General features: G+C 70.5%; 101 protein-coding genes, 2 tRNA genes, 1 pseudogene and 1 riboswitch (2 of these 105 running past the window's edge). Of the genes and pseudogenes, 64 read left to right on the top strand and 40 right to left on the bottom strand.

Annotated features, from left to right (window positions below; translation table 11 throughout):
- A protein-coding gene (locus tag FS770_RS06325; RefSeq protein WP_144942427.1) for a uracil-DNA glycosylase crosses the window boundary here: on the bottom strand, positions 1 to 81 show its 5' end (the start). The gene continues 603 nt to the left of window position 1, outside the view; 81 of the gene's 684 nt are visible here — the first part of the coding sequence; its start codon is at positions 79 to 81; the stop codon falls past the left edge of the window.
- A gap of 63 nt (positions 82 to 144) precedes the next feature.
- On the opposite strand from FS770_RS06325, the gene FS770_RS06320 reads away from it, so the two are divergent.
- The 4 genes from FS770_RS06320 (at position 145) to FS770_RS06305 (ending at position 3799) form a co-directional block, all read left to right on the top strand.
- On the top strand, positions 145 to 369 hold the full coding sequence (locus tag FS770_RS06320; RefSeq protein ID WP_144942426.1) for a DUF3263 domain-containing protein: 225 nt from the start codon (positions 145 to 147) through the stop codon (positions 367 to 369).
- A gap of 89 nt (positions 370 to 458) precedes the next feature.
- Positions 459 to 773 (top strand): hypothetical protein, encoded by a 315-nt coding sequence (locus FS770_RS14055; RefSeq protein WP_244944782.1) that lies wholly within the window; start codon positions 459 to 461, stop codon positions 771 to 773.
- A gap of 261 nt (positions 774 to 1034) precedes the next feature.
- Positions 1035 to 2669: a chaperonin GroEL gene (gene groL, locus FS770_RS06310; protein ID WP_144942425.1), complete on the top strand. Its 1635-nt coding sequence runs from the start codon at positions 1035 to 1037 to the stop codon at positions 2667 to 2669.
- 128 nt (positions 2670 to 2797) lie between these two features.
- On the top strand, positions 2798 to 3799 hold the full coding sequence (locus FS770_RS06305; RefSeq protein WP_144942424.1) for an RNase H family protein: 1002 nt from the start codon (positions 2798 to 2800) through the stop codon (positions 3797 to 3799).
- Between the two features lie 7 nt (positions 3800 to 3806).
- Here the strand turns inward: FS770_RS06305 and FS770_RS06300 are convergent, their stop codons facing one another.
- From FS770_RS06300 to FS770_RS06285, 4 genes are all read right to left on the bottom strand, one after another.
- Positions 3807 to 4097: a WXG100 family type VII secretion target gene (locus FS770_RS06300; protein WP_144942423.1), complete on the bottom strand. Its 291-nt coding sequence runs from the start codon at positions 4095 to 4097 to the stop codon at positions 3807 to 3809.
- Positions 4098 to 4200: 103 nt separating this feature from the next.
- Positions 4201 to 5673 carry a sensor histidine kinase gene (locus FS770_RS06295; RefSeq protein WP_186366711.1) on the bottom strand — a complete coding sequence of 491 codons (1473 nt, stop codon included), beginning with the start codon at positions 5671 to 5673 and terminating at the stop codon, positions 4201 to 4203.
- A gap of 4 nt (positions 5674 to 5677) precedes the next feature.
- Positions 5678 to 6391, bottom strand: a complete 714-nt coding sequence (locus FS770_RS06290; protein WP_144942422.1) for a response regulator transcription factor — start codon at positions 6389 to 6391, stop codon at positions 5678 to 5680.
- A 79-nt stretch (positions 6392 to 6470) separates the two neighbouring features.
- Positions 6471 to 6758, bottom strand: coding sequence for a hypothetical protein (locus FS770_RS06285; protein WP_144942421.1), 288 nt, complete (start codon positions 6756 to 6758; stop codon positions 6471 to 6473).
- A 168-nt stretch (positions 6759 to 6926) separates the two neighbouring features.
- Between FS770_RS06285 and FS770_RS06280 the strand changes: the two genes are divergently transcribed.
- The 3 genes from FS770_RS06280 to FS770_RS06270 are packed head-to-tail and all read left to right on the top strand — an operon-like array spanning position 6927 to position 9302.
- Positions 6927 to 7310, top strand: a complete 384-nt coding sequence (locus FS770_RS06280; RefSeq protein ID WP_144942420.1) for a cold-shock protein — start codon at positions 6927 to 6929, stop codon at positions 7308 to 7310.
- Positions 7303 to 8031 (top strand): DUF3027 domain-containing protein, encoded by a 729-nt coding sequence (locus FS770_RS06275; protein ID WP_144942419.1) that lies wholly within the window; start codon positions 7303 to 7305, stop codon positions 8029 to 8031. The genes FS770_RS06280 and FS770_RS06275 overlap by 8 nt, the downstream gene beginning before the upstream one ends.
- A gap of 56 nt (positions 8032 to 8087) precedes the next feature.
- Complete coding sequence (locus FS770_RS06270; RefSeq protein WP_144942418.1) at positions 8088 to 9302, top strand: MFS transporter; 1215 nt, start codon at positions 8088 to 8090, stop codon at positions 9300 to 9302.
- A 47-nt stretch (positions 9303 to 9349) separates the two neighbouring features.
- Here the strand turns inward: FS770_RS06270 and serC are convergent, their stop codons facing one another.
- Positions 9350 to 10477: a phosphoserine transaminase gene (serC, locus tag FS770_RS06265; protein ID WP_144942417.1), complete on the bottom strand. Its 1128-nt coding sequence runs from the start codon at positions 10475 to 10477 to the stop codon at positions 9350 to 9352.
- 195 nt (positions 10478 to 10672) lie between these two features.
- Between serC and FS770_RS06260 the strand changes: the two genes are divergently transcribed.
- The 4 genes from FS770_RS06260 to FS770_RS06245 all read left to right on the top strand — a co-directional run bounded on the left by FS770_RS06260 (position 10673) and on the right by FS770_RS06245 (position 14328).
- Positions 10673 to 11383, top strand: coding sequence for a metal-dependent transcriptional regulator (locus FS770_RS06260; protein ID WP_144942416.1), 711 nt, complete (start codon positions 10673 to 10675; stop codon positions 11381 to 11383).
- Positions 11384 to 11827: 444 nt separating this feature from the next.
- Positions 11828 to 11994, top strand: a riboswitch (cyclic di-AMP (ydaO/yuaA leader).
- Positions 11995 to 11997: 3 nt separating this feature from the next.
- A complete protein-coding gene (locus FS770_RS06255; RefSeq protein WP_145010639.1) occupies positions 11998 to 12573 on the top strand; it encodes a C40 family peptidase in 576 nt (191 codons plus the stop codon).
- 244 nt (positions 12574 to 12817) lie between these two features.
- Positions 12818 to 13807: a C40 family peptidase gene (locus FS770_RS06250; protein ID WP_144942414.1), complete on the top strand. Its 990-nt coding sequence runs from the start codon at positions 12818 to 12820 to the stop codon at positions 13805 to 13807.
- A gap of 197 nt (positions 13808 to 14004) precedes the next feature.
- Entirely contained in the window at positions 14005 to 14328 is a 324-nt protein-coding gene (locus tag FS770_RS06245; RefSeq protein WP_144942413.1) for a hypothetical protein, read from the top strand.
- Positions 14329 to 14385: 57 nt separating this feature from the next.
- On the opposite strand, the gene FS770_RS14215 is transcribed toward FS770_RS06245, so the two are convergent.
- Positions 14386 to 15267 carry a DUF4031 domain-containing protein gene (locus FS770_RS14215; protein WP_144942412.1) on the bottom strand — a complete coding sequence of 294 codons (882 nt, stop codon included), beginning with the start codon at positions 15265 to 15267 and terminating at the stop codon, positions 14386 to 14388.
- 60 nt (positions 15268 to 15327) lie between these two features.
- Between FS770_RS14215 and FS770_RS06235 the strand changes: the two genes are divergently transcribed.
- Positions 15328 to 15400, top strand: a tRNA-Arg gene (locus tag FS770_RS06235).
- A gap of 78 nt (positions 15401 to 15478) precedes the next feature.
- On the opposite strand, the gene FS770_RS06230 is transcribed toward FS770_RS06235, so the two are convergent.
- Positions 15479 to 16180 carry a hypothetical protein gene (locus FS770_RS06230; RefSeq protein ID WP_144942411.1) on the bottom strand — a complete coding sequence of 234 codons (702 nt, stop codon included), beginning with the start codon at positions 16178 to 16180 and terminating at the stop codon, positions 15479 to 15481.
- A gap of 105 nt (positions 16181 to 16285) precedes the next feature.
- Between FS770_RS06230 and FS770_RS06225 the strand changes: the two genes are divergently transcribed.
- Entirely contained in the window at positions 16286 to 17014 is a 729-nt protein-coding gene (locus FS770_RS06225) for an NHL repeat-containing protein (RefSeq protein WP_244944781.1), read from the top strand.
- Between the two features lie 79 nt (positions 17015 to 17093).
- Positions 17094 to 19550 (top strand): DNA helicase PcrA, encoded by a 2457-nt coding sequence (gene pcrA, locus FS770_RS06220; RefSeq protein WP_145010632.1) that lies wholly within the window; start codon positions 17094 to 17096, stop codon positions 19548 to 19550.
- Positions 19551 to 19622: 72 nt separating this feature from the next.
- On the opposite strand, the gene FS770_RS06215 is transcribed toward pcrA, so the two are convergent.
- Positions 19623 to 20372, bottom strand: a complete 750-nt coding sequence (locus FS770_RS06215) for a hypothetical protein (protein ID WP_144942408.1) — start codon at positions 20370 to 20372, stop codon at positions 19623 to 19625.
- Between the two features lie 214 nt (positions 20373 to 20586).
- Here FS770_RS06215 and sucC point away from each other — a divergent pair, with 214 nt between their 5' ends.
- Positions 20587 to 21756 (top strand): ADP-forming succinate--CoA ligase subunit beta, encoded by a 1170-nt coding sequence (gene sucC / locus FS770_RS06210; protein ID WP_055082218.1) that lies wholly within the window; start codon positions 20587 to 20589, stop codon positions 21754 to 21756.
- A gap of 32 nt (positions 21757 to 21788) precedes the next feature.
- Positions 21789 to 22706: a succinate--CoA ligase subunit alpha gene (gene sucD, locus FS770_RS06205; protein WP_144942407.1), complete on the top strand. Its 918-nt coding sequence runs from the start codon at positions 21789 to 21791 to the stop codon at positions 22704 to 22706.
- 87 nt (positions 22707 to 22793) lie between these two features.
- Here the strand turns inward: sucD and purU are convergent, their stop codons facing one another.
- The 3 genes from purU to FS770_RS06190 all read right to left on the bottom strand — a co-directional run bounded on the left by purU (position 22794) and on the right by FS770_RS06190 (position 28598).
- A complete protein-coding gene (gene purU / locus FS770_RS06200; RefSeq protein WP_055083448.1) occupies positions 22794 to 23666 on the bottom strand; it encodes a formyltetrahydrofolate deformylase in 873 nt (290 codons plus the stop codon).
- Positions 23667 to 24392: 726 nt separating this feature from the next.
- The gene (locus FS770_RS06195) at positions 24393 to 25547 is read right to left on the bottom strand and encodes a VIT1/CCC1 transporter family protein (protein ID WP_144942406.1); all 1155 of its coding nucleotides are present in this window, start codon (positions 25545 to 25547) and stop codon (positions 24393 to 24395) included.
- Positions 25548 to 25607: 60 nt separating this feature from the next.
- Positions 25608 to 28598, bottom strand: coding sequence for a DEAD/DEAH box helicase (locus FS770_RS06190; protein ID WP_145010629.1), 2991 nt, complete (start codon positions 28596 to 28598; stop codon positions 25608 to 25610).
- Between the two features lie 172 nt (positions 28599 to 28770).
- On the opposite strand from FS770_RS06190, the gene FS770_RS06185 reads away from it, so the two are divergent.
- From FS770_RS06185 to FS770_RS06170, 4 genes are all read left to right on the top strand, one after another.
- The gene (locus FS770_RS06185; protein WP_144942404.1) at positions 28771 to 31896 is read left to right on the top strand and encodes a hypothetical protein; all 3126 of its coding nucleotides are present in this window, start codon (positions 28771 to 28773) and stop codon (positions 31894 to 31896) included.
- A 261-nt stretch (positions 31897 to 32157) separates the two neighbouring features.
- Positions 32158 to 34368 carry a choline BCCT transporter BetT gene (gene betT, locus FS770_RS06180; RefSeq protein ID WP_144942403.1) on the top strand — a complete coding sequence of 737 codons (2211 nt, stop codon included), beginning with the start codon at positions 32158 to 32160 and terminating at the stop codon, positions 34366 to 34368.
- On the top strand, positions 34365 to 35858 hold the full coding sequence (locus FS770_RS06175) for an aldehyde dehydrogenase family protein (RefSeq protein ID WP_144942402.1): 1494 nt from the start codon (positions 34365 to 34367) through the stop codon (positions 35856 to 35858). Before betT ends, FS770_RS06175 begins: the two co-directional genes overlap by 4 nt.
- Positions 35859 to 36034: 176 nt before the next feature.
- On the top strand, positions 36035 to 37615 hold the full coding sequence (locus tag FS770_RS06170) for a GMC family oxidoreductase (RefSeq protein ID WP_144942401.1): 1581 nt from the start codon (positions 36035 to 36037) through the stop codon (positions 37613 to 37615).
- Between the two features lie 221 nt (positions 37616 to 37836).
- Here the strand turns inward: FS770_RS06170 and FS770_RS06165 are convergent, their stop codons facing one another.
- Positions 37837 to 38133: a hypothetical protein gene (locus FS770_RS06165; RefSeq protein WP_126874927.1), complete on the bottom strand. Its 297-nt coding sequence runs from the start codon at positions 38131 to 38133 to the stop codon at positions 37837 to 37839.
- A gap of 219 nt (positions 38134 to 38352) precedes the next feature.
- The gene (locus tag FS770_RS06160; RefSeq protein ID WP_144942400.1) at positions 38353 to 39552 is read right to left on the bottom strand and encodes a glycosyltransferase family 4 protein; all 1200 of its coding nucleotides are present in this window, start codon (positions 39550 to 39552) and stop codon (positions 38353 to 38355) included.
- Between the two features lie 116 nt (positions 39553 to 39668).
- Here FS770_RS06160 and FS770_RS06155 point away from each other — a divergent pair, with 116 nt between their 5' ends.
- On the top strand, positions 39669 to 41513 hold the full coding sequence (locus tag FS770_RS06155; protein WP_222126493.1) for a cell division protein PerM: 1845 nt from the start codon (positions 39669 to 39671) through the stop codon (positions 41511 to 41513).
- 109 nt (positions 41514 to 41622) lie between these two features.
- Here the strand turns inward: FS770_RS06155 and FS770_RS13735 are convergent, their stop codons facing one another.
- Positions 41623 to 42267 carry a hypothetical protein gene (locus FS770_RS13735; RefSeq protein WP_153245895.1) on the bottom strand — a complete coding sequence of 215 codons (645 nt, stop codon included), beginning with the start codon at positions 42265 to 42267 and terminating at the stop codon, positions 41623 to 41625.
- Between the two features lie 86 nt (positions 42268 to 42353).
- Here FS770_RS13735 and purN point away from each other — a divergent pair, with 86 nt between their 5' ends.
- Together purN and purH are read left to right on the top strand one after the other, a co-directional pair.
- Positions 42354 to 42947 carry a phosphoribosylglycinamide formyltransferase gene (purN, locus tag FS770_RS06145; RefSeq protein ID WP_055083468.1) on the top strand — a complete coding sequence of 198 codons (594 nt, stop codon included), beginning with the start codon at positions 42354 to 42356 and terminating at the stop codon, positions 42945 to 42947.
- A gap of 175 nt (positions 42948 to 43122) precedes the next feature.
- Positions 43123 to 44733, top strand: a complete 1611-nt coding sequence (gene purH, locus FS770_RS06140; protein WP_055083470.1) for a bifunctional phosphoribosylaminoimidazolecarboxamide formyltransferase/IMP cyclohydrolase — start codon at positions 43123 to 43125, stop codon at positions 44731 to 44733.
- 238 nt (positions 44734 to 44971) lie between these two features.
- Here purH and FS770_RS06135 read toward each other — a convergent pair whose 3' ends face one another.
- A complete protein-coding gene (locus FS770_RS06135; RefSeq protein ID WP_145010626.1) occupies positions 44972 to 45505 on the bottom strand; it encodes a gamma carbonic anhydrase family protein in 534 nt (177 codons plus the stop codon).
- 117 nt (positions 45506 to 45622) lie between these two features.
- Entirely contained in the window at positions 45623 to 48979 is a 3357-nt protein-coding gene (locus FS770_RS06130) for a beta-phosphoglucomutase family hydrolase (RefSeq protein WP_144942399.1), read from the bottom strand.
- A gap of 259 nt (positions 48980 to 49238) precedes the next feature.
- On the opposite strand from FS770_RS06130, the gene glyA reads away from it, so the two are divergent.
- From glyA to FS770_RS06095, 7 genes are all read left to right on the top strand, one after another.
- Entirely contained in the window at positions 49239 to 50525 is a 1287-nt protein-coding gene (gene glyA, locus FS770_RS06125) for a serine hydroxymethyltransferase (RefSeq protein ID WP_145010623.1), read from the top strand.
- Between the two features lies 1 nt (position 50526).
- Positions 50527 to 51417: a bifunctional methylenetetrahydrofolate dehydrogenase/methenyltetrahydrofolate cyclohydrolase gene (locus tag FS770_RS06120; protein WP_094393553.1), complete on the top strand. Its 891-nt coding sequence runs from the start codon at positions 50527 to 50529 to the stop codon at positions 51415 to 51417.
- Between the two features lie 275 nt (positions 51418 to 51692).
- Positions 51693 to 52229, top strand: a complete 537-nt coding sequence (locus FS770_RS06115) for a hypothetical protein (protein ID WP_126874922.1) — start codon at positions 51693 to 51695, stop codon at positions 52227 to 52229.
- Between the two features lie 59 nt (positions 52230 to 52288).
- The gene (locus FS770_RS06110) at positions 52289 to 53128 is read left to right on the top strand and encodes an exodeoxyribonuclease III (protein WP_055083482.1); all 840 of its coding nucleotides are present in this window, start codon (positions 52289 to 52291) and stop codon (positions 53126 to 53128) included.
- Between the two features lie 183 nt (positions 53129 to 53311).
- Positions 53312 to 54340: a tryptophan--tRNA ligase gene (trpS, locus tag FS770_RS06105; RefSeq protein WP_055083484.1), complete on the top strand. Its 1029-nt coding sequence runs from the start codon at positions 53312 to 53314 to the stop codon at positions 54338 to 54340.
- Positions 54341 to 54403: 63 nt separating this feature from the next.
- Positions 54404 to 54976, top strand: a complete 573-nt coding sequence (locus FS770_RS06100; protein ID WP_055083486.1) for a 2'-5' RNA ligase family protein — start codon at positions 54404 to 54406, stop codon at positions 54974 to 54976.
- On the top strand, positions 54963 to 56165 hold the full coding sequence (locus tag FS770_RS06095; RefSeq protein ID WP_126874920.1) for a YihY/virulence factor BrkB family protein: 1203 nt from the start codon (positions 54963 to 54965) through the stop codon (positions 56163 to 56165). The genes FS770_RS06100 and FS770_RS06095 overlap by 14 nt, the downstream gene beginning before the upstream one ends.
- 138 nt (positions 56166 to 56303) lie before the next feature.
- On the opposite strand, the gene FS770_RS06090 is transcribed toward FS770_RS06095, so the two are convergent.
- The 4 genes from FS770_RS06090 to sdhC form a co-directional block, all read right to left on the bottom strand.
- Positions 56304 to 57086, bottom strand: coding sequence for a succinate dehydrogenase iron-sulfur subunit (locus FS770_RS06090; protein ID WP_126874919.1), 783 nt, complete (start codon positions 57084 to 57086; stop codon positions 56304 to 56306).
- On the bottom strand, positions 57086 to 58837 hold the full coding sequence (sdhA, locus tag FS770_RS06085; RefSeq protein ID WP_126874918.1) for a succinate dehydrogenase flavoprotein subunit: 1752 nt from the start codon (positions 58835 to 58837) through the stop codon (positions 57086 to 57088). The genes FS770_RS06090 and sdhA overlap by 1 nt, the downstream gene beginning before the upstream one ends.
- 106 nt (positions 58838 to 58943) lie before the next feature.
- Positions 58944 to 59429 carry a succinate dehydrogenase hydrophobic membrane anchor subunit gene (locus FS770_RS06080; RefSeq protein ID WP_055083498.1) on the bottom strand — a complete coding sequence of 162 codons (486 nt, stop codon included), beginning with the start codon at positions 59427 to 59429 and terminating at the stop codon, positions 58944 to 58946.
- 4 nt (positions 59430 to 59433) lie between these two features.
- Entirely contained in the window at positions 59434 to 59811 is a 378-nt protein-coding gene (sdhC, locus tag FS770_RS06075) for a succinate dehydrogenase, cytochrome b556 subunit (protein WP_083482375.1), read from the bottom strand.
- 331 nt (positions 59812 to 60142) lie between these two features.
- Here sdhC and FS770_RS06070 point away from each other — a divergent pair, with 331 nt between their 5' ends.
- From FS770_RS06070 to FS770_RS05990, 18 genes are all read left to right on the top strand, one after another.
- Positions 60143 to 61258, top strand: a complete 1116-nt coding sequence (locus FS770_RS06070; RefSeq protein WP_055083500.1) for a mannose-1-phosphate guanylyltransferase — start codon at positions 60143 to 60145, stop codon at positions 61256 to 61258.
- A 65-nt stretch (positions 61259 to 61323) separates the two neighbouring features.
- A complete protein-coding gene (locus tag FS770_RS06065; protein ID WP_186366710.1) occupies positions 61324 to 62592 on the top strand; it encodes an amidohydrolase in 1269 nt (422 codons plus the stop codon).
- Positions 62593 to 62712: 120 nt separating this feature from the next.
- Positions 62713 to 63804, top strand: a complete 1092-nt coding sequence (locus FS770_RS06060; protein ID WP_144830762.1) for a BMP family lipoprotein — start codon at positions 62713 to 62715, stop codon at positions 63802 to 63804.
- Positions 63805 to 63831: 27 nt separating this feature from the next.
- Positions 63832 to 65472 carry an ABC transporter ATP-binding protein gene (locus FS770_RS06055; RefSeq protein ID WP_145010620.1) on the top strand — a complete coding sequence of 547 codons (1641 nt, stop codon included), beginning with the start codon at positions 63832 to 63834 and terminating at the stop codon, positions 65470 to 65472.
- Positions 65469 to 66686, top strand: coding sequence for an ABC transporter permease (locus FS770_RS06050; RefSeq protein WP_144830767.1), 1218 nt, complete (start codon positions 65469 to 65471; stop codon positions 66684 to 66686). Before FS770_RS06055 ends, FS770_RS06050 begins: the two co-directional genes overlap by 4 nt.
- Positions 66683 to 68008, top strand: a complete 1326-nt coding sequence (locus FS770_RS06045) for an ABC transporter permease (RefSeq protein WP_186320775.1) — start codon at positions 66683 to 66685, stop codon at positions 68006 to 68008. The genes FS770_RS06050 and FS770_RS06045 overlap by 4 nt, the downstream gene beginning before the upstream one ends.
- A 41-nt stretch (positions 68009 to 68049) precedes the next feature.
- Entirely contained in the window at positions 68050 to 68463 is a 414-nt protein-coding gene (locus FS770_RS06040) for a cytidine deaminase (RefSeq protein ID WP_144830769.1), read from the top strand.
- 226 nt (positions 68464 to 68689) lie between these two features.
- Positions 68690 to 70507 carry a hypothetical protein gene (locus tag FS770_RS06035; protein ID WP_145010617.1) on the top strand — a complete coding sequence of 606 codons (1818 nt, stop codon included), beginning with the start codon at positions 68690 to 68692 and terminating at the stop codon, positions 70505 to 70507.
- Between the two features lie 2 nt (positions 70508 to 70509).
- On the top strand, positions 70510 to 71709 hold the full coding sequence (locus tag FS770_RS06030) for an adenosine deaminase family protein (protein ID WP_145010614.1): 1200 nt from the start codon (positions 70510 to 70512) through the stop codon (positions 71707 to 71709).
- Positions 71706 to 72578, top strand: coding sequence for a MazG nucleotide pyrophosphohydrolase domain-containing protein (locus tag FS770_RS06025; RefSeq protein ID WP_414672716.1), 873 nt, complete (start codon positions 71706 to 71708; stop codon positions 72576 to 72578). Before FS770_RS06030 ends, FS770_RS06025 begins: the two co-directional genes overlap by 4 nt.
- Positions 72579 to 72693: 115 nt before the next feature.
- Positions 72694 to 73977, top strand: a complete 1284-nt coding sequence (gene eno / locus FS770_RS06020; RefSeq protein ID WP_145010611.1) for a phosphopyruvate hydratase — start codon at positions 72694 to 72696, stop codon at positions 73975 to 73977.
- 149 nt (positions 73978 to 74126) lie between these two features.
- Positions 74127 to 74660 (top strand): FtsB family cell division protein, encoded by a 534-nt coding sequence (locus FS770_RS06015; protein WP_126874765.1) that lies wholly within the window; start codon positions 74127 to 74129, stop codon positions 74658 to 74660.
- A complete protein-coding gene (locus tag FS770_RS14045) occupies positions 74657 to 75208 on the top strand; it encodes a DUF501 domain-containing protein (protein WP_126874766.1) in 552 nt (183 codons plus the stop codon). Before FS770_RS06015 ends, FS770_RS14045 begins: the two co-directional genes overlap by 4 nt.
- A gap of 60 nt (positions 75209 to 75268) precedes the next feature.
- The gene (locus FS770_RS14040) at positions 75269 to 76216 is read left to right on the top strand and encodes a Ppx/GppA phosphatase family protein (RefSeq protein WP_126874767.1); all 948 of its coding nucleotides are present in this window, start codon (positions 75269 to 75271) and stop codon (positions 76214 to 76216) included.
- A 70-nt stretch (positions 76217 to 76286) separates the two neighbouring features.
- A complete protein-coding gene (locus FS770_RS06005; RefSeq protein ID WP_126874768.1) occupies positions 76287 to 77645 on the top strand; it encodes a S8 family serine peptidase in 1359 nt (452 codons plus the stop codon).
- 108 nt (positions 77646 to 77753) lie between these two features.
- Positions 77754 to 79139, top strand: a complete 1386-nt coding sequence (locus FS770_RS06000) for an NAD(P)/FAD-dependent oxidoreductase (protein ID WP_145010608.1) — start codon at positions 77754 to 77756, stop codon at positions 79137 to 79139.
- A 56-nt stretch (positions 79140 to 79195) separates the two neighbouring features.
- Positions 79196 to 79269 (top strand) — tRNA-Leu (locus FS770_RS05995).
- A gap of 145 nt (positions 79270 to 79414) precedes the next feature.
- Positions 79415 to 80215 (top strand): Bax inhibitor-1/YccA family protein, encoded by an 801-nt coding sequence (locus FS770_RS05990; RefSeq protein WP_055082577.1) that lies wholly within the window; start codon positions 79415 to 79417, stop codon positions 80213 to 80215.
- A gap of 191 nt (positions 80216 to 80406) precedes the next feature.
- Here the strand turns inward: FS770_RS05990 and FS770_RS05985 are convergent, their stop codons facing one another.
- The gene (locus tag FS770_RS05985; RefSeq protein ID WP_232300192.1) at positions 80407 to 81009 is read right to left on the bottom strand and encodes a nitroreductase family protein; all 603 of its coding nucleotides are present in this window, start codon (positions 81007 to 81009) and stop codon (positions 80407 to 80409) included.
- A gap of 73 nt (positions 81010 to 81082) precedes the next feature.
- Between FS770_RS05985 and FS770_RS05980 the strand changes: the two genes are divergently transcribed.
- Both FS770_RS05980 and ilvA read left to right on the top strand, forming a co-directional pair.
- Positions 81083 to 82453, top strand: coding sequence for an AI-2E family transporter (locus FS770_RS05980; RefSeq protein ID WP_145010605.1), 1371 nt, complete (start codon positions 81083 to 81085; stop codon positions 82451 to 82453).
- Positions 82454 to 82603: 150 nt separating this feature from the next.
- Positions 82604 to 83851 carry a threonine ammonia-lyase gene (ilvA, locus tag FS770_RS05975; protein ID WP_094393567.1) on the top strand — a complete coding sequence of 416 codons (1248 nt, stop codon included), beginning with the start codon at positions 82604 to 82606 and terminating at the stop codon, positions 83849 to 83851.
- 126 nt (positions 83852 to 83977) lie between these two features.
- On the opposite strand, the gene FS770_RS05970 is transcribed toward ilvA, so the two are convergent.
- The 3 genes from FS770_RS05970 to FS770_RS05960 all read right to left on the bottom strand — a co-directional run bounded on the left by FS770_RS05970 (position 83978) and on the right by FS770_RS05960 (position 85466).
- A complete protein-coding gene (locus FS770_RS05970) occupies positions 83978 to 84193 on the bottom strand; it encodes a hypothetical protein (protein WP_055082585.1) in 216 nt (71 codons plus the stop codon).
- A 110-nt stretch (positions 84194 to 84303) separates the two neighbouring features.
- Positions 84304 to 84801, bottom strand: coding sequence for a transcription elongation factor GreA (gene greA, locus FS770_RS05965; protein WP_055082587.1), 498 nt, complete (start codon positions 84799 to 84801; stop codon positions 84304 to 84306).
- 185 nt (positions 84802 to 84986) lie between these two features.
- Positions 84987 to 85466 (bottom strand): DUF4307 domain-containing protein, encoded by a 480-nt coding sequence (locus FS770_RS05960; protein WP_055082589.1) that lies wholly within the window; start codon positions 85464 to 85466, stop codon positions 84987 to 84989.
- Between the two features lie 203 nt (positions 85467 to 85669).
- Here FS770_RS05960 and mca point away from each other — a divergent pair, with 203 nt between their 5' ends.
- From mca to FS770_RS05945, 3 genes are all read left to right on the top strand, one after another.
- A complete protein-coding gene (mca, locus tag FS770_RS05955; RefSeq protein WP_126874772.1) occupies positions 85670 to 86590 on the top strand; it encodes a mycothiol conjugate amidase Mca in 921 nt (306 codons plus the stop codon).
- A 6-nt stretch (positions 86591 to 86596) separates the two neighbouring features.
- Positions 86597 to 86929: a hypothetical protein gene (locus tag FS770_RS05950; protein WP_244944780.1), complete on the top strand. Its 333-nt coding sequence runs from the start codon at positions 86597 to 86599 to the stop codon at positions 86927 to 86929.
- Between the two features lie 99 nt (positions 86930 to 87028).
- A complete protein-coding gene (locus tag FS770_RS05945) occupies positions 87029 to 89155 on the top strand; it encodes a thioredoxin domain-containing protein (RefSeq protein ID WP_144942387.1) in 2127 nt (708 codons plus the stop codon).
- A gap of 66 nt (positions 89156 to 89221) precedes the next feature.
- Here the strand turns inward: FS770_RS05945 and trhA are convergent, their stop codons facing one another.
- On the bottom strand, positions 89222 to 89935 hold the full coding sequence (gene trhA, locus FS770_RS05940) for a PAQR family membrane homeostasis protein TrhA (protein WP_145010602.1): 714 nt from the start codon (positions 89933 to 89935) through the stop codon (positions 89222 to 89224).
- A gap of 138 nt (positions 89936 to 90073) precedes the next feature.
- Here trhA and FS770_RS05935 point away from each other — a divergent pair, with 138 nt between their 5' ends.
- Positions 90074 to 90835, top strand: a complete 762-nt coding sequence (locus FS770_RS05935; RefSeq protein ID WP_055082597.1) for an isoprenyl transferase — start codon at positions 90074 to 90076, stop codon at positions 90833 to 90835.
- Positions 90836 to 91034: 199 nt separating this feature from the next.
- Here FS770_RS05935 and FS770_RS05930 read toward each other — a convergent pair whose 3' ends face one another.
- A complete protein-coding gene (locus tag FS770_RS05930; RefSeq protein ID WP_232300193.1) occupies positions 91035 to 91931 on the bottom strand; it encodes a hypothetical protein in 897 nt (298 codons plus the stop codon).
- A gap of 81 nt (positions 91932 to 92012) precedes the next feature.
- Between FS770_RS05930 and FS770_RS05925 the strand changes: the two genes are divergently transcribed.
- Both FS770_RS05925 and FS770_RS05920 read left to right on the top strand, forming a co-directional pair.
- Positions 92013 to 92552 (top strand): prepilin peptidase, encoded by a 540-nt coding sequence (locus FS770_RS05925; protein WP_145010599.1) that lies wholly within the window; start codon positions 92013 to 92015, stop codon positions 92550 to 92552.
- A gap of 144 nt (positions 92553 to 92696) precedes the next feature.
- Complete coding sequence (locus tag FS770_RS05920; protein WP_094393572.1) at positions 92697 to 93164, top strand: NUDIX hydrolase; 468 nt, start codon at positions 92697 to 92699, stop codon at positions 93162 to 93164.
- A gap of 127 nt (positions 93165 to 93291) precedes the next feature.
- On the opposite strand, the gene FS770_RS14035 is transcribed toward FS770_RS05920, so the two are convergent.
- The 4 genes from FS770_RS14035 to FS770_RS05905 all read right to left on the bottom strand — a co-directional run bounded on the left by FS770_RS14035 (position 93292) and on the right by FS770_RS05905 (position 97726).
- Complete coding sequence (locus FS770_RS14035; RefSeq protein WP_238694009.1) at positions 93292 to 93621, bottom strand: FGGY-family carbohydrate kinase; 330 nt, start codon at positions 93619 to 93621, stop codon at positions 93292 to 93294.
- A 35-nt stretch (positions 93622 to 93656) separates the two neighbouring features.
- Positions 93657 to 94703 (bottom strand): FGGY family carbohydrate kinase, encoded by a 1047-nt coding sequence (locus FS770_RS05915; RefSeq protein ID WP_244944779.1) that lies wholly within the window; start codon positions 94701 to 94703, stop codon positions 93657 to 93659.
- A gap of 88 nt (positions 94704 to 94791) precedes the next feature.
- Positions 94792 to 95754, bottom strand: a complete 963-nt coding sequence (locus tag FS770_RS05910) for a sugar-binding transcriptional regulator (RefSeq protein WP_145010596.1) — start codon at positions 95752 to 95754, stop codon at positions 94792 to 94794.
- A 229-nt stretch (positions 95755 to 95983) separates the two neighbouring features.
- Entirely contained in the window at positions 95984 to 97726 is a 1743-nt protein-coding gene (locus tag FS770_RS05905; protein ID WP_145010594.1) for a pyruvate dehydrogenase, read from the bottom strand.
- Positions 97727 to 97917: 191 nt separating this feature from the next.
- Between FS770_RS05905 and FS770_RS05900 the strand changes: the two genes are divergently transcribed.
- Together FS770_RS05900 and FS770_RS05895 are read left to right on the top strand one after the other, a co-directional pair.
- Entirely contained in the window at positions 97918 to 99186 is a 1269-nt protein-coding gene (locus FS770_RS05900; protein WP_145010591.1) for a C45 family autoproteolytic acyltransferase/hydrolase, read from the top strand.
- Between the two features lie 56 nt (positions 99187 to 99242).
- On the top strand, positions 99243 to 99500 hold the full coding sequence (locus FS770_RS05895; protein WP_126874776.1) for a hypothetical protein: 258 nt from the start codon (positions 99243 to 99245) through the stop codon (positions 99498 to 99500).
- 156 nt (positions 99501 to 99656) lie between these two features.
- Here the strand turns inward: FS770_RS05895 and FS770_RS05890 are convergent, their stop codons facing one another.
- The 3 genes from FS770_RS05890 to FS770_RS05880 all read right to left on the bottom strand — a co-directional run bounded on the left by FS770_RS05890 (position 99657) and on the right by FS770_RS05880 (position 102816).
- Positions 99657 to 101063 carry a class II fumarate hydratase gene (locus tag FS770_RS05890; RefSeq protein ID WP_126874777.1) on the bottom strand — a complete coding sequence of 469 codons (1407 nt, stop codon included), beginning with the start codon at positions 101061 to 101063 and terminating at the stop codon, positions 99657 to 99659.
- A gap of 271 nt (positions 101064 to 101334) precedes the next feature.
- Positions 101335 to 101979: a carbonic anhydrase gene (locus FS770_RS05885; RefSeq protein ID WP_144942382.1), complete on the bottom strand. Its 645-nt coding sequence runs from the start codon at positions 101977 to 101979 to the stop codon at positions 101335 to 101337.
- A 111-nt stretch (positions 101980 to 102090) separates the two neighbouring features.
- Positions 102091 to 102816, bottom strand: coding sequence for a DUF4245 domain-containing protein (locus FS770_RS05880; RefSeq protein WP_244944778.1), 726 nt, complete (start codon positions 102814 to 102816; stop codon positions 102091 to 102093).
- Positions 102817 to 102947: 131 nt separating this feature from the next.
- On the opposite strand from FS770_RS05880, the gene glpX reads away from it, so the two are divergent.
- Both glpX and FS770_RS05870 read left to right on the top strand, forming a co-directional pair.
- Complete coding sequence (gene glpX, locus FS770_RS05875) at positions 102948 to 103958, top strand: class II fructose-bisphosphatase (protein ID WP_144942380.1); 1011 nt, start codon at positions 102948 to 102950, stop codon at positions 103956 to 103958.
- A gap of 137 nt (positions 103959 to 104095) precedes the next feature.
- On the top strand, positions 104096 to 105553 hold the full coding sequence (locus FS770_RS05870; RefSeq protein WP_145010588.1) for a hypothetical protein: 1458 nt from the start codon (positions 104096 to 104098) through the stop codon (positions 105551 to 105553).
- 12 nt (positions 105554 to 105565) lie between these two features.
- On the opposite strand, the gene FS770_RS05865 is transcribed toward FS770_RS05870, so the two are convergent.
- The 5 genes and pseudogenes from FS770_RS05865 to FS770_RS05850 all read right to left on the bottom strand — a co-directional run.
- Positions 105566 to 106321: an SDR family NAD(P)-dependent oxidoreductase gene (locus FS770_RS05865; protein WP_144942378.1), complete on the bottom strand. Its 756-nt coding sequence runs from the start codon at positions 106319 to 106321 to the stop codon at positions 105566 to 105568.
- On the bottom strand, positions 106318 to 107385 hold the full coding sequence (locus FS770_RS05860; protein WP_145010585.1) for a lipid II:glycine glycyltransferase FemX: 1068 nt from the start codon (positions 107383 to 107385) through the stop codon (positions 106318 to 106320). The genes FS770_RS05865 and FS770_RS05860 overlap by 4 nt, the downstream gene beginning before the upstream one ends.
- A gap of 81 nt (positions 107386 to 107466) precedes the next feature.
- Complete coding sequence (locus tag FS770_RS05855) at positions 107467 to 109230, bottom strand: LCP family protein (protein WP_145010582.1); 1764 nt, start codon at positions 109228 to 109230, stop codon at positions 107467 to 107469.
- Between the two features lie 156 nt (positions 109231 to 109386).
- Complete coding sequence (gene purE, locus FS770_RS14280; RefSeq protein ID WP_371413768.1) at positions 109387 to 109890, bottom strand: 5-(carboxyamino)imidazole ribonucleotide mutase; 504 nt, start codon at positions 109888 to 109890, stop codon at positions 109387 to 109389.
- Between the two features lie 102 nt (positions 109891 to 109992).
- Positions 109993 to 111174, bottom strand: a pseudogene (locus FS770_RS05850) (5-(carboxyamino)imidazole ribonucleotide synthase); the annotation flags it as partial.
- 183 nt (positions 111175 to 111357) lie between these two features.
- Here FS770_RS05850 and FS770_RS05845 point away from each other — a divergent pair.
- Positions 111358 to 112017, top strand: a complete 660-nt coding sequence (locus FS770_RS05845; protein ID WP_313960149.1) for a GtrA family protein — start codon at positions 111358 to 111360, stop codon at positions 112015 to 112017.
- A gap of 105 nt (positions 112018 to 112122) precedes the next feature.
- On the opposite strand, the gene FS770_RS05840 is transcribed toward FS770_RS05845, so the two are convergent.
- Positions 112123 to 112821: a TIGR03089 family protein gene (locus FS770_RS05840; RefSeq protein ID WP_144942373.1), complete on the bottom strand. Its 699-nt coding sequence runs from the start codon at positions 112819 to 112821 to the stop codon at positions 112123 to 112125.
- Positions 112822 to 113051: 230 nt separating this feature from the next.
- Between FS770_RS05840 and FS770_RS14030 the strand changes: the two genes are divergently transcribed.
- The 3 genes from FS770_RS14030 to FS770_RS05825 form a co-directional block, all read left to right on the top strand.
- A complete protein-coding gene (locus FS770_RS14030) occupies positions 113052 to 113621 on the top strand; it encodes a WhiB family transcriptional regulator (protein WP_144942372.1) in 570 nt (189 codons plus the stop codon).
- A gap of 65 nt (positions 113622 to 113686) precedes the next feature.
- Entirely contained in the window at positions 113687 to 114259 is a 573-nt protein-coding gene (locus FS770_RS05830) for a DUF3499 family protein (protein ID WP_244944777.1), read from the top strand.
- A gap of 112 nt (positions 114260 to 114371) precedes the next feature.
- Positions 114372 to 115343 carry the 5' portion of a L,D-transpeptidase gene (locus tag FS770_RS05825; protein ID WP_145010576.1) on the top strand. It continues 348 nt past the right edge of the window, so the window shows 972 of its 1320 coding nt (coding positions 1-972); its start codon is at positions 114372 to 114374; its stop codon lies beyond the right edge, outside the window.

Below are 115343 nucleotides of genomic sequence, written 5' to 3'. Positions count from 1 at the left end.
GCGGATCTGACCCTCGACCGGTTGCAGGGCTTGCGCCCACTCCTCGTGCATGATCTCGTGCAGCGGACGCTGGGCGTTCACGGGGCCTCCCTGTGTCGGGTGCGGCGCGCACGGAGTGCTGGCGTGCGCGTTAGGGTGGGGACCATGTCTACCACGGGGGAGGAGCTCGACGAACTGGACCGCGCGATCCTGGAGCTGGAGTCCCAGCACTGGAAGTACCGGGGAGCCAAGGAGTCGGCGATCCGCTCGCGGCTGGGGCTGAGCCCTGTGCACTACTACCAGCGGCTCAACGCACTGATTTCCTCCGAGGCCGCCGCCCGGCACTCGCCCATGCTGATCTCGAGGCTGCGCCGCGCCCGCTCGCGCTGAGCGGTTTCCCTGCGGGCCGTGCCATACTCGGCGCCAGTCCGCGAGCCGCCCCGTGGAGCGCGCTGCACACTGTCCAGGAGAGCCAGACCATGAGCGAGTACCCCCGCGACGAGTTCGACGACGTCCCCGAGGACGGCGCCCGCCAGGGCGCGCACCGGGGCCACAACCCCGCCGCCCGCACCGGCTCCCGACGAGAGTTCCGTGCGATCCTCGTGACCGGGCTGCTTGCGCTCGCCCTCGGTGCCGTGTGCTTCGTCAATGCTCCGCGCACGGAGCAGGACATGTCGGCCTCCGCGCCGGCGGGCGCGGCGTCCGCGGTCGCCTCCGTGCCGGGGAACCGGCTGGCGCAGGCGGGGACGACGACGTCGCCCGTGGCCCTCCTGGGTCAGGTGGCCGCGCTCTGAGGCACCGCGTTCAGCCAATGATGAAACCGGCGCCCCGTGGTGCCCTCTCGGTTGCGGTTCCTCGCGCGCCGGTGCCACTATTGTTTTAGCACTCAGTCGAGTGGACTGCTAACCGGGTCCGGTGGCGGTTCTCGGCATCCGGGTGAAACCACATCACGGTGAGGTGGACGCGGCGCGGTGAGGATCGTGCTGCGTTCCCGTCCGTCGCGGGCACCGTGATAACACGTCTTGTTTGTCAACCGTCCAGGAGGGACGAAACACATGGCAAAGATGATCGCATTCGACGAAGAAGCACGCCGCGGTCTGGAGAAGGGCCTGAACACCCTTGCGGACGCCGTGAAGGTCACGCTCGGCCCCCGCGGGCGCAACGTCGTCCTGGAGAAGTCCTGGGGCGCGCCCACCATCACCAACGACGGTGTCTCCATCGCCAAGGAGATCGAGCTCGAGGAGCCGTACGAGAAGATCGGCGCCGAGCTCGTCAAGGAGGTCGCCAAGAAGACCGACGACGTCGCCGGTGACGGCACCACCACGGCCACCGTGCTCGCCCAGGCCCTCGTGAAGGAAGGCCTGCGCAACGTGGCCGCGGGAGCGGACCCGCTGTCCCTGAAGCGCGGCATCGAGAAGGCCGTCGCCGCCGTGACCGAGCAGCTGCTGTCCTCTGCCAAGGAGATCGAGACCGAGGAGGAGATCGCCGCCACCGCGTCCATCTCCGCCGCCGATCCCGAGATCGGCAAGCTCATCGCCGAGGCGATGGAGAAGGTCGGCAAGGAAGGCGTCATCACCGTCGAGGAGTCCAACACCTTCGGGCTGGACCTCGAGCTGACCGAGGGCATGCGCTTCGACAAGGGCTACCTCTCCGGCTACTTCGTCACGGACGCGGACCGCCAGGAGGCCGTCCTCGAGGATCCCTACATCCTCATCGTGAACTCCAAGATCTCGGCCGTGAAGGACCTCGTCCCCGTGCTCGAGAAGGTCATGCAGGCAGGCAAGCCGCTGCTGATCATCGCCGAGGACGTGGACGGCGAGGCGCTGGCCATGCTGGTGCTAAACAAGATGCGCGGTGCCGTGAAGTCCGTGGCAGTCAAGGCCCCCGGCTTCGGCGACCGCCGCAAGGCGCAGCTCGCGGACATCGCGATCCTCACCGGCGGCCAGGTCATCACCGAAGAGGTCGGTCTCTCGCTCGAGTCCGCCACGATCGACCTGCTGGGCCAGGCCCGCAAGGTCGTTGTGACCAAGGACGAGACCACCATCGTGGACGGTGCCGGCACGCAGGAGGAGATCGAGGGCCGTGTGGCTCAGATCCGCGCGGAGATCAACAACTCCGACTCCGACTACGACCGCGAGAAGCTGCAGGAGCGCCTGGCCAAGCTGGCCGGTGGCGTGGCAGTGCTCAAGGCCGGTGCGGCCACCGAGGTGGAGCTCAAGGAGCGCAAGCACCGTATTGAGGATGCCGTGCGCAACGCCAAGGCAGCCGTGGAGGAGGGCATCGTCGCCGGTGGCGGTGTGGCCCTCATCCAGGCCGGTGCCAAGGTGTTCGAGGCCCTCGACCTCTCGGGTGACGAGGCCACGGGCGCGAACATCGTGAAGGTCGCCATCGACGCGCCGCTCAAGCAGATCGCGCTGAACGCCGGTCTGGAGCCGGGCGTGGTGGTCGACAAGGTGCGCGGGCTCGAGACCGGATGGGGCCTCAATGCCGCCACCGGCGAGTACGAGGACCTCATGGCCGCGGGCATCAACGACCCCGTCAAGGTGACCCGCTCTGCTCTGCAGAACGCGGCGTCCATCGCCGGGCTGTTCCTCACCACGGAGGCCGTGGTGGCGGACAAGCCCGAGCCCGAGGCCGCCAGTGCGGGTGCGGGCGCCGATCCCATGGGTGGCATGGGCGGCATGATGTGATCTGCCCTCAATGAGGGATCCTCCCCGGCCGGTTCACTGGTCGGGAGGAGAACCGGAAGGACCCCGGGTACGCAGTGCGCGCGCCCGGGGTCCTTCTGCGTGTCGGGGTGCTTTGGAAGGATGTGTCCATGACGATCATCGCTTCCGCGGACGGCTCCGCGCTCGGCAACCCAGGCCCCGCGGGCTGGGCTTGGTACATCGACCCCACCTCGTGGCAGGCGGGGGGATGGGCGCACGGCACCAACAACCAGGGTGAGCTGACGGCGGTGCTGAACCTCCTGGAGGCGACCCGGCACCGCCGGGACGAGCCCCTGCGCGTGCTGTGCGACAGCCAGTATGTGATCAACTCCGTCACCAAGTGGATGCCCGGGTGGAAGAAGAAGGGCTGGAAGAAGCGGGACGGGAAGCCCGTGCTGAACGTGGACGTCATGAAGGCCCTGGACAGGGAACTGGCCGGGCGGGACGTCAGCTTCGAATGGGTGAAGGGTCATGCCGGCCACGAGCTGAACGAGGCCGCGGACGAGCGCGCCCGCGCCATGGCCATGGCCTACCAGAAGCGCATGGATCCAGCCCGGATGCCCGTGGGCCCGGGCTTCCGCGACGACGCAGCCGCCGTCACCGTCGACGACGCCACCGTGACCGCCACGACCGTGAGCGGCCCGGACGAGCAGCCGGACCTGTTCTCCGAGCTCGCGCTGGGCGAGGACCTCTCGGGCCCGACTCATCCGGCGGACCCGTCCTCGGCTCCGGGCGACGCATCCACCGGCGCAGGCAGCCACGGAGGCTTTCCCCCGCACCTGGTGGTGGATGCGGTGTCACGGGAGATGGCGGTGCTCCGTTCCACCGCGCAGCAGCACGGCGCTGTGGACTTCCTGCACCGGGAGGCACTGTGTGTGGACACCCACGGCCGCTGCCTCACGGGGGAGGACGTCCTGGAGGTCCTGCGGGGTTCGGGGGCGGTGGACGAGACCCGGGTGACGAGTCTGGGCTCGGGCTCCTACCACCTGAGCTACCGCTCGGAGGAGCCCTCCGCGGTGACTCGCCGCAGCTCGGTGTGGGTCCGGGAGGACCAGCACAACGAGATGGGGCCGTGGCTGCTGCGCTACCACCAGGTCACCGCAGAGCACTGAGCGCGGTTCACCCCGCGAACATGCGCGCGTTGGCGGCCTCCGTCTCCGCGTACTGGGTGCCTGCGGCGGCGAGCGCCTGGTTGATCTGGGCAACCGCCTGCTCCATCTGCGCCTGGGCAGAGCGCCACGAGCGGAACGCCTCCTGGAAGCTCGCGGACGCGGTGCCGGTCCAGGAGGCTTCGAGGTCCGCGAGCGTTCCGGTCATGCCGTTGACCTCGGCGCTGAGCCGCTCGATGTGGCCGTGTGCCTGCTGAGACTTGGCGGCGATGGTGTCGCTGTCGACGACGAAGTGGGCCATGGTATTCCTCCCCGGAAACGGTGGTGATCCCGGCGCGGTGCCGGTCACGCCACGGTAGGTCCGGGGCCGGGTGGGCGACCCGGTCCGGGGCGGGGCTGGGGACTCAGACGTCGTCGGGTGCGCTGTCCACAGGTTTCGAGTGGGGGATCCGCACGGTGAAGGTGGCGCCGCCTCCCTCGGTCTCGGTGAGTTTCACGGAGCCTTCGTGCTGGTCGACCACCGCCGCGACGATGGACAGTCCTAGCCCCGTGCCACCCGTCTCGCGCGTGCGGGAGGAGTCGGCGCGGTAGAAGCGCTCGAAGACGCGCTCGGCGTCCTGCCCGTGGATGCCGGGGCCGTGGTCGCGGACCTGCAGCACCGCCGTGAACTCGCCGTCCACCGCGGACTCCAGCCCCACGGCCAGCTCGAGGGGCGAGCCGGCCGGGGTGTAGCGCAGTGCGTTGGTGAGCAGGTTCGCCACCACCTGCCGCAGCTTGGACTCGTCGCCGTGCACCCACGCCTCCTCCGGCGTGGAGTCGTGCAGCCCCCGGACCACCACCGAGCGGTCGGGAGCGGTGGCGTGGGCGTCCGAGGCGGCGTCATAGGCGAGGTGCAGGAGATCCACGGCGCGGTTGGCGGCCACGCGGCGCTCGTCGAGCCGAGCCAGGGTGAGCAGGTCCTCCACGAGCTGCGTCATGCGCTTGGACTCGGACTCGATGCGCTCCATCGCCTTGCCCACGTCCTCCGGGGTCTGCAGGGCGCCGTGGCGGTAGAGCTCGGAGTAGCCACGGATCGAGACGAGCGGGGTGCGCAGCTCGTGGGAAGCGTCCGCCACGAAGCGGCGCAGCTTGGTCTCAGAACGGGTGCGGGCGTCGAAGGCGTCCTCGATGTGGCCCAGCATGGCGTTGAGCGAGGCGGAGAGCTGACCGATCTCCGTCTGCGGGTTGTAGCCCTCCATGCGCTGGGAGAGGTCGCCGTCCGCGATCCGCGCGGCGGTGGCTTCCACCTGGCGCAGCGGCTGGAACGCGCGGGTCACCATGACCCAGCCCACCGTCATGGCCGCAAGCAGCGTGGCGAGTCCGAAGCTGAACGTCAGCAACCCCACCCCGGAGATGATCGCCGTTGTGCGGTCCAGGGGCTGGGCCACGGCCACGGACATGTCGAACATGGTCAGTTTCGTGGCCACCACCCGCCACTTGCGCTCGGGGGCACCCACGGAGCCGACAGTCTGTGCCTGCCCGTCGTGGGAGCGCACGTAGTCCAGTGTCAGTCCGCTGAGGTCCGGGGTGGCCTGCTGCTGGGAGGTGCTCGAGCTGCTGCGGGCGGTTGCAATGACGTTGGCGTCCTCGTCCAGCAGGAAGCCGGAGTTGGGCACGGGCGTGGTCACGTCCCCTTGCAGCGCGCTCGTCAGCACGGGGGCGACCGTGGGGATGGAGCTCGCCAGCTCGTCGTCGATGCTTGCCACGAGGTTGTCCCGCAGCACCGAGACCGCCACCAGCGTGGTCACCAGCACGCTGACGGCCAGCAGCAGCCCCGTCAGCGCCATCAGCTGGGAGCGCAGGGAGGCGGTGCGGAACCGGCGGGCCAGGAAGTTCAACGGATCAGTGGCGCTTGTCCGAGGAGCGCAACAGGTAGCCCACGCCGCGCTTGGTGTGGATCAGGGAGGGCTGCTCGGGGTCGTTGTCGATCTTGCGCCGCAGGTAGGAGATGTAGGACTCCACGATGGAGGCATCCCCGTTGAAGTCGTACTCCCACACGTGGTCCAGGATCTGTGCCTTGGACAGCACCCGGTTGGGGTTGAGCATGAGGTAGCGCAGAAGCTTGAACTCGGTGGGGGACAGGTCGATCTCGTGGTTCCCGCGGAAGACCTCGTGGGCGTCGTCGTCGAGGACGAGATCGTCCACCTTCAGGCGGGAGTCCTCCTCCTCGAGTGGCTGGGTCCGGCGCAGTACCGCGCGGATGCGCGCCACGACCTCGTCGAGGCTGAAGGGCTTCGTCACGTAGTCGTCGCCGCCCACGGTCAGGCCGGCCACCTTGTCATCGGTATCGTCCTTGGCCGTGAGGAACAGGATGGGAAAGTGCCGCCCGGCGGCCCGTAGCTTGCGGGTCACGGAGAACCCGTCGATGTCCGGGAGCATGACGTCCAGGACGGCGAGGTCCGGCTCCTCCGCCTCGGCCTTGAGCAGGGCGTCACGGCCGTTGGCTGCGGTGACGACCTCGAAGCCCGCGAATCGCAGGGAGGTGGCCAACAACTCGAGGATGTTGGGCTCGTCGTCGACGACGAGCAGCTTTGCTTCGGGATTTTTCGCATTCACGGTCGTCAGTATCTCCAAGTTTCCTGTGCGGAATCTGTTTCCGCACCGAAGAAGCTCTGGAAGTCCGGCCGGGGAGCGCTCAGGCCCGCGAGCGGCGTCGTGCGTTGCGCAGCAGCTCCACGCACATCAGCAGGAACGCGACCGGGAGGAAGACCGCCGGGAAGAGCGTGAATCCCGCCCAGAGGACGTGCCCGCCGGTGGAGGCTACGAGCACCGCGACGATGGACAGCGCGCACAGGCCCGCAATGACCAGGGCGACGAGCAGCAGGGTGGAGATGCCGCGCGGGGAGCCCGAGGCCGCGGGACCGGGGGCGGCGGCACCCGGGGCCGTGGAGCGGGGAGCGGCGGCAGAGGTGGTGTCAGGCATGCTCCCCAAGGTACCTCTCCCACGGCACGGGGCCCGTTACGCGGTGGGTTGAATCCGCAGGGGTTCTCGCGCGGGGGAGGATAAACTGTTGCTTTTGTAGGCCGCAGCGTCCCGGGACCCGCGGACGCACCGGCACAGAGGCAGCGACGAGAGACTGAGGTGATCCCCGTGCCCACGGGCAAGGTCAAGTGGTTCGACGCAGACAAGGGTTTCGGCTTCCTGGCCACCGACGACGGCCAGGAAGTGTTCCTGCACTCGTCCGCGCTGCCCCGGGGAGTCACCACGGTGAAGCCCGGGACCCGCATGGACTTCGGGATCGCAGACGGCAAGCGCGGTGCCCAGGCGCTGTCGGCGACCGTCCTGAGCACACCGCCGTCGGTGGCGCGCAACACGCGCAAGCCGGCCGAGGAGATGGCGGGGGTCACGGAGGACCTCATCCGGCTGCTGGACGGCATGTCCAACGGGCTGCGCCGCGGCCACTACCCGGACCACGCGCACGGCAGGAAGATCGCGGCCATCCTGCGCACCGTGGCGGACGAGCTCGATGTCTGAGGCTGCCGGGACCGCCACGCACGGCGGAGAAGATGCCGCCCCCGGGCAGGGCCAGGAGGCGCTGTCGGTCGAGGAGAGGGAGCAGTCCGTGACGCAAGCCCTGGGCTCGGAGCCGGAGGCGGTGCACGAGGAGACGCTGGTCCCCGCGGGGCCCGCGCCGGTGAAGGAGTCCGGTGCGGCCGACGACGCCGCACCGGCAGCTGCCACACCCCGCGCCCGCACCGGATCGCGAGCGGCCCGCACGCGCGCACCCAAGCAGGACGCCGTGCTCACGGAGGCCGTTGCGCTGGCACGCGAGGCGGTCGTGGACTCGCCCGAGGGCGGGGCAGCCGTGGGGGAGCACCTGGGCGTGGTCGTGCACGAGGACCGGCTGCTCACGCACCTCTTCGACTGTCGGCTGCGCGGCTACCCGGGCTGGACCTGGTACGCCACCGTGGCCCGCGCGCCGCGCACCAGGCACGTGACCGTGTGCGAGTCCGGACTGGTTGCCGGCCCGGACTCCCTCCTGGCGCCGGACTGGGTGCCGTGGGAGGAGCGGATGCAGGCGATGAACGACGAGGAGGAGAACGCTCAGGAGGACGCCGAGGGTTTCGACTCCGCCGACGAGCAGACGGGCGCCGAAACGGAAAGTACTGAGCCGGCGGGCACTCAGTCGACCGACACTGGGCGGCGGGACTCCCGCCGGGATGGCGAGCCCTCCGAGGGTGGCGCGTCATCCTAGGAGGCGGGCCCCGGAAGGGGCCCGGTGCCGCTGATCCCGAGCCCCGCACCACGGGGATGTTCCGCTCCCTGAGCGTTCGCAACTACCGGTTGTGGTTCCTCGGGGCGTTCGTCTCCAACATCGGCACGTGGATGCAGCGCACGGCGCAGTCCTGGCTGGTCTTCGACGAGCTGACGGACCACGACGCGACCGCCATGGGTGTGGTCATGGCCCTTCAGTTCGTCCCGCAGCTCGTCCTGGCGCCCTACGCCGGGGTGCTGGCCGACCGCTACGACCGGCGCAGGATCCTGGTGGTCACCCAGGGTGCCATGGCACTGCTCGCCGCGGGCCTGGGTGTCCTGCTGCTGCTCGGTCTTGCAGAGCTGCCCACGGTGTACGTGTTCGCGCTCGCTCTGGGGATCGTCGCCACGTTCGACGCCCCCGTTCGTCAGACGTTCGTCTCCGAGATGGTTCCGGAAACCCACCTGTCCAACGCCGTGGCGCTGAACTCCACCTCGTTCAACTCCGCGCGGCTGATCGGGCCCGCCGTGGCCGGTGTGCTGGTCGCCGCCGTGGGCACGGGGTGGGTCTTCATGATCAACACCCTCACGTTCGGCGCCATGATCTGGGCGATCTCGCTGATCGACGACGCCCGCCTGCGGCACTCCCCACGGGCGCAGCGGGCACGCGGGCAGATCCGGGAGGGGATCAGTTACGTCCTGCACCGCCCGGACCTCGTGGCCGTGATGAGCACGATCTTCGTGATCGGCACGTTCGGCATGAACTTTGCCGTCTACCTCGCTGCCATGGCGGGCGCGGTCTTCGGACAGGGTTCCCAGGAGTTCGGCGTGCTCAACTCGATGCTCGCGGTGGGCACGGTCACGGGCGCCCTGCTGTCCGCACGGCGGGCGAGCGCCCGGCTGCGCTACATCTTCATCGGGTGCGCCGCCTTCACGGTCTCGTGCCTGGGTGCCGCCACCTCGCCGTCCCTGTGGCTGTTCGCGGCGTGGCTCGTGCCGTGCGGGGTGTCGTCCCTGACGATCATGACCACCGCGAACGCGTATGTGCAGACCACCACGTCCCCCAGCATGCGGGGTCGGGTGATGAGCCTCTACATGGCCATCTTCATGGGCGGCACGCCGATCGGCGCCCCCGCCGTGGGGTGGCTGACCGACACTCTGGGCCCCCGCTGGGGCATGGGTTCCGCGGTGGCCGCGGGCGCCGTCGGCGTGGCCGTGGGCCTGCTGTTCGCCTGGCGGGTGCGTGGCGAGCGGGCGGAACTGCGCCCGTAGCGCAGGGGGCGACGACGCCTCGGGGCCGCCTTCCCGCCCACGAGGCCTCAGCTCAGCCCGTTGGCCACGGTCCAGTCGATGCACTCCAGCAGGGCGCGAACGTCCCGCGGGGGCACCGAGGCGAAGGTGGCGATCCGCAGCTGGTTGCGCCCGAGCTTGCGGTAGGGCTCCACGTCCACCACGCCGTTGGCGCGCAGGACGGAGGCGATCCTGGCCGCGTCCACGGCGTCGTCGAAGTCCACGGTGCAGACCACAGGGGAGCGGTGTCCGGGCTCAGCGACGAACGGGTGGGCGACGTCGCTGAGCTCGGCCCAGTCGTAGACGAGCCCGGAGGTCTCCGCGGTGCGGGCTGCCGCCCAGGGCAGGCCGCCCTGCTCGAGCAGCCACCCGAGCTGCTCGTCGAGCATCACCAGCCCGGCGAGCGCCGGGGTGTTGTACGTCTGGTGCTTGCGCGAGTTCTCCACGGCGGTGCGCAGCGACAGCACGTCCGGCATCCACCGCCCGGAGGTTGCGACGCTCTCCACCCGCTCGAGTGCGGCGGGTGAGAACGCAGCGAACCAGATGCCGCCGTCGCTGCCGAAGTTCTTCTGGGGGGAGAAGTAGTAGACGTCCGTCTCGGTGAGGTCCACCGCCATGCCCCCGGCGGCGGAGGTGGCGTCCACGACGGTCAGCGCGCCGTCGTCCGCGTGCACCCGGCGCACCGGCATGGCCACGCCGGTGGAGGTCTCGTTCTGCGGCCACGCGTAGACGTCCACGCCGGACACGGCCTCCGGCCCCTCCGGGCGCGAGCCTGCCGGGGCCTCCACGACCACCGAGGGCTCCAGGAACGGGGCCCTGTCCGTGACGCTCGCGAACTTGGATCCGAACTCTCCGAAGGACAGGTGCTCGGCGCGGGAGGCGACCAGGCTGAAGGCGGCAGCGTCCCAGAACGTGCTGGACCCGCCCAGCCCGAGCACGATCTCGTAGCCCTCCGGCAGCGAGAAGAACTCACCCAGGCGCCGCTGCACGCGGGCCACCAGGTCCTTCACGGGCGCCTGGCGGTGCGAGGTGCCCAGCAGCGAGGCTCCCGCGCGCTTCAGCGCGGCCACCTGCGCGGCGCGCACCCTGGACGGACCCGCCCCGAAGCGCCCGTCCTCGGGCAGCAGGGACGGGGGGATCACGGGTGTGCTGGTCACGGGTACTCCTCGGGGGCGACGACGGGGTGTCACCTCCCATTGTGCCCGCACCGGGCGGGTGCCACCCGCGGACTCCGTGGGCCCGTGGGCAACTGGATACAATCGAGGAGAATCTTCGAGAACAGGCCGAACGGCATTCTCCACCACCACACGGTTGACGTGCGCGCTCCCTGCGCAGAGATCTGAGGACGAACCATGAGCGGCGATCTGATCGACACCACCGAGATGTACCTGCGTACGGTGCTGGACCTGGAGGAGGAGGGCATCACGCCCATGCGGGCACGCATCGTGGAGCGCCTGCACCACTCCGGGCCCACCGTCTCCCAGACGGTCTCCCGCATGGAGCGCGACGGCCTGCTGTCCGTGGCCCCGGACCGTTCGCTGCGGCTCACGGAAGCGGGGCGCACCATGGCCGTGTCCGTGATGCGCAAGCACCGTCTCGCCGAACGGCTGCTCTCGGACGTTGTGGGCCTCGACATGGCGCACGTGCACGAGGAGGCCTGTCGCTGGGAGCACGTGATGAGCGAGCGCGTGGAGCAGCGGCTGGTGGACCTGCTGGGCGATCCCGAGACCTCTCCGTACGGCACACCCATCCCGGCGCGTGGCTCGCAGGGGGCCCCCATCACCGCCACCGAGATCTTCCAGGGGCGTACCCTGCTGGACGTCGCCACCGAGGAGGGCTCCATGCAGTACGTGGTGACCCTGCTGCCGGAGGTCGTGCAGGCGGACCCTGAGCTCATCGAGATGCTCAGCTCCGCAGAGATCCTGACCGGTTCGCATGTGACTGCGCAGCTGAACCCCCGGGACGAGCACCGGGTGCTCGTGACCCGGGTGGACTCGGGCGTGTCCCTGGACCTCGACGCCGCGACCGCGCGAGCCATCCGCGTGGGGGAGTTCGACTCCTGATCCTGCCGGCTGACCCGGGTGGCCGCGGCCGGCAGGACCGCAGGAGGAGCGCCGTGGAACGGTACTTGAACCCCGGGGGGCACCCCCGGGGTTCGTTGCGCTGCCGTGACCTTCTGGTTCCCCGGTGTGACCTTCCGCATGTGGGGACACTCACGGGTTCGGGGTGCTCGGAAGCCGGGGCTGCTCCCGGGGATCACAGTGTTCCCCCTGGTCAGAGGGCATATTCAGGGGCGTGGAGCGGTGCTGGAGAACCATCCCGGTGGGTTCCACTCATATGTACGTGGTGATCAATCAGCCCCACTGGTGAGAAGCGATGCTCAATTCGTGACCCGTTGTAATCAAAACGTGACATTTTCGTTATCTGTCCTGTACAGTCATGACCGTGCCGATCACTGGTCGGATCCGGCACTCCCGAGCGCTCGCCGAGTTCTGCCATGCGCCCCCGGGACCCGTACACAGAAATCCGCATGGCAGAAGCGGGGGAACCACTTTCCGGGTTCGTTGCAGCCCAACGAATCCTCGGGGTTAAGCCGGCACGGAGCACCACCTCGTGCGGCCGGATGTCTCCCATCCGAACCCGACAGCTCACCTCGTAGGCGCAGGGAGGAACACTCATGTCTTTCGTGAAGCACAGCACTGCCCGCCACCGTGCCGAGACGTCCTCGCACGTGGTCCGCAACTCCACCGTTGCGGCCGTGGCCGCCGGCGCCGTCGTCGCCGGTTTCGCATCCCCGGCCCAGGCCGCGGGTGAGGTCGTCGACCTCGGAACCACGTCCTACTCCGTGACGTCCTACACCACGCAGTCCAGCGGCATGCTGGCCTCCAGCTCGGGCGTCAGCACGCAGTCGAACCACTCCGCCTCCGGCGTCGTCGGCACCGCGTACGAGGGCATCGGTGGCGCCTACGTCTGGGGAGGCACCGGCTTCAAGGCCTGGGACTGCTCCGGTTTCGTGCAGTGGGTCTACGCCCAGAACGGCATCAACCTCCCGCGCACCACGTGGGCCCAGTTCGCCGCCAGCACGCCCACCTCCAACCCGCAGCCCGGCGACCTCGTGTCGCAGAACGGCGGCTCGCACGTGGGGATCTACATCGGCAACGGCCAGATGATCTCCGCTCTCAATCCTTCGCAGGGCACCCAGGTTCACGCTGTGAACGCCATGCAGGTGGACGGCTACTACAGCGTCCGCTGAATCCCTCGGGAGGCGGGCGTCCACACGGATGACCGTGCTCCCGCGCTGAGCTAGACACTTGGTCCTGCGCGCCGCCCGGAGCCCCTCGGGCACGGAAGCGGCGCGCACCGGGCCGGAACACCTGAAATCGCAAGTAACCACATCACCGCCCGCACGGTGAACCGCGGTGTCCACACCGGATGCCGAAGGCTCACCGCACTTCTCGTGCCCTGGGTGGATACGAACGTGTTAGGAAAACTCACGCATGTCGAACGAAACCGCTACCACGGCCAAGGGCCTCTTCGCCGGTAAGGCCCGCACCGTGGCCGCAGTTGCCGCCTTCTCCGGTCTGGCGCTCGCCACCACCGTGTCCGTCCAGGCCACGCAGAACGCCGACGAGCAGGCTCCCGCCGCCGCCGTGTCCGAGGCCCCGGCTTCCGAGAACACGGTCTCCGCCGAGCCCGCAGCGAAGGCCGACAAGGCCGAGAAGGCCGCCAAGTCGGAGACCAAGAAGGCCGACAAGGCCGAGGCCGCCGCTCCCGCCGTGCAGACGTCCGTGGTCGAGGCCGCTCCCGTGGCCGATGTGACCCCGCTGCAGGCTCCCGCGGCCCAGGCACCCGCCACCCAGGCTCCCGTGGTGACCACCGCCTCCGAGAACGTGACCCCGGTGGCCGAGCAGGCCCCCGTGTCCCAGGGCCGCCACGCCGCCCCGGCATCGCAGCAGACCATCCAGGCCGAGGCCGCGGCACAGAACTACACCGCCGTGTCGAACACGACCATTCCCGACACCACGGGCACCCAGAGCCAGAACACCGGTTGGACCGGCCACGCCACCGCCGACGTCGAGAAGACCCAGACCCCGGTTGCCGAGACGCCCGCCTCGACCACCAAGGTCTCCACGCAGTCCACCTCCGGCCAGTCCAGCTCCGCCAAGGGCAAGGCCATCCTGGGTGCAGCTCAGGACCAGATCGGCGTCAACCAGGACTGCACCGCCCTGGTGAGCAACTCCCTGAAGGCCGTGGGTATCAACTTCCACGGCTGGCCGGCCGAGTACAAGTCGCTGGGAACCGCTGTCTCCGCCGACCAGGCGCAGGCTGGCGACATCGCCTACTACGCTGACGGCGGCGCAGGCGTGGCCCACGTGGCGATCTACGCCGGCAACGGCCAGGCCGTGCACGGCGGCTGGAACGGCAACCAGACCGTCCAGACCACCGCGAACGTGGGCTCCGGCCCCGAGTACATCCGCGTCGGCTGATTCGGATCCTCCCGGCATGGCGGTGACCAGCCGCGTGCCACACCTCGTATCGAGTCGGGACCGGTTGTGTACCCGCTCCTGGCGCGAGCGACACGAGACGCAAGGACCCTGCACTGTGCAGGGTCCTTGCGTCTTTCCCGTACCCGGGTGGCGTTCGTACCCGGCCGGTGTTGGGGCGGGCGCCGTAGAATGGGGCCATGTCCACCGATTTCTCCCACGCGGCTCGCACCCCCCAGGACCAGGAGTTCACCTACTACGCGATCGGCATGGTGGCTGGCGCTGTCCCAGGCATCATTGTGGGTTTCCTGGTGGCGGCCTTCGCGGGCCACGTCGCCATGTGGCTGTCCGTCTTCGGCGGTGTGGGCATCATCATCGGTCTGGTGGTGGCGTCCCTGCTCTTCCGTAGACGCCGCGCGGCCGCCCGCCGTGAGGAGACATCAGCGCCGGGCGCGGCGGCCCCCAACGCGGAGTCCCCTGACGCCGACGACGCCGCGTCGCAGACGTCGCTGCCCCGCTGCTAGTTCGCGCGGCGCCGGGTTGCGGCTGCGTCCTGCGTCCCCGCAGGGTGTGTTCTCTCGTCACCGCGCGGTGAGCTCGGTGATCTCCCGCGAGACGTTCTCCCGCGCCCGGTGCTCCCACAGATCCACCGCAACGGGGTCGTGGAACAGCGCCGGCGCCGAGAGCAGCTGCCGCATCACCTCCGCGCGGGCCGCGCGGAACTCCGCCTCCGGAACCCGGGCGTACTCGCGCCGCACGGCCTCCGAGTAGCGGGCGTACTCCTGCGGCGAGGCCCCCAGGATGCTGAGGTCCGCGTCCACCAGCAGGCACGCGTGGCGGTCCTCGGGGCCGGGGCGGTGCTCGAGCGTCACCAGCACGAGCTCGGCAACCCGTTCCGCGGCGTCCGGGGTCCAGCCCGCGGCGGTCAGCTCACAGCGTGCGAGCTCGGCGGACGCCCGCTCGTCCTCACCTGCCCGGCCCTCGTGGACGGCGTCGTGGAACCATGCCGCGAGCAGCAGCTCGGGCTCTGGACGGCCGACGGTGAGCCGGTCGAGGGCCTCCAGCACGCGCAGCAGGTGGGAGGTGTCGTGGTAGGTCCTGTGGGGTTCGTTCCAGCGCTCGAGCAGGGCCGCGCCGAGTTCCGCGTGCCCCGGGAAGTGGCGAGCCCAGCGGGCGGTGAGCGCGGCGGTGATCTTGGCCGGGCGACGTCGTGCGGGGATCCGCAGGCCGCTTCGGATCAGCAGCCGCGCGAGCTGCTTGCCGTCCACGGCCACTGCGCCCAGGGCCACCGCGTCTGCGTGCCGGTGTGCTGGGACGTCGTAGTGGTCCTCGTCGAAGGCGCGCACGGAGACCCCGAGCTCCTGGGCGAAGCCGTGCAGCTCCTCGAGGGACGCGTCCGAGACCAGGTGGGAGAAGACGGTGCCGTGGGCGGGCCACCGGGGCGGGTCGATGTAGACGGTCATGTCCCCATTGTGCGCCCGACTCGCGGGTGGCCCGCCGCGCCGATAAAGTGGGACAGCGTTGCCCTCGTAGCTCAGGGGATAGAGCACGGCTCTCCTAAAGCCGGTGTCGTTGGTTCGAATCCAATCGGGGGCACGAGAAGTGCCCCACCCGTTCTCGGGTGGGGCACCGTCGTGTCCGGGGGCCTCGTGTCCGGTGGTTGCGGCGGGGAGTTCAGCTCCGGGGTCGCTGCCCGGGGAGCCTGCCCTGGGAGAAGTCATCGAGCTTGCGGCGCACCACCGAGACGCAGACGAGCAGGGCGATGAGCAGCAGGGCGGCGAAGAGGAGCCACCGGGTGAGCACGAGCCCCGAGGCGTACGCGGCGTACGCGGTGTCCTGCGGGTGGGCCACGGCGGAGTCGAGCGCGCAGTTGCCCAGCAGGAAGACCACGGCGTAGGCGAGCACGACCACCCAGTAGACCCACTTGCGGGCCCGCTGCGGGGTGTTCAGCCCCGTGAAGAGCAGCCAGCCCAGTCCGGTGAGCAGGGGCGTGAGCAGACCTGTTGTTGCATGGACGCCCTCGTACTCGGTGCGCCCGTCCGTGCCGAGCCCGCGGGCGAAGTCCGCCAGGTGCTCGGCGGAGAAGCCGCCGGCCAGCAGCTCCGGGGCCGTGACCCCTCCGGCCAGGGCGCCGGAGACTCCTTGCAGCACGAGCAGGTGGTAGTACAGCCACAGCGCCACGCCCACGGAGAACGCGACCCCCACGAGGATGCCCGCGGAGGAGCTCTTGCCGGGCTCCGGGGCGAGCTCGCCGGGGCGCATCTCGTGCACGCTCACGGGACGCACGGCCGGGTCCCGTGAGCGCCTCGGCGCGGTGGGCGTGGAGCCCTCGCTCTCCCCGTACTTCTTGACCTTCTGCGCTCTGGTCATACCCATGGCCCCATTATCCCCCGGGTTGTACTGTGAATGGACTACGGGTGCCACTCCTGCACGGGGTGGAGGTCAGGTGCCCCGCGGGCACCGCGAAAGGTGGTGACGGTCATGGAACTCTCCATCGGCCTGCCAGACGGCCTGCTCATGAGCGCGGATGAGGACGGCGGCCTGACCCTCTACGAGTCGGACCACACGACCGTGCGGCGGCGTATCGACTGCGGCGTCCTGAACGGCGCCCGGCTGGCGGACATCGTCTGGTCGCACAAGCTCTCCGTGGTGCTCGCCGCGGCCCCCGAGACCAACCAGCTCTTCCACTGGGACCCCTACACAGACTTCCTCCAGGAGTACGCGGGCGTAGAGGAGCCCGGGCGCAGGGACGGGAAGATCGCCCAGGCCAAGTTCGCCGCCACGGTCTCCATCACCGAGGCGCCGGACGGGAAGATCTGGCTCGTGGACCGCGACTCCTCCGCGCTGCGCTACATCACGGTCGACACGGACCGCCCGGACGGCGATCCACACGTGGTCACGGTCGTGGGCCGGCACGGGGCCGGATACGTGGACGGCCCGGCCGAGGACGCCAAGCTCGCGCACCCCGAGGACCTGCAGATCCTCTACGACGGATCCGTGGTGGTTGCGGACACCGGCAACGACGCCCTTCGCCACCTGGACCCTTCCGAGGGGGAGGTCACCACCATCTACGGCGGGCCGCGCACGGAGGAGGACGTCCTGGACGACGACGTCGTGCTGCGGGCCCCGGTGCGGGTCACCGTGGCGGACTCCCAGCTGTGGGTCGAGGACGCCAACGGCCGACACCTGGTCGAACCCCGCTACGTCTGAGCCGGCAGGAGAACTGCGAGCGCGGTCGCCGGGCGGGGACGCACGGCGCGTCGGAGAGCCCGGTTAGGCTGGGGCCACCATGGACTACCTCTCTGACAATCCTCTGCTCTCGGCGTCGTCGGTCCGGACGGGCCCGGGCAGCCGGGACAACGCTCCCGCTGCGGACGCGGTGTCCCCCACCCGCCTGGTGGAGGGCCTCAACGAGCCCCAGCGTGCCGCCGTGGAGCACTCCGGTGCCCCGTTGCTCATCGTGGCCGGTGCGGGCTCCGGCAAGACCAGGGTGCTGACGCACCGCATCGCCCACCTGCTCGCCACGGGGCGGGCACGGCGCGGCGAGATCCTCGCCATCACGTTCACGAACAAGGCCGCCGCGGAGATGCGCGAGCGGATCGTGGAGCTCGTGGGAGAGTCCGCGCGGTCCATGTGGATCTCCACGTTCCACTCGCTGTGCGTGCGGATCCTGCGGCGCGAGGCGAAGACGCTGGGGCTGAACACGAACTTCTCCATCTACGACGCCGCGGACTCCCTGCGGCTCATCACCCAGGTGGCCAAGCAGCACGAGCTGGACCCCAAGAAGTTCGCGCCCAAGGCCATCCAGCACAAGATCTCGGCGCTGAAGAACGAGCTCGTGGATGACGAGACCTTCCTGGCCCGCGCCAGTTCCACGGATCCGTTCGAGTCCGCCGTGGCCCAGGTCTACCGCGGGTACACGCAGCGGCTGCGCGCGGCCAACGCCATGGACTTCGACGACCTCATCGGCGAGACCGTGCACATGTTCCGCGCGTTCCCACAGGTCCTGGAGTACTACCGCCGCCGCTTCCGGCACGTGCTCGTGGACGAGTACCAGGACACCAACCACGCGCAGTACGCACTCGTGCGGGAGCTCGTGGGCGGGAACTCGCCCACGCACACGGACGACTCCGGGATCCCCCCGGCCGAGCTCACCGTGGTGGGCGACTCGGACCAGTCCATCTACGCCTTCCGCGGCGCGGACATCCGCAACATCACGGACTTCGAGCGGGACTTCCCGTCGGCGCGCACCATCATGCTGGAACAGAACTACCGCTCAACTCAGAACATCCTCTCCGCCGCCAACGCCGTGATCTCCCAGAACGCCGACCGTCGGGACAAGAAGTTGTGGACCGCCGAGGGGGACGGCGCCCCGATCGTCGGCTATGCCGCGGAGAACGAGCACGAGGAGGCGCGGTTCATCGCGGAGGAGATCGACAGGCTCCAGGACGAGCACGGGATCCGCCCCGGCGACGTCGCCGTGTTCTACCGCACCAACGCCCAGTCCCGCTCCCTCGAGGAGATCCTGATGCGCGTGGGCCTGCCCTACAAAGTGGTGGGTGGCACCCGGTTCTACGAGCGCAAGGAGATCAAGGACGCCATGTCCTACCTGCGCGCGATCACCAATCCCGCGGACGACATCACCGTGCGCCGGATCATCAACGAGCCCAAGCGGGGGATCGGGGACCGCGCCCAGGGCTCCATCGCCGCGCTCGCCGAGCGCGAGGACATCTCGTTCTCCGAGGCCATGCACCGGCTCGACGAGGCCCCGGGTCTCGCCACCCGCTCGGCGAACGCCGTGGCGAAGTTCGCCCAGCTCATGGACGACCTGCGGGAGCTCTCCGAGGGTGCCTCCACCACGGCAGTCCTCGAAGCCGTACTGGAACAGTCTGGCTACCTCGAGGCGCTGCGATCCTCCAACGACCCCCAGGACGAGTCCCGCGTGGAAAACCTCGCGGAGCTCGTGGCCGTGGTGCGCGAGTTCGAGAAAGACCATCCGGACGCCGGGCTTGGGGAGTTCCTGGAGCACGTCGCCCTCGTGGCGGACGCAGACCAGATCCCGCAGCAGCCCGCGACCGAGGAAGGCGGTGCGAGTGCCCAGCAGATCGCGCGCGAGGTCGAGGAGGCGCGCTCGCAGGGCGTGGTGACCCTGATGACCCTGCACACCGCCAAGGGCCTGGAGTTCCCCGTGGTGTTCCTGACCGGCATGGAGCACGGGATCTTCCCGCACCAGCGCAGCTTCATGGACCCCTCCAGCATGGAGGAGGAGCGCAGGCTCGCGTACGTGGGCATCACCCGCGCCCGGCAGCGGCTCTACATCACACGGGCAGAGTCGCGCTCCATGTGGGGGCAGTCGCAGTTCAATCCCGCGAGCCCGTTCCTGGACGAGATCCCCGCCCACCTCGTTGACTGGAAACGCGAGGGCGCTGCCGCCGCTGGCGGGTGGGGCTCACCCATCCACTCGGCCTCCCAGGCGAGGGACCCGCTGCGGGGCTCGTCGTGGGGTGCCGGCGCGGGGTCGGGCGCGACGTTCCGCAGGCTGTCCCCAGCGGCGTCGGGCCGCGTGCAGCCCCAGAAGGAGATTCCGTCCCTGAGTGTGGGCGACACCGTGGAGCACAAGGCGTTCGGCCGCGGTTCGGTGGTGGCACTGGAGGGATCCGGGGACAAGACCGTGGCCAAGGTGCGCTTCGGCGCCGAGGAGAAGCGGCTGCTGCTGCGCTACGCCCCCATGACCAAGGCGGAGTGAGGCCGGGCGGACCGCAGCCCTCGTCGGGTCACAGGAATACGGCGGAGCCGGGACGGTGGTGTGCCGCGGGCGTCAGAGCAGGGCGAGCACGGGAACCGCGAACAGCGCGGTGATGCGCAGCGACTCGCCCGAACGCACGTGGACCACACCCAGCAGCAGGTACACGAGCAGCGTGGTCAGCGCCGCCGCCTGACCCCGGTCCAGCAGCGCCACCGCGGCCATCAGGACTCCCGTCACGAGACCTCCCCACGGCACCCAACCCACGGGGCGCCGGTTCACGAGCTCGCTCACGGCCCGGTGGGAGTACGCCAGCAGGCTCGCGACCACCGCGCAGCGGCCCACGAGTCGGACCACCCACGCGAGCATCGCGAGCCACGCGAGACCGCCGTAGCCCGCGAAGAGCTCGCTATAGCGCTCCACGGGCGCCACGGCCCAGGAGCCGTCGAGCATCCCGGGCAGCACGAGCGCCAGCACGACGGCTGCCACGAAGCACACCAGGATGCCGCGCCACCGCCGGTGGTCCAGCGTTGCCTCCGTCCCGCCGTCGGGGCCCGTGCCGGGCAGGGGATCGACGCCGCGGCGTCGTGACCACGCCACCAGGGCCCGCGCCACGAGCAGCCAGATGACGCCGATGCCGAACCACTCGAGGCACTGCCAGCCCAGTGCGGTGTCCACCGGCAGCGAGCCCGTGGCCGTCAGCACCGTGCCGGCCACCACGAGCTCGAGGCCCAGCGAGACGAACGCGAGTGTGCCGAGCGAGGCCATGAATCCGCGGTCCGCCTCGCGGGCGTCCCAGGTCTCCGGCAGTCCGATGCGTCGCATGGCTCCAGTCAACCAGCCGGGCCCCCGCGCGCGGGAATCTGCTCGGGTGGGGCGGGGCGCCGAGACTTGTGTGCTCCGTGACGGTCCCATGGACTAAAATCGCTGCGAGGGCCCTGTGAGCGCAGCGTTGCGCCGCATCCCCCCACATCAGGTCGCTCCAGCCGGGGGTTCCCGGCGCGGGACGACACACCTCGACGCAGAAGGACACTTATCCGTGGACCTGTTTGAGTACCAGGCACGCGACCTGTTCGAGAAGCACGGCGTTCCCGTGCTGGCCGGCATCGTCGCCACTACCCCAGAAGAAGCCAAGGCAGCTGCCGAGAAGATCGGCGGCGTGACCGTCGTCAAGGCCCAGGTCAAGGTCGGCGGCCGCGGCAAGGCCGGCGGCGTCAAGGTCGCGAAGACCGCGGATGAGGCCTACGAGTACGCCCAGCAGATCCTGGGCATGGACATCAAGGGCCACACCGTCCACCGCGTGATGATCGCGCAGGGCGCGGACATCGCCGAGGAGTACTACTTCTCCGTCCTGCTGGACCGCGCCAACCGCTCCTACCTGGCCATGTGCTCGGTCGAGGGCGGCATGGAGATCGAGCAGCTCGCCGTGGAGCGCCCGGACGCCCTGGCCCGCGTGGACGTCAGCCCCGCTGACGGCATCACCGAGGCCAAGGCGCGCGAGATCGTGGAGCAGGCCAAGTTCGACGCCGAGACCGCCGAGAAGGTCATCCCGGTGCTCGTGAAGCTCGGTGAGGTCTATACCAAGGAGGATGCCACCCTGGTGGAGGTCAACCCGCTGGTCAAGACCGGCGATGGCGAGATCCTCGCCCTGGACGGCAAAGTCTCCCTGGACGACAACGCCGAGTTCCGCCACCCCGAGCACGCCGAGCTCGCGGACAAGACCACGGCCGATCCCCTGGAGGAGAAGGCCAAGGAGAACGACCTCAACTACGTCAAGCTGGACGGTGAGGTCGGGATCATCGGCAACGGCGCCGGTCTGGTGATGTCCACCCTGGACGTCGTGGCGTACGCGGGTGAGAAGCACGGCAACGTGAAGCCCGCCAACTTCCTGGACATCGGCGGCGGGGCCTCCGCGGCCGTCATGTCCGCCGGCCTGGACGTCATCCTCGGTGATCCCCAGGTCAAGTCCGTGTTCGTGAACGTCTTCGGCGGGATCACCGCGTGCGACGAGGTCGCCCGTGGCATCGTCAAGGCTCTGGAGATCCTCGGGGACTCCGCCACCAAGCCCATCGTGGTGCGACTGGACGGCAACAACGTGGTCGAGGGCCGCGCGATCCTGCGCGAAGCCAACCACCCGCTGGTCACCAACGCGGACACCATGGACGAGGGCGCCGACAAGGCCGCCGAGCTCGCCCACTCCGCCAAGTAATCGCCCACGCGCACAGCTACCAGGAAGAAGACATGTCGATCTTTTTGAACAAGGACTCCAAGGTCATCGTTCAGGGCATCACGGGCGGCGAGGGCACCAAGCACACCGCCCGCATGCTCGCGGCCGGCACCCAGGTGCTCGGTGGCGTGAACGCCCGCAAGGCCGGGACCACGGTGAGCCACAAGGACCAGGACGGCACCGCCGTCGAGCTGCCGGTCTTCGGCACCGTGAGCGAGGCCATAAAGGAGACCGGTGCGAACGCGTCGATCGTCTTCGTGCCGCCGGCCTTCTGCAAGGACGCCGTGATCGAGGCCATCGACGCCGAGATCCCGCTCGTCGTCGTGATCACCGAGGGCATCCCGGTGCAGGACTCCGCGGAGTTCTGGGCCCACTCGCAGGCCAACACCGGCGCGGACGGCAAGCCCAAGACCCGCATCATCGGCCCGAACTGCCCCGGCATCATCTCCCCGGAGGAGTCGCTGCTGGGCATCACACCCGCGAACATCACGGGCAAGGGCAAGCTGGGCCTGGTCTCCAAGTCCGGCACGCTGACCTACCAGATGATGTACGAGTTGCGTGACCTCGGCTTCACCACCGCCATCGGCATCGGCGGCGACCCGGTCATTGGCACCACCCACATCGATGCCCTCGAGGCGTTCGAGGCGGACCCGGAGACCGAGGCCATCGTGATGATCGGCGAGATCGGCGGCGACGCCGAGGAGCGCGCCGCGGACTTCATCAAGGCCAACGTCTCCAAGCCCGTCGTGGGCTACGTGGCCGGCTTCACCGCTCCCGAGGGCAAGACCATGGGTCACGCCGGAGCCATCGTCTCCGGCTCCTCCGGAACGGCCCAGGCCAAGAAGGAGGCTCTCGAGGCCGCCGGGGTGAAGGTCGGCAAGACCCCCTCGGAGACCGCGCAGCTCATGCGGGACATCTTCGACGGCAAGTGACCGGTTCCCGGTTCTCCGGGACGCCTCACACGACGACGCCGCTCGCCCACCTCGGTGGGGAGCGGCGTCGGTCGTCTGTGGAACGGCTCAGGCGAGCACGATGGTGCGGTTGCCGGAGACCACCACGCGGCCTTCGGTGTGCCACTTCACTGCGCGGGACAGGGCCTGGGTCTCCGCCTCGGAGCCCACCGCCACAAGGTCTTCCGGGGCGTGGGCGTGGTCCACGGGGATCACACGCTGGGCGATGATGGGGCCCTCGTCGAGGTCCGGGGTGACGTAGTGGGCGGTGGCCCCCACCATCTTCACGCCGCGCTCGTACGCCTGGTGATAGGGCTTGGCACCCTTGAACGAGGGCAGGAACGAGTGGTGGATGTTGATGCAACGCCCGGTGAGCTGCTGGGTGAGCTCGTCCGAGAGGATCTGCATGTAGCGGGCGAGGACCACCAGCTCGGCGTCGTAGGCGTCCACGAACTCGAGCAGCTGGGTCTCCGCCCGGGGCTTGGTGTCCCGGGTGACGGGAACGTGGTGGAACGGCACCTCGTAGAGGTCCACGAGCGGGCGCAGGTCCGTGTGGTTGGACACCACCGCTACGATCTCCACGGGCAGGGAGCCCACGTGGGCGCGGTGCAGCAGGTCCACGAGGCAGTGCGAGATCTTGGAGACCATCACGAGGACCCTGGTCTTCTTGCGCGCATCCACCAATCGGAAGTCCATCCGGTGCTTCTCCGCTACGGGGCGGAAGCCCTCGATGAGCGACTCCGTGGTCACTGTCCCGGGCTCGCTGATCGTGTGGCAGCGGATGAAGAACTCGTTGTTGTGGCGGTCGGAGAAGTGCTTGACGTCGAAGATGTCGCATCCCTGGCCGGTGAGGTTGGAGGCCACGGCGCTGACAAGGCCGTACGCCTCGGGGCAGTGGGCGGTCAGGATGTGCTCGTCGGGCGCGGCCGTCTGGGCAGACATGAGGGGATGCTCCTGGGTCAGGGTGGGTCACGGTGCGGCTCGTCAGACCACTCGTCCGGTGGCGCGGCCGCAGCTGATCCTATCGTCCCCCGGGCCTCGCGCGTCCCGGGCGGCTGCCCATTCCGGGACCTGCCCGATTCGGTGCTCTGCCCGTCGGTGGGATGATGACGTGTCTCGGGATGCTTGTGGGCCCCAAGACACCGGCCCTTCGGGGAGCCGCGGGGGCGTTGTCGACCGGTGGCCGCGAGAGCGGACGGTAGGAGCCCGTCCGGCGCGGGGAGAGGTGCGCCTCTGTCAGAGAACCAGCGGCCACCGGCAGGCGATAACGCCTCAACGGGATCAAGCCGTGGGCTGAGCGGCTACCGACGCACAGCATCTGCCACAGTGCACCCCCCAGTGCAGGTGTGGCGATTTCCCTGTGCGAAGTCTCCCGTTGCGGTGGTTCGTAGAACCACGCCCTCAGAATATCCGAATTTCTCAGATTACTCGGAGCTTGTGATTTTGCATACACTTTCTGCCGACTCGCAGTGTGATATTGCGGAGGGGGCTCGCGGCGACCATTTTCCGACTCAATAGGCCTCTGACTAGGGCAAACGATCAGATCTTTTCGGCCGGATATGATTAGCGAAGGCGAAGACTGGCCTATGTCCTGGATAACTGATAAAAATGTGGCCACTAGAGGGGACAAGCGGGAGGTGGTGGCCCGCGCGAAGCGGCGAGACTGTCTCAGGCGGTCCCCGTGTTGAACGCCAGCCCCAGCAGGTAGGTGGCCACTGCCGCGCCGTAGCCGATCCCGAGTTGCCGCAGTCCCCGCTTAAGCGGAGAGGCGCCGGAGAGCAGGCCCACGAATCCGCCGGTCACCAGCAGCGCCAGGCCCACGAGTGCCATGCCCACGGCCATCGCCACCCAGCCGCCCAGGCCGAACAGGTACGGGAGGATCGGGATGATGGCGCCGGAGGCGAAGAAGCAGAAGCTGGAGGCCGCCGCACCCAGGTCCGTGCCGAGGGCCTGGTTCTCCCCCGCGGCCGGGGCGTCCTCGTCCGTGGCCAGCGCGAGCCGCGCCCGCTCGTCCTGGAAGGACAGCGAGGGGTCGCAGTCGCAGTCGTGGTAGCCGAGACGCTCTGCCGCGCGGTGCTCGGCGGCCTCCTCGCTCATGCCACGGGCCCGGTAGATCAGGGTGAGCTCGTTCGCATCGAGGTCCAGGGAGGGTGCCACCTCCAGCGTGACCTGCGTGGGCTGCGAGGCGTCCAGGAGCTCGCGCTGGGAGCGCACGGACACGAACTCGCCCGCGCCCATGGACAGCGCGCCGGCGAGCAGGCCGGCCACCCCGGAGAAGAGCACCATGGAGCTCGACGTGCCCGTGGCGCCCACGCCCATCACGAGCGCGAGGTTCGAGACCAGGCCGTCGTTCGCGCCGAACACCGCCGCGCGGAAGTTCCCGGACAGCCGGGTGCGGCCGTCCGTGGCGAGTGCCCGGATGATCTCCTCGTGCACGGCCTCGTCCGCCGCCATGGCATCGGTGGCGTCCGGGTCCTCCCGGTACGGGGAACGGGACTCGGCGCGCTGCAGCAGGGCGAGCACGAAGACGGAGCCCACGTGCTTGGCCAGGAACATCAGCAGCTGCGCCTGCAGTGCCGGGCGCACGGTCTTCTCCGCGTGGGGTCCGAGCAGTCGGCGCCAGTGCTCCGCGTGGCGGCCCTCGCCCTCCGCCACGCTGTGCAGGATCTCAGCGTGGCGCCCGGAGCTGTGGCGGGCCAGGTGCTCGTAGGTGGCGGCCTCCGCGAGCTCGTCCGCGAGGTAGTGGCGCCAGCGGCGGATCTGGGTGGGAGTCGGCTCGTGGGTCTCGGGCGGCGTGGACGACGGCGTGGTGGTTCGTGGCATGACTGGGGATCCTACGCGCGGGGCCGCGGGAGGTGCTTTCGGGAGCCCGAACTTGCCGGCTCAGACTCCGACGAGCGAGCGGATGTCGTCCGCGTTCAGGGTTGCGGAGAACACGCGCTCGTCGTCGAGCACGGCGCTGAAGAGGTCTGCCTTGCGGGTCTTCAGCTCCATGACCTTCTCCTCGATCGTGTTCTCCGCGACCATCCGGTAGACCATGACCTTCTTGGTCTGCCCGATCCGGTGGGTGCGGTCCACCGCCTGGTTCTCCGCGGCGGGGTTCCACCACGGGTCCAGGAGGTAGCAGTAGTCCGCCTCGGTGAGGTTGATGCCGAAGCCGCCGGCCTTGAGGCTCACGAGGAACACGGGGGCGCGGCCGCTGCGGAACGTCTCGAGGGCGCCCGCACGGTCCCGGGTGCTGCCGTCCAGGTAGGCGTATGCGATCCCGGCCTCGTCCAGACGGTCCGCGACGATCTTCAGGAAGCTGGTGAACTGGCTGAACACGAGTGGCCGGTGGCCTTCCTGGACGAGCTGCGGAAGCTGCTCGAAGAGCACGTCCAGCTTGGAGGACGCCGCGGTGGACTCGGGGTCCACGAGCGCTGGGTCCAGCGCGAGCATCCGCAGCGTGGTGAGCGACTGGAAGATGGTGAACCTGTTGCGGTCGAAGTCCCGCAGCAGCCCCAGGATCTTGGCGCGCTCGCGCTGCAGCCTGCGGTCGTAGGCGGCACGGTGCTCCGGGTTCAGACCCACCGGCAGCACGTGCTCGAGCTTGGGGGGCAGCTGCAGGTCCACGTCCGCCTTGGTGCGCCGCAGCATGAACGGGCGCAGCCGGGCCCGCAGCCTGGCCAGGGCGTCTGAGTCCATGGCGCGCTCGATGGGCCGCTGGTAGTGCTCCGTGAACTGCTTGCGCGAGGGGAACAGGCCCGCAGCGGTGAGGGAGAGGAGGGACCACAGCTCGGACAGGCTGTTCTCCATGGGGGTGCCCGTGATGGCGAGGCGGGTGCGGGCTCGCAGGTTCTTGACCGCGCGGTAGGCCTTGGTCCGCGGATTTTTCACGAACTGGGCCTCGTCCATGACCACTCCGGCCCAGTCCACGTCCTGGTAGGCCTCGGCGTCCAGGCGCAGCAGCGCGTAGGAGGTGAGCACCACGTGGGAGTGCGCCGCGGCGTCGGTCACCGAGTCCTTGGTGCTCGTGAGCACCGTGGTGCTCAGGGAGGGGGCGAAGCGGCGCAGCTCTGCGGACCAGTTGGCCACCACGGAGGTGGGGGCGACCACCAGGTACGGCGGGAGGTCCGGGTCCCGCTCCACGGCGCGCAGGACGGCCGCGATGGTCTGCACGGTCTTCCCGAGGCCCATGTCGTCCGCGAGGATCCCGCCGAGGTCGTGGTCCCACAGGAAGCTCAGCCAGCGGAACCCCTCGTACTGGTACGGGCGCAGCGTGGCCTGCAGCTGCGGGGGCACCGGCGGAGAGGGGATCTCGTCAAGGTGCGCGAGGGCGCGCACGCCGGTGCGCCACTGCTCGGCCTGCTCGGTGTCCGTGGCCAGCTCCTCGAACTGCTCCCACAGGCTGCTCTGGTACCGGTTAAGGCTCAGGGGTCCACCCTTGTCCTCCTGCAGGGTCCGGGCCTCGGCGATCAGCTCCCGCAATCGGATGAACTCAGGACGGTCCAGGGAGAAGTAGGAGCCGTCCGGCAGCAGCATGACGTCCTGGCCGCGGTCCAGGGCCTGGAAGATCTCGGAGAACGGCAGGTAATGCTCGCCCACGCGGACGGTCACTCCCAGCCCGAACCAGTCGTGGTGCTCGGTGGGCGCCGTGGAGACCGTGATCTGCGTGGGCTCGTTGACCTCCTCGTAGGCGGGGCGCCCGCCGGTCTCTTCGATGCGCAGGTCCGGGATCCTGCGCAACTGGGGGAGCCAGGTGCGCAGCAGCGTGAGTGCGTCCTCGGCGGCGTAGGAGCCACGCCGGAAGTCGAGGTCCGGGATCCTGCGGTGCACCGCCTGGACCATGGAGGACTCCCAGCCGGACTCCCGCGCCACGGCCTCGTCCCCCAGCGGGTCCAGGGGCCTGAACGGCAGCCGCACCCGTTCGCGGCCCTTCTGGTACTCCCACTCCCACTCGACACGCTCGGTGAGGTCGTCGTGGTGGAGGGTGAGTACGAACTCGGGATCCGCGACCTGCGGCAGCACCAGGGACTCCTCCCCGGCGGTCACGTGCATGCTCTGGTGCAGGCGCGGGAAGTAGCTATCGAAGAACTCCTCCACTCCTTCCTGCGGCACCGTCAACGTCTCGGCGCGGTCCAGGAACGAGCGCTGCTGCTGGTTCAGGCGCGTGCCGAGCGCCACGAGGTGCAACGGGAACTGGTTGAGGTCCTCCGCGGCATCGAGGGCCTCGGGGGTCGCCTGCGGGTAGAAGAGGCCGTGGCCGGGGTGGCCGATGATCCGCGTCCAGCGCAGGGGGATCTCCTTCTCGCCCACCACGACCTGCGGGTGCAGGCGCAGCTCCCCGTTCTCGCCCGGGTCCACGCGGACCTCGAAGCGGCCCGCGGGGTCCAGGACCACGGGGGCACCCGTGCCCCGGGAGACCAGCGGGATGCCGAGGGCCTCGGCGCGCGCGAGCAGCGGCCACAGCAGGGGTGAGGTGTAGCGCTCCAGGCGCAGCTGGTAGCGGTCCGCGGCGTAGCTGCCGCGGTGGGACTCAGCGAGCGTCCTCAGCTCCTCGAACCAGTCCAGCTGGTCGTCGTCGAGCACGCCGGAACGGGCGTTGGAGCCCAGGTTCGACCAGTCGATCCCGGAGCGCACCCAGCCGCGGCGTCCCCGCACCACGGGCCTCGCGGAGAGAGTCAGAGGGATCTCCCCGGGTGATTTCTGCCACGCCTTCGGGGCCCGGTTCTGCACGCGGACGAGGTCGAGCTCGAGCGCCGCGGCGGGACCGGAGTCCGGGTCCGCGACGACCCTGCCCCCGCCGGAGCGGGGCACGATGAGGGACAGCTCGCTGCGCCAGTCCGGATCCGCACCGGGCAGAGGGGCGTCCGGGAACTGCGCAGCACCAACCATGGCGTCTACCGTACCGTCCGGCCCGACGCCGGGCGGGCACGCACGGCGCGCGCCCGCGGCATCGGCCCTTCCGGGGACGGGCGGGCGGCCCGTGAGCGCGTGGCCGCCGGGAACCTATAATTGGGACGACTGTGACGATGACCGAGCGCCGTACGGCGCAGACGGAGGATTTGTGGCTGACGCTGCCGGTTTCCACACTGGGGACCACGCAATTGCATCCGGACCCCAGGAGGTCGAGTACCTGCGCTGGAACGACGCCGTGGCGCGCGCGTTCTTCGGCCCCAGGCGCGCGGGGGACCTCGTCCAGCTGGACCTGGACGAGAAGATGCTCGAGCAGATCGGCTCGGAGTTCGGGCTGGACGGCCCCTCGACCCTGCGTGCGCTCGCAGACTCCGTGACGCCCCTGCTCGTCACGGACGGCTCCCGCCGCTCCGTGTTCGACGCCTTCAACAAGCTCACCGAGGTCTGGTACCGGATGTCCCGGCGCCAGCTCGAGGACCTCACGAAGATCGGCCCTCCGCCCATCGTGGCGCTGCTCGCACTGCTCTCACTGGCGGGCCGGCACATGTCCGCGCTCGCGGCCCGCACGGGCAAGAAGTCCGTGTCCAGCTTCTACCTCCCGCTCGCGGTGCTGCTGCAGGCCGGGCAGGACAACGTCAAGGCGCTCGAGGCGTCCGTGCGCAAGGACTCCGAGACCTACTGGGACGCGCTGCGCTACTGGCTCGAGGCCTTCGACGGCCAGCTGGGCCTGCCCTCGGCGTACGCCGTCAACCACCGCCCGGTGGGTCTCGCGCTCTCCCAGACGCTGTTCGGGCCCTCGGAGCTGCGCCAGCTGCACCAGGTCTTCGAGGACCTCGAGCTGACCACGGCGCAGGGCCTCAGCGCGGGTGAGCTGGGCATCTACATCGACTTCTGGCTCGACATCGCGGACACGGACGTGTCCAGGAGCATGCGCAGCATCTGGTCCAACCCGCTCACGCGCGATCCCGCCCTGCAGGTGGCGCTGGCCCAGCTGGCCGCGTGGGAGTCTGCTCCGGACGACGACGCCGCGGCGGCCACCCGCGGCACGCGCCACCTCGGCACGCGCAGCCCGGAGCTGTCCCTCTCGGACGGTACGGACTACGTGGGCAACCCCGTGTACGAGCTGGGCTTCGTGGTGCCCAAGCGGCTCGTCCCGGGGCGCGAGGTTGACCTCGCGACCACCGCCGGGCCGCGCACGATGTTCCTGTCCTACATCGGAGACGCCTTCCTCGGCATCTCCGCGTACAGCGCCCGCATGACCAGCGACACGCTGCTCTCCGGGCAGCTCACCGTCACGGCGGGGGAGCTGACGCTCACGCGCAACCCACGCCCCGTCGTCGTCTTCGCCAAGGACGCCTACTCGGACACCTTCCTGTCCGTGGACCACGTGCCCGCCGCGTGGCCGTGCCGGATCATGGTGCGCAATGAGCCGGAATGGGTGGAGCAGATCCGCGCGATCCTGGACGACTCCGCGTCGCCGGACTACCGCGTGGTGGGCCCGGGCGAGAATGGCGTGGCGGAGGGCTGGGTGCTGTTCGACGACGTCCAGGTGCTGCGTGCCGGGGACCCCGCCCTGACAGTGAACGACAACTTCTCGGCGCTCGTCCCGCGACTGGTGCCTGCCATGACGCTCTCCGGCGGCCTGAGGATCCCCGGTGACGTGGACCGTTTCTCGGCACTGCGCCCACCGCAGCTGACCGTGACCTCCGACAGTGACGACCCCCTGTCGGTCGAGTGCGAGTGGCGCAACCCGCACTCGTTCAAGCTCGTGAGCACCAAGCTGACCCCGTCGCGCGTGCCCCCCTTCCAGGTGAGCCTGGGACGCACCGAGCTCGCGCTGCCGGACGGGCGCCTGAAGCCCAACGACTACACGCTCGTGCTGCGTGCCGGGCGCACCGTCAAGCAGCGCCTCGAGTTCCGCGTGAGGGACAGCTCGTACTACATCACGCAGCGCTCGCTGGGCTACGAGGGCGAGATGGTGCACGTGGCGCAGGAGCCACTGTGGCCCGTCACCGCCGTCACCCGGGACGAGCTCCCGGACGAGTACGTCCAGGGCTCCTTCGACAACATGGACCCCTGGGAGCAGGACGACGACGCCGCGACCGCCGAGGTGCCCGAGGTCCCGGGCTGGGAGTCCGCCGAGGGCCAGATGTTCCCGGAGCGCAGCAACGAGCTGCCCGCCGCGCCGGACGTCTCCTGCATGGTTACCGGCAAGCACAAGGTGATCCTTCCCCCGATGGATCCGAAGGCGAAGGCCGCGTGGGTCTTCGGGCGCTGCAAGTTCTGCGGTCTGACCAAGCGCTACCCCGGGCGGCTGACGAAGCTCTCCGCGGTGGGCCAGACCGGTTCCGTGGAGGCGCTGCAGTTCATCGGCCCGGACGAGGGTGAGTACCCCGGCTCGTGGGCGCCGCTGAAGGACGCCCTCACGTTCCTGGGCGGCGGCAAGCGCTCGAGCCTGTCCATCGTGGCGCGCCAGCTGGAGGACTCCGAGCGCTTCGAAGAGTGGTTCGTGGGCCATCTGCAGGCCCTCGGGTTCCTGGAGGTGATCCGGGACGAGAACTGGACGGCCCGCCGCTGGCAGGTGTGCTCGCCCGCGCTCACTCAGCTCGTGGACGGCTCCGTGCTGCTCACGGGCGGGTGGAAGACGGAGCAGGAGGACGCCGTCACCGCGGCTGTGGCGGCACAGGGCGGGGACGTCGTCGTGCTCTCCCCGGAGGATCACGCCACCACGATGCTCCAGGACGTGGACCTCGATGTCCTGAGCCGGGCACTGCCCAGCGGCATGTGCGACGTGGTCTTCGATGCCGGGCCCGTGATGCTCGAGACCCTGCCCCCGCTCTCCTCCGTGATCGCGCAGCTGCCGTTGCGGGAGATGCAGTACAACGGCGTGGCGGAGAGGTTCGTGCCGCAGGACGCCACATGGGAGCACACCGAGGACCGCAACCAGCCGGGGCTGTACCGGATCAACCACCACCACAAGACGCGCTACGCGTACCGCACCGCCGAGGATGTCGCTTCCGGCCACGCCCGGTCCGTGTCCTCGAACCTCGGCAAGCACGTGGTGGCACGCGAGACCGGAGTGGCGCTCGTGAGCTACGACCCCGAGCTGCGGCTGCTCTCAGTGCCCATCGGAGCCGCGCTGCCGGGGCTCTACGGGCGGGCCGCGGTGCTGTGCTCGGGGCTGCTGCCCACGCTCGTGGACGAGGACTTCTCCCTGAACTACGGGGACATCTCCCCGGAGTTCGCCCACACGCTGGTGGCCAAGCTGCTGGGGTGAACCGTCCGGTGCCGTCTCGTCCGTGCCGTTCGGGGACCCGCAGCGGCCCCGAACGGCACCGGGTGGCTCCTGTGCCGTCCCCCGAGCGGCACCGTGCAGCCTCCGCGTGCCGCCCGCTCGGCGGGTCCGGAGCTCCAGCGCGCGATGTGCCGTTCGCGTGCGACTGCCCTACAGTGGGAGGGCCGCAGCGGACTACCGTGCGGTAACACGACGTCTCGACCCCGGGTCGCCCGCGTCCGGCCCAGACATGTGGACCCTTCCATGAGTGAATCCTCGACCACACCTCCGCAGCCTGCCGGATCCTCCGTGAGCCGCGCCCACACCACGGTGAAGCCGGATCGACGAGCGCGGCCAGATCGGCCCCCGCAGCCAGATCGACCCGCGCAACCGGGGCAGTCCGCATCGGCCGATGCCGAGCCGCGGCTTCCGATCAACTGGCGGGTGCTGATCGCGGCTGGAACAGCCATCGTGGCGCTGTCCGTGTGGGCCATCATGGCTCCGGAGCACGCGGAGACCGTGATCGGCGGGGTGGTCGCGTGGGTGGGTTCGCGCCTCGGCTGGTTCTACATCCTCACCGCCACCCTCGTGATTGTCTTCGTGATCATGGTGGCCGCAAGCCGCGGGGGCACCGTGCGCATGGGGCCGGACCACGCGCGGCCCGAGTTCAACATGTTCACCTGGACGGCGATGCTCTTCGCCGCGGGCATCGGCGTGGACCTGATGTTCTTCTCCGTCTCCGAACCGGTCAGCCAGTACCTGGCGCCGCCCACGGGCGAGGGGGAGAGCCTCGAGGCCGCGCGCCAGGCGGTCGTGTGGACGCTGTTCCACTACGGGATCACCGGGTGGGCCATGTATGCGCTCATGGGGATGGCCTTCGGCTACTTCGCCTACCGCTTCGGGATGCCCCTGAGCATCCGCTCTGCGCTCTACCCCCTGCTGGGCAAGCGGATCCACGGGGTCGCGGGGGACGCGGTGGACACCGCCGCCCTGCTGGGCACGGTCTTCGGTGTGGCCACGTCCCTGGGCATCGGCGTGGTGCAGCTCAACTACGGGCTCAAGTCCCTGTTCGGCGTGCCCGAGAACCTCGCCGTGCAGTCCGCGCTGATCGCGCTGGGCGTGGGCATGGCCGTGGTCTCGTGCGTCTCCGGCGTGGACAAGGGCATCAGACGGCTCTCCGAGCTGAACATTGTGCTGGCCATTGGGCTCATGCTCTACGTCCTGGTCACCGGGCGCACCGCGTTCCTGCTGGACTCGATCGTGATGAACATCGGGGACTTCATCTCCCAGTTCCCCGGGATGACGCTGAACACGTTTGCATTCGAGGCGCCGCAGGAGTGGATGAGCGCCTGGACGCTGTTCTTCTGGGCCTGGTGGATCGCCTGGGCGCCGTTCGTGGGGCTCTTCCTTGCCCGGATCTCCCGCGGGCGCACCCTGCGCCAGTTCGTGCTGGGCACCATGACAGTTCCGTTCGCGTTCATCCTGCTGTGGATCTCGATCTTCGGGAACTCCGCCCTGGACCTCGTGGTGGGCGGCAACAGGGCCTTCGGTGAGGTGGCCATGAACACCCCCGAGCGGGCCTTCTACTCGCTGCTCGAGCAGTACCCCGGCGCCACCGTGGCGGCCTCGATCGCCACATTCACCGGTCTGCTGTTCTACGTGACGTCCGCGGACTCCGGGGCCCTGGTCATGAGCAACTTCACGTCCCGGATCGAGGACCCCAACCAGGACGGTCCCAAGTGGCTGCGCGTGTTCTGGGCCGTGAGCACCGGCGTGCTGACACTGGCCATGCTGCTGGTGGGCGGCGTGAGCACCCTGCAGAACGCAACCCTCATCATGGGCCTGCCGTTCTCGGTGGTCATGTACCTCATCATGGTGGGGCTGTGGCGTTCGCTGCGCGTGGAGGTCAGCTCCGCGGCCTCGGGCGCGGTGGCCAGCCGTTCTGCCGTGGCGGGTCGCACCGGGCGGGACACCCACTGGCGCTCCCGGCTCTCCCGGCTGGGCAGCTACCCGGGTGCCCGCGCAGCCCAGCGCTACGCGCGCGACGTTGTCGTACCCGCACTGACCACGTTTGCGGACGAGATCCGCGAGACCGGAGTGGGCGTCACGGTGCAGGCGAAGCCCGCCGAGGGCCACCCGGCCGTGGAGCAGGTGTGCCTGCACGTGGACCTGGCACCGGAACGGGACTTCGTCTACCGGGTGCATCCAGTGGCCTTCCCCACCCCGGGTTTCGGTGGCTTCCGCACCAACCCGGACTCTGACCAGTACTACCGCCTGGAGGTCTTCACGGCCACGGGTTCCCTGGGCTACGACGTCCTGGGGTACACGTCCGAGCAGCTCATCAACGACGCCCTGGACTGCTACGAGCGCCATCTCGAATTCATCCGACTCAACCACGACCACCCCGGAAGCACCCAGATCGGACTCCCGACGTCCGAGCTGGAGGTCACACCGACCAAGGAGGACGACGCATGAGCAGCACCCTGTACATCGACGGCCAGTGGGTCCCCGCCCTGCAGGGCGGCACCCGCACCATCCACTGCCCGGCGGACGGCACTGAGGTGGCCGTCGTCGCCGAGGCCACTGCCGAGGACACCGAGCGCGCGATTGCCGCCGCCCGTGGGGCGTTCGACGACGGCCGCTGGTCGGACGTGCCTGCGGGGGAGCGCGGCAGCTTTGTGCTGCGCGTGGCCGCCCGGCTGCGCGAGCGCGCCGAGGAGTTCGCCCGCGCGGAGTCCCTCGACACCGGCAAGCGCATCGAGGAGTCCCGCCAGGACATGTCCGACATTGCGGACTGCTTCGAGTACTTCGGCAAGATCGCGGCCGACGACGCCGGGCGCGTCGTCGACGCCGGGAACCCGGACGTCGTCAGCCGCGTGGTGCACGAGCCTGTGGGCGTGTGCGGGCTGATCACCCCCTGGAACTACCCGCTGCTGCAGGCCGCGTGGAAGATCGCCCCGGCTCTGGCCGCAGGCAACACGTTCGTCCTCAAGCCCGCCGAGCTCACCCCGCACACGGCCATCCTCATGATGCAGGTGCTCGAGGAGCTCGAGCTGCCCGCGGGCGTGGCCAACCTGGTGCTCGGCGCGGGCGCCCAGGCCGGGGCGCCGCTGTCCTCGGACTCGCGCGTGGACCTCGTCTCCTTCACGGGCGGACTCGTCACGGGCAGGGTGATCGCCCGAGAGGCCGCCGCGACCGTGAAGAAGGTGGCGCTGGAGCTGGGCGGGAAGAACCCGAACGTGGTCTTCGCGGACGCCGACTACGACGCTGCGCTTGACAACGCTCTCAACGCCGCCTTCGTGCACTCCGGGCAGGTCTGCTCCGCCGGCGCACGCCTGGTGGTCGAGGAGTCCATCGCCGAACAGTTCGTGGGCGACCTCGCTGCGCGCGCGGAGGCCATCCTGCTGGGCGGGCCGTTCGATGAGAAGGCCGAGACCGGTGCCCTGATCTCCGAGGCCCACCGCGAGAAGGTGCACGCCTACGTGGAGCACGCTCGTGAGCAGGGCGCCCGGATCCGCTGCGGTGGCCGGTTCGCGGAGGGCCCCTCCGCGGACGGCTCCCTGCAGCTGGAAGACGGCTTCTTCTACCTGCCCACGGTGATCGACAACTGCACCCCGGACATGGACTGCGTGCACGATGAGGCCTTTGGCCCCACCGTGACCGTGGAGACCTTCCGCACCGAGGAGGAGGCCGTGGCGATCGCCAACGACACCCACTACGGCCTCGCCGGTGCAGTGTGGACCCAGGACGCGGGCAAGTCCCAGCGTGTGGCCGGGAGGCTGCGCCACGGCACCGTGTGGATCAACGACTTCCACCCCTACCTGCCGCAGGCGGAGTGGGGCGGCATGAAGCAGTCCGGCGTGGGCCGCGAGCTCGGCCACGACGGGCTGGGAGAGTACCAGGAGACCAAGCACGTCTACCAGAACATCCGCCCCGCGGTGACCGGGTGGTTCCCACAGCACTGAGCGCCGCGCTCCCCCGAGGTTCGTCACACGGAGCTCAGCACCATTGAGCTCCTCCCCGCCGCGCCGGGTTCCGGCCCGGCGCGGCGGGGACACGAGTCACCGCCGACGACGCCGCGTGCGCACCGCCGCCGCGCGGGAGCGCCCACGGCGTCGGGCACCCACCGAACGGAGAACACATGAGTGAGAAGAACCCCATCGCCGAGTACGACTACGTGGTCGTGGGCGCAGGATCCGCGGGAGCGGTGGTCGCCGCTCGGCTGAGCGAGGACCCGGACGTCACCGTGGCACTGCTCGAGGCCGGGGACCACGACTCCGGCTACCCGGAGATCCTGCAGCTCAACCGCTGGATGGAGCTGCTGGAGTCCGGCCACGACTGGGACTACCCGCTCGAGGAACAGGAGAACGGCAACTCCTTCATGCGCATGGCCCGCGCGAAGGTGCTGGGCGGTTGCTCGTCCCACAACTCGTGCATCGCCTTCTGGGCGCCGTCGGAGGACCTGGACGAGTGGGAGTCCGTCTACGGGCTGGAGGACTGGAACTCGGAGACGGCGTTCCGGCTCTACCAGAAGCTTGAGAACAACGAGGACCCGGGCGCTCACCACGGCCACGACGGGCCCGTGCGGCTGCGCAACGTGCCCGCGGTGGACCCGTGCGGCGTCGCTCTACTGGACGCGGCCGAGCAGGCCGGGATCCCGCGCGCGGACTTCAACACCGGCAAGACCGTGACGCAGGGTGCGAGCTTCTTCCAGATCAGCGCGCGGGAGGACGGCACCCGCTCGTCCTCCTCCGTCAGCTACCTGCACCCCGCGCAGGACCGGGAGAATCTCACGATCCTCACCGGCACGCAGGTCAAGCGCGTGCTCTTCGACGAGAACCGCCGCGCCACCGGTGTGGAGGTCACGGACAACGCGTTCGGCAAGGCTCACAGGATCTCCGCCCGGCGCGAGGTGGTCGTCTCGGCGGGTGCGATCGACACCCCCAAGCTGCTGATGCTCTCGGGCATCGGCCCCGCCGAGCACCTGTCCGAGGTGGGCGTGGACGTGCTCGTGGACTCTCCGGGCGTGGGCTCGCACCTGCAGGACCACCCGGAGGCGGTCATCCAGTGGGAGGCGAAGAAGCCCATGGTGGAAGACTCCACCCAGTGGTGGGAGATCGGGATCTTCGACCAGGTGGACGGGGGCCTGGACCGCCCGGACCTGATGATGCACTACGGCAGCGTGAACTTCGACATGCACACCTACCGGCAGGGCTACCCCACGGCGGACAACGCGTTCTGCCTCACCCCGAACGTCACGCACGCCCGCTCCCGCGGCACCGTGCGGCTGCGCACGCGTGACTTCCGGGACAAGCCCCGCGTGGACCCGCGCTACTTCACGGACCCCGAGGGCTACGACATGCGGATCATGACGGCGGGCATCCGCCGGGCCCGCGAGATCGTCTCCCAGAGCGGGCTCTCGCAGTGGGCCGGCCGGGAGCTGTTCCCCGGAGAGGATGTCCAGAGCGACGAGGAGATCGCGGACTACATCCGCCGCACCCACAACACCGTGTACCACCCGGCGGGCTCGTGCCGCATGGGCCCGGCCACGGACGCGGACTCGCCCCTGGATCCGCAGCTGCGGGTCAAGGGCGTCAGCGGGTTGCGGGTCGCGGACGCCTCGGTGATGCCGGAGCTCGTCACGGTGAACCCGAACATCACCGTCTACATGATCGGCGAGCGCGCCGCGGAGCTGATCCGCGAGGAGCGCGCCGGCGAGTAGTCGGGGCCAGGGCCCGACGCGACCCGCTGCGGGCGTCTCTGCCGGCTTCCGGCACGGGTGCGCCTCTCCTTGTGGGAGGGGGGCCCGGGGAGTGCCGGCTCCATGGGGCACCAGATCTTCGCGGCACCGACTCTGATGAGCACAGGTACATGAGAAGGGGCGGGCCCCGCACGTGGTTCACGCGCCGGGCCCGCCCTCTGTGCTGGGTGCGCAGCCGCGGCTCAGGCCGGCATGGGCTCCAGCTTGTAGAAGGAGGCGCCACCGGTCACGCGGGACGCACCCGGGACCAGGAGCCTGCGGTACTTGGCGCACCACTGGCCGCGGCCCTTGGTGTGCTGGGTGGCCAGGGCGAGCTCGCGGACGTCGTCCGCGAAGTACTCGTGGGGGGTGCCGTCCGATCCAGTGAGGGCGACGACGTGGCGGACGGGGTCCGCGTTGACGGTGACGTCCACCCACTGCTCGCGGGACTCGTTGCTCGCTTCGGGAGCTTGCGGGGGTGTCTGTGCTGCGGTGTTCATGTTCTGTGCCTCTGAGTTTTTCCTGGTTGCTTGCCGGGGCCACAGGTGTGGACACGGCCGCTTCGTCATCCAATCCACCCCTGAACCGAGGGTTGGCGTGTGCCGAGTTGGAGCTCCGGTTGCGCGCGGGCGTGGTGCCCGTGCGCAGGCACATCTCATGAAGTCGTTGTCGAGCCTATCCGCGTGAGCTGCGCCGCAACCAGGTCCGGGCCGAGAATGTCACCAAAATTTAACCAAGGTGCCGTTGCGTGCCAGGTGTGCAGTTCGGGTGCGTCGGGTGCGCAGCGTCGTGGGGCGCGGCGACGTCGCCATGGCACGTTCGTAGTGGCCGAGCAGCTCGTCGCACACGGCCTGCCAGGTGCGGTCCCGGACCGTGCCCCGCGCGGTGGCGGCGAAGGCGCGGCGCTTGGCCTCGTCGCCCACCAGGTCCTGCACGAGCTCCCGCAGCCGTGCCGTGTTCCCGGGCGGGTAGAGCCACCCGTTGCGTGAGGAGTCCACGAGGTCCAGCGGCCCGCCGCGCCCCACCGCCACCACGGGGACGCCCGATGCCATGGCCTCCTGGATGGTCTGACAGAACGTCTCGTGCTCGCCGGGGTGCACGAACACGTCCAGGGAGGCCATCACCGCGGCCAGCTCGTCACCGGTGCGGAAGCCCTCGAAGTGTGCGCGGGGCAGCGCGGTGCGCAGCGCGTCCTTCTCAGGCCCGGAGCCCACCACCACGAGCCGCGTGCCCGGCAGGGAGTCCAGCACCGCCAGGTCCGCCACCTGCTTCTCCGGTGCGAGCCGGCCCACGTAGCCCACGAGCCTGCGTCCCTGACCCACGCGTTCGCGCCACGCGTGGTCCCGCAGCTCGGGGCGAAAGCGCACGGTGTCCACGCCCCGGCGCCACAGGTGCACGCGCTGCACGTCGTGGCCCCGCAGCTGCCGCAGGGACGCCGTGGACGGCGCGAGCGTGAGGGTGGCGGCGTTGTGCATCGTGCGCATGTGTGCCCACAGCGCGGTCTCGAGCACTCCCGCGCCGTAGCGCGCCGCGTAGCCGGGCACGTCTGTCTGGTAGACCGCGACGCTCGGCAGGCCGAGGGCGGCAGCAGCCTGGATGGCGCGCCACCCCAGGACGAACGGGGAGGCAACGTGCACCACGTCCGGAGCGAAGCGGCTGAGCACCCGCTGCATCCGGTGCACCGTGCAGCCGGCCACACGCACCTCCGGGTAGCCGGCGAGGGGCAGGGACGGTATGCGCTCCACGTGCACCCCGGGCAGCCCGGGCTCCGCACCGGGAAAGAGACCCTTCTCGTAGGACGGGGCAACGACCATCACGCGGTGCCCGTGCGCCCGCAGGTGCTCCACCACTCGCAGCACCGAGTGGGTCACACCGTTCATGTGGGGGAGGAACTGTTCGGCGACCACTGCGATTCTCATGCCCCCACCGTGGCGGGTCCGGTCCACGGGCGGGTCACGCGGCAGTGACGCGCCGGTGAAGAACGGGCGAACACGGCTGCGGGCCCCGCCCCCGCGGACGTGGAAAGATGAAGCCGATGAAACTTCCCTCTGTGCCCGGCGCGATCTCGGGCGTACGCGACCGATTCACCACCCGCGGCTCCAGCAACCGGGACTCCAGCAACCCGGGCTCGGGCACCAGTGGCTCCACTGCCGCGGGTGCCACCGGGCGCACCCGACCTCCGCGTGGCGAGAACCCGGGCATGCCCATGCCCCTGGCACTGCAGGGCGTGATCGAGCTGCTCGTGGTGGCCGTGGTGGGGTTGCTGCTCAGCGCAGTGCTGCTCGGCGCCGTGTGGGTGGCCGGCGGCTTCGCGACCCTCGGGGCCGCGGGCAGCTTCCGCCTGGCCGGCCAGGTCTGGCTGCTCGCGCACTGCACGCCCCTCACCATCGAGTCCGTGCAGGGCCTCTCCCTGGACGGCGGCGGCACGCTCACGCTCGTGCCCCTGGGGCTCACGCTCATCCCGTTCGGTCTGGCCGTGGTGGCCGGCCGCCGGATCGCGCGGGCGTGCTGGCGCGGCCAGTTCCTGGTGCCGTTCGTCGCGGGCATGATCGGCTACGGACTGTTCGCCGGTCTCGTGGGGCTGCTCAGCCGCACGGACCAGGTCCGGGTGGAGCTGCTGCCCGCCACGCTGCTGCCCCTCATTCCCGCGGGGCTGGGGACGCTCGTGGGCGGCTGGAGCGTCTCGCGCTCGCTCGCCGCGGTCCTCGGGGCCGACGCCGCCTCCTGGTTGGAGCGCACGAGCCAGTACTCCCGCTGGGCGGGCTCCTACGTGTGGGCCGTGATCCGGGCGGGCTTCCTGGCCGCCGTGGCCGCGGTGGGCGCCGGGGCCCTGCTGTTCGCCGTGACGCTGCTGTGGCACTGGGACCGCGTGGTCACCGTCTACCAGGACCTCGGCGCGGACGCGGCCGGGGACACCGCGCTCACGGCGCTGCAGTTCGGCTACCTGCCCAACCTGGTGCTCTGGGCGCTCGCATGGGCCACCGGCGCGGGGTTCTCGCTCGGCACCGGCACCATCACCTCTCCGTTCGAGAGCGTCCTGGGACCGCTTCCGCAGGTGCCCGCGCTCGCGGCGCTGCCTTCCGGTGACCCCTGGGGTCTGGCCCCCGCCGTGCTGGTGCTGCCGGTGCTGGCGGGTCTGCTCGCGGGGTGGTGGTTCTGCCGCGAGGGCGAGAACCACCTGGACGACTGGATGGCCATCCGGCTGCCCCTGCGGTGGTTCACGTTCCTGCTCTCCACGCTGCTCACGGTCGTGTTCATCGCCGCCGTGGGCGCTGGCCTCGTCTCGCTGCTGACGTGGCTGTCCAACGGGTCGCTGGGCATCGGGCGCTTGACCACCGTGGGTCCCCAGACGTGGCAGGTCTTCCTGTGGCTCGGCGCGGAGTTCGCGGTTGGCGCCGCGCTCGGCTACGTCCTGGGGCCCTGGCTCGAGCGGGAGGGCTACCGCTCGCGCGCGTGGCAGGCGGACGACGACGCGGCGGATCCCGATCCCGTCGACGACGTCGATGCGGCGGCCGGAGCGCGGCGCGGACGCACCGCGGCCCGTGGGGTCTCCCCCCAGTCCGTGGCTCCCGGGGCAGGTGTTCCCCGGACCCCCGCGCCGTCCGCATCCGTCACGGATAGTGCGCCACACGCTGGTGGGTCCTCCGCCGTGGGCGCCACCCGGCCGGCCGAGCGGCCCGCCGCGGCTTTCCCTGTCCATTCCGGTACCCGTCCGCGCACGCGCGCGGACAACGGCGCCGGCACCCGAGAGACCCCCGCGGAGGAGACGTCGGACCGGGTGGCTCGGCGGGCAGAGGCCAGGCAGCGCAGGGCCGCGAAGAAGTCCGCGAAGCGCAAGGCCGCCCGGCTCGCCGCGCTGGACGAGGACGACCGCGGGTAGTCTTCAGCGGGTGCCGTGCCCGCGTCACGGACCGCAACCGGACGAGAAGAACGCCGTGGCCGAGCTGGATCCGTGGACGGATACGTTTCCCGGGCCCTCCAGCCAGTGCTCAGCGGTCCGTGGGGCTCGTGGTCGGTGTGGGCGAGGGAGTGGCAGAGGCGCTCGCGGAGGGTGAGGCCGTGGTGGGGTCCGACCCGGGGGTGGCGGACGAGGTCGTCCTCGCGCTGGGATCCGCGCTGGCGTCTGCACCGGGGGACGCGTTCGGGCCGGCGGTCGGGGACGCCGAGTCCTGCGGGAAACCCGTCTGCAGCGGGGTGCCCGAGAAGTGGTGCCACACGTTGTCGGTGAGCTGCTGCTCGCAGCGCTCGGTGGAGGACAGCGTCAGCGTGTTCTCGGTGCACTGCTGGAACGCCTCGCTGGCGGGCCAGACCACCAGGCGCGTGCCGCCGCCCACGGCGTTGAGCACGCCCCACGCGATCGCGAGGATGGCCAGGGCCGTCACGACCCCGCGCGAGGTGGTGCCCCGGGAGCGCACGAGCGCCACGAGGGCGAGGACGGTTCCCGTCACGGCGGCGAGCACTCCCGCGGCCGTGGACCAGATCCCGCCCATCACGAGGGCGGATGACAGGACGGAGAGGCCGGCGCCCGCCGTGGCGAGCCGGACCCATCCGGAGCCGTCCTGGCGGGGGCCCGTGGCCGGGCCGCCCGGGCGCTGGTCGTGCGGTGCTGTGCCCCGGGGGCCGGATTCGTGCATGCCCTCCACTGTAGGGGAGGCGCGGGGCAGCCCATGCCCCCCGGCGGCGCAGCGCGCCGGGTGTGGCGCACCGATAGCATGGGTCCATGCGCTTAGTGGTTCTCGTTTCAGGCTCCGGCACCAACCTGCAGGCGATGCTCGACGCCCTGCACGCGGGGGAGGAACCGGTGGAGATCGTCGCGGTGGGCGCGGACAAGCCCTGCCAGGGACTGGAGCGCGCGGAGTCCGCCGGCATCGCGACGTTCGTCGTCCCGCCCGGCGAGCACGTCGACCGCGCGGACTGGAACCGCGCACTGCAGCGTGCTGTGGCGTCCCACCACCCGGACCGCGTGGTCTTCGCGGGGTTCATGCGGATCGTGGACGCCGAGTTCGTGGCCGCGTTCCCCGGCCTGATCGTGAACACGCACCCCTCGCTGCTGCCCTCCTTCCCCGGTGCCCACGCGGTGCGCGACGCCCTGGCCTACGGGGTGAAGATCACGGGTGCCACGGTCCACGAGGTCGTCGCGGACGTGGACGCCGGACCGGTCCTCGCCCAGGTGGCTGTGCCCGTCGCCGAGCAGGACACCGAGGGCGAGCTGCACGAGCGCATCAAGGCCGCGGAGCGGGAGCTGCTCGTGAGCACGCTGGCACGCCTGGCGCGTGAGCACGACGGCGCGCAGGCCCCTGGGGCGCGGCCGTAGACTGGAACGGGCGGTCCGCAGGACCTCCGGCGGCCCTCTCTGCATGGCGAGGGGCGCGGGGAGGACCCGCGGGCGACGTCGCCGTCCCACCCCAGCTCCACACCAGCGGTGTCCACCGCGCTCCCCGCCCGGGCGGCACCGCTGCACTTGAACCCACGTCTGCACTGGAGAGTCTGTGAACACTTCCGACCTGAACCGCGTGCCGCTCAAGCGGGCACTGGTCTCCGTCTACGACAAGAGCGGTCTGGAGGACCTCGCGCGCGGGCTGCACGACGCCGGCGTGGACATTGTCTCCACCGGCTCCACCGCCAAGACCATCCAGGCTGCGGGCGTGCCCGTCACCGAGGTCTCCGAGGTCACCGGTTTCCAGGAGTGCCTGGACGGGCGCGTGAAGACCCTGCACCCGCGCGTGCACGCGGGAATCCTCGCGGACCGCCGCAAGCAGGAGCACGAGGACCAGCTCGAGGAGCTCGGAATCGACCCGTTCGACCTCGTGATCGTGAACCTCTACCCGTTCCAGGACACCGTTCGCTCGGGCGCTGCCCAGGACGACGTCGTGGAGCAGATCGACATCGGCGGGCCCTCCATGGTGCGCGCGGCGGCGAAGAACCACGCCGCCGTCTCCGTGGTCGTGGACCCGGCGAGCTACCCGGACGTCGTGCGCGCCGCGCACGAGGGCGGCTACGACCTCGCGGCCCGCCAGAAGCTCGCGGCCGCCGCGTTCGCCCACACCGCCGCGTACGACACCGCGGTGGCCACGTGGACGGCCCAGCAGTTCGACCACGACCCCGAGGCCAACTTCTGGCCGCCCTACGCCGGGCTGGCGCTGCAGCGCGCCGAGTCCCTGCGCTACGGCGAGAACCCGCACCAGAAGGCTGCGCTGTACACCAACGACGCCGCGTCCCCGGGTGTTGCCCAGGCAGAGCAGCTGCACGGCAAGGCCATGTCCTACAACAACTACGTTGACGCGGACGCCGCCGTGCGCGCCGCCTACGACTACGAGCAGCCCGCCGTGGCCGTGGTCAAGCACAACAACCCGTGCGGCGTGGCCGTGGCGACCCCGGATGCGGCCGACCCGATCGCGGACGCCCACCTCAAGGCCCACGCGTGCGACCCGCTGTCCGCGTACGGCGGAGTGGTGGCCGCGAACCGCACGGTCACGGGGGAGATGGCGCGCAACCTCAAGCCGATCTTCACGGAGGTCGTGATTGCCCCCGGCTTCGAGCCCGAGGCGCTGGAGGTGCTGCAGGCCAAGAAGAACATCCGGCTGCTCACCCTGCCCGAGGACTTCACGCGCGATCCGCTCGAGTACCGTGCCGTGTCCGGCGGCACGCTGTTCCAGCAGGCCGACCGCCTGGACGCCGAGGGCGACGACCCCGCGAACTGGGCCCTTGTCTCCGGGGAGCCCGCGGACGAGCAGACGCTCGCGGACCTCGAGTTCGCGTGGCGCTCCCTGCGGGCCGTGAAGTCGAACGCCATCCTGCTCGCCCACGACGGCGCCTCCGTGGGCATCGGCATGGGCCAGGTCAACCGCGTGGACTCGTGCCGGCTGTCCGTGGAGCGGGCCAACACGCTTGCCGAGGATGGTGCCGAGCGCGCCCGCGGGGCCGTGGCGGCCTCGGATGCCTTCTTCCCGTTCGCGGACGGGCTGCAGGTGCTGCTCGACGCCGGTGTGAAGGCCGTGGTCCAGCCCGGCGGCTCCATCCGGGACGAGGAGGTCGTCGCGGCGGCCGAAGCGGCCGGCGTGACCATGTACGTCACCGGGGCGCGGCACTTCTTCCACTGATGATCCACTGAGCCGTCCCCGCCTGGGCTGACACCGCCCGCCCCGGTCCTGATTATGGTGCTCCACCTGCGCTGGGCCTCCGGAAGCACACGGCACAGGTACGCAGAAGGCCCGCACGTCCCTCACGGGGGTGCGGGCCTCTGGCGTTGCGGGGCCGGTCGGCCCGTTCAGAGTTCAGCGTGCTCAGAATTCGGCCCGGCCCATTCAGCAGGTCAGCGAGTTCAGGGGGCAGGTGCGCTCAGGAGTTCAGTGCCCGGTGCTCCCGGGAGAGACCGATGTAGTTCTGCGCGTTGCGACTCACCCCGTGGCGCTCCTGCTCGGTGAGCTGGCGCCGCACCTTCCCGGGGACCCCCGCCACGAGGGAGCCGGGCGGGACCACCTGACCCTCCAGCACAACGGTCCCGGCGGCGATCAGGCTGCCGCTGCCCACCACCGCGCCGTTGAGCACGGTCGCATTCATGCCCACCAGGACGTCGTCCTCGAGCGTGCAACCGTGGACGACGGCGCCGTGGCCCACGCTCACCCGCTCGCCGATCGTCGTGGGATGGCCCGGGTCCGAGTGGACGCTCACGTTGTCCTGCAGGTTGGAGTTCGCCCCGAGCGGGATGGGCGAGCGGTCACCGCGCACCACGGCCCCGTAGAACACCCCGGAACCGGGACCCACCGTGACGTCGCCGATGAGGGTTGCGGTGGGTGCCACGAACGCCGTCTCCGCCACGGACGGGCGGTGGGGGCCGTAGGGCAGGATCAGGGGCTCGTGCTGCGGTGTCATGCGTCACAGCATAGTGCGGGATGCTCCTCACGCCGGGGCGTGGTGTCCCGTGGTGCGGACGACGACGCCGCCCCGCACGGTGGCGGGGCGGCGTCGTCGTCGGCGGTGCCGGGAGGCTCAGTCGCGGCCCTCGTCCGAGACGAAGCGACGCTTGAGCGCTGCCATGGCCTTCTCGGGACGGCGGGATTCCCGGTGGCGCAGCGCCACGGAGATCTTCTGCCCGCCCTTGAGGACGTACTCGGCGCCGTTGACGTGGATGGTCACGGGCGCGGCCTTCACAGAGACGCCCTCGAGCTCAAGGATGTCGTGGTCCAGCGAGACCTCGATCACCTGGCCGCAGTAGAGCACCGTGAAGTCCACGGCGTCGAGCTCGCGGGGCAGGGCGGGCTGGAACTCGAGCCAGTTCCCGCGCACGCGCAGCCCGGCGTAGGCGCGGGTCACCACGTCCACGGAACCGGCCATCGCCCCGAGGTGGATGCCCTCGCCGGTGGTCCCTCCCTGGGTGTCGTCCATGTCGATCATGAGCGAGTCCTGGAAGGAGCCCCAGGAGCGGTCTGGGTCCAGCCACGCGAGCACCGCCGCGTTGACCACGCGGGACAGCGAGGAGCCGTTGGAGGAACGCGCGATGTAGTGGTCCACGGTGCGCTGCACGGCGTCGAGGTCCGTGGTGTAGCCCATGCGGGCCAGCTCCTCGATCACGCCGTCCGGACCCAGCAGGTAGACGAGCATGATGGTGTCCGCCTGCTTGGACAGCTTGTAGTTGTTCGTGAGGTCGCCCTCGTTCTCCAGCAGCAGGTCCAGGCGGCCGATGTTGCGGTACTTGCTGCGGTAGAAGTCCCAGTCCAGCTCGAGGAGGTCGTCGTAGCCCTCGAACTGCGCGATCGTGCCGTCCGCGTTGAACGGGACGTACATGTTCTTGGCCATGTTCAGCCAGGTCTGCACCTCCCGCGCGGAGATCTCGAAGCGCGACTCGAGCTCCTCGCGCTGGTGCTCGACCATGTCGTGGAAGATGTGCGCCGAGTGGCGGAACAGCCAGGACGCCAGCACGTTGGTGTACGCGTTGTCCTTGAGTCCTCCGCCGTGCTGGCCCGCCGGGCCGTCGTGGTACTCGTCCGGGCCCATGACACCCGCGATGTGGTACTTGCCGTCGTGCGAGTCGTACTCCGCGAGGGACGCGAACAGGCGGGTGATGCCGATGATCAGCTCCGCGCCGTGGCCCGAGAGCCAGTCGATGTCCCCGGTGGACTCGTAGTACAGCCACGCGTTGTACGCGATCGCCAGGCCCACGTGGAACTGGCGCCAGGAGTTGTCCGGCAGCCAGCGGTGCGAGTGGTGGTTGTAGAGCTCCGGCGGGGTTTCCTCGCGGCCGTCCGAGCCGGACTGCCACGGGAACGCCGCGCCGTAGAGGCCGATGTCCTGCGCGCGCTGCTGCGCCATCGCGAGCCGGCGCCAACGGTAGGAGAGCAGCGAGCGGGTCACGTGCGGCTGGCGCATGTTGATGACGGGCAGAATGAAAAGCTCGTCCCAGAAGATGTGGCCGCGGTAGCCCTCGCCGTGCAGACCGCGGGCGGGGACACCCGCGTCGCGCAGCGACAGGTGAGGGGCCAGCGTCTGTGCGGCGTGGAAGAGGTGCGTGCGCACCGCCAGCTGGGTGCTCAGATGCTGGGGGGTGTCCTCCGCGGACTCCAGGGTGACCTCGTAGCGGTCCCACAGCCGCGCCCACTCGATCTCGTGGGACGCGAGCAGCTTGCGCACGCCGAACGGGGTGCGGTTCAGCTCCGCCAGGGCGCCCTCGCGCGGGGAGCCGATCGCGGCGTCGCGGCTCGTGACCACGGCGGTGGTGCTGTCCACCAGCACCGGCGCCTCCGGGGAGATCTGCACGGTGTGGCGGCGGAACTCGATGCCGCCGGGGCGCACCTCGCGGCGCTCGCGCACAGGCGACTCGGAGTCGACGCGTGTGCGCTGGGCCATCGCGATCTCGATCTTGGACTGGGACGTGCGCACCAGGGACAGCAGGGTCTCGTGCTCGTCCGGCAGCGTGGTGGACTCCAGCAGCACCAGGTGGTGGGCGTTGAGCTCGCGGTACTCGGCCACGCCGCTGTTGGTCACGGCCGGGTCCACGCCCGTGCGCACGTGCAGGCGCCCGGTGTAGCCTCGCGAGACGATCCGCGTCTCCTGCGCGCCCAGGTGGCGGTGGCGCAGCGAAACCAGGCGCCGCTGGATGATCTCGAGGCTGCGGGCGGGCTCGTCCGTGTTCGGATCGGCGTCCGCGTCCGTGAGCACGAGCGTGCGGGTCAGCAGCCCGCGGCGCAGGTCCAGCTCCTCGCGCTCGTGCGAGGGAACCAGCCCGCCCTCGGACCACCACTGGCCCTCGGAGAAGCGCAGGTCCAGGTGCAGCCAGTTGGGGGCGTTGACCATTGACTCGTGCTCCACGTCCCGCCCGTTGAGGTGGCTGAGCACGCGGTTGAACACGCCGGCCAGGTACGTGCCGGGGTAGTGCACGGAGTTCGCCGGGAACTCGCACGCGGCGCCGCGCACACCCATGTAGCCGTTGGCCAGGGTGAGCAGCGCCTCGCGGCGGGGCTCGGACGCGGGGTCGAAGCCGTCGAAGACGAGTGCCCAGGGATCGGTGCGCCGCGCGCCCAGGTCCAGCTCACCGACGTCGTTGAGCACCACGTGCGCGCCGGCCCGGTACAACCGCTCGCGGGCGCCGTCCCGGTTGATGCCCACGACGAGCGCGAAGCCCCCCGCGGCGCCGGCCTGCACGCCGGCCACGGCGTCCTCGACGACCACGCTGTTGGCCGGGTCCACGTCCAGCAGTCGGGCGCACTCCAGGAAGGTGTCCGGCGCGGGCTTGCCCGGGAGATCGTGCTCGGCGGCCCAGTTGCCGTCCACGATGCGGTCGAACGAGTCCCGCAGCCCGGCCGCCGCCAGCACGACGTCGCTGTTGCGGCTCGCGGTCACCAGACCCACGGGGACCCCGCCCTCGCGCAGCCGCTCGATCAGCGCCACGGTGCCGTCGAACACGCGCACGCCGTGGACGTCGAGCTCCTCGTGGAAGTAGCCGTCCTTGGCCGCGGCCTGGCCCTGCACGGTCCAGTCTCCGGGCTGCGGGTCCTCGCGGTTCTCGGCCTCCGGAAGCATTGCGCCGCGCGCGGCGAGCAGGGCGCGCACGCCGTCCTCGCGGCGTCGTCCGTCCACGTACGTACGGTACTCGGCGACCATGTCGAAGGGGGAGCGGTCCACCTCGTCGCCCTCCTGGGCGGGTTCGAGGCGAGGGTCCGCGAGCAGCTCGTCGAACAGCTTCTTCCACGCGCGCGCGTGCACGCTGGCGGTGTCCGTGACCACGCCGTCCATGTCGAAGATCACCGCGGAGTAGGAGGTGCGCAGCACGTCCACCGGGTGGGAAAGGACGGGTCCGTCCGCGACGCGGGGCATGGCCGTGGTGAACGGGGCAGTGGGAAGAGCGTTCACGGTGCGGGAACTCCTAGCACGGGGAAATGAGGGCCTGGATCGGGTGCTGCGGGTGCGCATGTTCACTGGTCGAGGGCCGTGGCCCGGCATCGTCGCGGGGCTCCGCGCGGACAGCTGGCACGCGCGCGGTACCTACACACACGTTACCCTCATGTGACCTCCCGGTACCACATGACATGATGGGCCCCCGGCGGGGCAGCGAACGGGGGTGGCCCGGATATGCTGGGGCGGACCCTACAGCGCACAGAGAAGGTGGAGCATGACGCAATCCCCGGGACATTCCGTGACCAACCAGCCGCTCTCAGAGGTGGATCCGGACGTCGCCCAGGCCATCGAGGACGAGCTGGGCCGCCAGCGCTCGACGCTCGAGATGATCGCCTCCGAGAACTTCGCGCCGCGGGCCGTGCTCGAGGCGCAGGGTTCCGTGCTGACCAACAAGTACGCGGAGGGCTACCCGGGCCGCCGCTACTACGGCGGCTGCGAGTACGTGGACGTCGTGGAGAACCTCGCCCACGACCGGGCGTGCAAGCTCTTCGGCGCGGACCACGCGAACGTGCAGCCCCACTCCGGCGCGCAGGCGAACACCGCCGTGATGGCCGCCCTCATGCAGCCCGGTGACACGCTGATGGGGCTCTCGCTCGCCCACGGCGGCCACCTGACCCACGGCATGAAGATCAACGTCTCCGGCAAGCTCTACAACATCGCGGCCTACGAAGTGGACCCTGAGAGCCACCGGATCGACATGGACCAGGTGCGCGAGCAGGCCCTGGCTGCCCGCCCCGCGGTGATCGTGGCCGGCTGGTCCGCGTACTCCCGGCAGCTGGACTTCGCCGCGTTCCGCTCCATCGCGGACGAGGTCGGCGCGAAGCTGTGGGTGGACATGGCCCACTTCGCCGGTCTCGTGGCCGCGGGGCTGCACCCGAACCCGGTGCCCCACGCGCACGTCACCACCTCCACCGTGCACAAGACCCTCGCCGGACCCCGCTCCGGTGTGATCCTGTGCGAGGCGGACCTGAAGAAGAAGATCGACTCCGCGGTGTTCCCCGGCCAGCAGGGCGGGCCGCTGATGCACGCCGTCGCCGCGAAGGCCGTGGCCTTCAAGATCGCCGCGTCGCAGGAGTTTGCCGAGCGCCAGCAGCGCACCATCGAGGGTGCCCAGATCCTCGCCGATCGCCTCGTCTCCCCGGACCTCGCTGAGCACGGCGTCTCCGTGCTCACCGGGGGCACGGACGTGCACCTCACGCTCGTGGACCTGCGGGACTCCGAGCTGGACGGCAAGCAGGCGGAGGACCTCCTGCACCAGGCCGGGATCACCGTCAACCGCAACGCGGTGCCGTGGGACCCCCGCCCGCCCATGACCACCTCCGGGCTGCGGATCGGCACCCCGGCGCTCGCCACGCGCGGCTTCGGCGCGCAGGAGTTCACCGAGGTCGCGGACATCATTGCCGAGGCGCTCAAGCCCGGTGCGGACATCGCGGCCCTGCGCTCGCGCGTGGAGACGCTGACCGGGCAGTTCCCCCTGTACCCCGGCCTCGAGGAGTGGTGAGGTGACGGCCCAGGTCCTGGACGGCAAGGCCACTGCCGCACAGATCAAGTCCGAGCTCGCGCAGCGTGTGGCACGGCTCGCGGAGCAGGGCGTGGTGCCCGGCCTCGGGACGGTCCTCGTGGGGGACGACCCCGCCTCGCGCTCGTACGTGGCGGGCAAGCACCGCGACTGCGAGCAGGTGGGCATCGCCTCCATCCGCAGGGAGCTGCCCGCGGACGCCTCGCAGGAGGAGCTCGAGCAGGTGATCGACGAGCTCAACGAGGACCCCCGGTGCACGGGCTACATCGTGCAGCTGCCCCTGCCCGAGCACATGGACACCAACGCGATCCTCGAGCGGATCGACCCGGCCAAGGACGCGGACGGACTGCACCCCACCAACCTGGGACGCCTGGTGCTCAACGTCAACGAGCCCATGACCTCTCCGCTGCCGTGCACGCCCAACGGCATCGTGGAGCTGCTCACGCGCCACGGCGTGGAGCTCGCGGGCCGCACGGTGCTCGTGATCGGACGCGGTGTCACGGTGGGGCGGCCCATCGGGCTGCTGCTCACGCGCAAGCCGGTCAATGCCACAGTGGTCCTCGCGCACACAGGGACCACCAACCTGCCCGAGCTGCTCGCGCAGGCGGACGTCGTGGTGGCAGCCGCCGGGCGGCCGCACATGGTGGGTGCGGACCAGATCAAGCCGGGCGCCGTGCTGCTGGACGTCGGCGTCTCCCGCGTGGTGGATCCGGAGACCGACAAGAAGAAGCTCACCGGCGACATCGACCCGGCGGCGGCGGAGACTGCCTCCTGGATCTCCCCGAACCCGGGCGGTGTCGGCCCCATGACGCGGGCCATGCTGCTCGTCAACGTGGTGGAGTCCTGCGAGCGGGCAGTCTCCGAGGGCGCCTGAGCACCAGCACACCGTCACCACACCCCGGTGCCCGACGCCGCGGGGCCGCCTCGTCCGCGAGGGCCCCGCGGCGTTGTCATGTGCGGGAACCCTCCGGGCACGAGGACGTCGCACGGCTGGTCCCGCGGTGGCATGCCATTCGTTCGGCCGGCACCGCGAGGCCCACATCTCGTGTTTGCGGGTTCGCGCCCGACTCGGGACGGAAGTCGGCGCAGGACATGGATCAGAGCGGGGCAGAATTCGGCGCGCACCGCGGGTTTTGAGACAATGGCCCCATGCAGCCGATCGGATCCTCGAACGCCCACACCGCCGCCTCCGCCCAGGGCCCCCGCACCGGGCGCACCGCCCTGTGGGGAACGGTGATCGGTCTCGCCGTGCTGGTGGTGATCTTCGCGGTGGCCCTCATCCAGGCGGCCCACTCCAACTCCCTGCTGGGCTGGGTGCTGGCGGGCATCGCGCTCGGGTGGCTCATGCTCGCCGTGTGGGCACTGTGGATGGTGCACAAGGCCGCGGTATTCGGCCGCGAGCAGATGCGTCAGGCGCAGGAGCAGCTGCGCGCGCAGCACGGGCGGGCCCCCGCCACGTCCGCTGCGGCCGCCGGCCCTGGGCAGTCCCTGCGGGACGAGAAGCTCGCCCACGGCATGCAGGTGATCCTGGTGCAGTCCAAGGTGGTCAAGGAGCAGCTCTCCTCGCCGGACCCGGACGCCGAGCACGTCCAGCGCGCGCTGGAGACCATCGACATGACCGCCGCCAACGGGCTGCGCAGTCTCAAGGACTCCGGCACGCCGGTCAGCGGTACCGTGGAGGACTGAGACCGGCCCCCACCGGTACGAACGACCAACGCGCAGGAACCACGAGGAGACGGACGGACATGGCGGATTCAGGGCAGACGGTGCGCATTGCCACGGTGAACGTGAACGGCATCCGCGCGGCGTACCGCAGGGGCATGGCGGACTGGCTCGCCCCGCGCGGGGTGGACCTGCTGTGCCTGCAGGAGGTGCGCGCTCCGGACAAGATCACGCGCGAGCTGCTGGACGAGGACGTCTGGGACGTGCGGCACACCGAGGCCGCGGCCAAGGGCCGCGCCGGGGTGGCCATCGCCACGCGCCGAGACGCCTTCGACGGCGCCCTGCTGCCGGTGGAGTCCCGTGTGGGCATCGGCGAGGAGTACTTCGACGACTCCGGGCGCTGGATCGAGAACGACGTCCGGCTGCCCAACGGACAGAACCTCACGCTGGTCTCCGCGTACGTGCACTCCGGCGAGGTGGACACCCTCAAGCAGGAGGACAAGTACCGCTTCCTGGAGGCCATGCTCACCCGCCTGCCGCAGCTCGCCGAGCGCAGCGACCACGCCCTCGTGGTGGGGGACCTCAACGTGGGCCACACTGAGCTGGACATCAAGAACTGGAAGGGGAACGTCAAGAACGCGGGCTTCCTGCCCGAGGAGCGCGCCTACTTCGACCGGTTCTTCGGGGACGTGGGCTACGTGGACGTGGCCCGTAGCCTCGCCGGGGACGTGCCCGGTCCGTACACGTGGTGGTCCTACCGCGGCAAGGCGTTCGACACGGACGCCGGTTGGCGCATCGACTACCAGATGGCCACCCCGGGCCTCGCCGCGCTCGCGGCCGAGGCCGTGGTGGACCGCGCCGATTCCTATGACACCCGCTTCTCCGACCACGCCCCGCTCGTGGTCGACTACCGCCTGGCCTGAGCGTCGAGCGCCCGTGAGACTCCGCCGCCGATGCGCCCGGTGACTCCCGGGGGCCGGTCCCGGGCACGGTGTACAGGAAGGCCACTCCATACACACGAGGACGACGCCGCGGTGGCCCCGCGGCGTCGTCGCCCCCTGCGCCACGCACTCCAGAACAACGACCGAGAAGGAAGCCGGAACACCATGACCGAACAGAGCACGCAGCACCGCGCGGTACCGCGCGTCGTCTCGGGTGTGCAGCCCTCCGCGGACAGCCTGCACCTGGGCAACTACGTGGGGGCGCTGCGCAACTGGGTGGACATGCAGGACGACAACGACTGCGTTTTCTTCGTGGCGGACCTGCACTCGATCACGACGGGTCAGGACCCGGCCACGATGTCCGAGCGCACCCGGGTGACCGCCGCGCAGTACATTGCCGCGGGCATCGACCCGGAGCGCTCCACGTTGCTCATCCAGTCCCAGGTGCCCGAGCACACGCAGCTCTCGTGGGTGCTCAACTGCATCACGGGCTACGGCGAGGCCGCGCGCATGACCCAGTTCAAGGACAAATCCGTGAAGCAGGGAGCGGAGAACACCACCGTGGGCCTGTTCACCTACCCGGTGCTGATGGCCGCGGACATCCTCGTGTACCAGGCGAACCAGGTGCCCGTGGGGGAGGACCAGCGTCAGCACCTGGAACTGACCCGTACCCTCGCGCAGCGCTTCAACTCCCGCTTCGGGGAGACCTTTGCCGTGCCGGACGCCAAGATCCTGGAGAACTCCGCCAAGGTCTACGACCTGCAGAACCCCACGGCGAAGATGTCCAAATCCGCGCCGTCGGACGCCGGGCTCGTGCGGCTGCTGGACCCGGCCAAGAAGAACGCCAAGAAGATCAAGTCCGCAGTGACCGATGACGGCACCGAGGTGCGATTCGACCGGCAGGCCAAGCCGGGCATCTCGAACCTGCTCACCATCTACTCCTCGCTCACGGGCACGCCGGTGGGCACGCTCGAGGCCGAGTACGAGGGCAGGATGTACGGCCACCTCAAGGTGGACCTCGCGGAGGTGGTCACCCAGACCCTGGACCCCATCCAGAAGCGCGCGCAGGAGCTGCTGGACGACCCCGCTGAACTGGACCGTCTGCTCGCCCGCGGCGCGGACAAGGCGCGGGGCATCGCCGCCCAGACCCTGCGCGAGGTCTACGACCGGATGGGGTTCCTACCCGGCGTCTGAGCACCGTGTGTGCGATCACGCCGGTGGGATACTGTGGGACGCGGCTGAACTGAGGAGGATCGCGTGAGCGAGGGTCACATCTCTCCCACCGTGCGACCCGGGCAGGTGTACGCCGGCGTGGTCATCCGCCTGCCCGAGCCCCTGGGCAGGGAGCTGCAGGACTGGCGGGCATCCTTCGGGGACACCCAGGCCGGCACCGTTCCCGCCCACATCACCCTGATGATCTCCACCCGCGGCAAGGACTGGGACGAGCTCGTGGCCCACGTCCGGGACGTGGTCTCCGGGTGGGAGCCCTTCCACGTGGAGATCGACGGCACCGGCACGTTCCGCCCGCTGACACCCGTGGTCTACCTGCGCATCGGGCGCGGTTTCGAGGAGTGCGTCCGGCTGCACCGCGAGCTCCACGGGGACACGATGCGCTCCGCGTCCCCCTTCGACTTCCACCCCCACGTGACGCTGGCGCACGGCACCACGGAGGACGACCTGAACCGCGCACAGGCCATGCTGCGCACCTACCGCGCGGGGTTCATGGTGGACCACATCGACCTCTACGAGGCGGACGAGCACGGGGCCTGGCACGTCCGCGACAAGGTCCCCTTCGGTGCGAAAGCGGTGGGGCACCGTGACGGCCCCTGAGCCGCCCCCGGTGGTCCCGGCGCTCGTGGACCGGGCTGGCCTGGTGGCGGAACACCACAGGCTGCGGGCCGTCCGGCGGGACCTGGCCTCCCGCCACGCACCGGCACCACGGCGCCTGGGGGCCTTCTTTGCGTGGCTCTTCGCCCGCTTCATGGCCTTCTACCCCGTGCGGCTGGTCTCGCACTACATGTTCCACGGCGGCCCGCTCATGGCGGCCGGGCTCGCGTACCAGCTGCTCTTCGCCTCCACGTCCCTGCTCGTGATCTTCTTCGCCGGGCTCGCCACATTCCTGGGAACCGACTCGCCGCTGCAGCAGACGCTGGTGGAGGGGCTGATCCGCAACATTCCCGGCTTGCTGGACACCGGCGACGGCCGCGGCGGAGTGATCCCCCTGACCCTGCTCGAGAACACGGGGCCCTTCACTGTGGCGTCCACGGTGGCCGTGGCGGTGCTGCTGTTCACCGCGTGGCGCTGGGTGGCCGGGGTGCGCCTTGCCACCCGCCGGATGTTCGAGCTCCCGCCGGCCCCTGGGGTCCCGCTCGCGGCCGTGCCCCGGGACCTCGCGTGGCTCGTGGTGATCGGCGTCCTGCTGCTCGCCTCCGCCACTGTGAGCGTCTTCGCCTCCGGTGCGGTGGACGGTGTGATCCGCTGGCTCGGCAGCATCGGTCTCACACGGGTGCAGCCCCTGCTGGACGGCGGGGGAAAGTCCGCGATCATCTTCGGTGTGGGCCTGCTCGTGGACGTGCTCATGAGCCTCTCGCTCGTGCGGGGCGTGGCGCAGCTGGCACTGCACCGCAGGGCGCTGCTCGTCACGGTGATCGTGGGTGCCGTCGGCTCTCAAGCGTTGCGCTACGGCGGCAGCGAGATCATCGGGCGCGTGGGACAGAACCCGTACGTGCTCTCGGCCGCCGTGCTCGTGGGCGTGCTGCTGTGGTTCAACCTCTACGGGCAGATCCTGCTCTTCGCGGCCGCCGCCGGTGCGGTGGTGCAGGCGGACATCCGCGGGGCGCGTGCCCAGCCCGAGCGCGAAGACCGCGCCGTCACGGTCGTCGCCGCCGCCTCCCTGCCGAACGCGGCCCGGGGCAGGGGCATGGAACCCGCCGTGCGCTTCGACAGCCCCAGCGCCGGCAGCAGCGCGGTCCGCGCCGGTTCCCACACGGTGTCCGCTGACGACGACGCGGTCTCCTAGGACAACGCGATCTGCAACGCCGCGACGCCCCGCGACCGGTAGCCGCGCTCACCACGACGGCGGCGGCGTCGTGCGCGAGATGTGAAACGGCCCCGGACTCGACGAGGAGTTCCGGGGCCGCTCAGGCACTGCGGGGCGTCACAGGGCGGAGGCGAAGACCGCCTTCTTGACCTCGGCGATGGCCTTGGTCACCTGGATGCCGCGGGGGCACGCCTCGGTGCAGTTGAAGGTGGTGCGGCAGCGCCACACACCCTCCTTGTCGTTGAGGATCTCCAGGCGCATGTCACCCGCCTGGTCACGCGAGTCGAAGATGAACCGGTGCGCGTTCACAATCGCGGCGGGGCCGAAGTACTGGCCGTCCGTCCAGAACACGGGGCACGAGGACGTGCACGCCGCGCACAGGATGCACTTGGTGGTGTCGTCGAAGCGCGCACGGTCCTCCTGGGACTGGTACCGCTCCCCAGTGGGAGTGTGGTCCTCGTTCACCAGGAAGGGCATGATCTCGCGGTAGGACTGGAAGAACGGCTCCATGTCCACGATCAGGTCCTTCTCGCACGGCAGGCCCTTGATGGGCTCCACCGTGATGGGCTTGGACAGGTCCAGGTCCTTGAGCAGGGTCTTGCACGCGAGACGGTTGCGGCCGTTGATGCGCATGGCGTCCGAACCGCACACGCCGTGCGCGCACGAGCGGCGGAAGGACAGCGAGCCGTCCAGCTCCCACTTGACCTTGTGCAGGGCGTCCAGCACACGGTCCGTGCCGTACATGGTCAGTGGCCACTCGTCCCAGTGCGCCTCGGAGTCGAACTCGGGGTTGTAGCGGCGCACCTTGAGCACGATGTCGTACGTGGGGATGGCCTCTTCGCCCTCGGCAGCGGGCTGCTGAGCGTCCTTGTTCTGGTTCTCGGTGACTGCAGTGGACATCAGTACTTACGCTCCATCGGCTCGTAGCGGGTCATGATCACCGGCTTGGTCTCCTGCCGGATCCCCGCGGTGGGGGAGGAGGGGTCCTCGTAGACCATCGAGTGGACCATGAAGTTCTCGTCGTCCCGGTTCGGGAAGTCCTCGCGGAAGTGGCCGCCGCGGGACTCGTCACGGTGCAGGGCCGCCACGGACATCACCTTGGCGAGCTCGAGCAGGAAGCCCAGCTCCACGGCTTCGAGCAGGTCCAGGTTGAAGCGCTTGCCCTGGTCCTGGATCGAGATGCTGGCGTAGCGCTCCTCGAGGGCCGCGATGTCGTCCAGGGCCTTCTGGATGGTCTCCGCGGTGCGGAACACCTGCATGTTGAGGTCCATGGTGTCCTGCAGGTCCTTGCGGATCGCGGCCACCTTCTCGTTGCCGTGCGGGCTGCGCGCGTTGTCGAGCAGCGCCTCGGTGCGCTTGGTGGCGTCGTCCGGGACGGGCAGGAACTCGGCATCGCGGGCGTACTCGGCAGCGAAGGTGCCGGCGCGCTTGCCGAACACGTTGATGTCCAACAGGGAGTTGGTGCCCAGGCGGTTGGAGCCGTGCACAGACACGCAGGCCACCTCACCAGCCGCGTACAGGCCCGGAACGGTGGTCTCGGAGTCCTGGAAGACCTCGCCCTTGATGTCCGTGGGGATCCCGCCCATGCAGTAGTGGGCGGTCGGGAACACGGGGACGGGCTCCGTGTAGGGCTCCACGCCCAGGTAGGTGCGGGCGAACTCCGTGATGTCCGGCAGCTTGGCGTCGATGTGCGCCGGCTCCAGGTGCGTGAGGTCCAGCAGCACGTAGTCCTTGTTGGGGCCGCAGCCGCGGCCCTCGCGCACCTCGTTGGCCATGGAGCGCGCCACGATGTCCCGGGGGGCGAGATCCTTGATGGTCGGGGCGTAGCGCTCCATGAAGCGCTCGCCGTCCGCGTTGCGCAGGATGCCGCCCTCACCGCGGGCCGCCTCGGAGACGAGGATGCCGAGCCCAGCGAGGCCCGTGGGGTGGAACTGCACGAACTCCATGTCTTCCAGCGGCAGGCCGTTGCGGAACGCGATCGCCATGCCGTCACCCGTGAGGGTGTGGGCATTGGAGGTGGTCTTGAAGACCTTGCCGGCACCGCCGGAGGCGAAGACCACGGACTTGGCCTGGAACACGTGCAGCTCGCCGGTCGCGAGTTCGTAGGAGACCACGCCTGCGGGGCGGCGGCCCTCCGGGGTGTCCACCATGATCAGGTCCAGGACGTAGAACTCGTTGTAGAACTCCACGTTGTGCTTGATGCACGTCTGGTACAGGGTCTGCAGGATCATGTGGCCCGTGCGGTCCGCGGCGTAGCAGGCGCGGCGCACCGGGGACTTGCCGTGGTCACGGGTGTGCCCGCCGAAACGGCGCTGGTCGATCTTGCCCTCGGGGGTACGGTTGAAGGGCAGTCCCATGTGCTCCAGGTCCAGCACCGCGTCGATGGCTTCCTTGGCCATGACCTCCGCGGCGTCCTGGTCCACCAGGTAGTCGCCACCCTTGACGGTGTCGAACGTGTGCCACTCCCAGTTGTCTTCCTCGACGTTGGCGAGGGCGGCGCACATGCCGCCCTGAGCGGCACCCGTGTGGGAACGGGTGGGGTAGAGCTTGGTTAGCACGGCAGTGCGCGCTCGCTGACCGGACTCAATGGCGGCACGCATGCCGGCGCCACCGGCGCCGACGATTACCACATCGTACTTGTGAACCTGCATACCAGATGTTCTTTCTACGTGGGTGAGGGTGAGAAGTGCGGGGCCCGGCACCGGGCCGGGACGACCGTGACCGGTGGCCCCGCGAGGGGCGCCACCGGTCACCGGGTCACTGTGCGGGGCAGAAGGAGGCCAGCAGGGACGGGTCCGCACCGGCGGGGCACGGCTCGAAGGTGAAGATCACCATGGTGCCCAGAAGGATCACGAACGCGGAGGCCACGAAGAGCAGCACCTTGAGCCAGAAGCGCGTGGTGCTGCGCCCGGCGTAGTCGTCGATGATCGTGCGGATGCCGTTGGTGCCGTGCAGCATGGCGAGCCACAGCAGCAGGAGGTCCCACACCTGCCAGAACGGGTTGGCCCACTTGCCGCCCACGAAGCCGAAGTCGATGGCGTGGACGCCCTCACCGACCATGAGGTTGACAAAGAGGTGGCCGAAGACGAGGACGACGAGCACGACGCCGGACATGCGCATGAACAGCCACGCGAACATCTCGAAGCTGCTGCGGGAGGAGCTGGCGCGGTTGTACTTCACGCCGTCGACCTCGAGGTCCCGGCTGCGAGGGACCTGGATCTTGGTCTTGAGAGGAGTGCTCACGGTATCAACCCCCGAAAACGTGCGACAGGTGACGGATAAGGAACGGGATCATCACGATGACCCACAGGGCGATGACGCCCCAGAGCAGGCCCTTCTGGTTCTTGGTCCCGCCCTTCCAGAAGTCGATCAGGATGATGCGCAGGCCGTTGAAGGCGTGGTACACGATGGCGGCCACAAGGCCCGCCTCGCCCAGACCCATTACGGGGTTCTTGTACGTGGCCATCACTGCGTTGTAGGCCTCGGGGGAGACACGCACGAGGGCGGTGTCGAGGACGTGGACCAACAAGAAGAAGAAGATGGCCACGCCGGTGATTCGGTGGGCAACCCAGGACCACATGCCGTACTGGCCGCGGTAAAGGGTGCCCCTGGATGAGTTCGCCACGGAATGTCCTCCCTGTGTCGCTCGTCGTCGTGCGCACTGAAAGTGGTGGAAGCGGCAGCGTTCTCGCGCTCGTGCACGGCGACGGCGGAGCCCTGGCTGGCTCTGTCATGGATGATGCGGTAGTTCTCAGCAAAGATACCAGCCCCGCGCACGGTGACTGACAACGTGTCTGCAAGCGTGACCCGCGCCGTGACGGGGAATTACGGCACTCGGACGTGTCCGAATCGGGATCGAGCAGGGGTTCCCGCGACTGGCTGCCGGGCCACCCTCCCGGGGCGTCACACAGCCGGGTTCCGGTGCTGCTGAGGGGGCGGCCCGTACACTGTCGGTCGTGACTTCGCCATTGCAACGATTCCATCCGTTCATCCCCGCGGGCGGGGTGGGCTCTCGGCTGTGGCCGCTCTCCCGAGCGGACGCGCCCAAGTTCCTGCTGGACCTCACCGGTTCCGGCTCGTCGCTGCTGCGCGCCACCTACGACCGGCTCGAGGGCCTGTCCGCCGGCCCGCTGATGGTGGTCACCGGACGCTCGCACGCGGGGGCGGTGCAGGAGCAGCTCCCGGAGCTCTCCGCCACCGACCTCGTGCTCGAGCCCTCCCCCAAGGACTCCGCCGCGGCGATCGGCCTGGCGTGCACGCTCATCGAGCGGCGGGACCCCACCGCGATCATCGGCTCGTTCGCCGCGGACCACGTGGTGGAGCCCGCGCAGGCCTTCCAGGACGTGGTGCGCGAGGCCATCCAGGCCGCGGACACGGGGCGGATCGTGACGATCGGCATCACGCCGTCGTCCCCTGCCACCGGGTTCGGCTACATCAAGGCGGGGCGCTCCCTGGGCCTCGAGCAGGCCCCCCACGCGCTCACGGTCGAGCAGTTCGTGGAGAAGCCGGACGAGGAGACCGCCCGGCAGTACGTGGCCAGCGGGCGCTACACGTGGAACGCGGGGATGTTCGTCGCGCCCGTGGGACTGATGCTGGACTACCTGCGGCGCAGCGAGCCGGAGCTCGCGAAGGGCCTGGACCGGATAGCGGACGCGTGGGAGACCACCGAGCGCGACGCCGTCGTGGACGAGGTGTGGCCCACCCTCACCAAGACCGCGATCGACTACGCGGTGGCCGAGCCCGCCGCGGCGGCCGGGGACGTGGCCATGGTCCCCGGCGACTTCACGTGGGAGGACGTGGGGGACTTCGCGGCGATCAACCGGCTGAACAAGGTGGACCCGCAGACGGACTCCCAGGTCTCGATCCTGGGCAGCAACAAGCGGGTGCTCGCGGACGAGTCCTCCGGCATCGTCGTCTCGGACACCGCCCGGCTGATCGCGCTGATCGGGGTGGACGACATCGTGGTCGTGGACACCCCCGACGCCCTGCTGGTCACCACGGCTGAGCACGCCCAGCGCGTGAAGAACGCGGTGGACTCCCTCAAGCGCAACGGGGACACGGACGTCCTGTGACCCGTTCCCCACGGCGCGGGGCGTGGCGGCGCGTGCGGTAGAGCCCCGGCGGTAACCTGAGAGCCATGTTGGATCTGCCACTGCCGAACGCCGACGACATCGGCCAGCCTCCCGCCATCGGACCCTTGCTCTCGCACTACTTCCCGGACCTGGTCCGCTTCCGCCGCGACATCCACCGGCACCCGGAGCTGTCCTACGAGGAGTACCGCACCACGGAGCGGATCGTCCACGCGCTGGAGGCCTCGGGGCTGCGCCCTGTGCGCTTCGAGCGCACGGGGTGCTACGTGGACATCGGCCGTGGTCCGGTCATGGTGGGGCTGCGGGCGGACATCGACGCCCTGCCCATCCTCGAGGAGACGGGGCTGGACTACGCCTCGATCAACGAGGGCGTGATGCACGCGTGCGGCCACGACATCCACACCACGGTGATGCTCGGCGTCGCCCGTGTGCTCGCGGACCTGCACCGCTCCTCGCCGTTCGCCGGCACCGTCCGCGTGGTCTTCCAGCCCGCGGAGGAGAAGCTGCCCGGCGGTGCGCTGAGCATCATCAAGCAGAACGTGCTGGCCGGGGTGCCGCGGATGTTCGCGCTGCACTGCGAGCCCAAGGTGGACGTGGGCAGCGTGGGCACCCGGATCGGCGCCATTACCTCGGCCTCCGACACCATCCGGATCGAGCTCTCCGGGCGCGGCGGGCACACCTCCCGTCCACACCTGACCGAAGACCTCGTCTACGCGATGAGCCAGATCGCGATCGACGTGCCGGCCGTCCTCTCGCGCCGTGTGGACGTGCGCTCCGGGGTGGCGGTGGTGTGGGGGCAGATCCACGCCGGCGTGGCGCCCAACGCGATCCCCATGAGCGGCTTCATGGCCGGGACCATGCGCTGCCTGGACGCGGACGCGTGGTACCGGGCGGGCGAGATGCTGGACGAGGTCGTGGGACAGGTGGCCGCGCCCTACGGGGTGAACGTGGACCTCGAGCACATCCGTGGCGTCCCACCGGTGGTCAACGGGGAGACCGAGACCACCCTGCTGGAGATCTCGGCCCGCGCCGAGCTGGGGGAGGAGAGCGTCCTGCTGGTCGAGCAGTCCATGGGCGGGGAGGACTTCGCCTGGTTCCTGCAGCACGTGCCGGGCGCCATGATGCGCCTGGGCACGCGCGAGCCGGGTGGGCGCACCTTCGACCTGCACCAGTCCGACTACGCCCCCCAGGAGGAGGCCATCCGCTGCGGCGTCCAGGTCATGGCCTCCACCGCGCTGCGGGCCCTGCGCCTGAGGGTGCGCGAACTCGCGGATGCGACACTGCCGCCGGAGGGCATGGAGGGCGCAGAGGTTTGACACGCCCGGGGTGAGGGCATTCACGGGGTTCTCCGGGGCTACACTGAGCAGACTCACGAGCCGCCTGCGCCGCCCCGCGAGCGCACGGCGTCCCCCAGCCCCACCGACCGGAGGACCCCCATGACCACTCGACGTTTCCGCGCCCTCGGCGCGCTCGGACTGGCCGGGGTCACCGGCCTGGTCCTCGCCGGCTGCGGCTCCGCCCCGGACAGCTCGGGTGGGTCCAGCCAGCAGGCCTCCGACTTCAAGGGCTGCATCGTCTCCGACGACGGCGGGTTCCAGGACCGCTCCTTCAACCAGAGTTCCTACGAGGGCCTCAAGGCAGCTGAGGAGCACAAGGGAATCCAGGTCAGCCAGGCGGAGTCCCAGTCCGAGACGGAGTTCGAGCCCAATCTCACCTCCATGACGCAGCAGGGCTGCAACCTGACGGTCTCCGTGGGCTTCCTGCTCGCGGACACCACCAAGAAGGTTGCCGCCGCGAACCCGGACAAGCACTTCGCAATCGTGGACGACAACTCGATCACGGCGGACAACGTCAAGCCCATCGTCTACAACACCGCCGAGGCCGCGTTCCTGGCCGGGTACCTGGCCGCGGGGACCACGCAGACCGGCAAGGTGGCCACGTACGGGGGCATGGACATCCCCACCGTGACTGTGTTCATGGACGGCTTCGCGGACGGCGTGAAGTACTACAACGAGAAGAACAAGAAGGACGTCAAGGTCCTGGGCTGGAACAAGGACTCGCAGAACGGCACGTTCCTGAGCTCCTTCCAGGACTCGTCCAAGGCGAAGACCGTCACTCAGAACCTCATCGGGGACGGCGCGGACGTGGTGCTGCCCGTGGCCGGACAGGCTGCGCAGGGAACGGTGGACGCGGTGTCCGAGGCGAACAAGGGCGGCGACGAGGTGCGCCTGATCTGGCCGGACACCGACGGCTACGAGTCCCTGGATTCCGGCAAGGAGTACGTGCTGACGTCGGTGCTCAAGGAGATGTCGAAGTCTGTGGAGGATGTCGTGACGCAGGCGGCGGACGGCACCTTTGACCACACCCAGTACGTGGGCACGCTGGAGAACGGCGGCGTGGGCCTGGCTCCCTACCACGACCAGGAGGACGCGGTGGGCGAGGACCTCGACAAGCAGGTCCAGCAGCTGAAGCAGGACGTCATCGACGGCAAGGTCACGGTCGAGTCCAAGAGCGCGCCGAAGTCCTGACCGATCACTCCCGGCAGGAGCCGACACGTGCAGCTGACACTGAACGAGGTCACCAAGAAGTTCGGTGACTTCACCGCCAACGACCGGGTGAGCCTCACGGTGGAACCCCACCAGATCCACTGCCTTCTCGGTGAGAACGGCGCGGGCAAGTCCACCCTCATGAACGTCCTCTACGGGCTGTACGAGCCCACGTCCGGGGCCGTCGAGATCGACGGCGAACCCGTCCGCTTCAGCGGCCCCGGGGATGCCATGGCGGCTGGGATCGGCATGGTGCACCAGCACTTCATGCTGGTCCCGGTGTTCACCGTGGCCGAGAACGTGGCGCTGGGCCACGAGAGCACCCGCGGGGCGTCCCTGGACCTGGAGAGCACACGGGCCAGGATCCGGGAGATCTCCGAGCGCTACGGCTTCGCGGTGGACCCCGATGCCGTGGTGGAGGACTTGCCGGTGGGTGTCCAGCAACGCGTGGAGATCATCAAAGCGCTGGTGCGCGACGCCGAGGTGCTGATCCTGGACGAGCCCACCGCCGTGCTGACCCCGCGCGAGACGGACGAGCTGCTCGAGATCATGCGCCAGCTGCGGGAGAGCGGCACCTCGATCGTCTTCATCTCCCACAAGCTGCGGGAGGTGCGCGCCGTCTCGGACGTGATCACCGTGATCCGTCGCGGCCGCGTGGTCGCGCAGGTGGGCCCGGAGACCTCCACGGACGAGCTCGCCGCCCTGATGGTGGGCCGGGACGTCAGCCTGACCGTGGCCAAGAAGCCCGCCCGGGGCGGCGGCGCCGCACTGGAGGTGCGCGGCCTCACCGTGGTGGGGGACAACGGCGTCGTGCTGCTGGACGGTGTGGACCTCGACGTCGCACCCGGCGAGATCCTGGCGGTGGCCGGCGTGCAGGGCAACGGGCAGACCGAGCTGACGCAGGCGCTCGTGGGTCTCGAGGAGCGGGTGAGCGGTTCAGCGCGGCTGGAGGGAAGGGAGCTCGTGGGGCTCGGCACACGGGAGGTGCTCGGGTTCGGCGTGGGCTTCGTGCCGGAGGACCGGTCCACGGACGGTCTCGTGGGGACCTTCTCCGTGGCCGAGAACCTCGTGCTCGACAGGTACCTGGACCGGGAGTTCTCCCGGGGTCCGTCCCTGCGTCTCGGAGCGATCACGGATCACGCCGGCGCACAGGTGGTCGAGTACGACATCCGCACCGGCTCGGTTGACTCCGCAGTGGCCACGCTGTCCGGGGGCAACCAGCAGAAGGTGGTCATCGCCCGCGAGCTCGGGCGCCCGCTCAGTCTGTTCGTGGCCTCCCAGCCCACCCGTGGCGTGGACGTGGGTTCGATCGAGTTCATCCACCGCCGGATCGTGGCCGAGCGCGACACCGGCACCGCCGTGCTGATCGTGTCCACCGAGCTGGACGAGGTCTACGCCCTCGCAGACCGGATCGCCGTCCTCTTCCACGGCCGTCTCATGGGCATCGTGGGCCCGGACACCCCGCGCGAGGCACTGGGCCGGATGATGGCGGGCGAGCCCGCGGTGGCGGTGGTGCCGCCCGTGCCATGGGATTACTCGCAGCAGCCCTCGCCGAGCGAGCAGGACAACGGCGCGGTTGTCCGCAGTGCCGACGCCGCGCGACCCAGATCCGCGGCGACCGACCGACCCGAGGGGAACCCCACCGCATGAGCGCCTCCACCGCACCGGCACCCACGGAGCAGGTCTCCGCGCCACCACCTACCGAGCTCTCCGCGGACGGGCAGCGCAGGACGCTGCTGGGCTCCACGCTGCAGTCCGTGCTCGCCGTGGTCACCGCCCTGCTGCTGGGCGGGCTGCTGGTCGCCGTCACGGACGAGAAGGTCCGCCACACCGCCGGGTACTTCTTTGCCCGCCCGGGGGACACGTTCGCCGCGATGTGGCGAGCGGCGTCCAGCGCGTACGTGGCGATGTTCCACGGGGCCGTCTACAACCCGTCCGGCGCGGGACTCTCGGGAAAGCTCTACCCCCTCACCGAGACCCTGACCGTGGCCACACCCCTGATCCTTGCGGGCCTGGGCGTGGCACTCGCGTTCCGGGCGGGGCTGTTCAACATCGGTGCCCAGGGACAGATCCTCGTGGGGGCCACCCTCGCGGCCTGGGTCGGGTTCTCGTGGCACCTGCCCGCCGGCGTGCACCTGCTGGCCGTGCTCGCTGCGGGCGCGCTGGGCGGCGCGGTGTGGGGAGGCATCGTCGGCCTCCTCAAGGCCAGGACCGGCGCGCACGAGGTCATCCTCACCATCATGCTCAACTACGTGGCACTGAACCTGGTCGCGTGGCTGCTCACGCTGCCGGGCTTCCAGCGCGAGGGCTCCTCGAACCCCATCAGCCCGGCCGTGGACGAGAATGCGATGTTCCCCAAGCTGCTGGGGGAGCACTTTCGGCTGCACTGGGGCTTCGTGGTGGCCGTGCTCGCCACGGTGGCCGTCGCATGGCTGCTCAACCGCTCCACGGTGGGTTTTGAGCTGCGCGCGGTAGGAGCCAACCCGCGCGCCGCGCGGACCGCGGGGATCTCGGTGACGCGCGGCTTCGTCGTCGTGATGCTGCTCGCCGGAATGCTCGCCGGACTCGCGGGCACGGCCCAGATCTCCGGGACGGAGCACTCGCTGACCTCCGGGGTCGCGGCGTCCTTCGGCTTCGACGCCATCACCGTGGCGCTGCTCGGGCGCTCCACGCCGTGGGGCACGTTCTTCGCAGGCATCCTCTACGGGGCGTTCCGCGCCGGGGGTGTGACCATGCAGTCGATGACGGGCACGAACATCGACATCGTGCTCGTCGTGCAGTCCCTCATCGTGCTGTTCGTGGCACTGCCGCCGCTGCTCACGCTCGCCACCCGCCGTCGCCGCATCCAGGAGGTTGCCGCGTGAGCTCCGCCCTCACCACCCCGGCTCCCCGACCGCAGCGTCGGGACACGGTTCCGGAGACCGAACTCGCCACCGCGGCCGCCAACCGCGCGGTGGGTGTGCGGACCCTGCGGCCCGCTCTCGGCTTGGGCGTCCTCGCGCTGCTCGCCCTGCTGGTCTTTGCGCTGGGCGCCTCCGGGCAGGCGGTGCAGTTCCGCCTCTCCGAGGACGACGACGCCGTCCGGCTGCCCGATCTCTGCGTGCCCTCCGCGCCCTGGGGGTGGTTCGTGGCTGTCGCGCTCGCGGCGCTCGCGGTCTGGGCCGCCGTCCGGGCCCGGAAACTGCCACGCTGGGCTGCCGTGCTGGCAGGGTTCCTGTTCGTGACCGGCTTCCTCGTGTGGGTCGTGGCCACCGCGCGCACTCCCAGCCTCTCGGTGACGGCGCTGCTCGCGGGCTCGGTGGCGCTGGCCACCCCGCTGGTCTTCGGGTCGCTGGGCGGGCTGCTGTGCGAGCGCTCCGGGGTGGTGAACATTGCGATCGAGGCGCAGCTGCTGTTCGGCGCGTTCGCCGCGGCGGTCGCGGGCACCCTGGCCGGAAGCGCGTGGGTGGGCCTGCTCGCGGCGGTGCTCGGCTCCGTGCTGGTCTCCGCCGTGCTGGCACTGTTCGCGATCCGCTTCCGGGTGAACCAGGTGATCGTGGGCGTGGTGCTCAACGTGCTGGTCTCGGGCTTGACCGGCTTCCTTTTCGCCACCGTGCTGGAGCCCAACGCCGCGGTGTTCAACGCTCCCGAGCGGCTGCCACTCGTGCGGATCCCGCTGCTCGCAGAGATCCCCGTGATCGGCCCGGTGCTCTTTGACCAGTCGGTGATCGGCTACCTCATGTACCTCGCGGTGGCCGTGGTGTGGTTTGCGCTCTACCGCACCCGCTGGGGGCTGCGCACCCGCGCCGTGGGGGAGCACCCCAAGGCCGCGGACACCCTGGGCGTGTCCGTCAACGCGCTGCGCGTGCGCAACGTGCTGCTGGGCGGCGCGGTGGCAGGCATCGGCGGCGCGTTCTACACGCTCGTCTCGGTCTCGGCGTTCACCCGGGACATGACCGCCGGTGCCGGGTACATCGCGCTGGCCGCACTGATCTTCGGGCGCTGGAACCCCGTGGGTGCGCTGCTGGCGTCCCTGCTGTTCGGCTTCGCGTCAAACCTGGAGTCCATCCTCTCGTTCCTCGGGACGCCGGTCCCCAGCCAGTTCCTGGCCATGCTGCCGTACGTGGTCACGATCCTCGCCGTCGCCGGGCTCGTGGGCCGCTCGCGAGGACCCGCGGCTTCCGGAGAGCCCTACACCAAGGAATGACGATGCCGCCTGCTCACGGCGGCCACGAGACAGGAGCACCCATGCAGGACGCACACGCCCACGCACCCGTGGACGGGACCACCTGGCAGGAGCTGCAGCGCGCGGCCACCGAGGCCCTCGCCCACTCCTACTCGCCCTACTCGAACTTCCCCGTGGGAGCGGCTGCGCTCGTCTCCGACGGGAGGGTGGTGACCGGGGCCAACATCGAGAACGCCTCCTACGGAGTGACCCTGTGCGCCGAGTGCTCGCTGGTGAGCGCGCTGCACATGTCAGGTGGCGGGTCCCTCGTGGCGTTCGTGTGCGTGGACGGCAACGGGGACGTCCTGATGCCCTGCGGGCGCTGCCGCCAGCTGCTCTACGAGCACCGCGCGCAGGACATGCAGCTACTCACCGTCAGCGGTGTCCGCTCCATGGACGAGGTGCTGCCGGACGCGTTCGGGCCGCAGAACCTCTGACGGTCCTGCCGGGCCGCCATCGATCCCTGCCCCGCCCGTCTCCTTGGGCCATGGGCTCCGAGCTGCGCGAGCAGGATGGACACGGGGACGCGGCGGACGAGGCTTCGGCGCGGGCCACGGCGGTGCGCGCGGGGACTCCCGGTGTCACGGGTCCAGGCTCCGCCAGGGACGCCCCGCATATACTTTGGACGAGAAACCACGCCAGGCTCTGAAGGGAAACGATCACGTGGGTTTGAGAGATTTGTTCCGCGGCAACAAGAACACCAACCCGGCCCCGCAGCCGTCGCCCGGCCCGCAGCCGACCCTCCCCGCGGTGGAGCGGCCTGCGCAGCCGAACGCCCCCGAGTCGGCCGCTGCGAAGCAGGAGAGCACCCGGCGTCGGCCCGAGACCCAGGCGGCGCCCCTGCCCGAGAGCGGTGCACTGCGCAACCTCGTGGAGCTGCTGCTCTCCCGCGGCGCGGACCGCGCACGGCTCACGCTCGTGCAGTCCGGCAACATCATGACGCACCAGACCCGGCAGGCCGTCGGTGAGGCGCAGGACGAGGTGGAGAACGGCACGGTGGACCAGGGTTCGCCGCTGTTCGACGACGTCGCGGACCTCTACACCCAGGCCATGAGCACCCCCGTGGGCCCGTGGCGGCAGCTGGACATCGCGGCGTCCGCCCCGAACGAGGGCCGGCGTGAGATCACGGTGTCCTACGACTTCCCCAACGGCGAGTCCCGCGTGGAGCGCTACAGCCACGGTGCCGTCAGCCACGGCGCCATCGCGGGTCCCGGTGCGGACGCCGGCGCGCATCGCGACGTGGTAGACCACGCCTCCCAGGGCGGCGTCGCCGAGGAACCCACCGGTGGCCTCCCCGAGGACGCCCGGCACGACGTCACGTCCACGGACCGCGCCGACGGTGCGGATTCCGCGACGCAGGGCGAGGCCGAGCTCGGCCGCCAGGACGACGCCGTGCGCGTGGTCGACGACGGTGTGGCCCAGCCCGCCGAGGACGGCGACGTCGTGGCGGCCGGCGAGCACCCGGCACCGCTGGTCACGAACGCACCGACCGCGCAGGACACCACGGCAGGGGACCCCCTGGCCGAGGACGCCGCGGCCGCTGACGCCGCCCGCGCCGAGGGCCTCGACGCCCAGGACGGCCGGGACGCCGAGGACGTGGCGCCCGAGACCGGCGTGGCCGACGAGGACCCGTTCACCGCGCCCGCCGTGGACGCCCAGGACGAGGTGGTCACGGACGGGACCGCCCAGACGCTGACCAGCACCGAGGGGGAGGAGCTCACCGAGCCGAACTTCTCCGGCCAGGACATTCCCGAGCAGGGCGTGGCACTGGATGAGCAAAAGCTCCCGACGACCGCCACGGCGGCCGCGGAGGAGAGCACCGCCACCGGTTCCGAGGACCTGCCCGCCCACGTGGACGAGTCGGCGTTCGGCACCGAGACGAGCGACCCGCTGGTCCCGGGTGCCGCGACCGACGCGGACGAGGACCCCGAAGGGGCGCCGCAGCTCGCGGCCGCCACGGACGTGTCCCCGTCCTACCGGGGCTCGCAGGAGCAGGGCGTGGACATGTCCGCGCTGGCTCCGGGCAACCTCACCCTCACCACCGGGGACGTGCTCGCCCGCCTCGCCGAGGCGCAGCGGCACCTCTTCGGCTCCGAGGGCACGGCCCGCGAGGTCTCCACCGTGCTGATCCGCGTGCGCGCGCTCGGCACGTACTACGACGCCCTGACCCACGTGCGCCTGAACGGCTTCTGGGACCAGCGCCCCACGTTCGATCTGGTGCCCGAGGACCTGCTGAAGGTCCAGGAGCTCAAGGACGACTCCTACGTGGAGGGCTCCGGTGCACCGCTGGCCATGATGTTCCGCTTCCGGCCGGGCCTGCCCCCGGAGGTCACGTTCGACTACTCGGACGAGGAGGCATTCGTGCGCTACGAGCAGCGGCTGCCGGGGCAGAACTACCTGGAGGAGCTGCGGATGTACCCGCGCACCGGCTCCAACATCCCGCAGCACGTCAACGAGGCGCTGCAGGACTGGAACTACTGAGCATGAGCACACGAGAGTCCCCCGAGGGCCCCGTCCGCACTGCGGGCGGGGCCCTCGGGCCACGTCCCCGGATCTGCCTGCACGACCACCTGGACGGGGGAGTGCGCCCGGCCACGGTCCTCGACCTCGCCCGCGAGGCGGGCCACGAGCTGCCCGCCTCCGACGCCGAGTCCCTGGGCCGGTGGTTCCGTGACAGCGCGAACTCCGGCAGCCTGGTGCGCTACCTGGAGACCTTCGAGCACACGGTGGCCGTGATGCAGACCGCGGACGCCCTGCGCCGCGTGGCCCGCGAGTACACGCAGGCCTGCGTGGCGGACGGGCTCGTCCACGCCGAGGTGCGGTGGGCGCCGGAGCAGCACGTCGCGGGCGGGCTCACGCTCGACGCCGCGGTGGACGCCGTGCAGCAGGGCCTGGCCGAGGGCGTCGAGGAGGTCCGCGCCGCCGGGGGCCACCTCTCGGTGGTCCAGATCCTGTGCGCGATGCGCCACCTGGAGCGCTCCACCGAGATCGCCGAGCTCGTGGTGCGCCGGGTCCGCGGCGAGGATGCCCTCGTCGGCGGCGCCGCGGGAGCGGCCGCCGAGCAGCTGACGCCCCAGGAGCTCCCGACGGCGACGTCGCCCGGCCGGGTTCCCGGGGAGCCGGAGCCCGGAGCGGTGGTCGCCTTCGACCTCGCTGGCCCCGAGGCGGGCTTCCCCGCCTCGGCCCACCGCGAGGCCCTCGACCTGCTGGCCGCGCACCGGATCCCGGTGACGCTGCACGCGGGCGAGGCGGACGGCGCGGCGTCCATGGCGGATGCCCTGCTGGTGGGGCGCGCCCTGCGCCTGGGCCACGGCGTGCGGCTGCTGGACGAGGACCCGGAAGGCACGTCCCCGCTGGCGGCCTGGATCCGGGACCGGCAGGTCGCGCTGGAGGTCTGCCCGTGCTCCAACCTGCAGACCGGCGCGAGCAGCGCGTGGGGCGAGGGCATTGCCGAGCACCCGGTCACACGGCTGCTGCGGCGCGGTTTCGCGGTCACCATCTCCCCGGACAACCGGCTGATGAGCGACACCTCGCTCGGCCACGAGCTCGAGCAGCTGCGCACCAGTGCGGGTTGGTCGGACGAGGATGTCGTGGTGGTCCAGCGCAACGCGGCTCGCGCGGCGTTCGTGCCCCGCAAGTACCAGTTGTGGCTCGAGGAGCAGGTCACGGAGGAGCGGGCGTGAACGGCGAGGACGGGACGGCACCCGGGCAGGAGTTCGAGCGGCTGCTCGCCGTCATGGACCGGCTGCGGTCCCCGGGCGGCTGCCCGTGGGACGCCGCCCAGACGCACGAGTCCCTGCTGCGCTACCTCGTGGAGGAGGCGTACGAGGTCGTCGAGGCGGTCGAGACGCTTGAACCCTCCCGGCGGCGCCGTGACGAGCTCGTCGAGGAGCTCGGGGACGTGCTGCTGCAGGTGGTCTTCCACGCGCGGATCGGCCAGGAGCACACCGGTGAGGAGCACTTCGACGTCTCGGACGTGATCGACGCGGTGACCGCCAAGCTCGTCCGCCGTCACCCCCACGTCTTTCCGGGGAACGACGCCGCCGAGGGGCAGCCCGCGGCCGGCAACGCGGCGACGTCGTCCGCGGTCGAGGCCACGTCCTCCGCGAACGGCGCGGCTGCGGCGTCGTTCGCCACCGGCGCGGGCACCGCGTCCCGGGGCACTGCAACTCCGGACGGAGCCACCCCGGACAGCGCGACCCCGAACACCGCAGCGCCCGACAGCGCGGAGCTCTCCGCGCGCTGGGACGCCGTGAAGCGGGACGAGAAGCCCCACCGCACCCGGATCTTCGACGGCATCCCGCCGGCGCTGCCCGCGCTGGCCTACGGCGAGAAGGCATTCTCCAAGGCGAGGCGCCACGCCGTCGCCGGTGTGGCCGTCGCGCAGGCCGAGCCGACCGCCGAGGAACGGGAGGCGGGGGAGCGCGAACTCGGAGACCACCTGCTCGCGCTGCTGGAGTCGAGCTCGGCGCGCGGGCTCGACGCCGAGCGCGCGCTGCGCCAGGCGGTGCGGCGCTTCGTGCGCGAGAACGACGGGCCCGTGGCTCGCTGAGAAGGCGGGCCGAGAACCGGTGGCCCCGCCGGATCGCACTGACCCGGTGCCCTCGGTAGGCTGGAGGGTGGGGCGCAGACCGTCCCACGGGTCGACGACCGACAAGGAGATTTTCATGGCAATGATCATTGCGCTGCAAGCACGCCAGATCCTGGATTCCCGCGGCAACCCCACGGTCGAGGTGGAGGCGTTGCTCGAGGACGGCAGCTTCGGACGCGCGGCCGTTCCGTCCGGTGCCTCGACCGGCGAGTTCGAAGCCGTCGAACGCCGTGACGGAGACAAGAAGGTCTACCAGGGCAAGGGCGTGCTGAACGCCGTCCACGCCGTGGACGAGGAGCTGGAGCAGGCGGTCGTGGGCCTGGACGCCTCGGACCAGCGGGCCGTGGATCAGGCCATGCTGGAGCTCGACGGCACGGACAACAAGGCCAAGCTGGGCGCCAATGCGATCCTGGGCGCCTCCATGGCCATTGCCCGTGCGGCCGCGAGTTCCGCCGACCTCGAGCTCTACAAGTACCTGGGCGGCCCCAACGCCCACGTGCTGCCCGTGCCCATGATGAACATCCTCAACGGCGGCTCCCACGCGGACTCCAACGTGGACATCCAGGAGTTCATGATTGCGCCGCTCGGCGCGCCCACGTTCTCCGAGGCACTGCGCTGGGGCGTGGAGGTCTACCACAGCCTCAAGTCCGTGCTGAAGGACCGCGGCCTGTCCACCGGTCTGGGCGACGAGGGCGGCTTCGCACCGAACCTCGAGTCCAACGCCGCCGCGCTGGATCTGATCCTCGAGGCCGTCACGAAGGCTGGCTACACGCCGGGCAAGGACATTGCGCTCGCGCTGGACGTGGCGTCCTCCGAGTTCTTCGAGAAGGGCTCCTACTCCTTCGAGGGCCAGAAGCGCTCGGCCGAGCAGATGTCAGCGTACTACGCGGACCTCGTCGAGAAGTACCCGCTGGTCTCCATCGAGGACCCCCTGGACGAGAACGACTGGGAGGGCTGGGCCACCCTGACCGAGCACATCGGAGAGAAGGTCCAGCTCGTGGGCGACGACCTCTTCGTGACCAACCCCGAGCGCCTGGCCCGCGGCATCGACGAGCACGTGGCCAACGCCCTGCTCGTGAAGGTCAACCAGATTGGCTCGCTCACCGAGACGTTCGACGCCGTGGAGCTGGCCCAGCGCAACGGCTATCGTTGCATGATCTCCCACCGCTCGGGCGAGACCGAGGACACGACCATCGCGGACATCGCCGTGGCCGTGAACGCGGGGCAGATCAAGACCGGCGCTCCCGCCCGGTCCGAGCGCGTGGCCAAGTACAACCAGCTGCTGCGCATCGAGGAGGAGCTGGGCGAGTCCGCCACCTACGCGGGCGCCTCCGCCTTCCCGCGCTTCACCGCGAAGTGAGCCGCGCAGCGGCGTCGCACCCGTGACGTTGCCGGTGCCCACCGACGCGCCGCCCGGTCCACGTTCCCAGGGGACCGGGCGGCGCTGCGCTGCGGGTAGACTGGGCCAGCACGAAGAGCCCCACCACGTCTTCCCCCGGAGGTGACCGCATGGTCGGTCCAGGCCCGCGGATTCCCCGGCCGGGATCCCTGCGCGACGATGGCGACGAGACTCCGGCACCTCCCGGCGGTTCCCACACCCTCGCGGCGCCCACCCCGGCGCACTCGTTCAACGGTCGTCTGGTGGCGCTGATCGTGGTGGCCACCCTCATCGTCTTCCTGGCCGCGCCCACGGCCAAGATCTTTATCGACCAGCACACGCAGATCTCCGAGCTGCGCAGCAGCATCGCCGAGGAGCAGGACCAGCAGCAGCAGCTCAAGCGCGAGGAGCAGCTGTGGGGGGACGACTCCTACGTGGAGCAGCAGGCCCGGGAGCGGATGTCCTACGTGATGCCGGGGGAGAGCGCCTACGTGGTGGTCGGAGCCCAGCCGGACGTCCACCAGGGCGTGGAGTCCTCCGCCGAGCAGGTCGAGGCGGGCAAGCCCGCGTGGGGTGACGGGCTCTGGCAATCGGTCGTCGACTCCGCTTACCCGCAGCAGGACGTCACCCTCGAACCACGACCCCAGGAGAGCAGCGACAAGTGAGCGACGCCGCACGAGAGCAGGACCGCACCGTCACGGACCAGGACCTCACGGTCGTGGGCCACCAGCTGGGACGGCCCGCACGGGACGTGGTGGAGATTGCCGCGCGCTGCGTGTGCGGCAACCCGCTCGTCGTCGCCACCGCACCCCGGCTGGGCAACGGGACACCCTTCCCCACGGTCTTCTACCTGACCCACCCCGTGGTGACCGCGGCTGTCTCCCGGCTGGAAGCGGAGGGTGCCATGTACGCCATGTCGGAGCGCGTGGCCGAGGATCCCGAGCTCACCGAGCGCTACCGGGAGGCTCACGAGCACTACCTGGCCCAGCGCCGTCGTATCGGGGAGCTCGCCGGCACCGGCGAGGTGCCCGAGATCGAGGGGATATCCGCCGGGGGGATGCCCACCCGCGTGAAGTGCCTCCACGTGCTCGTGGGACACAGCCTGGCCGCGGGCCCCGGGGTGAACCCCCTGGGGGACGAGACGCTGGAGAGCATCTCCGCCACGTGGACGCCGCAGCGCTGCGCGTGCGACCCCGCTTGGCGCGAGGCCTGAGCGGCCCCCGCGCCGAGCGACTCCGACTCCCCACCCCACGACCAGAGGACCCTTGCTGCCATGCGCGTCGCTGCCATCGACTGCGGTACCAACTCCATCCGTCTGCTCATCGCGGATGCCACCGACGGGCCGCGGTCCACGCTCACGGACGTGGTGCGGGAGATGCGCATCGTCCGGCTGGGACAGGGCGTGGACGCCACCGGCTGGCTCGCGGAGGCCGCGCTGGAGCGCACCTTCGCCGCAGCGGACGAATACGCGGCGCTGATCGCGCAGCACGGGGCGCAGCGCGTGCGCTTCGTGGCCACGTCCGCGACCCGCGACGCAGGCAACCGGGACGTCTTCGTGGCGGGCATCCGCTCCCGCCTGGGAGTCGAGCCGGAGGTCGTGAGTGGTGAGGAGGAGGCGGCGTTGTCCTTCCGCGGTGCCCTCAATGCGGCGTCGTCCCTGGACTCGCGGGACCGCGTGCTCGTGGTGGACCTGGGTGGCGGTTCGACGGAGTGCGTGCTCGGCACGCCCACGGAGGTGCTGGCCGCGAAGAGTGTGGACATCGGCTGTGTGCGCCTCACCGAGCGTCACCTGGGCGGCAACCCTCCCACCGCGGCCCAGCAGGAGCTCGCGCTGCGGGATGTGGACGAGGCCATGGACGTGGTCGCCCGGACCGTGCCGCTGGAGCAGACCACCAAGATCGTGGGCGTGGCAGGGACGGTCACCACGGTCACCGCGGCAGCACTTCGCCTCACGGAGTACGACCCGCAGCGGATCAACGGCACCGAGCTGTCCATCCCGGATGTCGTGCGCGCCTGCCGTGAGCTGACGCAGATGACCCGGGACCAGCGTGCCGCGCTCGGTTTCATGCACGAGGGCCGCGTGGACGTGATCGGTGCCGGGGCTCTCGTGTGGCGTCGGGTGCTCGAGCGCGTCTCGGCCGCCACTGACGGGCGGGTCAGCGCCGTGACGGCGAGTGAGCACGATATTTTGGACGGCATCGCACTGTCCCTGGTCTCCTGACGCGGGCCCCGGTCCACCACGAGCACGAACGGGCGCGGTGCGCCGCACCGCGAGGCAGAACAGAGGGGTCATGATCGGACGCACGAGGACTCGGGCCCTGCTCGCGGCCACTGCGGCGGGCGCGCTGCTCGTCGGGATGACGGCGGTCCCCGCGCTCGGACAGCAGCCCGCGGTGCCCGCCCCGGCGCCGTCGGTGCCCGTGGAGTCGCCCATCGCCCCCGCTCCCACCAACGGCAAGGCCGCCGTGGAGGGCTCGGACATCCAGCAGCGCGAGTACTGGCTGGACGACTACGGCGTGCGGGACGCGTGGAAGTCCGCGACCGGCAAGGGCGTGAAGATCGCCGTGATCGACACCGGTGTGGACGGCTCCCACCAGGACCTCACGGGCTCCGTGGGGGAGGGCACGGACGTCTCCGGCAAGGGGCGGGCGGACGGGCAGCAGGGCCTCGGCGAGGAGCCGGAGCACGGCACGCTGGTGGCCTCCCTCGCGGCGGGCCACGGCCACGGGGAGGACCGCTCGGGCGGCCCCGGGAAACAGCAGGGCATCCTGGGGGTCGCCCCGGACGCCGAGATTCTCCCGGTGTCGATGTGGCTGGGCGCCGAGCAGCCGGGTGTGAAGGACGTCAACGAGCAGATCCCGGACGCCGTCCGGTGGGCCGTGGACCACGGCGCTGACGTCATCAACATGTCTGTGGGCTCCAACGCCACCGCGTGGCCGCAGTCCTGGGACTCCGCGTTCGCGTACGCCGAGGAGAAGAACGTGCTGGTGGTGGCTGCCGCGGGCAACAGGGGCAGCGGACTGACCCAGGTGGGTGCCCCCGCGACGATCCCGGGCGTGCTGTCCGTGGGCGGGGTGGACCGCCAGCGTCAGGCCAGCTGGGACTCCTCCTCCCAGGGCATCTCGATCGGGGTGGCGGGGCCCAGCGAGGACATGGTGGGGGCGATGCCGGGCAACGGCTACGCCGAGTGGTCCGGGACCTCCGCGACCGTTCCGCTGGTCTCCGGGACGGCGGCGCTCATCAAGCAGAGGCACCCGGAGCTCACGGGTGCGCAGATCGCGCAACGGATCGTCAAGACGGCCCACGACGCGGGGGAGAAGGGCAAGGACCCGTTCTACGGCTATGGGATCCTGGACGTCCGCGCGGCGGTGGAGGACGACGTCGAGACCACCGAGGAGAACCCGCTGGGCAGCGTGCAGCACTGGATCGAGCAGAACCGGCCGCACACCGCCTCGCCCGGCGCGAGCGCCTCGGCGAGCGCGGACGAGGGGGACACCGAGCACGTGACGCAGGAGGCCACCCCGCCCGTGGCGCAGAAGCCCCTGAACGAGACCGGTGCGTTGCCCGTGGTGATCCTCGCCTCCTTCGCGGTGGTCGTCAGCGGCCTGACCGTGGCGGCGATCCTACACATCCGGCGACTCTCGCGCTGAGACGCCGGTGCGCCACCCGCGTGGAGCACCCTCCGGAGCACCCTGCAAGGCCGTCACCGTACGGCAGGGCGTGAGCAAAAGTTCCCGGTGATGAGTAAACTTCCAGGCATGTCTTTCAATCAACTTGCCAAGGACCGTCCGCGCCTTCTCATCGTGGGTGGCGGGTACGTCGGTTTCACCGTCGCGCAGAAGCTGCAGACCCGTATCAAGGAGTCCGGCGGCGTGGTCACCGTGGTGGACCCCAACCCGTACATGACCTACCTTCCCTTCCTCCCCGAGGTCGCGGCCGGGAACATTGAGGCGCGCTCCGCCACGGTTCCCCACCGCCAGAACCTGCGGGACTGCGAGTTGATCGCCGGCCGCGTGGAGAACATCGACCACGCCAACCGCAAGGTCACCATCCGCGGCATCGACGAGGGTCCCGAGTTCGAGCTGCCCTACGACGAGATCGTGGTGGCCGGCGGCTCCAACACCCGCACGTTCCCCATCCCGGGGCTCGCGGAGAAGGCCATCGGCATGAAGACGATCGAAGAGGCCGTCTCCGTGCGCAACTGGATGCTCGAGCGCATCGAGGTGGCGTCCCTCACCGACGACGAGGACGCCAAGCGCCAGGCGCTGACGTTCGTGGTCGTGGGCGGCGGCTTCGCCGGCATCGAGACCATTGCCGAGCTCGAGGACATGGCACGTACCGCTGTGGAGCGCAACGACCGCCTGAAGGTCTCGGACCTGCGCTTCGTGATGATCGAGGCCATGGGACGGATCATGCCCGAGGTCTCCAAGGACCGCGCTGAGAAGGTCGTGGCCGAGCTGCGCTCCCGCGGCGTCGAGGTGCTCCTGAACACGTCCGTGTCCGAGGTAGACGGGGACGTCGTCAAGCTCATCAACATGGGTGACAAGTCGCCCGCCGGCGAGCTCGCCACGGACACCCTGATCTGGTGCGCCGGCGTGGCCGCCGCGTCCTTCATCAAGAACAGCGATTTCCCCATCGACGAGCGCGGCCGCCTGCGCGTGGGCGCAGACCTGCGCGTCACCGGCGACGACGGGCCCTTCGACGGCGCCTGGGCCGCCGGCGACATCGCCGCCGTCCCGGACCTCACCGGTGCCGGCCCGGGGGGCTTCTGCGTGCCGAACGCCCAGCACGCGGTCCGCCAGGCAGCCAGGATGGCCAAGAACATCATGGCCGCCCACCAGGGCGAGCCCCTGCAGGACTACTATCACGAGGGCCTCGGCTCCGTGGCCGGACTGGGCCTGTACAAGGGTGCCGCCACGGTGCGCAACATCGACCTCGGCGGACTGCCTGCGTGGCTCATGCACCGTCTGTACCACGGCTATGCGATCCCCACGGTGGACCGCAAGGCACGCGTGTTCACCCAGTGGGGCCTGAACATGGTCTTCGGGCGGGACACCCAGCCGCTGCGCCACCTGCGCGATCCGCGCCGGGCCTTCGAGAAAGCCGCCGGCGTGAAGGTCTCGGACGCCAAGGCCAGCCTGTAGCCTGCACGTCGACGACGGTGGGGCCGCCTGCGGGCGGCCCCACCGTCGTCGTACCCGCCCCCATAGCCCAACCGGCAGAGGCAGCGGACTTAAAATCCGCTCAGTGTGGGTTCGAATCCCACTGGGGGCACCCCCGACGCAGCACCGATCCCGCCGCCCGGCACTCGTGAACCGACCCCCGCGGGTCTGTTCGCCGTCCACGGACTCCAGGCTGGCGTGCAGGTTCCGGTGCTAACCTGGGATCTCAGCTCGCCCACGCCCAGAAAGGACGTCCCATGGCCGGCGGCAACCCCCTCCTGCGAGACTTCAACAAGAAGAACGCCACCACCGTACCCGCATCACCCCAGGGTGCCCAGTACTCGCCCGAGCAGCTCGAGCGGATGTACAACGCGCCCGCCGCCGGGCCCGCCCAGACCGGGCGCATGAGCTACGACGACGTCGTAATGCGCACTTCGCTCGTGCTCGGCTGCGTGGTCGTGGCCGCCTTCGCGGGCTGGTTTGTGCCCGTCCTCGCGGTTCCCGGTGCCATCGTGGGCCTCGTCCTCGGTCTGGTGAACTCGTTCAAGCGGGAACCCAGCCCCGTGCTCATCATCCTGTACGCGCTCGCGGAGGGCCTGTTCCTCGGCGGCATCTCGGGCATGTTCGAGAGCACCTACCCGGGCGTGGTGGTGCAGGCGGTCATCGGCACCCTGGCGGTCTTCGTCTCGGTCCTCGTGCTCTACAAGACGGGCGTGCTGCGCGCGACCCCGCGAGTGACCAAGTTCTTCTTCGTGGCCATGATGGCCTACGCCATCTTCGCCCTCGTGAACCTGGGCACCTCGCTGCTGGGCGGCTTCAACCTGCGCACCGACGTCTCCGTCTTCGGCATTCCGCTGGGGCTCTTCGTGGGTGCCATCGCGATCCTGCTGGCCGTCTACAGCTTCGTACTGGACTTCGAGAACATCAGCGACGGCGTGAGGCGCGGCATCCCCCAGAAGGCTGCCTGGTCTGCGGCGTTCGGCCTGACCGTGACCCTGATCTGGACCTACGTGGAGATCCTGCGTCTGCTGACGATCATCCGGTCGATGAGCGACTGACTCCTCCTGGACTGAAACGTCCCGACAGCGACGGCCCGGTGCACGCACACCGGGCCGTCGCTCTGTCTGTCCCAGGGCGGTGGACGAGGCGCGGCGCCGCTAGGTACCGGGGCCGACAACGGCGCTGCGCAGCGGACGTGCGGCACGCCGCGTCACCGGGGCCGCGCAGCGTCGTCGCGCCCGGTGCCCGCTCAGATGTAGCTGATCCCGAGGTCGCGAGGTGGCAGGTTGATCGCACGGGAGGGCACACTGTCAGGAGCGGCGCGGCCCACGAAGAGCCAGCCGAGGACCTCCTCGTGCTCGTCGAGGTCGTAGAACGAGCGGAGAATCTCCCGGTCGTAGGGCTCGCGCTGGGACCAGATGGTGGCCCAGCCCTGCGCGTAGAACGCGGCCTCCAGGACACCGCGTGCCGCGGAGACCTCCCCACGCTGGACCTTCTTGGACTCCTCGAGCTCCGGGTGGTGGCGGAAGACGATCGCGATGGCGGCGCCGCCGCGGGAGGCCCACGAAAGGGAACCGCGGTAGGCGGCGAGAACCCGGATCTTCTTGCCCTTCAGGCGGGGGACCGGGCCCGTGAGGTTGGGCACCGAGGCCAGCCCGGCCATGGCGGCGGCCAGCAGGGGGGCTGAGGGGCGGGTGGTCACCACGGCACGCCAGCCGGTGGGCCGCTCGTCGTACTTCGCACCGGCGGCGGCACGCAGGACGGCCTCGAGCTCCTCCTGGCGGGGTGCCTCCTGGCTCAGCAGGCTCGCGGGACGGCGTTGGGCCAGGATGCGCAGCAGTGTGGTGGACATGGCAGCCATTTTGTCATCCCGCGGGCGGCGGCCCGGTAACAACATTGCGCGCAATGATGCGATCATGGTGCCCATGTCTTCCAGCATCTCCACGTCTCCCGCGAGCACGTCCCCGGACCGCGTGCCGGACGCCCCGCGGTCGAGCGACGCTCCCGCCCTCGACGCCCAGGACACGGTCACGGCTCCCGTGCGGATCGCCGCGGCGTGGTCCTGGCGCATCCTGCTCATCATCGCCGGGGTGGGGGTGGTCGGGTGGCTGCTCTCGCTCGTCACCACCGTTCTGATCCCGGTACTGCTCGCCGCCCTGCTCGCCGGGTTGCTGTTCCCCGCCGTGCGCTGGCTGCGCTCCAGGGGATTCCCCGCCGCGCTCGCCTCCATCACCGTGGAGCTCGGCCTGATCGTGCTGGTCCTGGGGCTCCTCACCCTGGCGGGGCAGCAGATGATCGTGGGCTTCGCCCAGCTCTCGGACAACGCCGTGGCGGGCTTCCAGCAGCTGATCGGCATGCTGGAGGACAGCCCGCTGAACCTCTCCACGGACAACATCAACCAGTGGATCGCGGACCTCGGCAACACGCTGCAGCAGAATTCGGACAAGGTCCTCTCCGGGGCCATGACCTTCGGCTCCACTGCGGGCAACATCGTCACCGGCACGATCATCATGCTGTTCGTGCTGCTCTTCTTCCTCATGGACGGCGAGAACATCTGGCTGTTCGTGGTCAAGCTCTTCCCCCGCCGCGCTCGTTCCGCAGTCAACGGATCCGGTCGCCGTGGCTGGATCTCCCTGGCCCAGTACGTGCGGATCCAGGTCTTCGTGGCGTTCGTGGACGCCGTGGGCATCGGCGTGGGCGCATTCTTCCTGGGCGTCCCGCTCGCCCTGCCCATCGGCGTGCTGGTGTTCCTGGCGTCCTTCATTCCGATCGTGGGCGCCGTGGCCACCGGTGCGGTGGCCGTGCTGGTCGCCCTCGTGGCCGTGAGCCCGTGGATCGCCCTGGCTATGCTGGGCGTGGTGCTGCTCGTGCAGCAGCTCGAGTCCAACGTGCTGCAGCCCCTGATCATGGGAAAGGCCGTCTCCCTGCACCCGGTGGCCGTGTTCCTGGCGGTGGCCTCCGGCAGCGTGCTCTTCGGCATTGCCGGTGCCCTGTTCTCCGTGCCGCTGATGGCCGTGCTCAACACGATCGTTCGCTACCTGGCCAGCCGTGCCTGGGAGCACGACGACGAGATCGCGTGGGAGCCGCTGATGTACCCCCGCGAGATCAAGAAGACGGCCAAGAAGAAGGACCTGGACCGCGACCAGGTCATGGCGCTGCTCCAGCGCTTCCGCGGCAAGCGCCACAAGGAGCGCGAGGCCGAGGAGCACAGGCGTGACGAGAAGCACCGCAAGCAGACGAAGCACAACGCGAGCATCGAGGAGGACGTCCTGAGCACGGACGACTCCCGGCGCTGAGACCTCTCGCGAGGTAATAGCATGGAGCGCGGCGCCCCCACCCACGGGCGCCGCGTTCTGTTGTCCCCGCCCCGCAGTCCCGGTCGCGATCCACCGGGCCCGGAACCCCGCGGCGGACCAAGCAACCGGCTACGACGAAGGAAGTTCTCTGTGGCCCACCCAGATCTGCCCGTAACGGTGGAGGACGTCCGCCGTGCCGCCACGCTGCTGGAGGGGGTGACCGAGCGGACGCCGCTGGCCCACTCCCGGGCGCTGTCGCGCGCGCTCGGTTCGGAGGTCTACCTCAAGTGCGAGAACCTCCAGCGCGCGGGCTCCTTCAAGGTGCGCGGCGCGTACGTGCGGATGTCGCAGCTCTCGGACGAGGAGAAGGCCAGGGGAGTGGTGGCGGCCTCGGCCGGCAACCACGCCCAGGGCGTGGCCCTCGCTGCCGCCAAGCTCGGCATCGAGGCGCGGATCTACATGCCGCTCGGTGCGGCGCTGCCCAAGATCGCGGCCACCCAGGACCACGGCGCGGAAGTGGTGCTGCACGGCTCCACCGTGGACGAGGCGCTCGCGGAGGCTCAGCGCTTCTCGGACCAGACCGGTGCGGTGTTCGTGCACCCCTTCGACCACGTGGACATCATTGCCGGGCAGGGCACGATCGGCCTGGAGATCTTCGACCAGCTGCCCACCGTGGACACCGTGATCGCGGGAGTGGGTGGAGGCGGGCTGCTCGCCGGCGTCTCGGTGGCCATCAAGGCGAAGGCCCGTGAACAGGGCCGGGACATCCGCGTGATCGGCGTACAGGCGGAGAACGCCGCCGCCTACCCGCCGTCGCTCGCCGGTGATGCCATCGTGACGCTGTCCCGGGTCTCCACGATCGCGGACGGCATCGCGGTGGGCCGCCCGGGGCAGCTGCCCTTCACCGTGATCCGGGAGCTCGCGGACGACGTCGTGACGGTCTCCGAGGACTCGCTCGCCCAGGCGCTGATCTTCATGCTTGAGCGCAACAAGATGGTCGTGGAGCCCGCCGGCGCGGTGGGCGTGGCCGCAATCCTCGAAGGCGACCTCAAGGAGAGCCACCCGGACCTCGGCAACACGGTGGTGCTGCTCTCCGGCGGCAACATCGACCCCATGCTGATGCTCAAGGTCATCCAGCGTGGTCTCAGCGCAGCGGGACGCTACATGACGGTCAGGATGATGCTGACCGACCGCCCCGGCGAGCTCGCTCAGATCTCGCAGATCATCGCGGACCTGGACGCCAACGTCACGGGCGTGGACCACACCCGCATCGGCGGTTCCCTGTCCATGGGGGACGTGTCCATCACCATCGACATGGAGACCAAGGGCCACGAGCACTGCGACCAGGTGATCGCCGAGCTGGAGGCGCACGGCTTCCACCCCGTGATCGCGCACTGATCCCTGGACTCTCAGGCCCGGGGCCTTGGGGCCTGTGCCGCTGCGGAAGCCACGTCGCAAGGACGACGCTGCCATGAGGACGACGCTACAACCACGAGGACGCGACGACGTCGCCGCGGCGCCCGCTCAGCGGCGTCGTGCCCCGCGGGCCGTCACGTAGGTGACGAACGCCATGACGAACGTGGCGAACCACAGGATGTTGCGCAGACCGCCGGTCGAGTTCAGTGCGGGGTGACTCTGGCCCACGAAGTGCACGACCACCGCGGCCACGGCCAGCAGCGCGGTGAGCACGAGTAGGGGCCCGCTCCAGCGGTTCGGGGTGCGGTTCCAGTGGGTGACCACGAGGGGTTCTCCTGTCGGGGAGGCAACGGGAGCCGCCACGTTGTGCTGTGACGGCGTAGGAAACGGCTGAGGGCCACACCGCGGCTGCGGCGTGGCCCTCAGTTCGGGGGTCAGCGGCTGAAGGGCTTGGCCTTCAGGATCTTGACTGTGATGTCCTTGCCGTTGGGGGCCTGGTAGCTCACGGTGTCGCCCACCTTGTGGCCGTTGATCGCGGCACCCATGGGGGAACGCTCGGAGAATACCTCGAGGTCCTCGCCCCCGGTGAGGTCCTCGGCGACCTCACGGCTGCCCATGAGGAAGGTCATCTCGTCGCCGGCGATCTCCGCGGTGACCACCATGCCGGCCTCGATGACGCCGTCGTCCGCCGGGGCCTCGCCCACCTGGGCGTTCTCGAGGAGCTGGGTCAGCTGGACGATGCGTCCCTCGTTCTTGCCCTGCTCCTCGCGTGCGGCGTGGTAGCCGCCGTTCTCCTTGAGGTCACCCTCGGAGCGGGCCTGTTCGATCCGGTCGACGATCTCCTGCCGGTAGGGACCGGCGATGTAGTCGAGTTCCTTCTTGAGCCGGTCGTACGCTTCCTGGGTGAGCCAGGCTCCCTCGTGAGTAGGCACTGTGCCTCCGTTTCTCCGGTGCTCACCGCCCTGGTGAGCACGTGTGAAAAACCCCGCCCCGGTGCGAGCCGCGTGGCCCAGCGTGTCCGGGTCGGGGATGTGATCTCGCGGCAAGTCTAGTGGAGGCCGCGCGCCCAGCCCAACGTGTCGCGTTCCACGACCGCAGTCGCAGGGGGGGGGGCGGGTCAGCCGGCGTCGTCCCAGCAGGTGTCCACGCCGGCAGTCGTGGCGATTCCCGTGGTGCGCAGCGTGACGCGGTGCGTGCTCGTGCGGCCGTTGAGCTCCTCGTCCGCCACGTGCCCGACCGTGACCTCGCGCCAGCCCACCACGGCGTACTGCTCGTTGAGGGCCTGCACCGCGCACGTGACCGTCTGGTCCGGGTCTTTTGTGAGGTCGAAGTCCGCGTAGACGTGACCGGCGTCCGTGATCTGGAAGCTGACGTCCTTGGCCACCGGCCGCTGGGAGTTCCCCCACACGATCCACACGACGAACAGGGAGGCCAGAAGGGTGGCAGCGGCCGCGATCACGATCCAGCCGCGTGTGGAGGGCCCCCGCCGCCGTGGCCGGTTGACGCGGCGGTGCCCGCCGCCGTAGCGCTGGGCGAGCACGCGGTCCGTTCCGGGTGCGGGCGAGCCACCGGGCGGCTGGGGGATCGCAGAACTCATGCCCCCACTCTACCGAGGGCCGGTGGGCGAAGACTGGGTACCCAGCGGCGGACGACGCCGCCGCGCGGCCGGTACGGGAGGCGTCGTCGGTCGTGAAGTGGCGTGACGCACGCGCCGCACGGCATTCGGGTGCGGCGTAGGATACCGGGGATTGCATTTTTACGGCGGTTTTTCCGCGATGAGGTCTTGGAGGCATTCGTTCGGTGACGGACTATTCACAGTTGCGCCTGTTGGCGATCCACGCCCACCCCGACGACGAGTCCAGCAAGGGAGCCGCAACGATGGCCCACTACGCGGGCCTGGGCGCCCGCGTCATGGTGGCCACGTGCACCGGCGGCGAGCGCGGCTCGATTCTTAACCCCGAGATGGAGGGGGATGTCGCGGCCGAACGGGACCTCGCTGGCCTGCGCCGCCACGAAATGGCCGCTGCCGTGCGTGCACTCGGCGTGGAGCACCGCTGGATCGGCTTCATGGACTCCGGTCTGCCCGAGGGGGACCCGCTTCCCCCGCTGCCGTGGGGGTGCTTCGCACTGCAGCCGCTGGAGCGTGCCGCGGCGCCCGTGGTGCAGCTGGTGCGGGAGTTCCGGCCCCACGTGATCCTGACCTACGACGAGAACGGCGGCTATCCGCACCCGGACCACATCCAGACCCACAACGTGGCCATGGAGGCGTACCTGCGCGCGGGGGATCCGGACGCGTACCCCGGCACGGGCGAGGCCTGGGCCCCGTCCAAGCTGTACTACGACCGCGCCTTCAACGTGGAGCGCTTCGTCGCCCTGCACGAGGCGCTCGAGGCGCGCGGGCTGCAGTCGCCCTACGCCGAGCGGATCGCCGCCATTCAGGAGTCCGATCCGGAGGGCCACCGCCCGCCGGTGCCGCGCCACGAGACGACCACCAGGATCGAGTGCGCGGACCGTTTCGAGGCCCGGGACGAGGCACTGCGCAGCCACCGCACCCAGGTGGACCCGAACGGCATGTTCTTCGCGGTCTCCGCGGAGACGCAGGCGGAGGTGTGGCCGTGGGAGGACTACACGCTCGCGGAGTCCCGTGTGGACGCGCAGCTGCCCGAGACGGACCTGTTCGCGGGCGTCGCGGACGCGCCCTCGAACCCCGGAAGCGAGTGATCCCGCGTGCCCACGCTGCTGAGCGTCCTGAACGCGGCCACGCCCGCGCCGAGCCCCGAGAACACGCTGCGCCCCGGTCTCGACCCGAGCCAGGTCTCCCCGGGGCTGGTCGGGTTCCTGATGACCTTCGTGCTGGCGGTCGCCGTGGTGCTGCTGGTGATCGACTTCAACCGTCGCAACCGGCGGCTGCGCTACCGGGCGGAGTACGCCGAGCGGCGCGCGGCCGAGGAACGGGCCGCCACCGGTGCGCTCCCGGAGGGCACGACGTCGGCCGAGGGCCGCACAGCGGGTAACGACGCCGCCCGCCGCACCGGTGCTGAGAGCGAGGTCGAGCGGTAGCGACGCCGTCCGGTCACCGCACACGGGCCGCGCACCCGACGGGCGGGACGGCTCCAGCCGGTCCTGACGGCGCCGGCCGCACTGTGAGACGGTGGTGCCATGCCGAATCGTCTGGCCGGTGCCACGAGTCCCTACCTGCTCCAGCACGCGGAGAACCCCGTGGACTGGTGGCAGTTCAGTCCCGAGGCCTTCGCGGAGGCGCAGACGCGCGACGTGCCGGTGCTGCTCTCCGTGGGCTACGCGGCGTGCCACTGGTGCCACGTGATGGCCCACGAGTCCTTCGAGGACCCGGAGACGGGCGACTACGTCAACGCGCACTTCGTTCCCGTGAAGGTGGACCGTGAGCAGCGCCCGGACGTGGACTCGGTGTACATGGCGGCCACCCAGCTGCTCACCGGTCAGGGCGGCTGGCCCATGACCGTGTTCCTGACGCCGGAGGGCCGCGCGTTCCACGCCGGCACCTACTACCCACCGCGGCCGGCGCACGGCAGACCCTCCTTCATGCAGGTCATGGTGGCCGTCACCGAGGCCTGGACCGTGCGACGGGACGAGGTCGAACGCTCCGCGGAGCAGCTGACGGAGGCCCTGGAACGGCACCCGGAGCTCGTCGACAGGATGCTCGCGGACGCCGGCCCCTCCGCGGTGGCCGAGCCTGCGGGGGACGGCGCGCGGGAACCGTCCGGTGAGCTCGCGGGTGAGTGGCTCAACGGCCTCGAACTCGCCCGAGACGCGGCCCACGAGGGCTTCGGCGGGGGCGCGAAGTTCCCGCCGTCCCCGGTGCTCGAGGCCCTGACGACGATTGCGCGGTCACCCTTCCAGGCCCACGAGGGCACGGCGTCCTCGTGGCTCATCCCGGAGCAGCGGCGCGCGGCACGCGAGCTGCTGAGCAGGACGCTGGACGCAATCGTGCTCGGAGCCCTCCAGGACCACGTGGGAGGCGGGTTCTTCCGCTACTCCGTGACGCCGGACTGGTCCCTGCCGCACTACGAGAAGATGCTCTACGACAACGCCCAGCTGCTGCGGGTGCTCGCCCGCACCGTGGTGATCCTGGAGCGTGAGGGGACGGACCCGAACCGTGCGGCGCGGTACCGTCACGCCGCCACCGCGCTCGTGCACTGGCTTCACCGGGAGATGGTGACCCCCCAGGGTGCGTTCGCGGCGTCCCTCGACGCGGACAGTGACCCGTCCCCGGACGAACCGCACGCGGAGCGCGAGGGTGCGTACTACACCTTCAGCCGCGTCGACGAGGGCCTTTCCAGCAGTGGGGGCGTCCGCCCCGAACCGGTCACCGCCGCGTGGGGTGAGGGGGGGCGTGTCACGGGGATCCTGGACGAGTCCCTCCGTGCCGCGCTGTGGCAGCGCAGGCTCGAGCGTACAGCGCCACACCGGGACGACAAGGTGGTCACGGCGTGGAACGGCATGATGATCGCGGGCCTCGCCGACGCCGCCGTGCTCCTGGACGCCCCCGAGTGGCTCGACCTCGCGGGCGCGGCCGCGGAGTTCCTGTGGGAGCACCACCGGGACGCGGCGACAGGGCGGCTCGCGCGGACCTCCCGCGGCGATGCGGTGGACCCGCACGAGGGCCAGCTCGAGGACTACGCGTGGCTGGGGGCGGGGCAGCTTGCTCTGTACCGCGCGACCGGGGACGGGGTCTGGTACGAGCGCAGCCGCGCGCTTGCGGAAGTCACCGTGGAGCGCTTCGTGCGCGACGACGCCGTCCTTGAGTCTGCGCGCCTGGACCCCACCCTCGTGACGGCCGGGGCGACGGGCCGTGCCGAGCCGTTCGACGACGTCGCCCCGTCCACCCCGGCCGTCCTCGCCCGGTGGCTCACGGACCTCTCACAGCCCCGGACGGCGGGCATGGCCACGCGCGACCTCGTGGAGCGGCTGACTGCCCAGGCCACGGGGGTGGTGCTGAAGGCCCCTACCGCCGCCGGTGGAATGGTCTCGGCGGTGCTGGAACGGGAGGACCCGCCCGCACTGCTGGTGGTCTCAGCAGCGGATCCTGCACAAGTCCGCGAACTCAGGGACGCCGTGAGGGCCCGCCGCGTGGTGGACGTGCTCGTGCTGGACGCCGCCGTGGCACCGTACGGGGTCCCCATGACGCCAGAGGCTACGGAGGCCCCGGAGCACCCCGGCACAGGGTTCACGGTGTGGCTGTGCCGTGACGGGCGTTGCGAGCTGCCGGTGCACAGTCCGCAGGAGGTCGGGCGGTTGCTGGGGTGACCCGGCCGATGAGCTGACCCGGGCCTGCCCGGGGGCGGGGGCGGAGTCGTCGTGACAGCCGGGGGGTCAGCCCGCGAACATCGCCAGCATGATGGAGATGTAGTGGCACACGAAGCCGCCGATCGTGCACGCGTGGAACACCTCGTGGAAGCTGAACGTGGCGGGACGCAGCCGCGGCCGCTTGAGGGCGTAGCAGACGGCGCCGCCGATGTAGAGCGCGCCGCCCACGATGAGCATGACCGTGGCGGGCACGTTGACCCCGAAGAACGCCGGGAGGTAGACCACGGAGAGGCAGCCCATGACCACGTACAGGGGCGTGTAGAGCCAGCGCGGGGCGCCGAGCCAGAACACCCGGAAGAGGACGAGCAGGGCCCCGAGGGACCAGATCACCGCGAGCAGGACCGCGGCGCTGCGTCCGGGCAGGAAGCTCACTGCCATGGGGGTGTAGGTGCCCGCGATGATGAGCGCGATGTTCGAGTGGTCCATGCGCCGAAGGATCGCGTTCATGCGTGCGCTCCAGTAGAAGCGGTGGTAGACGGCGGAGGTGCCGAAGAGCAGCACGGCCGTGACGGCGTAGACCACGCAAGCCAGGCGCAGCTGCACGGTGGGAGCAACGACCACCGCGATGATCCCCAGTGCGGTGGCCACGGGGCTGAACCCCGCGTGGATCCAGCCGCGCCACGAGGGCTTGCGCTCCACGGTCACCGGCCCGTTGCGTGTCTGGCGCACCACCGTGGGGGGATCGTACGGGTCACGGCCTCCGGCGCGGTCGTCTCGCATGGGGGATCACACTGCCTTCCGTGACTGTTCCCACCGGCACGGCGGTCGTGGGGCGCTGCCGTGTTGGGCGGGCGCTACGGGTAGTTTAGTGGATGTGAATCCGCACAGGCCCGAGCAGAGTCAGGGGGCACGACCGTCATGAGGCTCCCCCGAGTCATGTACTCGTTCTACGAGCACCGCCTGGCGCGCACCCTCTCGCAGGAGGAGCTGCCCCACCACGTGGGAGTCCTCGTGGACGGCAACCGCCGGTGGGCCCGGCAGTTCGGCACCTCCACGGAGGAGGGCCATCGGGCCGGGGCGCGCAAGATCGTGGAGTTTCTGCGGTGGTGCAACGAGCTCGACATCCAGGTGGTCACCCTCTACGTGCTCTCCACCGAAAACCTCAACCGGCCGCCGGAGGAGCTCACCGCGCTGCTGGAGATCATCACGAACCTCACCCGGCAGCTGCAGGAGGAGGGGATCTGCCGGATGCAGGCGGTCGGGGCGCTGGCCACCCTGCCCCCGGAGCTGCAGGAGCAGCTGGCCAGCAGCGTCCAGCGCACCGCGGGGAACCCCGGCCCGCACCTGAACATCGCTGTGGGCTACGGGGGCCGCCAGGAGATCGTCGACGCCGTGCGTGAGGTCTTCACGGACGCCGCGTCCCGCGGGGAGTCCCTCGAGGCCACCGCGCAGGCCCTGAGCATCGAGGACGTCTCCGCGCACCTCTACACCCGCGGCCAGCCGGACCCGGACCTGCTGATCCGCACCTCCGGGGAGCAGCGGCTCTCGGGATTCCTGATGTGGCAGTCCGCGTACAGCGAGTTCTACTTCTGCGAGGCGTTGTGGCCGGACTTCCGGCGCGTGGACTTCCTGCGCGCCCTGCGCGACTACGCCCGCCGGCAGCGCCGCTTCGGCGGCTGAGCCCGGCGGCGCCAGACCTGTGCGCTGCCGCCACCAGGCCGACGTCCGATCGGCGTTCGGCCTGGGGAGAGCGGGGCGGGGACGCCGCGAAGGCCGGCGGCGACGTCGTTCCCCGGGTGGGGGCGCACGGAACCGCGGCGCCTCAGCGGCCCTTCAACGGCCCCTCGGGGGCGTGCCCCAGTGAGGTCTCCGCGGCGCGTCAGTGGCCGGGGACCCGCCACGGGAGGTGGTGGGAGACGTCCGTGAGGTCGAAGTCCTCGCGGGTGAAGAGGTCGTCCAGCTGGTACTCGTCCACCCCCTCGACCACGAGCCGGTGCCCCTGGCCGGCGTACGGGCCGCTCAGCACATGGGAGTACACGCACACGCCGGTGGCCGTGTCCACGGCGATCCGGGTGGGCCCCGGTGCGAGCGGGTGGGCCGCCGTCACCGGGCGGTAGCGCACGGTGGGCTCCACGGTGGCGCACCACACCCGGCGCTTCGCGAACGCCCCGGCCGCCAGCGAGCGCAGCCGCGCGGGTCGCTGCTCCGGCAGGTACGGCGGGACCGGGGCCGGGCCCACGAGCTCCACGGGGTCGAGGATCGCCTGCCACCGGCCGCCGCCGAACACGGGGTCCCCGTAGGCGGCCTCGGGACGGCGGGTGACCAGGCCGTCGTCGTCGTACACGGGGGTCACGAGACCCGGCGGGAGCAGCCAGGAGCGCGGGGTGTCCGCCACGTAGAAGTCGTCCCGGGAGCGCTCCAGGGACGTGCTCGTGTACAGCGCGTGGCCCCGCAGCGTCTCGACCCGCAGGTCCGAGGGCCGGCGCAGCCAGGCTCGCACCGGCTGGGCGGGGCGGTCCTGCGCGCCCGGCACCCAGTGCAGGGAGAAACGCAGGGTCTCCCACCGCCACGGGGAGGAGCGGCACAGGGCGGCGAAGGACTCCTCGTGCACGGCCGTGTCCTCGGGTGCCCCGGACCAGGGGGACCCCTCGTGCGGGGGTGCCCCGCGCTGCCACGGTGCCCCGCTGCGCGAGGACGCTCCACCCTGCCAGGGTGCTTCCTCCTGCCAGGGTGTTTCCTCCTGCCAGCGGGCTCCGGTCTGCCTGGGCGTGCTCATGGCCCCAGTCTACGAAGTGGTTCTCCACAGGCCTGCGCCGCGCTCTCCCGGTGGGGCGGGGGCTGTGCCTAGGATGGGCGCATGATGCTGACCGCTGCGTCGGGCATCGGGGGGTTCGTGGGGGAGCACCTGAAGGACACGTCGCCCAGCGCGCAGCTGGCCGCGGTGGCCTGTGCCCTGGCCGTCCTGGTGCTCGCCTGCTCAGGAGTGTGGCTCGCCGCCACGGACATCCGCGAACACCGCCTGCCCGGTGCCGTGGTGCGTCCCCTCTACCCCGTGACCGCCGTGCTGCTGGCGGGTTCGGCGCTGCTCGTCCACGACACCGTGCGGCTGTGGTGGATGCTGTGGGGACTCGTGCTCATGGGCGGACTCTTCCTGGCGTTGCGGCTGATCAATCCCTCCGGCATGGGCATGGGAGACGTGCGGCTCGCGGGGGTGCTGGGCCTGGCCACGGGGTTCGCCTCGGTGGGCCACACCGTGCTTGCACTCGCCGTCACCTTCGTCTCTGCAGGGATCTTCTGCGCGGTGCTCATGCTCACCCGGTGGGCCGGGGCGGGCAGCCGGATCCCGCTGGGACCGTTCATGATCGTGGGCAGCCTGGGGGTCCTCACGTTCCTGTGACGGGTTTCCCGTGAGGGGTTTCCGTGACGGGCGGGCACGTACCCTGGGGAGCGACCACCCCGTGGGGAGGGTCCTCTCCGTGGGGGAGGAAACCTCTCCGCGTGGCTGTAGCACCCCGCCGTCACCGACCAGGAGGACCACCCCGTGGCCACACCCGAGTTCATCCAGCACCTGCGCCGCTCGATCGGCCACGACCTGCTCTGGCTGCCGGGGTGCACCGCCGTGGTGCTGCACGAGGGCCGTGTGCTGCTCGGGCGCCGCGCGGACAACGGGAACTGGGGCCTGATCACCGGCATCGTGGAACCGGGGGAGGACCCCGGTGTGGCCACCCGGCGCGAGTGCCTGGAGGAGACCGGGGTGGAGATCACCGTGGACGCGCTCGTGCGGGTCAAGGCCGGCGGGGAGGTGCAGTTCCCCAACGGAGACCGCTGCCAGTTCCTGGACCACACGTTCCTGTGCAGCTACCTCTCCGGGGACGCGCGGGTCGCGGACGACGAGTCCCTCGCCGTGGACTGGTACCCGGTGGACGAGCTGCCTCCCATGCCGGAGCACCAGGCCGAGCGGCTGCGGGCCGCGCTGGAGTTCACGGGGCGCACGGGCTTCGAGAGCTGAGGGGTTCGCGGGAGCCGACGAACACGTGGGCCGGGTAACCGACGAACCCGGGAATCAACGCACCGGGGAAACGACGAGCCGAGGAATCGACGAGCCGGTGAACCGGTGAGCGACGTGCTCTGGGTGCTCAGCCGAGCTGCGCCTGTGTTTCCTGCCGGGCGAGGGCGTAGCGGCGGCGGAACTCCTGCACGCCGACGTCGCCCGCGGGAAACAGCTCCCGGCTCACGGAGCGGGACCACTCGGGCAGCTCCTCCGTGGCCGCCCAGGCCGCCTGCCGCGCGGCACCCAGCGCCACGTACTCACCCGCCTCCGGCACCGTGACCGGCATGCCGAGCGTGTCCGGCAGGACCTCGCACAGCGCCTCGGACCGGGCGCCGCCGCCGATGAGCAGCACACGATCCACCGCCACGTGCGCCTCGCGCAGGATGTCCAGGCAGTCCGCGAGGGAGTTGGCCACGGAGAGCACGGCCGCCCGGGCGAGGTTCTCCCGGGTCAGCGAGGCGCGGTCATCCCGCCCAGGTGTCCGGTGGCTGTGGGCAGATTGGGCGTGCGCTCGCCGTCGAAGTAGGGCAGCAGCGTCAGCCCGCCCGCGTCCGAGGGACCGGACCGCGCGAGGCGGGTGAACTCCTCCAGGTCCACCCCCAGCAGATCTGCGGTGGTGGTCATGACGCGCGCGGCGTTGATCGTGCACAGCAGCGGCAGGAACCGGCCCGTGGCGTCCGCGAAGCCGGCGGTCACGGACGTCGGGTCCTGCGGCGGCTCGGGGCTGCACGCGAACACGGTTCCGGAGGTTCCCACGGACACCGCCACCTCCGCCTCGCGCAGGCCCAGGCCGAGCGCGGCGGCCGCGTTGTCCCCCGCGCCCGGGCCCACGACGACGTCGCCGCCGCACCCCCACTGCTCCCCGAGCGTCCCCGCGGCCTCACCGGGACCGAGCACCCGGGGCAGCTCGGGCACCGCACCGAAGTACTCCTCCAGCAGCTCGGGGCGGTAGCGATTGGTCGACGGGTCGAAGTAGCCCGTTCCGGAGGCGTCCGAGCGGTCCGTGACGCACTCCCCGCACAATTGCAGCGTCAGCCAGTCGTGGGGCAGCATGACGCGCGCCACGCGGGAGGCGGCCCCCGGCTCGTTCTCCGCGAGCCACGCGAGCTTGGACAGCGTCATGGACGGGACGGGTGACATGCCCACCCGTTCCATCCACCACCGGGGCCCGTGCTCCTCGAGCATGCGGGTGGCCTGGGGCGCGCTGCGGACGTCGTTCCACAGCAGCGCATCGTGTACCGGGGTGCCCTCGGCGTCCAGCGCCACCATCCCGTGCTGCTGCCCGGCCACCGAGACGGCGAGGACGTCGTCACGCTCCGGGACGCCCACCTGCCGCCACGCGGTGCGCAGCGCGCTGAGCCAGTGCGCGGGGTCCATGCTCGTGCCGTCCGGGTGAGGGGCGCTGCCGGAGGCCAGGGTGCGGCCGGTGGCCGCGTCCACCACCAGGACCTTGCAGGACTGCGTGGAGGAGTCGATGCCGACGACCGTGGGGGTCATGACGTCCTTTCGTTGGCGTGGACGGGACGGGTGCCTTGCGACGCCGGGAGGGTGAGCTGAGGTGCGTCACCGGGAGCCCCGGGGCGGGTCACTGCTCGCGGGGAGGTGCACCGCCGTGGAGGAGCCGCCCCAGCTCGTCGCGCAGAGCTGTGTCGCACACCAGGTGGTCCACGAGACCACCGCGCACCGCGGAGAGGACCGCGGGCGCGCGCTCCGCGCCGGAGGCGACCCCGATCCTGTGGCGGGCCGCGCGCAGCTGCCCCACACCCGCCGAGACGACCATTCCAGCCACGGGCGTGTCCACCTCGTGGCCGGCCTCGTCCAGCAGGTGCCCAGAGACCTCGGCCACGGCCCCGGCGTCCCGCGCGGCGCGGGCGACGTCCTCGCCGACCCGCGGCCACACGGTCGAACCCTCCGGCGACCAGTGCCCGACGGCCAGCGCCGCGCCCTCGAGAGCGTCCGCCCGGCGCAGTGTCCCCGCGACCTCGCGGGACTCCTTCAGGGACTCGGCCCGCTCCACGACCAATGGCGCCCACAGCGGCCACGCGGCGCGGCAGGCCAGGCCGACGAGCAGATGCGGCGGCTCCTCGGTGGGCGTGCCGTCAGTGCACAGCGCACCGGCGAGCTGTACGACGTCGTTGTGCGGCAGCGGCGGCAGGTGACCGACCGCGACCTGGAGCATTCGGGACCAGGAGATGCCCAGGACGGTGTCGTCCCGCAGCAGCCGGGTGACCTCCCGGGCGACGGCGCGTGCGAGGTCGTCGCGGTCGGCGGGCCAGTGGGGACTGCCCACCGTCACGAGCCGCTCCAGGCCCGCGGCCCGGGCGAGGTCCGCGTCCGCGCTCTCGAGCGGCACCGTGATCTCGATCCGCACGACCCCGGTCTCCTGCGCCTCCTGCAGCAGGGCGGCCACCTGGACGCGAGAGAGCCCGGACCTCTTGCCCAGCGAGACCTTGGAGGCGCCCTCCACGAAGTAGCCGTGCGCGAGGTTCGCGAGCAGGTGGCGACGCCGCCCGGGGTCGGTGGGCGGCCAGGGGTCCTCGGCGGTCATGGGACACCGCCTCCAATCCTGACGGGAGCGAACAGGGGCACTGCTCCCGTGATCCTATATGTTCCGGCTCACACGGCTCCCACGGCTCACACGGCTCACACGCCTTACGGCGCTCGCGGGATCCGTGGCGTTCCCGGCCTGTTGTGCGGAAACGTGAACGGGGACCCGGCGGCGGCGTGCCACCGGGTCCCCGTCCGTGTGCGCCGTTGTGCGGGCGACGGCGTCGGGCTCAGCCGCGCGGGATGTTGCGCAGGTTGGAGCGAGCCATCGACACGGCCTCGCCGGCACCGCGGTTGAGCACGATGCGGGACATGGCCGTGGCGAAGCCGAAGACCTGCTCGCTCTTGATCTTCGGGGGGATGGACAGCGCGTTGGGGTCGGTGATGACCTCCACGAGCGAGGGGCCGCGGTGCGAGAGCGCGGTGGTGAACGCCGACTCGAGATCCTTGGGCTTCTCCACGCGGATGCCCTGCAGCCCGGCGGCGCGGGCGATCGCCGCGTAGTCGGTGTGGGGGACGTCCACGCCGTAGTCCTGCAGCCCGTCCACGAGCATCTCCAGCTTGACCATGCCGAGCGTCGAGTTGTTGAAGACCACCACGGTGACCGGCAGGTCGTACGCGGCGAGCGTGAGCAACTCGCCCATGAGCATGGACAGCCCGCCGTCGCCCGAGACCGAGATCACCTGGCGGCCCGGCTCCGCCATGGACGCGCCGATCGCGTGGGGCAGGGCGTTGGCCATGGAGCCGTGCAGGTAGGAGCCCAGGACGCGGCGGGTGCCGAGCGGGTTGATGTAGCGCGCGGTCCACACGTTGCACATGCCGGTGTCAGCAGTGAACACGGCGTCCCGGGCAGCCACCTGGTCCAGCACGGACGCGGCGTACTCGGGGTGGATGGGGGTGATCTTCTCGACCTTGCGGGTGTAGGCCCCCACGGCCTTGTTCATCAGCTTGTCGTGCTTGGCGAGGGTCTTGTCCAGGAAGGAGCGGTCCTTCTTGGGCTGCAGTTCGGGCAGCAGCTTGAGGATCGTGGACTTCACGTCCCCGTACACCGGCACGGTCACGCCCGTGCGGCGTCCAATCACTGCGGGGTTGGTGTCCACCTGGATGGTGGTGACGTCCGGGAGGAACTGGTCGTACGGGAAGTCCGTGCCCAGCATGACCATGACGTCCGCGTCGTGCAGCCCCTCGGCCGCGGCGCCGTAGCCCAGCAGCCCGGTCATGCCGACGTCGAACGGGTTGTCGAACTGGATCTGGTCCTTGCCGCGCAGCGAGTGGCCGATGGGAGCGTTGAGCGTGTCCGCGAGCGCGATGACCTCGTCGTGCGCGCCAGACACGCCGATGCCCGCGAAGATCGCAACCTTCTTGGCGGAGTTCAGGGCCTCGGCCATGCGGGCGATCGTCTCGTCGGAGGGCACGATCGAGCTGGGGGCGGGAACGGAGTAGGGGCGGGCGTCGGCGGCCACGTCCGAGTCCGCGAGGTCACCGGGCAGCGTCACCACAGACACGCCCGGGCTCGTGACGGCGAACTGGATCGCGGAGGCCACCACGGAGGGCGACTGCTTGGCCGTGCTCACGAGCTCCGAGTAGACGGAGCACTCGGTGAAGATCCGGTCCGGGTGCGTCTCCTGGAAGTACCCCGAGCCGATGTACTGGGAGGGGATGTGGGAGGCGATCGCCAGCACAGGGGCACCGGAGCGGTTGGCGTCGTAGAGGCCGTTGATCAGATGCAGGTTGCCGGGACCGCACGAGCCCGCGCACACGGCGAGCTTGCCGGTCACCTGCGCCTCGGCGCTCGCGGCGAAAGCGGCGGCCTCCTCGTGGCGCACGTGGACCCAGTCGATGCCGCCCTTGGCGGACCCCCCCGAGCGGCGGACCGCATCCACGATCGGGTTCAGGCTGTCGCCCACCACGCCGTAGATGCGCTCGACGCCCGCGGCGATGAGTTGCTGGATGATCTGGTCTGCAAGTTTCACGCGTTCTCCTCGGGAGGCGGGCCGCCGCGGCCGTGCCGTGCGGCGGTAGTGGAAAAAGTCGCTGCGCGCCAGCTTAGTCCCGTTCCCGGGGGCTCCCGGAACCTATGTGGCGAACGAGACAGGCCCTGGTGGGGCCGCGCACCGTCAAGTCGGGGTTGACGCAGGGTGGAACGTCAATGTTTGCTTGACGCATGACAAAATCCGCAAAGAACGTCTCCCGCAACGACGGCTCCGCCCGCTCCGCGGGAACCACCACCGCCGTTCCGACCGCATGGGCCGGGGTCGACTGGGCTGCCATCGACTGGGCCCGTGTGGACTGGGTGCGCGCCTCCGCGCGACTCGCGACCGGCAGCCCCGGAGCCTGGGGCGATCTGCCCACCCGGGGTGCGCGCCGTCGAACGCCCGCCGCGGGCGACGTCGGCGGCGCCGAAGACCATGGAACCGAGGCGTTCGAGACCGACTGGAGCACGTGGCAGGCCCCGGCCCGCGCCTACCCGGTGACGGTCTACGGGATCCACGAGGCCACACCCGGCCCGCGCTGGAAGGCGCTCTTCGACGCCACCTGGCCCGCGTACCGCTCGTGGTACCTCACGGGTCCCGGCACCCGCCCGAGCCTCGAGGAAGCCCGTGGCAGGCTCGAGGAGCACATGCCCGAGCTGGTGCCCACATGGCGCGAGCTCGTGGCGCAGACCGGCGGTGACGGCGACGCAGCGCGCTTCCTGACCATGTGGAACCTTCCCGCCTTCGCACCGGCGTGCTCGCAGCTGGCGACGGTGGGGGAGGAGACGTCCCTGACCCGCAACTACGACTACGTGCCGGAGCTGTGGGAGGCCACGGTGTACTCGAGCGAGTTCACCGGACGCAAGGTGATCGGCACGGGCGACTGCCTGTGGGGGCTGCTGGACGGGATGAACGACGCCGGTCTGGCCGTGTCCCTCACGTTCGGCGGGCGTCCCGGCTCCGGGCCCGGCTTCGCGATCCCCCTGGTGGTCCGCTACCTGCTGGAGGTCGCGGAGACCGCTGCCCAGGCGAGGAAGCTGCTGCGCGGGCTGCCCGTGTCCATGTCCTACAACATCACCGTGGTGGACGTCAGCGGTGAGCGCTTCACCGCCTTCGTGGCCCCGGGGCAGGACACCGAGTTCTTCGACGCGTGCACCGCGACCAACCACCGCGGCAAGACCCCGGAGTACCCGCAGAAGGCCGCGCAGTTCCACTCGGTGGAGCGCCTGGAGTTCCTGGACGCATCCGCCGAGCAGGGGGTGAGCGCCGCCGAGGCGCGGGACAGCTTCCTGCGGGATCCCCTGCACCAGGACCACTACTCGGCCGGGTTCGGCACGCTGTTCACCGCCCACTACCGCCCGGACCTGGGCACGGTCGAGTACGTGTGGCCCGGTGTCTCGTGGACCCGTGGCTTCGACGACCCGGACGACACCCTTGAACTCGTGCTCGAGGGACGGTGAGTCCGGCACTCGCCCCGGTTCCCGAGATCGGGGCGGGTGGTGCCATGATGGGATCCGTGAGCAGCCACACACCCGCCCCGTCCGGCCCCGAACCCTCCGTGTCCGACCTCGAGGACGCGGCGCTGCGGGCCCTCGCGCAGCTGAGCGGCCGCGGGGATCCCGAAGCGTTCCAGGCCCTGCTGCGGATCAGCGCGGCGGCGGGTGAGCACCTGGGGGTTAGTGCCCGCTCCGTGGCGGAGGCGGCCTCGTGGTCCGCCGTGGCCGGTGCCGCCGGCACCTCGCGCCAGGCGGCGTGGTCCCGGTGGAAGACCTGACAACCCTCCGCCGACGCGGTCCCCGGACCGCAGGACCACATCACCACCGGGCCGCAGCATCACAGAACGGAACTCGGCCACCCGAAACATCGGGTGGCCGAGTTCTGCGTCTCAGGACCGGGTCCGTGCGAGCCCGGCGGGCCGCCCGGGATCAGCTCAGTAGTTGCCGGTCATCGTGGTGACGTCCAGCGCTTTGTCCAGCTGCTCCTCGGTGAGCTTCTCGCCGTCCACGTAGCCGAGCTCGATGGTGGCCTCGCGCACCGTCATCTTGTTCGCGACGGCGTGCTTGGCGATCTTTGCGGCGGCCTCGTAGCCGATCGCCTTGTTCAGCGGGGTCACGATCGAGGGGGACGCCTCGGCCAGGAACGTGCAGCGCTCCACGTTGGCCTGCAACCCGTCCACCATCTTCTCCGCGGCCACGCGGGACACGTTGGCGAGCAGGCGGATGGACTCCAACAGGTTCGCGGCCATCACGGGAATACCCACGTTCAGCTCGAACGCACCGTTGGTGGAGGACAGAGCCACGGTGGTGTCGTTGCCAATCACCTGCGCGGCCACCTGGATGGTCGCCTCGCAGATCACCGGGTTGACCTTGCCGGGCATGATCGAGGAGCCGGGCTGCAGGTCCGGGATGTGCAGCTCACCGAGACCGGTGTTGGGCCCGGAGCCCATCCAGCGGATGTCGTTCATGAACTTCATGTAGGAGTACGCAATGTTGCGCAGCTGCCCGGAGGCCTCCACCAGGCCGTCACGGTTGGCCTGCGCCTCGAAGTGGTTGCGCGCCTCGGTCAGCGGAAGGCCGGTCTCCGCGGACAGCAGCTCGATCACGCGCGCCGAGAAGCCGTCCGGGGTGTTGATGCCGGTGCCCACGGCGGTGCCGCCCAGGGGGACCTCCGCCACGCGGGGCAGGGAGGCGTCGATGCGTTCGATGCCGTAGCGCACCTGGGCCGCGTAGCCGCTGAACTCCTGGCCCAGGGTCACAGGGGTCGCGTCCATGAGGTGCGTGCGACCGGACTTCACCACGGTCTTGAACTCCTCCGCCTTCTTCTCCAGGGAGGTGGCGAGGACGTCCATGGCCGGCTTGAGGTCGTTGATCAGCGCGTTCGTCACGGCCACGTGCACGGAGGTGGGGAAGACGTCGTTGGAGGACTGCGACGCGTTGACGTGGTCGTTCGGGTGGACCTCCACTCCGGCGGACTCGAGCGCGCGGGAGGCCAGCGTGGCCAGGACCTCGTTGGTGTTCATGTTCGAGGAGGTGCCCGAACCGGTCTGGAACACGTCGATGGGGAACTCGCCGTCGTGCTCCCCTGCGGCCACGGCGTCCGCGGCGTCGCGGATGGCCTGGGCGCGCTGCGCGTCCAGCACACCCAACTCCTCGTTGGCGGTCGCGGCGGCCTTCTTCACCTGCGCGAGCGCCTTGATGTGCTCGCGCTCCAACGTGTTGCCCGAGATGGGGAAGTTCTCCACGGCGCGCTGCGTCTGCGCGCGGTAGAGGGCGTTCTTGGGAACGCGGACCTCGCCCATGGTGTCGTGCTCGATGCGGTACTCAGTGTTTTCAGCCATGTCGCCAGTTTACGGCCACCGCGCCCCTCGGCGCCCGACGAAGCGCCCCGCGATCCGGGCTCGTGACGACGTCGTGGTCAGACCCGCGACGTCGGCCGGGCACGACGTCGGGACCGGAGCCCTGGCGCTGCCGCGCCCGGTGAGGTCGGAGGGAGGTGGACGACGCCGCGCCGCCACGTGTCCTCGCGGGTCTGGTCCGTGTGCAGCAGGTCCTGGTACTCAGGACAACGGCGACGAGCAGGGATTCCCTGCTCGTCGAACGCCTGGGCGACTAGCTGATCTGGGGATCGTCGCTGTAGACCAGCTCGGCCTTGCCGTCCGCAAGGTGGTAGAACACGCCGATGACGGCGGCCTCACCGCGGGAGACAGCACCGGAGATCACGGTGGACTGGTCCAGCATGCGTGCCGCGGTCTGCTTGGTGTGCTCCACGACCATGTCCTGCAGGTCCGCGTTCCCGGAGCGCTGTGCCTGCAGGACGGACGGGGTGATGCGCTCCACCAGGTCCCTCTGGAAACCGGTGGGAAGCTCACCGGACTCCACGGAGTTCTTTGTGGCGGTCACCGCGCCGCACGAGTCGTGGCCGAGCACCATGATCAGCGGTGTGCCGAGCACGTCGATCGCGAACTCGAGGGAACCGAGCACGGCGTTGTCGATGACCTGGCCCGCAGTGCGGATCACGAAGGCGTCCCCGAGGCCCAGGTCGAAGATGATCTCCGCGGCGAGCCGGGAGTCCGAGCAGCCGAAGATCACGGCGAACGGTTTCTGCGACTCGGCGAGGCTCTCGCGGCGCTGCGCGTCCTGGTGGGGGTGCAGCTTGTCCCCGGAGATGAACCGGGAGTTGCCCTCCTGCAGGGCCCGCCAGGCCTCGGAGGGGGTGCCGGGTGCGTGGTCCACGCTGGCTGTCTCAGTGTTCACAGTGGGACTCCATGACTCGAGGAGGGGTGACGCGGCGTGATACTGCGCGCCGCCGTTACAGGGTAACCCCGCCGAGGCGCCGGGTGCCTGGGGCGACACCGGCGCGCGCACTCAGGAGCGGGAGAGCGCTTCCGCCACGAGCTGGAAGTCCGCGTCCGGGGCGTCGCCGCTGAGCACCACCGTGGAGTCCTTGAGAGTGCCCACCCACGCCGTGAACGCGTCCTGCTTGCCAGAGGCGTCCCGGTGGTGGATCTGCCAGGTGACGCCCGCGACCTCCTTCTCGTCCGTCACGGGCACCAGCTCCGTGCGCTGGGCGAGCCACGTGGGGTTCGACTCGGCGGTCTGGACCATGTCCACCAGGTGGTAGTCGGGGGAGAGGAAGCCCACGTTCCACAGCGGCACACCGTCCTGGGACTTCTCGTCCCAGCGCGCGTAGTTGGCACTCCAGCTTTCCCCGAGGTCCGGTGCGGCCGGGGTGAAGGACGCCTGGTCCGCGGCGAAGGTGGCCTCTTGGGCAACGTCCACGTGCGCCCGGTAGGGCTGGGCGTCCGGGCGGGGCTGCAGCCACAGGAACGGCAGCAGCAGGAGCAGCAGCACGAGCATGGAGATCACCATCCCGCGCACCGGGGCGTTGATCCGCGACGCCTGCTTGGTGGTGAGCTGCGGGGTGGGCTGGTCGGCGCCGGCCGTGGCCCCCGGGGTGTCTGTGGCCTCCGCGCCCGCGCTGTCCGTCGCGGCGGTGCCTGCCGCGGCGGCGTCATCGGGGGCTGCGCCGGAAGGGGACGTCGACGGCGCGGGGTGGGGATCGCGGGAGGGCCCGGAAGCAGAAGAACTCACGTCCTCCATTGTGCCGTGCCCGCGCGGACCCGCCCAACAGGACAGGCCCGGGGATATGCTGGGGGCAACCGTGGTGGCGCCCGGGCCCAGGTGGTGGTGAGGCGCACCGAAACTCGAAGGTGAGGAACAACGTGGCAGAGAACACCCAGTACGGCAGCTCGGGAAATGCAGCGGACCGCAACTTGGCGCTCGAACTGGTGCGCGTCACGGAGGCCGCGGCGATCGCGGGCGGCCACTGGGTGGGTGCCGGTGACAAGAACAGCGCGGACGGTGCGGCGGTGGACGCCATGCGTTCCTTCCTCTCCACCGTGGACTTCAACGGCACCGTGGTCATCGGCGAGGGCGAAAAGGACGAGGCCCCCATGCTGTTCAACGGCGAGCAGGTGGGTGACGGCAGGGGCCCGGCCTCGGACGTCGCGGTGGACCCCATCGACGGCACGCGCCTGACCGCGCTCGGCATGAACAACGCGCTCGCGGTGATCGCCGTGGCGGACGGCGGCTCCATGTTCGACCCCTCGGCCGTGTTCTACATGGACAAGCTCGTGGTGGGTCCGGAGGCCGCGGACATGGTGGACCTGCGACTGCCCGTGAAGCAGAACATCCACCTGGTGGCCAAGGCCAAGGGCGTGAAGCCCAACCAGGTCACCGTGTGCGTCCTGGACCGACCCCGGCACCAGGGCCTCGTGGAGGAGATCCGCGCGACCGGCGCCCGCACCCGAATGATTCTGGACGGGGACGTGGCCGGCGCGATCGCCGCGTGCCGCGAGGGCACCGGGGTGGACATCATGATGGGCATCGGCGGCACCCCGGAGGGCATCGTCACCGCGTGCGCCGTGAAGGCCACCGGTGGCGTGATCCAGGGCCGCCTGGCACCCACGGACGAGGCCGAGCGTGAGAAGGCGGCCGCCGCCGGGCTGGACGTGGACCGGATCCTCACCACGGACGAGCTCGTCACCTCCGACAACTGCTTCTTCGCCGCCACCGGCATCACGGACGGCGACCTGCTGCGCGGCGTGCGCTACCGCGGGCGCACCATCACCACCCAGTCCATCGTGATGCGCTCCCGCTCCGGCACGGTGCGCATGGTCGAGGCCGAGCACCTCGCCAAGAAGTGGGAGAAGTACGAACGCCACCAGAAGTGACCTTGACGTCCCACGACGTCGACGGCGCGTCCGCCCTTTCCGGGTGGGCGCGCCGTTCGCATGGGCGACCGGGGCGGGGCCCGCGCCCGGCTAAGCTGGGTCGCGGTGTTCATGGGCATGAGGAGAGGACAGACACCGTGACGTTGAACGTGACCCCCTGCGGGAACCGTCAGAGCTGGGACGCCCGCGTGCGAGTCACAGGCGGGCACCCGGACCTGCTGTGGGGCATCGGCGAGGCCGAGGCTCTCACCCGCGACGACGTCCGCGTGCAGCGGGTGGGGGTGGATCGCGGCAACCAGACCGTGGGGTACGGCCAGCTGCTGGTCTACCCGGAGGACCGCCACACGGTGGTGGACGCCAAGTCCCTGCACGTGAAGGACCCGCGTGACCTCGTGGCCGTGCTCGCTGCACTCCAGGAGCACTCCCGCACGGTGCACGACGCCGCGGTGCTGCGCGTCAGCCCGGACACCCACGCCACCACGGAACTCGCGGACGAGCTCGCGGAGGCCGGCTACCGCCGTCGTGACAAGCCCCGCCGCGGTGAAGCCGGCCCCCGCCACCTGGTGGTGCGCCTCGGCGAGACCGAGGGGGAGCTGTCCAAGCGCCTGTCGAGCGAGACTCTGCAGCGCTGCCGCGCGGGTCTGAGGGACTCGGGAGTGCGGGTGCGGCGCGTGAACGCCGAGGACCGGGACCTCTCCCACGTGGGCCTGCGCACCCAGCACATCCGTGAGCTGCTGCGCGCCGTGGGGGAGAACTCCGTGTTCCTGGTGGCGACCGAGCGCCCCAAGGACGGGCCCGAGAAGGCCCTGGGCTACCTGTGGTTCGTGCACACGGGCGAGGCCGCCATGATCTACCGCTTGGGCTTCACGGACCGCGCCCGGGAGCTCGGGGTGGACGACGCCCTGCTGCTCACCGGTCTCGTCCAGCTCCAGCAGCGGCTCGTGCACAAGGTGCTCGCGGGGGATCCGGACCAGGCCGGCCAGCCCATGGTGCTGCGCGAGCTCGCGACCGAGGACGTGGAGGTCCTCGGCACGTGGGAGTACCCCCTGGTGGGAGAGTTCCAGATCGCGGGCCGCGCCGAGAAGACACGGCGCCGCGTGCTCGGCCGGCGCTCCCGGCAGGACCGCCGCGAGGAGATCCTCCCGGAGCACATGAGCCCCGCAAACACCTCGGGCCCCACTCACCGGGCGGGTTCCGAGACGGACGCTGCAGGCGCGGGGCGCGACGACGCCGCGGCCGAGGTTGTCGAGACTGGGGCCGTTGACGTCGGGCTCGCCGGAGCTGGGTCCGCGGACGACGCCGTCGACGTCGCCGAGCAGGACGCCGCCCCGTCGCGCAAGGCCGCCAAGGCGGCGAAAGCCGAGAAGAGGGCAATAAAGAAGCACACCACGTCCGCCAAGAAGACTCCGTCTTCCAAAGGAGCCAAACGCGCCAGGCGCGGCAAGCGGCGGGCACAGCCAGAGTTCGGAGGCACAGACCTGGAGACCGGGACGACGGACGCCACGGCGCCCGAGACTCAGCCGGCGGCCGACGGCCTGCTGCGCCGGGCCCTCGCGGAGGGTCGCGCGGCCGTCCGGGACGCCGCCCGCTGGTGAGCCCCGTCGGGGCTACGCCCTGCCGGAGACGAGGTTCGCCACGCGAGCCGTGAAGGACTGCGGAAGCAGACCGGCGATCCGTTCGAGGCCGTGGTAGGTCCGGGGAAAGACCACCCGGGGCCGCCTTTTCTCCAGCGCGGTGAGCGTGGCGGTTACGAGGTCCTCCGGTTTCGCGGAGCGCCCGAGGTCGATGGCCGAGGCGTCCGCCACCCGGAAGAAGTCCGTGTCGACTGGCCCCGGATTCACGCTCAGCACCTGGACGCCGTGCTTGCGGGCCTCCACGCCCACGGCCAGGGTGAACCTGTCCACGAACGCCTTGGACGCGCTGTACGTGGCCATGGACGGAAGCGGCTGGAAGCCCGCCACCGAGGCCACGTTGATGATGGCACCGCTGCGGGCGACCGTCATGGACTGCAGGGCGGTGTGCGTGAGCGTCATCAGCGCCCGCACGTTCACGGTGAGCTCCTCCAGTTCACGGTCCAGGTCCAGGGCGGCGAACTCGCCGTGCGTCCCGAAGCCTGCATTGTTGACCAGAAGGTGCACGGGGTTGCGCTCCAGGACGTCCACCAGGGTGTCGATGCCGTCCTGCGTGCCCAGGTCCGCCACGACAATCTGTGCGGCACCACCGGTGGCCTCCTGTGACAACTCCGTGAGCTTCTCGGTGCTGCGCCCGGTGAGAATCAGCGCGTATCCGCGCTCGTGCAGGGCCTTCGTGAACGCCCGACCGATCCCTCCCGTGGCACCCGTGACCAGCGCGGTGCGGCTCATGCGTCGTCCTTCTTCCCGCGCGGCGTCGTCGCCCGGCTGCCCAGCCCGCCAAGGCGCTCACGCAGACTACCGGGGCGCTCCCGCAGGCTCCCGGCCCGTTCGCGCAGTGTTCCGGCGAGCGATCCGAGTCCCTCGCGGGCCGCGCGCACCCCGCTGTACGCCGTGTACCCGGCGCGGGAGACGGGAAGGTCCCAGGTGCCCGGGTAGGCGACCGGCTCACCGCCGAAGGACTTCTTGAAGGACGTGAACCCGTACCACTCGTGCTCGGGTCCTGCGCCCTCTGGTGCGGTGCCGAAGAGGTCGAACCAGGTGAGGCCCTTCTCCTTGGCGTCCATGATCATGGTGACCACCAGGGGGATGCCCGCGGAGAGCTTGCGGTGCTCCTGGTCCATGGCGGCGTGCGCGTAGGTGCGGGTGTCCGCGGAGTCGTACACGAGCGACGCCGCAATCGGCTCGCCATCGAGCTTCGCGAGGTACAGGCTCGCCGCGTCCACCGGCATCAGGGAGGCGGCGACGGCGCGCAGGTAGTCGTCCTGCTGCCGGTTGAAGTTCCGGCGCTTCGCGGTGTCGTCCAGGAACCGCAGCAGGTGCTCCACGTCAGCAGGGTCCTGCGAGCGCTCGATGCTCACGCCCTTCTTGTGAATGTTGCGGTACAGGTTGCGGTTGGTGGACTTCATGGCCTTGAGCAGGTCCTTGGAGTCCTTGCGCAGGTCGATCAGCTGGGTGTGCCCCGGCTGCACCTGGCGCGGCGCGCGCTTCATCCCACGACGGCGCAGCGAGGCCTCCGCGGTCTCGATCCCGTCCACGGTGTGCCCGTTGATCGGCTCCACGCGCACGAACCAGCAGCGGTTCGCGCGAGCCTGGGCGGTGAGGTCCGCGAGGGCGCGGTCGAAGGCCTCCGGGGAGTCCGCCTCCGGGCCGTACGGGCAGTAGAGGTAGCGGCCCGTGCGACCGCCCTCCACGGTGGCCAGGTAGCGCCATCCGGGGCCCTCGGCCTGGATCACACGGTGTCCGATGCTCTGTTGGAACTGGGCCCACTCGGGGGACTGCAGGATGTTTGCCACGGCTCCACTGTACCGATGAGGCTGTACCTGTACCTGTACCTGTACCTGTACCTGTACCGCTGCACCGATGCCCCGTGCCCGTCAGGGGACGGAGCAGGTGCCATTCGGGGACAGCGTCTCCTCGGTGGGCACCTTCAGTGCCGCCGGCACCACCGCGGTGGTCCCAATTCCGGCTCCTCCACCGGTGACAGAGCCGCCACCCGAGGTGAATCCCGCCGTTGCGGCGTTCGCCGTGCCGGAGGACGATGACGCCGCGCCGCCCGCCGCCGGAGCCGCCTGGGCGTCGTTGCCGCTGGCCTTCTCGAGCAGCTGCGCCAGGTCTGAGCGGAACTGGTCGTAGTCCGGGTAGGTGGGGAAGGACTGGTCGTAGTAGGGAGGACCCGCCGCGTACGCCTGCAGCTCGTGGTCCTTGGCCTTCGTGGCCACGGTGACCATGGAGCCGATCGAGGACTGAGGGATGTCCGTCTCGAGGATCTGCTGGCCAGAGCTCGCGAGCTCGTCGAACTTGGTGGCCACCGTGACCGGGTTCAGCTGGGCGAGCATCGCGGCCTGGACGCAGCGCTGCCGGGCCTGGCGGTCGTAGTCCGTGGCGCCCTCGCGGGAGCGGGCGTACCAGAGGGCGTGGTAACCGTCCATGTGCTGCACACCGGGCTCGATCCACCCCAGGATGGGGTTCTTCTCGCCGGTGTCAAGGTTGGTGCCACCGCCCATGGGAACCCGTCCGCCCACGTTCAGGTCGATGCCGCCGAGGGCGTCCACGAGGGACGCGAAGCCGTCCATGTCGATCAGCGCGTACGCCTGGATCTTCAGGCCCGTGACGCCCTCGGCGGCCTCCTTGGTGGCCTGTGCCCCGGGATCGGCGACGTCCGGGTAGAGGTCCTTGTGGTTCTGCATCACGTCCGTGTAGACGGCGTTCATGATGCACTCGTCCCCGCAGTTGAAGCCCTCAGGGTAGACCCCGTGCATGGGGGAGTCCTCCGGGAAGGGGACGTTCTGCAGATTGCGGGGCAGGGAGATGGTCATGGTCTGGCCGGAGGACGCGTCGATGCTGAGCACCGTCATCGAGTCCGGGCGCCTCCCCTCGCGGTCCTCGCCGGCGTCCCCGCCCATGAGCAGGATGTTGTAGCGCCCGTCCGCCGCGGAGAAGGGCATGCCCCCGCCGAAGATGCCCGAGACGGCGCCGCGCGCCACCGAGACCAGGTGAGCCGCGTATCCGAGCCCGCCGCCGGTGACGACCATGGCCAGCACAGTGGCGACGACGACGCCGCGCCGGGCACTGTCCCCCAGCAGCCCGGGGCGGATGGTGCGCAGTGTGTCGAACCACAGCAGCACCCAGCCGACTGCCAGTGCCACGAGCCCGTACATCAGCAGGGCAGAGGTCACGGAATTGGTCAGCAGCCACACCAGGGCGGTGCGCCACACGAACCACAGCAGCACGGCGAGCACGACCAGCGCCCAGACCACCGCGGTGATCCTTACGGCGATCCGTCCGATCAGCCGCTTGCCCGCCACGAGCTGGGCGGAGCCGGGCACCAGCAGCGTGGCGCCGAGCAGCCACCAGGCCCGCTTCGTGCGGGTGGCGGGTGCGGCGAAACGCGGACTGCGCAGGGGCTCGCCCACCCGGGTGCGGGCGCGGCGCGGACCGTCCTCGGGATCGCGGACGGCCGAGGCACCCTCGGCAGGGAGGTCCTGCGCGGCGTCGTCGGGGAACGCACCGTCCGGGTGTGCGCCACCGACGTGCGCGCCGTCGAGGTGGGCGCCGCGGGCCGGGGGCACCTCGTCGTAGGCGCGTGTGGCCGAGGGGAGGGGACGGCCGTCCTCCGGGTGGTCGGTTGATCCGTTCACGTGCAACTCCGTGCTGAAGGGGAAGTCGGTGTTGCGGGGAGCCGACGCTGCGGCCCACCGGTCCGTGGCCCCGCCGAGGAGGGGACACGAGTGGCTCATTGTGCCCCGCTCACCTGGACCTGGGCCGACAGCCCGCCCCGGTGCGGCGGCGCCGGCTCAGTCCTTGGAGCTCGCGCCGCGGGCCACGGCCTCCCGGAGGGCGGAGCCCTTGCGGTGCGCGGCTTCGGAGAGCTCCGCGGCGACGTGCTGCAACCGGTCCCGCAGCTGCTGCGCGGAGGTGCTCGACGCCGAGCCCAGCACCCGCGCGGCGAGCAGACCGGCGTTGCGCGCACCGTTGATCGACACGGTGGCCACGGGCACGCCCGCGGGCATCTGCACGATCGAGAGCAGGGAGTCCATGCCGTCCAGCGTCTTCAGAGCCACGGGGACGCCGATCACCGGCAGGGGGGTCACGGAGGCGAGCATGCCGGGCAGGTGGGCGGCGCCGCCGGCCCCCGCGATGATGACTCGCAGCCCGCGCTCGTGGGCGGTGCGGCCGTACTCGAGCATCTCGGACGGCATCCGGTGGGCCGAGACCACGTCCGCCTCGTAGGGTACGCCCAGTTCCTCGAGGGCCTGGGCGGCCGCGCGCATGGTGGCCCAGTCCGAGTCCGAACCCATCACGAGCCCCACCAGGGGTACGCCAGTCTGGGCGGCCGGGACCGCGCCCCACGTCGTCGTCCCCCCGCTGTCCACGGCGGTGGGCCGGGCGTGGCGGTCCTCGCCGTCGCGCAGGATGCTCGCCGCGTGCGTGGCGATCTCGCGCAGCGCCGTGAGCTCGTGGGCGTCCCCGACCACGTTGACGTGGCCGATCTTGCGGCCCGGGCGCACCGACTTGCCGTAGTTGTGGATCTTTGCGCGGGGCTCGGCGCTCATCGCGGCGGGGTAGGCCGCGAAGAGGTCCTGGTTGTCCCCACCCAGGAAATTCTTCATCACGGCTGCCTCGGCCACCACGTCCGTGGCACCCAGCGGCCAGTCGAGCACGGCCCGCAGGTGCTGCTCGAACTGGCCCGTGACGGAGCCGTCCATGCTCCAGTGCCCGGAGTTGTGGGGGCGCATGGCCAGCTCGTTCACGGCGAACCCGGTCTCCGTGCCCGGCGTCTCGAAGAGCTCCACGGCCATCACGCCGGTCACTGCGAGGTCATGGGCGAGCTTCACGGCGGCGGCCTGCGCGGCACGGGCCACCTCCGGGTCCAGCCCGGGAGCGGGGGCGATCACCTCGTCGCACACACCGGCCACCTGGATGGACTCGACGACGGGCCACGCCACGGTTTCGCCGGACGGCCTGCGGGCGACCATTGCGGAGAGCTCACGGCTGAACGCCACGGCCTCCTCCGCGAGCAGCCCCTCCTCGGAGTCCGCGGCGGCCGAGCGCTCGAACCACTCGGCAGCGGTGCCGCTCGTGGCCTGCTCCGCACGCTCGACCCGCAGCACGCCCTTGCCGTCGTAGCCGCCGCGCGGGGTCTTCAGGATCACGGGCCAGCCGACGCGATCGCCGAAGGCCACGAGGTCCTCGGCGGTGTGGACCTCCGCCCACTCGGGGTTGGGCAGGCCCAGATCGGCCACGGCGCGGCGCATCACGAGCTTGTCCTGCGCGTGCACGAGCGCGGCGGGCCCGGGGCGAACGGCGACCCCCTGGGCCTCCAGGGCCTTCAGGTGCTCAGTGGGCACGTGCTCGTGGTCGAAGGTGAGCACGTCCACCTCCGCGGCGAAGCGGCGCAGGGTGTCGAGATCGGTGTAGTCGCCCGCGGGAGCGGTGCGGACGGCCGCCACCGCGCTCACCTCGGGGCTCTCCGCGAGCACGCGCAGCTCCACTCCGAGGGCGGTGGCGGCGGGGGCCATCATGCGGGCGAGCTGCCCGCCGCCCACGACGCCGATGACAGGACCTGTCTCAGGAGAATTCACCCTCCCAGGCTATCGCCACAGCTGACGTCCAGTCATGTCGGAGTACGATGCACTCATTCATCCGGCGCCCACGGTGAGTCCCGGGCGCGACGACATCCGTCCGGGTGGGACGCACGCACGAGACGGTCCCCCCAACCTTCCTCCGTCCCCGATGAGCAGAGTGAGACCGAACCCTTGAACACCGTGGTTGAGCGCGCGCACGCGCTGTGGGAACTGTTCGTCAAAGAGCTCGCGAAGTTCGGACTGGTGGGGGCCGCTGCGTTCGCCATCAACGCCACGCTCGTGTGGCTGCTCATGCACACGCCCTACTTCGCGGACAGCCACATCAAGGCCAAGGTGGTGGCCACCGTGGTGGCCATCGTCTTCTCGTGGGTCGCCAACCGGCTGTGGACTTTCCGTGACAAGCGCCAGGACGACAAGAAGAAGGAACTCGTGCAGTTCCTGGTGGCCAACGGGATCGGCATGGCCATCGAACTCGGCTGTCTGGGCGTGAGCTACTACGTCCTGGGCCTGACCTCCGCAACGGCCTCGTTCATCTCCGGCACGATCATCGGCACCATCCTGGGCACCGTCTTCCGCTACTTCGCCTACCGTTTTTGGGTGTTCAGCACCAAGCTCGACCAGGACCCGGACTTCGCGGACAGCCCGGACCAGGAGTTCGCCTTCATCACCGGTCAGATCCCGGTGGTCCACCGCCACGACCACGACACGCAGCAGCGTCCCCGCCACGGCGGCGGCTCCCACGAGGGCAGCTCGTCCGGTGGTTCCGTGCACGGGGCGGGCACCGGGAACATCGACGACACGGACTCCGAGCCCGACGACGACGCCCGCCGCGCCTCCTGAGTGACGGCTCCGGCCGCGCACTGACAGGCAGACCGGACGTCTGCGCGTCCGGGCGCGTCGGCCCGCCACGGAGCCGTTGCGGGGCCACCAGCCAGCATTAGACCGTCAGAGCTGGGTGGCGCGTTCCTGGGTGAGGACGTCCTCGGTGGCATCCTGCGGCCCGGCGGCCAGCAGCACGGCCCCGCCGCGAGCCACGATCCCCAGCGTGCTCAGCAGCGTGGTCTCTCCCCAGCCGTCGTCCAGCGGGAGGAACACGGTGCCGACGGCTTCCGGGGAGGCGGTTTCCAGGGCCCTGCTCAGCAGCTGCCCGTGGGTCGCGCCGGAGGGCAGCGCCTCGGCGGAGGGGTCCGGTTCCTCGAACCCGGTGTAGGTGTCCGGCTGGGCGCGCACCTCGGCGCAGAAGTCCACGGCGTCCCCGGGCAGGGGGTCGGAGCACGCAAAGGCCAGCGCCGGGGTGGCGACGACGAGCTCTGTGCCGGCCACGGCGTCGTCGTCGTGGCCTTCCAGGCGGGCGTGCAGGACGGCGTCAGCGTCCGCGGCGAACTCGATGCGCGCACCCACGCGAAGTGCGGCGAGGCTCAGGACCACCAGCCGCCAGTGGGGTGCGGGGGAGATGCGCACGGTGTCCCCGGAGGCGACATCCAGCTCGTCCACAAGCAGCCCCGCGGACTTCTCCACCCAGTTGACGAGGACGCGCCCCGAGAGCTCCACGCGCTCGGGGCCGTCGCGCCAGACCAGGGCCGGTGTGGGCCGCTCGGAGACCGCTGCGAGGGCCCCTGCGAGATCGTTCGGTGTGCGTCCCACGCAGAAACTCCTTAGGGTAAGTGACCGGGCCCCGGGTGCGCGGGCGGCGCGCCGGTGAACCCGGGAAGCCCAGGATACTCGGCTTGACTACCCGGGACTTACACGCGTGTAATTAGGGGGTCCACCTGGCAGGCAGGGGTGCGTCCCGTCACGCGAACCCACTCGCAGCCGGGACAACCGGGCTGGTTGAGGGCACCGAGAAGACGAATGCGCGGGACGGAAGGACAGACATGGGAGAGGCCGCACGCCGCCGCCACGACGGACGCGAGGACTCGGATGCCGGTTCCACGGACGGCACCGTCCCCGTCGACTGGTTCGTGGATCCCGTGGACCAGGCCCGTGGCACCGTCGGCGTCACCACACTGGACGACCTCGCCTCTGCTTTCCTGGCCGCTCACCCCGAGGTGGCCGGGGACGTGCTCCTGCGCTCCGACCGCAAGCAGCCCCGTGAGCCCGAGCCTCCCGCGCACACCCCCCAGGAACTGCACGACATGGAGGTCCACGACGTCCAGAGCGTGGACGCGTCCGTGTGGCAGGCCGTGGCCGGGGTGTACTCCGTGAGCGAGGGTGACGCCGAGGGCGAGCTCGCCTGGCAGACGGATGCCCTGTGCGCCCAGACGGACCCGGAGGCGTTCTTCCCCGAGAAGGGCGGCTCCACCCGGGACGCCAAGCGCGTGTGCGAAGCGTGTCCCGTGAGCGGGCAGTGCCTGGACTACGCCATGAGCAACGACGAGAAGTTCGGCATCTGGGGCGGTCTCTCCGAGCGCGAGCGGCGCAGGCTGCGCCGCCGGGGCCGGTGAGCCGCGTGGCCCAGGATCTTGCTCCGCGCCGCAGCTGCTCACGGCAGACGTGCAGCCGGGACGCCGTGTGCACACTGACCTACGTCTACGCCGACTCGACCGCGGTGATCGGTGCGCTGTCCGCGCGCAGGGAGCCGCACGCCTACGATCTCTGCCCCGTGCACGCGGACGCCCTGACCGCGCCCCGCGGTTGGCGCGTGGTGCGCCTGGAGTCCCCGGACGGCTGGGGCCGTGACGACCTCGACGCCGTGGTCCAGGCCGTCCGCCCGGACGAGGAGCCCGTGGTGCGCCGCGGCACCCGCGGCGCGTCCCTCGGTGCGGCCCAGCCCGCCGGCGCGGCCTCACCCGGGGTCCGCGTGCTGCGCGACGTCTCCTACCGGCCCGAGCCCTCGGACGAGGACGCCTCCCGTCCCGGTGCACGCGGCCACGACCCCCGCGCCGACGACGCCGCGCGCGGCGGGCAGCGCGCCGCCGACGGTCCTCGCGGCGCCGCCGATAGCGGTGTTTCCGCAGCGCATACGGAAGGGTATTCTGGGTACACCCGCCCAATTGCGAACGCAAACAGGCGTCCGCCCGAGTCAGAACGTTTCGTGCCCCTTCCGGAGGAGCTGCGGACCCCGCACCTGCGGCGGCCGTAGCAGCCGCCCACCCACGGGTGACCGGGACCGCCACCCGAAACCGGCCCTCAGCCGGGGCCGCCCGGTACCGGGCCCGTGGCTCCACCCCCGGCTTCACCCCAGTGAGGTACCCATGACCGCTTCCCACAACTCTTCTGGAACGAGCCCCGAGGGTTCCCGCCCCGGCGCATCCTTCTCCCCGTCCTCTGCCAGCCCTGCCGCCACGCCCAGCGGGGCCGACGCCGCGCGCGGCCTCACGCGCCGGCGCCTCTCCCTCGGCTCCGTCGGGCTGCTCGCTGCCGTGGGTTTGAGCGCGTGCGGCGCGGACTCTGGCGACGAGGGCAGGGCCGAGGCCTCGGGTTCCGCGGGTGCGTCGTCGACGGCGAAAGCCCCCGGCGTGACGGTGATCCCGGCGGCCGACGCCTCGATGGTCAACCCCGTGGACCCCGTGGTGGTCACCACGGACGCGGGGACGCTCACGGAGGTGACCGTGACGGCGTCGAACTCCGGTGAGAAGGCCGAGGGCGCGATCGGCAAGAACGGCACCGAGTGGCGCTCGGCCAAGCCCCTGGCGTTCAACGAGACCTACACCGTGGACTACACGGCGCGCAACAGGGGCCGTGACACCACTGGACAGAGCGTGTTCAGCACGGTGGACGCCGCGCACGAGGCGGACGTGAGCATGAACGTCAAGGACGGGCAGACCTACGGCGTGTGGCAGGTCGTGGAGTTCAACTTCTCAGAGCCGGTGAGCACCAAGGACGCCGTGGAGAAGGCCATCTCCGTGGAGGGTGCGCACAAGGACGGTGCGTTCCGCTGGTACTCGGACCAGAAGCTGCGCTTCCGCCCGAGCGAGCCCTGGACGCCCAAGTCCACCGTGAAGGTCAGCGCGAACATCCTGGGCACCGACCTCGGCAACGGCATGATCGGCAACGGCAACAAGACGGTGTCCTTCACCACAGGCCCCGAGCAGCGCGCCTACGTGGACAACAACACCAAGACGCTGGTGGCCTACGTGGACGGCAAGGAGACGGGCACGTGGCCGGTCACCCTCGGCGACGCCGAGTGGCCATCCACCACCGGCAAGAAGGTCATCCTGGAACAG

It is taken from the genome of Kocuria salsicia, assembly GCF_007681555.1.
Taxonomy (GTDB): Bacteria; Actinomycetota; Actinomycetes; order Actinomycetales; family Micrococcaceae; genus Kocuria; species Kocuria salsicia.
This window is presented reverse-complemented; position numbering and strand designations above follow the sequence as displayed.

Bases quoted from the DNA above. Each gene is read 5' to 3' on its own strand.
- FS770_RS06320 (WP_144942426.1), top strand. From the start codon at position 145: ATGTCTACCACGGGGGAGGAGCTCGACGAACTGGACCGCGCGATCCTG.
- FS770_RS14055 (WP_244944782.1), top strand. From the start codon at position 459: ATGAGCGAGTACCCCCGCGACGAGTTCGACGACGTCCCCGAGGACGGC.
- groL (WP_144942425.1), top strand. From the start codon at position 1,035: ATGGCAAAGATGATCGCATTCGACGAAGAAGCACGCCGCGGTCTGGAG.
- FS770_RS06305 (WP_144942424.1), top strand. From the start codon at position 2,798: ATGACGATCATCGCTTCCGCGGACGGCTCCGCGCTCGGCAACCCAGGC.
- FS770_RS06300 (WP_144942423.1), bottom strand. From the start codon at position 4,097: ATGGCCCACTTCGTCGTCGACAGCGACACCATCGCCGCCAAGTCTCAG.
- FS770_RS06285 (WP_144942421.1), bottom strand. From the start codon at position 6,758: ATGCCTGACACCACCTCTGCCGCCGCTCCCCGCTCCACGGCCCCGGGT.
- FS770_RS06275 (WP_144942419.1), top strand. From the start codon at position 7,303: ATGTCTGAGGCTGCCGGGACCGCCACGCACGGCGGAGAAGATGCCGCC.
- FS770_RS06270 (WP_144942418.1), top strand. From the start codon at position 8,088: ATGTTCCGCTCCCTGAGCGTTCGCAACTACCGGTTGTGGTTCCTCGGG.
- FS770_RS06260 (WP_144942416.1), top strand. From the start codon at position 10,673: ATGAGCGGCGATCTGATCGACACCACCGAGATGTACCTGCGTACGGTG.
- FS770_RS06255 (WP_145010639.1), top strand. From the start codon at position 11,998: ATGTCTTTCGTGAAGCACAGCACTGCCCGCCACCGTGCCGAGACGTCC.
- FS770_RS06250 (WP_144942414.1), top strand. From the start codon at position 12,818: ATGTCGAACGAAACCGCTACCACGGCCAAGGGCCTCTTCGCCGGTAAG.
- FS770_RS06245 (WP_144942413.1), top strand. From the start codon at position 14,005: ATGTCCACCGATTTCTCCCACGCGGCTCGCACCCCCCAGGACCAGGAG.
- FS770_RS14215 (WP_144942412.1), bottom strand. From the start codon at position 15,267: ATGACCGTCTACATCGACCCGCCCCGGTGGCCCGCCCACGGCACCGTC.
- FS770_RS06230 (WP_144942411.1), bottom strand. From the start codon at position 16,180: ATGGGTATGACCAGAGCGCAGAAGGTCAAGAAGTACGGGGAGAGCGAG.
- FS770_RS06225 (WP_244944781.1), top strand. From the start codon at position 16,286: ATGGAACTCTCCATCGGCCTGCCAGACGGCCTGCTCATGAGCGCGGAT.
- pcrA (WP_145010632.1), top strand. From the start codon at position 17,094: ATGGACTACCTCTCTGACAATCCTCTGCTCTCGGCGTCGTCGGTCCGG.
- FS770_RS06215 (WP_144942408.1), bottom strand. From the start codon at position 20,372: ATGCGACGCATCGGACTGCCGGAGACCTGGGACGCCCGCGAGGCGGAC.
- sucD (WP_144942407.1), top strand. From the start codon at position 21,789: ATGTCGATCTTTTTGAACAAGGACTCCAAGGTCATCGTTCAGGGCATC.
- purU (WP_055083448.1), bottom strand. From the start codon at position 23,666: ATGTCTGCCCAGACGGCCGCGCCCGACGAGCACATCCTGACCGCCCAC.
- FS770_RS06195 (WP_144942406.1), bottom strand. From the start codon at position 25,547: ATGCCACGAACCACCACGCCGTCGTCCACGCCGCCCGAGACCCACGAG.
- FS770_RS06190 (WP_145010629.1), bottom strand. From the start codon at position 28,598: ATGGTTGGTGCTGCGCAGTTCCCGGACGCCCCTCTGCCCGGTGCGGAT.
- betT (WP_144942403.1), top strand. From the start codon at position 32,158: ATGAGTGAATCCTCGACCACACCTCCGCAGCCTGCCGGATCCTCCGTG.
- FS770_RS06175 (WP_144942402.1), top strand. From the start codon at position 34,365: ATGAGCAGCACCCTGTACATCGACGGCCAGTGGGTCCCCGCCCTGCAG.
- FS770_RS06170 (WP_144942401.1), top strand. From the start codon at position 36,035: ATGAGTGAGAAGAACCCCATCGCCGAGTACGACTACGTGGTCGTGGGC.
- FS770_RS06165 (WP_126874927.1), bottom strand. From the start codon at position 38,133: ATGAACACCGCAGCACAGACACCCCCGCAAGCTCCCGAAGCGAGCAAC.
- FS770_RS06160 (WP_144942400.1), bottom strand. From the start codon at position 39,552: ATGAGAATCGCAGTGGTCGCCGAACAGTTCCTCCCCCACATGAACGGT.
- FS770_RS06155 (WP_222126493.1), top strand. From the start codon at position 39,669: ATGAAACTTCCCTCTGTGCCCGGCGCGATCTCGGGCGTACGCGACCGA.
- FS770_RS13735 (WP_153245895.1), bottom strand. From the start codon at position 42,267: ATGCACGAATCCGGCCCCCGGGGCACAGCACCGCACGACCAGCGCCCG.
- purN (WP_055083468.1), top strand. From the start codon at position 42,354: ATGCGCTTAGTGGTTCTCGTTTCAGGCTCCGGCACCAACCTGCAGGCG.
- FS770_RS06135 (WP_145010626.1), bottom strand. From the start codon at position 45,505: ATGACACCGCAGCACGAGCCCCTGATCCTGCCCTACGGCCCCCACCGC.
- glyA (WP_145010623.1), top strand. From the start codon at position 49,239: ATGACGCAATCCCCGGGACATTCCGTGACCAACCAGCCGCTCTCAGAG.
- FS770_RS06115 (WP_126874922.1), top strand. From the start codon at position 51,693: ATGCAGCCGATCGGATCCTCGAACGCCCACACCGCCGCCTCCGCCCAG.
- FS770_RS06110 (WP_055083482.1), top strand. From the start codon at position 52,289: ATGGCGGATTCAGGGCAGACGGTGCGCATTGCCACGGTGAACGTGAAC.
- trpS (WP_055083484.1), top strand. From the start codon at position 53,312: ATGACCGAACAGAGCACGCAGCACCGCGCGGTACCGCGCGTCGTCTCG.
- FS770_RS06090 (WP_126874919.1), bottom strand. From the start codon at position 57,086: ATGTCCACTGCAGTCACCGAGAACCAGAACAAGGACGCTCAGCAGCCC.
- sdhA (WP_126874918.1), bottom strand. From the start codon at position 58,837: ATGCAGGTTCACAAGTACGATGTGGTAATCGTCGGCGCCGGTGGCGCC.
- FS770_RS06065 (WP_186366710.1), top strand. From the start codon at position 61,324: ATGTTGGATCTGCCACTGCCGAACGCCGACGACATCGGCCAGCCTCCC.
- FS770_RS06060 (WP_144830762.1), top strand. From the start codon at position 62,713: ATGACCACTCGACGTTTCCGCGCCCTCGGCGCGCTCGGACTGGCCGGG.
- FS770_RS06050 (WP_144830767.1), top strand. From the start codon at position 65,469: ATGAGCGCCTCCACCGCACCGGCACCCACGGAGCAGGTCTCCGCGCCA.
- FS770_RS06040 (WP_144830769.1), top strand. From the start codon at position 68,050: ATGCAGGACGCACACGCCCACGCACCCGTGGACGGGACCACCTGGCAG.
- FS770_RS06030 (WP_145010614.1), top strand. From the start codon at position 70,510: ATGAGCACACGAGAGTCCCCCGAGGGCCCCGTCCGCACTGCGGGCGGG.
- eno (WP_145010611.1), top strand. From the start codon at position 72,694: ATGGCAATGATCATTGCGCTGCAAGCACGCCAGATCCTGGATTCCCGC.
- FS770_RS06015 (WP_126874765.1), top strand. From the start codon at position 74,127: ATGGTCGGTCCAGGCCCGCGGATTCCCCGGCCGGGATCCCTGCGCGAC.
- FS770_RS14040 (WP_126874767.1), top strand. From the start codon at position 75,269: ATGCGCGTCGCTGCCATCGACTGCGGTACCAACTCCATCCGTCTGCTC.
- FS770_RS06005 (WP_126874768.1), top strand. From the start codon at position 76,287: ATGATCGGACGCACGAGGACTCGGGCCCTGCTCGCGGCCACTGCGGCG.
- FS770_RS06000 (WP_145010608.1), top strand. From the start codon at position 77,754: ATGTCTTTCAATCAACTTGCCAAGGACCGTCCGCGCCTTCTCATCGTG.
- FS770_RS05990 (WP_055082577.1), top strand. From the start codon at position 79,415: ATGGCCGGCGGCAACCCCCTCCTGCGAGACTTCAACAAGAAGAACGCC.
- FS770_RS05985 (WP_232300192.1), bottom strand. From the start codon at position 81,009: ATGTCCACCACACTGCTGCGCATCCTGGCCCAACGCCGTCCCGCGAGC.
- FS770_RS05980 (WP_145010605.1), top strand. From the start codon at position 81,083: ATGTCTTCCAGCATCTCCACGTCTCCCGCGAGCACGTCCCCGGACCGC.
- FS770_RS05960 (WP_055082589.1), bottom strand. From the start codon at position 85,466: ATGAGTTCTGCGATCCCCCAGCCGCCCGGTGGCTCGCCCGCACCCGGA.
- FS770_RS05945 (WP_144942387.1), top strand. From the start codon at position 87,029: ATGCCGAATCGTCTGGCCGGTGCCACGAGTCCCTACCTGCTCCAGCAC.
- trhA (WP_145010602.1), bottom strand. From the start codon at position 89,935: ATGCGAGACGACCGCGCCGGAGGCCGTGACCCGTACGATCCCCCCACG.
- FS770_RS05935 (WP_055082597.1), top strand. From the start codon at position 90,074: ATGAGGCTCCCCCGAGTCATGTACTCGTTCTACGAGCACCGCCTGGCG.
- FS770_RS05930 (WP_232300193.1), bottom strand. From the start codon at position 91,931: ATGAGCACGCCCAGGCAGACCGGAGCCCGCTGGCAGGAGGAAACACCC.
- FS770_RS05925 (WP_145010599.1), top strand. From the start codon at position 92,013: ATGATGCTGACCGCTGCGTCGGGCATCGGGGGGTTCGTGGGGGAGCAC.
- FS770_RS05915 (WP_244944779.1), bottom strand. From the start codon at position 94,703: ATGACCCCCACGGTCGTCGGCATCGACTCCTCCACGCAGTCCTGCAAG.
- FS770_RS05910 (WP_145010596.1), bottom strand. From the start codon at position 95,754: ATGACCGCCGAGGACCCCTGGCCGCCCACCGACCCCGGGCGGCGTCGC.
- FS770_RS05900 (WP_145010591.1), top strand. From the start codon at position 97,918: ATGACAAAATCCGCAAAGAACGTCTCCCGCAACGACGGCTCCGCCCGC.
- FS770_RS05890 (WP_126874777.1), bottom strand. From the start codon at position 101,063: ATGGCTGAAAACACTGAGTACCGCATCGAGCACGACACCATGGGCGAG.
- FS770_RS05865 (WP_144942378.1), bottom strand. From the start codon at position 106,321: ATGAGCCGCACCGCGCTGGTCACGGGTGCCACGGGAGGGATCGGTCGG.
- purE (WP_371413768.1), bottom strand. From the start codon at position 109,890: ATGGGTTCGGACTCGGACTGGGCCACCATGCGCGCGGCCGCCCAGGCC.
- FS770_RS14030 (WP_144942372.1), top strand. From the start codon at position 113,052: ATGGGAGAGGCCGCACGCCGCCGCCACGACGGACGCGAGGACTCGGAT.